This is a genomic window from Perlucidibaca piscinae DSM 21586, assembly GCF_000420045.1.
Taxonomy (GTDB): Bacteria; Pseudomonadota; Gammaproteobacteria; order Pseudomonadales; family Moraxellaceae; genus Perlucidibaca; species Perlucidibaca piscinae.
On sequence record NZ_ATUE01000005.1, the window covers coordinates 564,279 to 676,194 of the forward strand.

106 protein-coding genes, 2 tRNA genes, 1 pseudogene and 2 riboswitches (2 of these 111 only partly in view) are annotated in these 111,916 nt (G+C 64.9%); of the genes and pseudogenes, 60 read left to right on the forward strand and 49 right to left on the reverse strand.

Features of this window, described 5'->3' with window-relative positions; translation table 11 throughout:
• From F595_RS0102790 to F595_RS14965, 7 genes are all read left to right on the forward strand, one after another.
• On the forward strand, positions 1–1,204 hold the 3' portion of the coding sequence (locus F595_RS0102790; protein WP_022955351.1) for an alpha/beta hydrolase family protein. 386 nt of this gene lie to the left of the window's left edge; only the last 1,204 of its 1,590 coding nucleotides appear in the window; its start codon lies beyond the left edge, outside the window; it ends in the stop codon at positions 1,202–1,204.
• 75 nt (positions 1,205–1,279) lie between these two features.
• Positions 1,280–2,230 carry an oxygenase MpaB family protein gene (locus tag F595_RS12430; protein ID WP_022955352.1) on the forward strand — a complete coding sequence of 317 codons (951 nt, stop codon included), beginning with the start codon at positions 1,280–1,282 and terminating at the stop codon, positions 2,228–2,230.
• Between the two features lie 87 nt (positions 2,231–2,317).
• Positions 2,318–2,393: transfer RNA gene (locus tag F595_RS0102800), tRNA-Ala, on the forward strand.
• Positions 2,394–2,461: 68 nt separating this feature from the next.
• Entirely contained in the window at positions 2,462–3,787 is a 1,326-nt protein-coding gene (locus F595_RS0102805) for a tyrosine-type recombinase/integrase (RefSeq protein ID WP_211213127.1), read from the forward strand.
• 5 nt (positions 3,788–3,792) lie between these two features.
• Positions 3,793–4,353: a hypothetical protein gene (locus tag F595_RS14595; RefSeq protein WP_156873773.1), complete on the forward strand. Its 561-nt coding sequence runs from the start codon at positions 3,793–3,795 to the stop codon at positions 4,351–4,353.
• 36 nt (positions 4,354–4,389) lie between these two features.
• On the forward strand, positions 4,390–4,599 hold the full coding sequence (locus F595_RS14960) for a helix-turn-helix transcriptional regulator (RefSeq protein ID WP_026913163.1): 210 nt from the start codon (positions 4,390–4,392) through the stop codon (positions 4,597–4,599).
• A gap of 1,305 nt (positions 4,600–5,904) precedes the next feature.
• Positions 5,905–6,096, forward strand: coding sequence for an antitoxin Xre/MbcA/ParS toxin-binding domain-containing protein (locus F595_RS14965; RefSeq protein WP_407635946.1), 192 nt, complete (start codon positions 5,905–5,907; stop codon positions 6,094–6,096).
• 53 nt (positions 6,097–6,149) lie between these two features.
• Here F595_RS14965 and F595_RS0102830 read toward each other — a convergent pair whose 3' ends face one another.
• The 10 genes from F595_RS0102830 to F595_RS0102875 form a co-directional block, all read right to left on the reverse strand.
• On the reverse strand, positions 6,150–6,374 hold the full coding sequence (locus F595_RS0102830) for a hypothetical protein (RefSeq protein ID WP_156873774.1): 225 nt from the start codon (positions 6,372–6,374) through the stop codon (positions 6,150–6,152).
• Positions 6,375–6,396: 22 nt separating this feature from the next.
• A complete protein-coding gene (locus F595_RS0102835; RefSeq protein WP_022955358.1) occupies positions 6,397–9,558 on the reverse strand; it encodes an efflux RND transporter permease subunit in 3,162 nt (1,053 codons plus the stop codon).
• Positions 9,555–10,853 (reverse strand): efflux RND transporter periplasmic adaptor subunit, encoded by a 1,299-nt coding sequence (locus F595_RS12435; RefSeq protein ID WP_022955359.1) that lies wholly within the window; start codon positions 10,851–10,853, stop codon positions 9,555–9,557. The genes F595_RS0102835 and F595_RS12435 overlap by 4 nt, the downstream gene beginning before the upstream one ends.
• Positions 10,850–12,121 (reverse strand): TolC family protein, encoded by a 1,272-nt coding sequence (locus tag F595_RS0102845; RefSeq protein ID WP_026913164.1) that lies wholly within the window; start codon positions 12,119–12,121, stop codon positions 10,850–10,852. The genes F595_RS12435 and F595_RS0102845 overlap by 4 nt, the downstream gene beginning before the upstream one ends.
• Before the next feature lie 101 nt (positions 12,122–12,222).
• On the reverse strand, positions 12,223–12,606 hold the full coding sequence (locus F595_RS0102850; protein ID WP_156873775.1) for a hypothetical protein: 384 nt from the start codon (positions 12,604–12,606) through the stop codon (positions 12,223–12,225).
• A gap of 46 nt (positions 12,607–12,652) precedes the next feature.
• On the reverse strand, positions 12,653–13,144 hold the full coding sequence (locus F595_RS0102855) for a DUF411 domain-containing protein (protein WP_022955362.1): 492 nt from the start codon (positions 13,142–13,144) through the stop codon (positions 12,653–12,655).
• On the reverse strand, positions 13,141–13,728 hold the full coding sequence (locus tag F595_RS0102860) for a c-type cytochrome (protein WP_022955363.1): 588 nt from the start codon (positions 13,726–13,728) through the stop codon (positions 13,141–13,143). The genes F595_RS0102855 and F595_RS0102860 overlap by 4 nt, the downstream gene beginning before the upstream one ends.
• Before the next feature lie 15 nt (positions 13,729–13,743).
• Complete coding sequence (locus F595_RS0102865) at positions 13,744–15,210, reverse strand: multicopper oxidase family protein (RefSeq protein WP_211213128.1); 1,467 nt, start codon at positions 15,208–15,210, stop codon at positions 13,744–13,746.
• Positions 15,210–15,536: a hypothetical protein gene (locus tag F595_RS0102870; RefSeq protein WP_022955365.1), complete on the reverse strand. Its 327-nt coding sequence runs from the start codon at positions 15,534–15,536 to the stop codon at positions 15,210–15,212. The genes F595_RS0102865 and F595_RS0102870 overlap by 1 nt, the downstream gene beginning before the upstream one ends.
• A gap of 40 nt (positions 15,537–15,576) precedes the next feature.
• On the reverse strand, positions 15,577–17,226 hold the full coding sequence (locus tag F595_RS0102875; RefSeq protein WP_022955366.1) for a TolC family protein: 1,650 nt from the start codon (positions 17,224–17,226) through the stop codon (positions 15,577–15,579).
• A gap of 215 nt (positions 17,227–17,441) precedes the next feature.
• On the opposite strand from F595_RS0102875, the gene F595_RS0102880 reads away from it, so the two are divergent.
• Positions 17,442–18,134 (forward strand): heavy metal response regulator transcription factor, encoded by a 693-nt coding sequence (locus tag F595_RS0102880; RefSeq protein WP_022955367.1) that lies wholly within the window; start codon positions 17,442–17,444, stop codon positions 18,132–18,134.
• Positions 18,115–19,491 carry a heavy metal sensor histidine kinase gene (locus tag F595_RS0102885; RefSeq protein WP_022955368.1) on the forward strand — a complete coding sequence of 459 codons (1,377 nt, stop codon included), beginning with the start codon at positions 18,115–18,117 and terminating at the stop codon, positions 19,489–19,491. The genes F595_RS0102880 and F595_RS0102885 overlap by 20 nt, the downstream gene beginning before the upstream one ends.
• Positions 19,492–19,621: 130 nt before the next feature.
• Here F595_RS0102885 and F595_RS0102890 read toward each other — a convergent pair whose 3' ends face one another.
• The 8 genes and pseudogenes from F595_RS0102890 to F595_RS14600 all read right to left on the reverse strand — a co-directional run bounded on the left by F595_RS0102890 (position 19,622) and on the right by F595_RS14600 (position 28,417).
• Entirely contained in the window at positions 19,622–19,873 is a 252-nt protein-coding gene (locus tag F595_RS0102890; RefSeq protein WP_022955369.1) for a hypothetical protein, read from the reverse strand.
• Positions 19,870–20,214, reverse strand: a complete 345-nt coding sequence (locus tag F595_RS0102895) for a YnfA family protein (protein ID WP_022955370.1) — start codon at positions 20,212–20,214, stop codon at positions 19,870–19,872. Before F595_RS0102895 ends, F595_RS0102890 begins: the two co-directional genes overlap by 4 nt.
• Complete coding sequence (locus F595_RS0102900) at positions 20,211–20,840, reverse strand: cation transporter (protein ID WP_022955371.1); 630 nt, start codon at positions 20,838–20,840, stop codon at positions 20,211–20,213. Before F595_RS0102900 ends, F595_RS0102895 begins: the two co-directional genes overlap by 4 nt.
• Positions 20,833–24,039 carry an efflux RND transporter permease subunit gene (locus F595_RS0102905; RefSeq protein WP_022955372.1) on the reverse strand — a complete coding sequence of 1,069 codons (3,207 nt, stop codon included), beginning with the start codon at positions 24,037–24,039 and terminating at the stop codon, positions 20,833–20,835. Before F595_RS0102905 ends, F595_RS0102900 begins: the two co-directional genes overlap by 8 nt.
• Positions 24,040–24,068: 29 nt before the next feature.
• Complete coding sequence (locus tag F595_RS12440) at positions 24,069–25,277, reverse strand: efflux RND transporter periplasmic adaptor subunit (protein ID WP_022955373.1); 1,209 nt, start codon at positions 25,275–25,277, stop codon at positions 24,069–24,071.
• On the reverse strand, positions 25,274–26,509 hold the full coding sequence (locus F595_RS0102915) for a TolC family protein (protein WP_169446923.1): 1,236 nt from the start codon (positions 26,507–26,509) through the stop codon (positions 25,274–25,276). Before F595_RS0102915 ends, F595_RS12440 begins: the two co-directional genes overlap by 4 nt.
• A 64-nt stretch (positions 26,510–26,573) precedes the next feature.
• Positions 26,574–26,927 carry a hypothetical protein gene (locus tag F595_RS0102920; RefSeq protein WP_022955375.1) on the reverse strand — a complete coding sequence of 118 codons (354 nt, stop codon included), beginning with the start codon at positions 26,925–26,927 and terminating at the stop codon, positions 26,574–26,576.
• A gap of 384 nt (positions 26,928–27,311) precedes the next feature.
• Positions 27,312–28,417 (reverse strand): annotated as a pseudogene (locus F595_RS14600) (IS3 family transposase).
• A gap of 242 nt (positions 28,418–28,659) precedes the next feature.
• Between F595_RS14600 and F595_RS0102935 the strand changes: the two are divergent.
• A complete protein-coding gene (locus F595_RS0102935; RefSeq protein WP_022955377.1) occupies positions 28,660–28,935 on the forward strand; it encodes a type II toxin-antitoxin system Phd/YefM family antitoxin in 276 nt (91 codons plus the stop codon).
• A gap of 73 nt (positions 28,936–29,008) precedes the next feature.
• On the opposite strand, the gene F595_RS14605 is transcribed toward F595_RS0102935, so the two are convergent.
• Entirely contained in the window at positions 29,009–29,434 is a 426-nt protein-coding gene (locus F595_RS14605) for a hypothetical protein (RefSeq protein WP_156873776.1), read from the reverse strand.
• A 175-nt stretch (positions 29,435–29,609) separates the two neighbouring features.
• A riboswitch (yybP-ykoY riboswitch) is annotated at positions 29,610–29,780 on the forward strand.
• Between the two features lie 11 nt (positions 29,781–29,791).
• Between F595_RS14605 and F595_RS0102945 the strand changes: the two genes are divergently transcribed.
• Together F595_RS0102945 and F595_RS0102950 are read left to right on the forward strand one after the other, a co-directional pair.
• Positions 29,792–30,370, forward strand: coding sequence for a TMEM165/GDT1 family protein (locus F595_RS0102945; RefSeq protein ID WP_022955379.1), 579 nt, complete (start codon positions 29,792–29,794; stop codon positions 30,368–30,370).
• A gap of 110 nt (positions 30,371–30,480) precedes the next feature.
• Positions 30,481–31,452, forward strand: coding sequence for a calcium/sodium antiporter (locus tag F595_RS0102950; RefSeq protein ID WP_022955380.1), 972 nt, complete (start codon positions 30,481–30,483; stop codon positions 31,450–31,452).
• Here the strand turns inward: F595_RS0102950 and mnmD are convergent.
• Complete coding sequence (gene mnmD / locus F595_RS12455) at positions 31,393–32,205, reverse strand: tRNA (5-methylaminomethyl-2-thiouridine)(34)-methyltransferase MnmD (RefSeq protein WP_022955381.1); 813 nt, start codon at positions 32,203–32,205, stop codon at positions 31,393–31,395. The two genes, F595_RS0102950 and mnmD, sit on opposite strands and share 60 nt — an antisense overlap.
• 125 nt (positions 32,206–32,330) lie before the next feature.
• On the opposite strand from mnmD, the gene F595_RS0102960 reads away from it, so the two are divergent.
• The gene (locus tag F595_RS0102960) at positions 32,331–33,245 is read left to right on the forward strand and encodes a patatin-like phospholipase family protein (protein ID WP_022955382.1); all 915 of its coding nucleotides are present in this window, start codon (positions 32,331–32,333) and stop codon (positions 33,243–33,245) included.
• On the opposite strand, the gene F595_RS12460 is transcribed toward F595_RS0102960, so the two are convergent.
• From F595_RS12460 to F595_RS12465, 3 genes are all read right to left on the reverse strand, one after another.
• Positions 33,196–34,002 carry an endonuclease/exonuclease/phosphatase family protein gene (locus F595_RS12460; RefSeq protein WP_040568055.1) on the reverse strand — a complete coding sequence of 269 codons (807 nt, stop codon included), beginning with the start codon at positions 34,000–34,002 and terminating at the stop codon, positions 33,196–33,198. The genes F595_RS0102960 and F595_RS12460 overlap by 50 nt on opposite strands.
• Before the next feature lie 84 nt (positions 34,003–34,086).
• Entirely contained in the window at positions 34,087–35,724 is a 1,638-nt protein-coding gene (locus tag F595_RS0102970; RefSeq protein ID WP_022955384.1) for a phosphoethanolamine transferase, read from the reverse strand.
• On the reverse strand, positions 35,721–36,425 hold the full coding sequence (locus F595_RS12465) for a phosphatase PAP2 family protein (protein ID WP_022955385.1): 705 nt from the start codon (positions 36,423–36,425) through the stop codon (positions 35,721–35,723). Before F595_RS12465 ends, F595_RS0102970 begins: the two co-directional genes overlap by 4 nt.
• A gap of 150 nt (positions 36,426–36,575) precedes the next feature.
• On the opposite strand from F595_RS12465, the gene F595_RS0102980 reads away from it, so the two are divergent.
• The 9 genes from F595_RS0102980 to F595_RS0103020 all read left to right on the forward strand — a co-directional run bounded on the left by F595_RS0102980 (position 36,576) and on the right by F595_RS0103020 (position 48,557).
• Positions 36,576–37,169 carry a cytochrome b/b6 domain-containing protein gene (locus tag F595_RS0102980; protein ID WP_022955386.1) on the forward strand — a complete coding sequence of 198 codons (594 nt, stop codon included), beginning with the start codon at positions 36,576–36,578 and terminating at the stop codon, positions 37,167–37,169.
• Positions 37,169–37,846: a response regulator transcription factor gene (locus F595_RS0102985; protein ID WP_022955387.1), complete on the forward strand. Its 678-nt coding sequence runs from the start codon at positions 37,169–37,171 to the stop codon at positions 37,844–37,846. Before F595_RS0102980 ends, F595_RS0102985 begins: the two co-directional genes overlap by 1 nt.
• Before the next feature lies 1 nt (position 37,847).
• On the forward strand, positions 37,848–39,206 hold the full coding sequence (locus F595_RS0102990; protein ID WP_022955388.1) for an ATP-binding protein: 1,359 nt from the start codon (positions 37,848–37,850) through the stop codon (positions 39,204–39,206).
• A 70-nt stretch (positions 39,207–39,276) separates the two neighbouring features.
• Positions 39,277–40,014 carry a TetR/AcrR family transcriptional regulator gene (locus F595_RS0102995; protein WP_022955389.1) on the forward strand — a complete coding sequence of 246 codons (738 nt, stop codon included), beginning with the start codon at positions 39,277–39,279 and terminating at the stop codon, positions 40,012–40,014.
• Positions 39,983–41,359 carry a TolC family outer membrane protein gene (locus F595_RS0103000; RefSeq protein WP_169446925.1) on the forward strand — a complete coding sequence of 459 codons (1,377 nt, stop codon included), beginning with the start codon at positions 39,983–39,985 and terminating at the stop codon, positions 41,357–41,359. Before F595_RS0102995 ends, F595_RS0103000 begins: the two co-directional genes overlap by 32 nt.
• Before the next feature lie 33 nt (positions 41,360–41,392).
• Positions 41,393–42,526 carry an efflux RND transporter periplasmic adaptor subunit gene (locus F595_RS0103005; RefSeq protein ID WP_022955391.1) on the forward strand — a complete coding sequence of 378 codons (1,134 nt, stop codon included), beginning with the start codon at positions 41,393–41,395 and terminating at the stop codon, positions 42,524–42,526.
• Positions 42,527–42,539: 13 nt separating this feature from the next.
• Entirely contained in the window at positions 42,540–45,668 is a 3,129-nt protein-coding gene (locus F595_RS12470) for an efflux RND transporter permease subunit (RefSeq protein WP_022955392.1), read from the forward strand.
• Positions 45,669–45,773: 105 nt separating this feature from the next.
• Entirely contained in the window at positions 45,774–46,349 is a 576-nt protein-coding gene (locus F595_RS0103015; RefSeq protein WP_022955393.1) for a hypothetical protein, read from the forward strand.
• A gap of 108 nt (positions 46,350–46,457) precedes the next feature.
• Complete coding sequence (locus tag F595_RS0103020; RefSeq protein WP_022955394.1) at positions 46,458–48,557, forward strand: TonB-dependent receptor; 2,100 nt, start codon at positions 46,458–46,460, stop codon at positions 48,555–48,557.
• Between the two features lie 60 nt (positions 48,558–48,617).
• On the opposite strand, the gene radC is transcribed toward F595_RS0103020, so the two are convergent.
• The gene (radC, locus tag F595_RS0103025; protein WP_022955395.1) at positions 48,618–49,292 is read right to left on the reverse strand and encodes a RadC family protein; all 675 of its coding nucleotides are present in this window, start codon (positions 49,290–49,292) and stop codon (positions 48,618–48,620) included.
• A 113-nt stretch (positions 49,293–49,405) separates the two neighbouring features.
• On the opposite strand from radC, the gene coaBC reads away from it, so the two are divergent.
• The 5 genes from coaBC to F595_RS0103050 are packed head-to-tail and all read left to right on the forward strand — an operon-like array spanning position 49,406 to position 53,783.
• Positions 49,406–50,722, forward strand: a complete 1,317-nt coding sequence (gene coaBC / locus F595_RS12475; protein WP_084682818.1) for a bifunctional phosphopantothenoylcysteine decarboxylase/phosphopantothenate--cysteine ligase CoaBC — start codon at positions 49,406–49,408, stop codon at positions 50,720–50,722.
• A gap of 24 nt (positions 50,723–50,746) precedes the next feature.
• A complete protein-coding gene (dut, locus tag F595_RS0103035) occupies positions 50,747–51,205 on the forward strand; it encodes a dUTP diphosphatase (protein WP_022955397.1) in 459 nt (152 codons plus the stop codon).
• A 30-nt stretch (positions 51,206–51,235) separates the two neighbouring features.
• A complete protein-coding gene (argB, locus tag F595_RS0103040) occupies positions 51,236–52,144 on the forward strand; it encodes an acetylglutamate kinase (RefSeq protein WP_022955398.1) in 909 nt (302 codons plus the stop codon).
• Positions 52,145–52,180: 36 nt separating this feature from the next.
• Positions 52,181–52,969: a sulfite exporter TauE/SafE family protein gene (locus tag F595_RS0103045; RefSeq protein WP_022955399.1), complete on the forward strand. Its 789-nt coding sequence runs from the start codon at positions 52,181–52,183 to the stop codon at positions 52,967–52,969.
• A gap of 28 nt (positions 52,970–52,997) precedes the next feature.
• Positions 52,998–53,783 carry an Hpt domain-containing protein gene (locus tag F595_RS0103050; RefSeq protein WP_022955400.1) on the forward strand — a complete coding sequence of 262 codons (786 nt, stop codon included), beginning with the start codon at positions 52,998–53,000 and terminating at the stop codon, positions 53,781–53,783.
• On the opposite strand, the gene F595_RS0103055 is transcribed toward F595_RS0103050, so the two are convergent.
• From F595_RS0103055 to F595_RS0103065, 3 genes are all read right to left on the reverse strand, one after another.
• A complete protein-coding gene (locus tag F595_RS0103055) occupies positions 53,694–54,518 on the reverse strand; it encodes a class II glutamine amidotransferase (protein ID WP_022955401.1) in 825 nt (274 codons plus the stop codon). The genes F595_RS0103050 and F595_RS0103055 overlap by 90 nt on opposite strands.
• 77 nt (positions 54,519–54,595) lie before the next feature.
• On the reverse strand, positions 54,596–55,243 hold the full coding sequence (locus F595_RS12480; protein WP_022955402.1) for an RBBP9/YdeN family alpha/beta hydrolase: 648 nt from the start codon (positions 55,241–55,243) through the stop codon (positions 54,596–54,598).
• 60 nt (positions 55,244–55,303) lie between these two features.
• Complete coding sequence (locus F595_RS0103065; protein WP_022955403.1) at positions 55,304–56,758, reverse strand: porin; 1,455 nt, start codon at positions 56,756–56,758, stop codon at positions 55,304–55,306.
• 239 nt (positions 56,759–56,997) lie between these two features.
• Between F595_RS0103065 and F595_RS0103070 the strand changes: the two genes are divergently transcribed.
• The 5 genes from F595_RS0103070 to F595_RS0103090 all read left to right on the forward strand — a co-directional run bounded on the left by F595_RS0103070 (position 56,998) and on the right by F595_RS0103090 (position 62,482).
• Positions 56,998–58,008, forward strand: a complete 1,011-nt coding sequence (locus tag F595_RS0103070; RefSeq protein ID WP_156873777.1) for a sulfate ABC transporter substrate-binding protein — start codon at positions 56,998–57,000, stop codon at positions 58,006–58,008.
• Positions 58,009–58,035: 27 nt separating this feature from the next.
• Entirely contained in the window at positions 58,036–58,887 is an 852-nt protein-coding gene (gene cysT, locus F595_RS0103075; RefSeq protein ID WP_022955405.1) for a sulfate ABC transporter permease subunit CysT, read from the forward strand.
• Between the two features lies 1 nt (position 58,888).
• Positions 58,889–59,809, forward strand: coding sequence for a sulfate ABC transporter permease subunit CysW (cysW, locus tag F595_RS0103080; RefSeq protein ID WP_022955406.1), 921 nt, complete (start codon positions 58,889–58,891; stop codon positions 59,807–59,809).
• On the forward strand, positions 59,806–60,855 hold the full coding sequence (locus F595_RS0103085) for a sulfate/molybdate ABC transporter ATP-binding protein (protein WP_022955407.1): 1,050 nt from the start codon (positions 59,806–59,808) through the stop codon (positions 60,853–60,855). Before cysW ends, F595_RS0103085 begins: the two co-directional genes overlap by 4 nt.
• Before the next feature lie 103 nt (positions 60,856–60,958).
• Positions 60,959–62,482 (forward strand): OmpP1/FadL family transporter, encoded by a 1,524-nt coding sequence (locus F595_RS0103090; RefSeq protein WP_022955408.1) that lies wholly within the window; start codon positions 60,959–60,961, stop codon positions 62,480–62,482.
• A gap of 2 nt (positions 62,483–62,484) precedes the next feature.
• Here the strand turns inward: F595_RS0103090 and F595_RS0103095 are convergent, their stop codons facing one another.
• On the reverse strand, positions 62,485–63,234 hold the full coding sequence (locus F595_RS0103095; protein ID WP_022955409.1) for a 16S rRNA (uracil(1498)-N(3))-methyltransferase: 750 nt from the start codon (positions 63,232–63,234) through the stop codon (positions 62,485–62,487).
• 20 nt (positions 63,235–63,254) lie between these two features.
• Positions 63,255–64,637 (reverse strand): adenosylmethionine--8-amino-7-oxononanoate transaminase, encoded by a 1,383-nt coding sequence (locus tag F595_RS12485; RefSeq protein WP_084682801.1) that lies wholly within the window; start codon positions 64,635–64,637, stop codon positions 63,255–63,257.
• Between the two features lie 145 nt (positions 64,638–64,782).
• Between F595_RS12485 and F595_RS12490 the strand changes: the two genes are divergently transcribed.
• Positions 64,783–65,097, forward strand: coding sequence for a c-type cytochrome (locus tag F595_RS12490; protein ID WP_022955411.1), 315 nt, complete (start codon positions 64,783–64,785; stop codon positions 65,095–65,097).
• A 4-nt stretch (positions 65,098–65,101) separates the two neighbouring features.
• On the opposite strand, the gene F595_RS0103110 is transcribed toward F595_RS12490, so the two are convergent.
• From F595_RS0103110 to ahcY, 5 genes are all read right to left on the reverse strand, one after another.
• Entirely contained in the window at positions 65,102–66,322 is a 1,221-nt protein-coding gene (locus tag F595_RS0103110; RefSeq protein ID WP_022955412.1) for a dicarboxylate/amino acid:cation symporter, read from the reverse strand.
• Positions 66,323–66,340: 18 nt separating this feature from the next.
• On the reverse strand, positions 66,341–68,188 hold the full coding sequence (locus tag F595_RS0103115; RefSeq protein ID WP_022955413.1) for a gamma-glutamyltransferase family protein: 1,848 nt from the start codon (positions 68,186–68,188) through the stop codon (positions 66,341–66,343).
• Entirely contained in the window at positions 68,185–68,847 is a 663-nt protein-coding gene (locus F595_RS0103120; protein ID WP_022955414.1) for a hypothetical protein, read from the reverse strand. Before F595_RS0103120 ends, F595_RS0103115 begins: the two co-directional genes overlap by 4 nt.
• Positions 68,848–68,935: 88 nt before the next feature.
• A complete protein-coding gene (metF, locus tag F595_RS0103125; RefSeq protein WP_022955415.1) occupies positions 68,936–69,772 on the reverse strand; it encodes a methylenetetrahydrofolate reductase [NAD(P)H] in 837 nt (278 codons plus the stop codon).
• A gap of 2 nt (positions 69,773–69,774) precedes the next feature.
• Positions 69,775–71,184 carry an adenosylhomocysteinase gene (ahcY, locus tag F595_RS0103130; RefSeq protein ID WP_022955416.1) on the reverse strand — a complete coding sequence of 470 codons (1,410 nt, stop codon included), beginning with the start codon at positions 71,182–71,184 and terminating at the stop codon, positions 69,775–69,777.
• A 15-nt stretch (positions 71,185–71,199) separates the two neighbouring features.
• A riboswitch (S-adenosyl-L-homocysteine riboswitch) is annotated at positions 71,200–71,289 on the reverse strand.
• 164 nt (positions 71,290–71,453) lie between these two features.
• Here ahcY and F595_RS0103135 point away from each other — a divergent pair.
• On the forward strand, positions 71,454–72,128 hold the full coding sequence (locus tag F595_RS0103135; RefSeq protein ID WP_022955417.1) for a hypothetical protein: 675 nt from the start codon (positions 71,454–71,456) through the stop codon (positions 72,126–72,128).
• Between the two features lie 87 nt (positions 72,129–72,215).
• Here F595_RS0103135 and F595_RS0103140 read toward each other — a convergent pair whose 3' ends face one another.
• Together F595_RS0103140 and F595_RS0103145 are read right to left on the reverse strand one after the other, a co-directional pair.
• The gene (locus tag F595_RS0103140) at positions 72,216–72,557 is read right to left on the reverse strand and encodes a DMT family protein (protein WP_022955418.1); all 342 of its coding nucleotides are present in this window, start codon (positions 72,555–72,557) and stop codon (positions 72,216–72,218) included.
• Positions 72,554–73,285, reverse strand: coding sequence for a sterol desaturase family protein (locus F595_RS0103145; RefSeq protein WP_022955419.1), 732 nt, complete (start codon positions 73,283–73,285; stop codon positions 72,554–72,556). Before F595_RS0103145 ends, F595_RS0103140 begins: the two co-directional genes overlap by 4 nt.
• Between F595_RS0103145 and F595_RS0103150 the strand changes: the two genes are divergently transcribed.
• The 3 genes from F595_RS0103150 to F595_RS12500 all read left to right on the forward strand — a co-directional run bounded on the left by F595_RS0103150 (position 73,284) and on the right by F595_RS12500 (position 76,310).
• Positions 73,284–73,538: a DUF4404 family protein gene (locus tag F595_RS0103150; protein ID WP_169446927.1), complete on the forward strand. Its 255-nt coding sequence runs from the start codon at positions 73,284–73,286 to the stop codon at positions 73,536–73,538. The two genes, F595_RS0103145 and F595_RS0103150, sit on opposite strands and share 2 nt — an antisense overlap.
• Before the next feature lie 113 nt (positions 73,539–73,651).
• Positions 73,652–75,577 carry a putative nucleotidyltransferase substrate binding domain-containing protein gene (locus tag F595_RS12495; RefSeq protein WP_169446936.1) on the forward strand — a complete coding sequence of 642 codons (1,926 nt, stop codon included), beginning with the start codon at positions 73,652–73,654 and terminating at the stop codon, positions 75,575–75,577.
• Between the two features lie 43 nt (positions 75,578–75,620).
• The gene (locus F595_RS12500) at positions 75,621–76,310 is read left to right on the forward strand and encodes a 3'-5' exonuclease (protein WP_022955422.1); all 690 of its coding nucleotides are present in this window, start codon (positions 75,621–75,623) and stop codon (positions 76,308–76,310) included.
• Between the two features lie 6 nt (positions 76,311–76,316).
• Here F595_RS12500 and metK read toward each other — a convergent pair whose 3' ends face one another.
• Both metK and F595_RS12505 read right to left on the reverse strand, forming a co-directional pair.
• Entirely contained in the window at positions 76,317–77,525 is a 1,209-nt protein-coding gene (gene metK, locus F595_RS0103165; RefSeq protein ID WP_022955423.1) for a methionine adenosyltransferase, read from the reverse strand.
• Entirely contained in the window at positions 77,522–78,538 is a 1,017-nt protein-coding gene (locus tag F595_RS12505) for an ArsR/SmtB family transcription factor (RefSeq protein WP_022955424.1), read from the reverse strand. The genes metK and F595_RS12505 overlap by 4 nt, the downstream gene beginning before the upstream one ends.
• Before the next feature lie 178 nt (positions 78,539–78,716).
• Here F595_RS12505 and tkt point away from each other — a divergent pair, with 178 nt between their 5' ends.
• The 6 genes from tkt (at position 78,717) to F595_RS0103200 (ending at position 86,003) form a co-directional block, all read left to right on the forward strand.
• Complete coding sequence (gene tkt, locus F595_RS0103175) at positions 78,717–80,717, forward strand: transketolase (protein ID WP_022955425.1); 2,001 nt, start codon at positions 78,717–78,719, stop codon at positions 80,715–80,717.
• 40 nt (positions 80,718–80,757) lie between these two features.
• Positions 80,758–81,786, forward strand: coding sequence for a type I glyceraldehyde-3-phosphate dehydrogenase (locus tag F595_RS0103180; protein ID WP_040568066.1), 1,029 nt, complete (start codon positions 80,758–80,760; stop codon positions 81,784–81,786).
• 393 nt (positions 81,787–82,179) lie between these two features.
• The gene (locus F595_RS0103185) at positions 82,180–83,370 is read left to right on the forward strand and encodes a phosphoglycerate kinase (RefSeq protein WP_022955427.1); all 1,191 of its coding nucleotides are present in this window, start codon (positions 82,180–82,182) and stop codon (positions 83,368–83,370) included.
• 80 nt (positions 83,371–83,450) lie between these two features.
• Positions 83,451–84,515: a class II fructose-bisphosphate aldolase gene (gene fba, locus F595_RS0103190; RefSeq protein WP_022955428.1), complete on the forward strand. Its 1,065-nt coding sequence runs from the start codon at positions 83,451–83,453 to the stop codon at positions 84,513–84,515.
• 3 nt (positions 84,516–84,518) lie between these two features.
• Positions 84,519–85,487: an alpha/beta hydrolase gene (locus F595_RS0103195; RefSeq protein WP_022955429.1), complete on the forward strand. Its 969-nt coding sequence runs from the start codon at positions 84,519–84,521 to the stop codon at positions 85,485–85,487.
• A gap of 81 nt (positions 85,488–85,568) precedes the next feature.
• Positions 85,569–86,003, forward strand: coding sequence for an SRPBCC family protein (locus F595_RS0103200; RefSeq protein ID WP_026913177.1), 435 nt, complete (start codon positions 85,569–85,571; stop codon positions 86,001–86,003).
• Here F595_RS0103200 and F595_RS0103205 read toward each other — a convergent pair whose 3' ends face one another.
• From F595_RS0103205 to F595_RS0103220, 4 genes are all read right to left on the reverse strand, one after another.
• Positions 86,004–86,978 carry a hypothetical protein gene (locus F595_RS0103205; protein ID WP_156873778.1) on the reverse strand — a complete coding sequence of 325 codons (975 nt, stop codon included), beginning with the start codon at positions 86,976–86,978 and terminating at the stop codon, positions 86,004–86,006.
• 68 nt (positions 86,979–87,046) lie between these two features.
• Positions 87,047–87,874, reverse strand: coding sequence for a hypothetical protein (locus F595_RS12510; RefSeq protein WP_022955432.1), 828 nt, complete (start codon positions 87,872–87,874; stop codon positions 87,047–87,049).
• A gap of 119 nt (positions 87,875–87,993) precedes the next feature.
• Entirely contained in the window at positions 87,994–88,689 is a 696-nt protein-coding gene (locus tag F595_RS0103215) for a nitroreductase (protein WP_022955433.1), read from the reverse strand.
• Positions 88,690–88,775: 86 nt separating this feature from the next.
• Complete coding sequence (locus F595_RS0103220) at positions 88,776–89,456, reverse strand: DUF4336 domain-containing protein (RefSeq protein WP_022955434.1); 681 nt, start codon at positions 89,454–89,456, stop codon at positions 88,776–88,778.
• A 108-nt stretch (positions 89,457–89,564) separates the two neighbouring features.
• Here F595_RS0103220 and F595_RS0103225 point away from each other — a divergent pair, with 108 nt between their 5' ends.
• Positions 89,565–90,329 (forward strand): SDR family oxidoreductase, encoded by a 765-nt coding sequence (locus F595_RS0103225; RefSeq protein ID WP_026913180.1) that lies wholly within the window; start codon positions 89,565–89,567, stop codon positions 90,327–90,329.
• Positions 90,330–90,402: 73 nt separating this feature from the next.
• On the opposite strand, the gene F595_RS0103230 is transcribed toward F595_RS0103225, so the two are convergent.
• A tRNA-Leu gene (locus F595_RS0103230) sits at positions 90,403–90,487 on the reverse strand.
• A gap of 84 nt (positions 90,488–90,571) precedes the next feature.
• Between F595_RS0103230 and rnr the strand changes: the two genes are divergently transcribed.
• The 9 genes from rnr (at position 90,572) to radA (ending at position 100,113) form a co-directional block, all read left to right on the forward strand.
• On the forward strand, positions 90,572–93,028 hold the full coding sequence (gene rnr, locus F595_RS12515) for a ribonuclease R (RefSeq protein WP_022955436.1): 2,457 nt from the start codon (positions 90,572–90,574) through the stop codon (positions 93,026–93,028).
• A gap of 12 nt (positions 93,029–93,040) precedes the next feature.
• Entirely contained in the window at positions 93,041–93,790 is a 750-nt protein-coding gene (gene rlmB, locus F595_RS0103240) for a 23S rRNA (guanosine(2251)-2'-O)-methyltransferase RlmB (RefSeq protein ID WP_022955437.1), read from the forward strand.
• A gap of 909 nt (positions 93,791–94,699) precedes the next feature.
• Complete coding sequence (gene rpsF / locus F595_RS0103255) at positions 94,700–95,086, forward strand: 30S ribosomal protein S6 (protein ID WP_022955440.1); 387 nt, start codon at positions 94,700–94,702, stop codon at positions 95,084–95,086.
• An 18-nt stretch (positions 95,087–95,104) separates the two neighbouring features.
• Positions 95,105–95,407: a primosomal replication protein N gene (priB, locus tag F595_RS14405; RefSeq protein ID WP_169446938.1), complete on the forward strand. Its 303-nt coding sequence runs from the start codon at positions 95,105–95,107 to the stop codon at positions 95,405–95,407.
• 12 nt (positions 95,408–95,419) lie between these two features.
• Positions 95,420–95,647: a 30S ribosomal protein S18 gene (gene rpsR, locus F595_RS0103265; protein WP_022955442.1), complete on the forward strand. Its 228-nt coding sequence runs from the start codon at positions 95,420–95,422 to the stop codon at positions 95,645–95,647.
• A 13-nt stretch (positions 95,648–95,660) separates the two neighbouring features.
• On the forward strand, positions 95,661–96,107 hold the full coding sequence (rplI, locus tag F595_RS0103270; RefSeq protein WP_022955443.1) for a 50S ribosomal protein L9: 447 nt from the start codon (positions 95,661–95,663) through the stop codon (positions 96,105–96,107).
• Positions 96,108–96,258: 151 nt separating this feature from the next.
• Complete coding sequence (gene dnaB, locus F595_RS0103275; protein WP_022955444.1) at positions 96,259–97,653, forward strand: replicative DNA helicase; 1,395 nt, start codon at positions 96,259–96,261, stop codon at positions 97,651–97,653.
• A 2-nt stretch (positions 97,654–97,655) separates the two neighbouring features.
• A complete protein-coding gene (gene alr, locus F595_RS0103280) occupies positions 97,656–98,765 on the forward strand; it encodes an alanine racemase (protein WP_022955445.1) in 1,110 nt (369 codons plus the stop codon).
• A complete protein-coding gene (gene radA / locus F595_RS0103285; protein ID WP_026913181.1) occupies positions 98,758–100,113 on the forward strand; it encodes a DNA repair protein RadA in 1,356 nt (451 codons plus the stop codon). The genes alr and radA overlap by 8 nt, the downstream gene beginning before the upstream one ends.
• Before the next feature lie 21 nt (positions 100,114–100,134).
• On the opposite strand, the gene F595_RS0103290 is transcribed toward radA, so the two are convergent.
• Positions 100,135–100,914, reverse strand: a complete 780-nt coding sequence (locus tag F595_RS0103290) for a hydroxypyruvate isomerase family protein (RefSeq protein ID WP_022955447.1) — start codon at positions 100,912–100,914, stop codon at positions 100,135–100,137.
• A 14-nt stretch (positions 100,915–100,928) separates the two neighbouring features.
• A complete protein-coding gene (locus F595_RS0103295; RefSeq protein WP_022955448.1) occupies positions 100,929–101,801 on the reverse strand; it encodes an NAD(P)-dependent oxidoreductase in 873 nt (290 codons plus the stop codon).
• Positions 101,802–101,981: 180 nt separating this feature from the next.
• Here F595_RS0103295 and F595_RS0103300 point away from each other — a divergent pair, with 180 nt between their 5' ends.
• The 4 genes from F595_RS0103300 (at position 101,982) to minE (ending at position 104,232) form a co-directional block, all read left to right on the forward strand.
• Positions 101,982–102,236 (forward strand): acyl-CoA-binding protein, encoded by a 255-nt coding sequence (locus tag F595_RS0103300; protein ID WP_040567944.1) that lies wholly within the window; start codon positions 101,982–101,984, stop codon positions 102,234–102,236.
• 72 nt (positions 102,237–102,308) lie between these two features.
• Entirely contained in the window at positions 102,309–103,058 is a 750-nt protein-coding gene (gene minC, locus F595_RS0103305) for a septum site-determining protein MinC (RefSeq protein ID WP_022955450.1), read from the forward strand.
• Between the two features lie 107 nt (positions 103,059–103,165).
• Positions 103,166–103,975 carry a septum site-determining protein MinD gene (minD, locus tag F595_RS0103310; protein WP_022955451.1) on the forward strand — a complete coding sequence of 270 codons (810 nt, stop codon included), beginning with the start codon at positions 103,166–103,168 and terminating at the stop codon, positions 103,973–103,975.
• 2 nt (positions 103,976–103,977) lie between these two features.
• Positions 103,978–104,232 carry a cell division topological specificity factor MinE gene (gene minE, locus F595_RS0103315; RefSeq protein WP_022955452.1) on the forward strand — a complete coding sequence of 85 codons (255 nt, stop codon included), beginning with the start codon at positions 103,978–103,980 and terminating at the stop codon, positions 104,230–104,232.
• Positions 104,233–104,325: 93 nt separating this feature from the next.
• Here minE and F595_RS14100 read toward each other — a convergent pair whose 3' ends face one another.
• Positions 104,326–104,940: a glycine zipper 2TM domain-containing protein gene (locus F595_RS14100; RefSeq protein ID WP_051144608.1), complete on the reverse strand. Its 615-nt coding sequence runs from the start codon at positions 104,938–104,940 to the stop codon at positions 104,326–104,328.
• Between the two features lie 95 nt (positions 104,941–105,035).
• On the reverse strand, positions 105,036–106,694 hold the full coding sequence (gene ettA / locus F595_RS0103325) for an energy-dependent translational throttle protein EttA (RefSeq protein WP_022955454.1): 1,659 nt from the start codon (positions 106,692–106,694) through the stop codon (positions 105,036–105,038).
• 75 nt (positions 106,695–106,769) lie between these two features.
• On the opposite strand from ettA, the gene nhaA reads away from it, so the two are divergent.
• Positions 106,770–107,963 (forward strand): Na+/H+ antiporter NhaA, encoded by a 1,194-nt coding sequence (gene nhaA / locus F595_RS0103330; protein WP_022955455.1) that lies wholly within the window; start codon positions 106,770–106,772, stop codon positions 107,961–107,963.
• Between the two features lie 90 nt (positions 107,964–108,053).
• On the opposite strand, the gene F595_RS12530 is transcribed toward nhaA, so the two are convergent.
• Entirely contained in the window at positions 108,054–109,052 is a 999-nt protein-coding gene (locus tag F595_RS12530) for a metal-dependent hydrolase (RefSeq protein ID WP_022955456.1), read from the reverse strand.
• Positions 109,053–109,062: 10 nt separating this feature from the next.
• The gene (locus F595_RS12535; protein ID WP_022955457.1) at positions 109,063–109,992 is read right to left on the reverse strand and encodes an alpha/beta fold hydrolase; all 930 of its coding nucleotides are present in this window, start codon (positions 109,990–109,992) and stop codon (positions 109,063–109,065) included.
• 225 nt (positions 109,993–110,217) lie between these two features.
• Between F595_RS12535 and glyA the strand changes: the two genes are divergently transcribed.
• The gene (gene glyA / locus F595_RS0103345) at positions 110,218–111,489 is read left to right on the forward strand and encodes a serine hydroxymethyltransferase (RefSeq protein ID WP_022955458.1); all 1,272 of its coding nucleotides are present in this window, start codon (positions 110,218–110,220) and stop codon (positions 111,487–111,489) included.
• 197 nt (positions 111,490–111,686) lie between these two features.
• Positions 111,687–111,916, forward strand: partial view of a transcriptional regulator NrdR gene (nrdR, locus tag F595_RS0103350; protein ID WP_022955459.1) — the 5' end (the start) only. It continues 244 nt past the right edge of the window; 230 of the gene's 474 nt are visible here — the first part of the coding sequence; the start codon lies at positions 111,687–111,689; the stop codon falls past the right edge of the window.

The following is a 111,916-nucleotide window of genomic DNA, read 5'->3' on the forward strand; positions in this document are numbered from 1 at the left end:
TGGCGTGTCCGCCAACACCCCGCTGACGCCGCTTTGCACCTCGTGGGCACTGCCCTGCGTCGGTGATCCCTTCCGCTATCCCGAAGTTGACCCGTTCTACCGCGACGAGGCCGAGGTCACGCCGGTGGTCTTCTACGACCGCGAGTGCGCACGTCTGTCCGGCCGCGTCTGGCGGCCGCTGAATGCGCGCGGGACGCTGCCTGCGGTGGTCATCCAGAACGGCTCGGTGCAGGCCCCCGAGCCGCTGTACTGGTGGATGGCACAGGCCGCGGTGCGTGCCGGCTATGTCGTGCTGACGTTCGATCCGCGCGGGCAGGGCCGCTCCGACCAGCAGACGCCGGCTGGCGGACAAGGCAGCAACGCCAACCCGGCCGTGTTCTGGGAGGGACTGGTCGACGCCATCGACTTCTTCCGCTCCACGCCGGTGCAGCCCTACCCGCACAACCTGAGCTGCGCCGGCACCTACCCGACACCGGTCACCGCCTTCAACCCGCAGCATGCCGTGCAGGACCGTGACCGCCTCGGACTGGTCGGACACTCGCTGGGCGCCACCGGGGTCAGCATCGTGCAGGGCTACGGCGCGCCCGGGGCGGACCCGTGGCCCGGCCTGATCGACAGCGCCAACCCGGTCGACGTGGTGGTGGCCTGGGACGGTCCGCTGGCACCGGATGGCCGTGCCGCCGGTGGTGCCAACGGCAACCTGCCGTCACTGGCCGCTGACGCACGCCAGACCACCGCGTACCCCGCCTTCGGCATTCGCGTGCCATTGATGGGGCAGAACGGCGAGTACGGACTGGTTCCGCTGCCGTTTACCGAGGTGCCGGATCGTGCCGCCCGGCTCGGTCCCTTCCTGGCCTGGCAGGAGGCCGGCATGCCGGTCATCGACCTCACGCTGCGCGGCAGCAGTCATTACGAGTGGTCGCTGATTCCCGGCTTTCCGGCCAGCTCGTGGTGTCCGGAAGTGCGTGACGGACGCTGCCGGGGCGGCTGGGGCAGGCCGCTGGCCGAGCACTACACCCTGGCCTGGCTCGATCGCTGGCTGAAGCGACCCGGCGAGCGCGGTCATGATGATGCCGACGCGCGCCTGCTCGACGATGCGCGCTTCCGTGAGCGCCTGAGCTTCCATTTTGACTCGCGTCGGGACTTTCCCCAGCGTGATGGCCAGCGCAGGCGATGCAACACGATTCGCACGTCCTGCCAATGAGCGCGAGCAGTACTTGTCTGTGACCGATCAGTCGCGCATGATCGACTGAAAATACAGACAACGGTTGGATTCATCATGCTGCCTGTCCATGCCAAGACCTGGGGCTTCCGCCCCAACCCCGCCGTCGCCGCCGAGATCGCCGCGCTGGACGCCGAGCGTGACTGCCAGCGCATCGTGCACCTGCTCACCGCCTACGAGTTTCCCTTCGACATCACCCGGGCGCTGGAAGTCGCGCTGTTCTACACCTACGGCAGCGACACCGTGTCGGCGCTGCTCGACAGGACCGGCGAGTTCCGCAACCACGGCCAGAAACGCTACGACGACACCCGGTTGCTGATCGCCCACTTCATGGACACCGGCTGGGATGGCGATGTCGGCCGCCGCGCCATCGCGCGCATGAACGCCAGCCACGCCCACTTCCGCATTCCCAACGACGACTTCCTGTTCGTGCTCTGGACCTTCATCGACTTCCCGATCTGGTGGATGGACAATTTCGGACGCCGTCCCTTCACCCGTCACGAGCAGCTCGCCTGGTTCACCTTCTGGCACACCATCGGCGGCAAGATGGGGCTGCGCGACATCCCCGCCAGCAAGGCCGCCTTCGACCAGTTCGTCGACCAGTACAAGCGCGTGCATTTCGTGCCCTGCGAGGCCTCGCGCCGCGTCGCCGAGGCCACCGTCACCATCCTCGAGAACTGGTTCCCGGCGCCGCTGCGTCCGCTGGTGTCTCCGGTGGTCTACGCCCTGCAGGAAGACCCGCAGTTCCTGCGTGCGGTCGGCGCCACGCCGTCGCCGCGCTGGCTGGGGGCGCTGGTGCGCGGCAGCCTTAGGCTGCTCGGCCGCCTGCAGCGGCACGTGGTCATCACGGCCTACCCGCAGACCCAGGACAGCGTCATCAACCGCACCTATCCGGACAACCGCTACGCGATCGAGGAGCTGGCGCCCGACCGGCTGCGCCAGGCCGAGGCGGTGAAGGCGGGCAGGACGGAGGCGGGTGCCAGCGCGGTTGAGCGGCAGAAGGCCTGAGGGGGGGGCAGATGCGATTTTGGGGGCAACTCCGGGGGCATTGCCGGCAGAAAAAGCCTTTGGCAAACTTGGCGCTCTGCTGAATCAGGGCCGATAGCTCAGCTGGGAGAGCGCCGCGTTCGCAATGCGGAGGTCGAGGGTTCGATCCCCTTTCGGTCCACCAACTCAGTGTCCGGGTAAGTCCGGTATTATCTTAAAGCCCGCTTAGGTAGAGTCTTTGCGGTTTTTTTGTTGTCTTTTGGCGTCCAAGTTGGTGCATGGACGTCCCAGATTATTGATGGTACTTATGTTGGTATCTGCTCCTGCAGCTTCGACTGGTACCAACAAATGCCGCTCACAGACTCCGCAGTACGTAATGCTAGGCCCTCCTTGGAGGGCAAGGACATCAAATTGTCTGATGGCGGGGGGCTGCACCTACTCATCAAGCCAGCTGGTCAGAAGTACTGGCGACTCAACTATCGCTACCTTGGCAAGCAAAAGACGCTTGCCCTGGGTGTCTACCCACTGGTCACCTTAAAAGATGCCCGTGAGGCGCGCGATAGTGCCAAGAAGATCTTGTTTGAAGGCGTAGATCCGAGCGTACACCGCCAGAATAGCCGTGCTGTAAGTAAAGAGGCTGCAGCCAACTCTTTCGAGGGGGTCGCCCTAGAGTGGATGAATGTGCAGCAGGTGAAGTGGTCACCAAGCTATGCGGTCAAGATTCAAAGTTGCTTTGACCGAGACATTTTTCCCTATATTGGCCGTCGTCCAGTCTCAGAGGTTACTGCGCCTGAGCTATTGATTGTTTTGAGGCGCATCGTGGCGCGCGGCGCTGCTGAGACAGCGAAGCGCGCCAGGCAGTGCTTGGGCCAGGTTTTTCGGTATGCCATCGCCACAGGCCGTGCAGAGCGCGATCCCGCAGCAGACCTCAAAGGCGCTCTGCCCCCAGTCAGGCACCAATCATTTGCGAACATCTCTGAGCCACGACGGATCGGTGAGGTGCTGCGGATGTTTGATTCCTATCAAGGATCACCAGTCGTTTGTGCTGCACTGAAGCTTGCTCCAATGCTCTTTGTGAGACCAGGCAACCTCCGTCAGGCTGAATGGAGCGAGGTGGATCTTGATGCCGCAACTTGGCGCATCCCCGCCGAAAAAATGAAGATGCGGCAGCCGCATATCGTCCCGTTACCAACGCAGGCAGTCGAGCTTTTGCGTGAGCTCAAGCAGCTGACGGGTCGACGCCTTGACTTGCAGCCATACGTTTTCCCCTCGGCCCGTGCAGGTGGACGACCGATGAGCGACAACGCCCTTTTGGTTGCGATGCGTACGATGGGCATTCCGAAAGAAGAGCTGACGGCACATGGCTTTCGCCACATGGCGTCCACGCTGCTGCATGAGCAGGGGTGGGATACTGACTGGATTGAAGTGCAGCTCGCACACGGTGATCACTCGACGCGGGGCAAGTACAACTTTGCCAAGTACCTCAAGGAACGCACCCGGATGATGCAGTCGTGGGCGGACTACCTTGATGCTCTGCGGCGGGGTGCTGAGATCATTCCCATAAATCAGCGAGCCTGACCAGCATGACAGATCTAGCCCAGAGACGATTCCCTAAGGTACTTGTCGACGAAGTTCTAGCGGCATTGCGTGAGGTTGACGGGCTTGACCATGAAACATGCTTTGAGCTCCTAGGGCGCTACCAAAGGAATCGTGCAAGTGTCATCGTGACTTATGGTATCGACATACAAACTGACGTGCAGGAAAGGCTGAAAGCGCCCCAAGAAACGATACCGACAGCGTGGTATGACCAGATCCGCCAACTTGATGATGCCTTCAGAAAGCTCCATGCCTATTACGCTGGCGGATATGCCGACTATGTTGCAAGGGATGTCTACAAGTTCGCTCAAGGGTTGAATGGCAGTCGTCCCAAGCCTCGACTTAGCAAAATCGAAATTAATAAGAGTAATTTTGAGGAAAAGCTCAAGAAGCTTGGCTTTTTCAAGCAGCCACTGCACAGAGAAGAACGTGGCGCAATCATCAAAGCACTGGCAAGACACTTCGCTGTGTCGACATCGACCATCAATAGACATATTAAAAAGAATTTCTCGACGCACGAATCCGATGGTGCGCGCTCACATCCCTAGCCTTGTCTTTGTACCAACAAAGTCTACGAGGACATCATGGGATTCACGAAATCACTGCCTGACACGGGCTTCCTTCGCTTGCCAGAGGTCTTGGCTCTCTTTCCCGTAAGCCGCTCAGCATTCTGGGCAGGTATCAAGGATGGCCGCTACCCACAGCCGGTCAAGCTCTCTGCGCGCTGCTCTGCTTGGCGCGTAGAAGATGTGCGTGCCTTGATCGAGCGCTATGCCAACTCGCTGCAGAGGTGAGCATGGCACGTCGATGCGCGCGCGCGAAAGCGACTGGTAAGGGCTCTAGCGAGTCTTTTGCGGCTATCCCACGCCAAGTAATGCGAAGCGCTGACTTCCGCGCTCTAGGGCCAAATGCAGTGCGTGTACTTCTGTGGATGGCCTATGCCTACAGGGGTAGAAACAATGGTGACCTTTCAGCAACGATGACGATGGCGCGCGATTGGGGAATCAAAGGCAAAGACACGCTAACCAACGCGATTGATGAGCTAATCCGTGGTGGACTCATTGTGCGCACACGAGAGGGGCGGTTCACAAACCCTGGTGGTAGGTGTGCGCTTTATGCGCTGACCTGGAAGCCCATAGACGACTGTGCCGGAAAAGAGCTCGAGGTTAGTCCGACCCGGGGGGCGCCAAGGATTTCTTGGCCAACAGATAAAAGGCTCGGTTCAGATTTATGAGGAGTCGCCCCCGATTTTGGGGCCATGAGGATATGTAGCGATGGCTTAAAGACTAGTTTGGTACCTATTTCTGGTGCCATTGCTCCCCTCAGCTTGGACCAACTTCTGGGCTCCTTATTAGTTTACCAAGGGCTAGGGCGTGAGCTTGTTTGCAAGCAACTCCGAGGTCTGAATTTCCCTAATGATTAAGGTGCGAAAGTTGTGACGCTTGATGACATTCTGAGGCTGGATGTACGGAGGCTCGTAAGGCAGGGCGTGCTTAAGCATGGGCGCTCATCATCCGTAAACTGGGGAAGCTTCGCGAGGATTTGCATTATGGCAGCTGAGACACACATGCGCCTGCAGTACGCCCATAACGGGCGCGCCCTGGACTACGTCATCCAGCTGAGTAGGACACCGTGCAACTATGGGGGCAGCCGCGTATGGGCTATCTGCCCTGCTCGTGATTGCAGGCGCCGGGTAGCGGTGCTGTATCTGCGTGGCGGAGTCTTTGTGTGCCGGCACTGCACTGGTCTGCTGTATGACAGCCAACGAGAGTCTGCGACTTGGCGGGCGAATAGCCAATCATGGAAGCTGCGTCGTCGGATGGGCTGTGATTGGGGGTCTTACGACATGCCCGCTGCCTACATACCGAGGCCAAAGGGGATGCACCGGAAGACGCATGCGCGCATGGTGGCTCGATTGCAGCGTGTCGATCGGATCTCCGCGGCTGCTTTCATGGCGGGGCTGGAGCGACTTGATGCTCGGCTAGAAAAGCTTAAAAGCGGATGTGCGTGAAATCGGGGTAGAACCCAACCGTGGATAACCCAACGACGGATCGAGCAGCGCTTGCAGGCTACATTGCCTGCATCAGAGGCCGATCATGATGGTCGTAGCGCCGGAAATTCTGCAAAGAGCAACCGAAGTATTCGGCAGTCTTGAGCATGCTCAAGCCTGGTTGGAGGCTCGTCTGCCAGTGCTCGACAACAGACGCCCTGTGGATGTCCTGACGGAGCCGGGTGGGCCGGCGGAGCTTCTGGATATCCTGGGGCGTATTGAGCACGGCGTTTTCTCATAGCAACGCTATGCAACGACCTGCCACGGATAGGTGACAGGTCGTAGTTGCTTCGCTTACTTCATCCCACCACACTTGCCTTCCATGGCCTTGCTGGATGCTTCTCCGGACTTACTGGTCTCTGTGTTAGTAGGGTCCATTTTCATGTTGCCACCACATTTACCCTCCATCGGCATGACTGGCTTGGCGGGCTGCTCAGCCGCTTTGGCAGGTGCCTTGGTTGTTTCAGCACAGGCTACCGTCGCGACAGACAGCACCAAGACACTGGCAATCGGGGTCATCGTCCTCAGTCTCGACATGTTTTCATCCTCTCGGGTTGGTGTTTGCATCAAAGAACTGGTCACGCGTCTCCTTGCGCCGCATGAAGTAGAAAGCACAGGGCACGATCAGCATCGACAGCACGGGGGCCGTCAGCATGCCGCCGACCATGGGCGCGGCGATACGCTGCATGACCTCCGAGCCAGTGCCGCTGCCCCACATGATGGGCAGCAGGCCGGCGACGATGACGGCCACGGTCATGGCCTTCGGACGCACGCGCAGCACAGCGCCCTCGCGGATAGCATCGAGCAGATCGGCGTTGCTGGTCTGACCCAGATCGACGCGCCGCTGCCAGGCCTGCTTCAGGTACAACAGCATGATCACGCCGAACTCGGCGGCGACCCCGGACAGGGCGATGAAGCCCACCCCGCTGGCCACCGATAGGTTGTGCCCGAGCAGCCACAATAGCCAGATCCCACCGGCCAAGGCAAAGGGCAAGGTCGCCATAATGAGCATTGCCTCATCGACACGACGGAAGGTTAGGTAGAGCAAGACGAAGATGATCATCAGCGTGCCGGGCACCACGACCTTGAGGCGAGCTGTCGCGCGTTCGAGAAACTCGAACTGACCAGACCAGGAAACCGCATAGGCCGGCGGCAGCTTCACCTGCTCGGTCACCGTCCGCTGCATGTCCTGCACGGCAGAGCGGAGGTCACGCCCGCGAATATCGACATAGACCCAGCCGGAGAGCCGGGCATTCTCGCTGCGCAGCATGGGCGGACCATTGGCGATGGACAACGTGGCGACATCGCCGAGGCGGATCTGCGCACCGCGTTCCGTGACCACCGGCAGATTGCGCAGACCATCCAGCGAGTCGCGGATCTCACGCGGGTAGCGGACATTAATCGGGAAGCGCTGCAAACCCTCGACGGTCTCGCCGATGTTGTCGCCACCGATGGCTGCCGACACCACGCCCTGCACATCAGCGATATTGAGGCCGTAGCGGGCAGCGGCGTCGCGGTTGATATCGACATCAATGTAGCGACCACCGCGCAACCGCTCGGCCAGCGCTGAACTGACGCCCGGTACCTGCTTCACCACACGCTCGATCTCCCCAGTGAGGCGGTCGATCTCGGCCAGACTGGCACCCGAGACCTTGATGCCGACCGGGCTTTTGATGCCCGTGGCGAGCATGTCGATGCGATTACGGATCGGCGGCACCCAGATATTCGACAGCCCCGGCACGCGCACCACGCGATCCAGCTCCGCCACCAGCTTGTCCGGTGTCATGCCGGCACGCCATTGCTCGCGCGGCTTTAAGCGGATGGTAGTCTCGAACATTTCCAGCGGGGCCGGGTCGGTCGCGGTATCCGCCCGCCCGGCCTTGCCGAAGACGCTTTCCACCTCAGGCACAGTCTTGATCAGGCGGTCGGTCTGCTGCAGCAGCTGTGCCGCCTTGCCGGCCGACAGGCCGGGCAACGCCGAGGGCATGTAGAGTAGGTCGCCTTCATCCAGCGGCGGCATGAACTCTCCACCCAGCCGGGACAACGGCCACAGGCTGGCGACCACCACCAGCGCCGTGATCGCCATGGCCCGCCCAGGTCGGCGCAAGACCATGGCCAGTAACGGCTCGTACCAGCGAATCAAGGTTCGGTTGATCGGGTTGTCGCGCTCGGCCGGGATGCGACCGCGAACCAGATAGCCCATCAGTACCGGAATCAGCGTCACCGCCAAACCAGCGGCTGCCGCCATAGCATAGGTTTTGGTGAAGGCCAGAGGCGCAAACAACCGCCCCTCCTGCGCCTCCAGCGTGAACACCGGAATGAATGACAAAGTGATGATGAGCAGCGAGAAGAACAGTGCCGGCCCGACCTCGACCGCTGACTCGCCAATCACCCGCCAGTGCTCATCAGGCTCGGGCTCGCGACCGGGATGAACATGACGCCAGGCTTCAAGATGCTTGTGGGCATTTTCGATCATGACCACAGCAGCATCGACCATGGCTCCGATAGCGATGGCGATGCCGCCCAGCGACATGATGTTGGCATTCACGCCTTGGTAGCGCATGACGATGAAGGCCGCGAGTATGCCCAGCGGTAGTGAAATGATCGCTACCAGCGCCGAGCGCAGATGAAACAGGAAGGCCGCGCAGACCAGCGCCACCACGATGAACTCCTCCAGCAGCTTGTGGCCAAGGTTGCTGACGGCACGCTCGATCAGCTGCGAGCGGTCATAGACAGGCACGATCTCAACCCCTTTGGGCAGACTGGATTTAAGCGACTGGAGCTTGGTCTTGACGGCCTCGATGGTCGCCAAGGCATTGCGTCCGGAACGCATGATGATCACGCCGCCCACGGTTTCACCTTCACCATCCAGCTCAGCGATACCACGGCGCATCTCGGGGCCGATCTGCACCTGTGCGACATCGCCAAGACGCACGGAAACACCTGCCGGCGTGGTGATCAGCGGAATGCTGCGAAAATCATCCAGCGTCTTCAGATAACCGGTGGCCCGCACCATGTACTCGGCCTCGGCCAGTTCCAGCACCGAGCCGCCGGCCTCCTGATTGGCCTTCTGCACGGCGTCGATGACCTGCGTGTGGGCGATATTGAAGGCGCGCAGCCGGTCAGGATCGAGCACGATCTGGTATTGCCTGACCATGCCGCCAATGCTGGCCACTTCGGCCACATCCGGCACCGTCTTCAATTCGTACTTGAGAAACCAGTCCTGCAAGGCGCGCAGCTGCGACAAATCGAGATGCCCTGTTCGGTCTACCAGTGCATATTCGTAGATCCAGCCCACGCCTGTGGCATCCGGCCCCAGCGCGCTTCGCGCTTGCGAGGGCAAGCGTGACTGCACTTGGCTGAGGTACTCCAGCACACGCGAGCGCGCCCAGTACGGATCAGTGCCGTCCTCAAACAGGACATAGACATAGGAGTCCCCGAAGAACGAATAGCCGCGCACAGTCTTCGCACCCGGCACCGACAGCATGGTGGTAGTCAGTGGGTAGGTGATCTGGTTTTCAATCAGCTGTGGTGCCTGCCCCGGCCATGTCGTGCGTACGATCACCTGCACATCCGACAGGTCGGGCAAGGCATCCAGCGGGGTTCGATTAACCGACCAAAGCCCCGCAGCCGTGAGCATCAAGGTTGCCAGCAGCACCAAAAAGCGATTTCCGATGGACCAGCGTATGCATTGCGCGATCATTGCCCCATCCCCCGCATGTCCATCTTGCCGTCCATGCCAGCTGGCATGTCTTCAGCCTGCATACGGCTGCTAACACCCTTTAGACTGGCCTCGGAGTCCACCAAGAACTGGCCTGATACAACGACCTTCTGCCCCTTCTCTAGGCCGGTGAGTATCTCGACCTCTCCCTCACGCTCCAGACCGGTGGTGACATCTATTGGATGGAAGCTCCCAGCCTTATCAACCGTGAACACGACACTACGCTGCCCGGTGCGGATAACTGCCTCGACAGGCACCAGCAAGGCATTAGCACGCACTGCGCCTGCCAGTTGCAGGTTAGTGAACATGCCCGGCACCAGCTCGGCGTTCGGATTCGCTAGTTCGATGCGCGCCTTAAGGGTGCGTGTGGTCGCATCCACCTCCGGCAGCAGCGCGCTGACGCGGCCCGTGAAGACCTTGCCGGGCCAGGTCGATGAACTGGCCTCTACCCGACTACCAGGACGCACCTGCGCAGCCATCGACTCAGGCACCTCGGCGTTGACCCAGACACTATCGAGGCCATTGATGCGGAACAGGGTCATGCCCGGTGTCACTGTCATACCCTCGCGTATGCCCAGTTCCACCACCACACCGCTGACCGGGGCGACAATGGCCAGTCGCGCCTGTGTTCTGCCACTGCGCTCGACCAAGGCAATCTGTGCCTCGCTCATGCCCACCAATCGCATACGCTGGCGCGCACCTTGACGTAGATCAGCACTGCCTTCACCGGTCATGCCGCGCACCGCCAGAAACTCCTCCTGCGCCGCCACCCAGTCCGGAACATACAGCTCGGCCAGCACTTGGCCGCGCTGCACTTTGTCCATGGGTGCACGCACGCTCAGGCGCTCAACAAACCCCGAGGCCCGCGCTTGCATGATCGCAACGGCGCGCTCGTTCCAAGTCACGCTGCCAACCGCTGTCATACCAGACGACAACTGTCCCGATCTGACCTCCGCCGTGCGGATACCGAGATTCTGTTGAACCTGCGAAGCAATCCTGACACCGCCTTCTTCGGCATTCTCTCCAGTAGATTCATCGGCATAGACAGGCACGAGATCCATGTCCATGAAGGGCGACCTGCCGGGTTTGTCGAAGCGCTGATCCGGCACCATGGGGTCATGCCAGTACAGCACCTTGGGCTCGGCTTTGCCGGTCTCGGTGCTGATAGGCGCTGACATGGCCATGCCTTGGTGCATGCCCAGACTGTAGAGGCTCCAGCCACCCAGCCCGAGCGAGGTGAGAGCAGCCACGGAAATCATCAGTGTTTTGCGTTTCATGGTGCGCTCCGGCTTTCATCAGGCAGCAGAAATTCGAGATCAGCCCAGGTCAGGGCTGTCTGCATCTCCAGTTGCAAGGCTTGTAGCTGGGTATCCAGCAGAGTACGGCGTGCCGCAAGGACCTCACTGAGCGTGCCTCGACCGCCGCGCCAGGAAGCCAGAGCAGCCTGGGTGCGTGACTGGCTCAGTGGCAGGATCTGTTTACGGTAGCGTTGCAGCCGGTTCAGGCCGGACTGCCAGTCATCCACAAGGGCGCGTACTTCCGCGACATGGGCACGCAGCATGTCGTCACGCTCGGCTCGGGCTTGCTCGACCTGCGCCTGACGTGCGGCCAGCTCACGATTTTGGCGTCGTGCCTGATCCCATTGCAGGGGCAGCGACACCCCCACCGACACCATGTCGGAAAAGGCTGAACCACGCTGGGCGTAGCTGAGTTCAGCAGTCCAGTCGGCCTGCTTGTTGGCATCGGCCAGACGCGCATCGGTATCCGCCAGGGCGATGCGGCGCTCTTGCATGATCAGGTCCGGATGACGCGCCAGATGGCTCTCCAGATCCCCGACATCCAGGTGTGTGCGATCAAAGTCGGGCTTGCCGATCAGGGGCTGCCGGCTCTGGTCATCGCCAACCCATCGCGCCAGTGCGGATCGCGCCTGGCTGAGCTGACGATCCATATCCTGCAACTGATCCTCAAGTAGCAGGATCTCGCCACGGGTATTGATCGTGTCGGCTTGGCTGGCACGACCACCACGGTAGGACGCCTCGCTGGCGACCAACTGTTGTCGGGCCTGCTGCAGCTGTTCCTGCAACAGCGCACGCCGCTCCTGCAGGTAGTAACTGGTCAGCCAGGCCTTGCCGGAACTGCGCAGAATCTCGCTCCGCACCAGGCCTTTGCCGGCATCGGCGACCTCAGCTTCGCGTTGCTGGCGCTCACGGCGCAGATCCAGCTTGTCGCTGCGGGTGAACTCCTGCGCCAGACCGATCTTGCGCATGGTCATGAAGTCGCGGGTCATGCTGAAGCGGTCGCTGCCATTCACCGGCAGGTTCTCGATGCCGATGCTCAGCATGGGATCAGGGCGTTCGCCTGCGGCCACCGCCATCTCGCGCGCCGAGGCGATGGCGGCATCCTGGGCGACCAGCTGGCGGGATTGGCCAAGCGCGGCTTGCTGGGCTTCAAGGAAGCTCAGCGATGCTGCCGGCAAGGCAGCAGGCGCCAGCGCCACCAGCGCAAGCACCACCCGACCCAATGGCCGGGAAATACGGAAATTCATGAGGTGTTGCCTCGTCAATCAGGTTCAAAGCAATGAACAGCGCGTGCCATCACGACACACGGACAGATACGGCCAGGCGGAATGCCAGCCGGAACGAGGGCTTAATTCAGGAAGCGCTGGAAGCGGATAGACGGAGGGGGGTCTATGACTGAGGGATCAGGTGGACGGTAACTGGATGAGGAAATGTACTCAGCATCCGACAGCTCGAACGGCTGAAGAAAGGCCAACAACAGAGGTGAGGCATCGACCGAGGTGGCTTGCTTGGCAAAGTCCGGGTGGCCGCTCAGGTGCTGGCAGACGGTCGTGCAGTCTGTTTCCGTAGTGCTTGTCTTGTCCCCGGCCTCATGACAGTCCGGCATGGCCGACATGCTGGTCTCAGCCGGGGTTGGTCCGACAGCGGCCATGACCTGCGCCTGGCAGATCGTGAAGATCGCCAGAACCAGGCTCATGAAGAGCGATAGGCGCTGTCGGTGGATGCGTTTCATGTCAAAAGTATCTGCCAGGTTCAGCCAAACGCCAAGGGCTCAGTGCTCACTCACCATGCCGAGCATAGATCGTAGCTTCCTCGCCATTGAAGAGCAGGGTCTCGTAGGGCATGCGTTGATCTCCCACCTCCATGCCAGGTGATCCCACCGGCATGCCTGGCACGGCCAGGCCCTGAGCCTTGGGCTTTTCCTGTAAAAGTCGCTTGATGTCCGCTGCCGCGACGTGTCCCTCGATCAGGTAGCCACCGACCGTGGCGGTATGGCAGGACACCAGGCGCGCTGGGATGCCTAGGCGCGACTTGACGGCATTCATGTCCTCTTCGTCATGGACCTCGACAGCAAAGCCCTCGGCCTTGAGGTGGTCCACCCACTTGCCACAGCATCCGCAGGTCGGGCTTTTATGAACCACGATGGTGTCAGCCACCGCCTGGGCGATTGGCTGGGGAGCCTTGTCAGAAAACAGACTGAGAGCGCCCAAACCGCCAATGATCAAGACCAGCAGACCGATGGCCCAGAATGTGTTGCGTGATCGACTCATGGTGTCATGCCTTGCTCGGTGTGCCCTGCGTGACCGGTCATGGGTTCCGCGCGGGCCGTCAGTATTTGATATTGCGTCGGGTCAAGCGCCGGCAACTTCTGCAGGAAGGCGACCATGGCCCAGATCCTGGCATCATCATGGGTTTTGCCCCAGGCCGGCATGCCGGAGGCCTTGATGCCGTGCTTGATGATCCAGAACTGGCGGGCAGCACTGGCGGCTGCATCGCCATGATCGTCACCATCATGGCCATGTTCAGCGGCACCCTTGGCCAGATTAGGCGGTTGTGGGTACAAACCCATGGCCATGTCAGAGCTTTTCACGCCGGGCTTGAGATGGCAGCCCGCGCACATGTCATTGTAATCCGCGCCGCCACTGAGCAGCATCTGAGGATCATCGAGAGGCGGTACGGCAATGTCTTTGCTACGCACAGCAATCGAACGCTCACGCAAGGTCTCCAGCGCCCAGTAGACCGGCTTGGTGTGTTCGTCATCGGCCCCCATGGAGTAGATACCGGAGTAGAGAAAGCCCAGCCCTGCAAGCGCACCCAGCGCGCCCAGTCCCAGCAAGATCTTCAGCGTTTTCATGAGTCGACTCCGGGTTTAGCCGCCATGGCCTGAGTGATCCATACCCGGCATATCGGGCATGCTTTCCGGTGCGCTAGTAGGTTTCTGGGCGGGTGAGCCATAGGGATTACGTCGCACAGGCTCACCGAAATCGGGGCTCTTGCTGACACGCCGGGCAATCTTGTCCTTGGGGTAGCGATACCAGCCAGGGTCAGTGAAGTCATTGGTCCGCTGGTCATCGCGCACCTTGACCACGGTGAACATGCCACCCATTTCGATGGGGCCGAACTGACCTTCGCCCGCCATCATCGGCAGCGTGTTCTCCGGCCCCTTGAGGCCCATGGCGACATGGCCGCCATGCTCCGACATGCCATTGCGCCCCATCGCGCCATAGCCCGGCAACATCTTGCGAATCTCGGCCTCGACGCCGGACTGATCGACCCCGGCCGGGTTAGGTATGCCATGCCCCATCGGACCCATGGTGTGGTGAGCCATGTGGCAGTGCAGTGCCCAGTCACCCGGCTCGGTGGCCACAAATTCGATATCGCGCATCTGGCCCACGCCGACGATCTCGGTCACTTCCCTGCGCCACTGGGCTTTCGGCCAGCGCCCCGCATCACTGCCGGTGACCCAGAAGGGGTTGCTGTGCAAATGGATGGGGTGATTCCACATTGACAGGTTGCCAATGCGAATACGCATGCGCTCGCCGGTCCGCATGACCAAGGGATCAATCGCCGGGAAGACCTTGCTGTTGAAAGACCAGAGGTCGAAGTCCTGCATCACGGAGGGGTCTGGTCGATAGGTGCCGGGATGCAACGCCCAGTTGTGCAACAGGAAGGCGTAATCCCGGTCCACCGGTACCTCTTCACCCGCCTTGGGATGGATGATGAACAGACCCATCATGCCGAAGGCCATCTGGGTCATCTCGTCCGCATGCGGGTGGTACATGTGGGTGCCGTGCTGCTTCAGCGTGAACTCGTAGACAAAGGTCTCGTTCGGTCCGATGGCCGGCTGATTGAGGCCTGCCACTCCGTCATAGCCGGCCGGCAGGTCTATGCCATGCCAATGCACACTGGTCGGCTCGCCGAGTCGATTGGTGACGAAGATACGAACGCGATCACCCTCGACGGCCTCCAGCGTCGGCCCTGGCGTAGTGCCGTTATAGCCCCAGCACTTGGCGCGCGAGCCCGGTGCGAACTCGTGCTCAATCTCTTCGGCAACGAGGTGAAACTCTTTGACCCCGCCGTTCATTTTGTACGGCAGTGTCCAGCCATTGAGCGTGCGCACCGGCAAGTAACCTTGTGGGTGCCGCTTGGCCTTGGTTGCTGCAAGGCTTGGGGAGGCCGAAGCACGGGGCATGCTCGTGCCGGCCATTCCTTCCATACCAGCCATACTAGACATGTCATGGCTCATGGGCTGGGCTGAGGCGTTACGAGCAGCCCCAGCCATCAGGCCGACGCCGCCTACACCAACCCATTGCAGCAAATCGCGTCGAGAGATCATTAGTGGCCTCCGTGCTCCGGCATCGCCATGTCATTGCTCATGCCAGGCATCTTGCTATGGTCCATGCCCTGCATTTTGCTGTGATCCATGGGGGCGGCCTTGTTGTCAGCCGGCTTCTTGGTGGGCATGCACTTCATGTGCATGGCTTTCATCACCGGGTCATTCATATCCATCTTGGACATGTCCATCTTGGTCATAGCAGCACAATCCGGACCGGCCTTGGCAGCCGCCGCTTCAGCAGCATGCAGGGCGGGGTCATGAGCAAAGGCGCTCTGGGTAGCCAGCAGCAACCCGGCAATCAGGGCGGTGTGGTTTGCGATTTTCATGATGTAGCTCCTCAGGGGTTCAGTGGTCGTGAAGTGGTTTTCAATGGCCTTGGTGAGGCGATGTAGTGGGTGCTGTTTCAGGTACAGGAGCTGCGGTTGAGTCGGCAGGCTCCATGCCAGTCATTCCGCTGTGGTCCATACCACTCATCTCGCCCATGCTGCTCATGTCATGACCCGTCATGGCAGGCTGATTCAGCGGCACAGAAGTGCCGTGCTGGCTGTGATCCATGCCTTCCATTGTCATGCCCCCCATCGCCGGCATGCTGTGACCCGCATGTCCCGTGTTGGTGGGAGCCGCCTCCGACAGCACGACTGGGCTTATGCTGAGTTCGCCGATACGGGTGTCGCTGGGCAACGCACCGCCCACAGCTCGGGCCAGATCCACGCGCGACGTCCAGTAATCGCGCAAGGTCGCCAGGTAGCCCTCATAGGCGCTGTATTCTTCCTTCTTGGCGAGCAGCAGCTCGAACTGCCCCACGATCATGTAGTTCTGCAATTCCTGTGTGCGAGCCACGATGGCCTCGCGCTGCGGGATGAGCCCGCGCTGGTGGCGCAGGACACGTGTCCGGGCGGAAACCATGCGCGCATAGGCCTTGGAAATGCCGTTGGCGACCTCACCCTCCAGCAGGGCGACATTGGCCTTGGACTGCTCCTGCAAGGCCTCTGCGCGCAGAACACCACTGCCCGACTTGCCGAACAGCGGTAGCTCGAAGGCCACCGTCGGCCCGAGGGAGCGTGAGCGATCAAAGTCACGCTCGCCCGCTATGCCAACCTCCAGGAAGGGTACCCAGCGCAAGGTTCTGGCCAGCCCCAGGACATCGTTCGAGCGCTCGACCCGCATCCGCTCAGCGACCAGATCGAGACGCTGCCTCAAGCCAAGATCGATCAGTTCCTGCGCCGATGACTCATCCGCGACCGGCATAGGCAGGCGCGCATCCAGATGCCACGGCTTGTTGCTGGGCAAACCCATCAAGGTATTGAGCGACACCCGTGCCGACTCCGCTTCAGCCTGCGCGGCCTCCTGATCGAGCTCGGCCTGCTCCGCCGCTGCCTGTTCGCGCGCCAGCTCCAGCGCATTGATGTTGCCCGCATCATGGAACCGTTTGGCGAGATCCGCAGAGGCGCGAGCGGCCTTGGCAATGACCATACGCATCTGAGCGATCTGGGCGCTGCCAACCGCTTCGAAATAGGCCTCGTTCACGTCCGCAGCCAGCCCCTGCAAAGACAAGGCAGTCTCAGCCTGTAGACGAGTCAGCTCGGCTTTGGCCAGACGACTGCGACTGCGGATAAACAGGAGGTCGGTGAAGTTCTGTGCCAGGCCGTAGCCCAGCTGGGTCGCGTCACCGCTGACGTTGGAGTTCATGGCCGCAAACGACAGGACCGGGTTGGATAACCGGCTGACCTCCACCCAGTCCGCCTGATTCAGACCCAGCCGGGCATACTCCAGACGTACCCTGGGGTTGCGCAGCAAGGCCACACCCACTGCCCGCTCCACCGTCAACGGCTGCGCCAACAAGGTATCCACCTGCTGGGTCAGATCCTCGTCTTTCGCTCGCATACTGGTGGGCCTGGCTGCCAGGCCAGGATCTCGTGCCTTGACCAGCTCGTTGACGTTCGCCAGTCCGCGGTCAGCAGGCAGGGAAGCGCAGCCTGCCAGCACCAGCACAATCCCTACCGGCAGCAGACGCATGCCGTGGCGACCCCGCACTGAAGCGCCGGATGGCCTGGTCTGAGAAGACATGAACGACGGCATGCAGAACCCCATCACGAACATTTGATGGGGTCATCATGCGACGGGCATCAGGACAGGAACCTGACCTCAAGATTACATTTTTGTCAGCCTGACTTAATCTTGCGCAAACCCGCTAGTGTTCCATCAGAGCAAGCTGCAGAGAGGGGGCGGATGTGAAAATCCTGCTGGTTGAAGATGAAGCCAAGACCGGTGAGTACCTCAAAAAAGGGCTCACCGAAGCGGGCTACAGCACCGATTGGGTGACCGACGGCCTGAGCGGGCATCATCAGGCGCTGACGGGTGACTACGATCTGGTCATCCTTGATGTCATGCTGCCTGAAATCACGGGTTGGCAGGTGCTGGCAGGTATCCGCAAGGCGGGACTGTCGATGCCGGTGCTTTTTCTCACCGCACGCGACCAAGTGGAGGATCGCGTCAAGGGCCTTGAGCTGGGTGCTGACGACTATCTCGTCAAACCTTTTGCGTTTGCCGAGTTGCTGGCCCGCGTGCGCACCCTGCTGCGCCGGGGTCGCTCGCGCGACACCGACACGCTCAAAGTCGCCGATCTGGAGCTGGACCTGCTGCGCCGCCGCGCCATCCGGGCTGGTCGCCGCATCGACCTCACCGCCAAGGAGTTCGCGCTGCTGGAGCTGCTGATGCGCCGCCAGGGCGAAGTGCTGCCACGCTCTCTGATCGCCTCCCAGGTCTGGGACATGAACTTCGACAGCGACACCAATGTCGTCGAAGTCGCCATCAAGCGCCTGCGCACCAAGGTCGATACCGGCTTTGACACCAAGCTGATCAATACCCTGCGTGGCATGGGCTATGTCATGGAGGCCACGTCAGATGATGCGTCTGCTACCTGACTCCATCACCGCGCGCACCAGCGTTCTCTTTACCCTGCTCGCAGCCCTTGTCTTTGTGGTAATGGGGCTGGTGATTCAGGTATCGGTCAATCGGCATTTTGCCGAGCAAGACCGGGCGGCCGTGTCCGGCAAGCTGGAGTTGATCAGCAACATCCTGCTCAGCCCGACAACCGAGAATAATGAGACGCGCATACGCCGGCAACTCGCCAGTGCACTGGTCGGTCACCATGACTTGGTGGTGCGGGTGCAGGATGCCCGTGGCCAGGAGGTATTCGCATCGGGTCACGATGGGCTGCCGCCGCCGGCGCTACAGACTGTGACACCTGGTGCGACGTTGAAAGTCTGGTCGGATGGTGAGCATGACTACCGACTGGCCGTGGTCGATGTGGCGGGGCCGGAGCACCGCTGGCGTGTAGGCATCGCCATCAACACCTTGCATCATGAAGTCTTTCTCCGCGCTTTCGAGCGCGAGCTGCTCCTGATTGGTGTCGGTGGGCTGGTGCTCATGGCTGCGCTGGGTTGGTTGGCCGTCCGGCGCGGCCTGATGCCGCTGCAGCGCATGGCCGTGGTCGCCGAAGGTATCTCCGCCAAGCATCTGCAGGATCGGCTGTCCACAGCGACTGTGCCGGTCGAGCTGGAGACACTGGCCAGCGCCTTCAACGCCATGCTGGATCGCCTTAGCGACTCACTGGAGCGATTGTCAGCGTTTTCGTCTGATTTGGCGCACGAGCTGCGGACCCCGGTCAACAACCTCATGACACAGACACAGGTGCTGCTATCCAAGCCGCGTTCGGATGAGGACTATCGCGAGGTGCTGTACTCCAATCTGGAGGAGTTCGAGCGCTTGGCGCGCATGATCGGTGACATGCTGTTCCTGGCCAAGGCGGACAACGGCCTGATCATCCCGCATCGGGAAGCTGTGCAGCTGGCCGACGAGGTCACGGCCGTGCTGGAGTTCTACGAGGCCCTGGCCGCCGACAAGTCACTCGTCCTGCACGCCAGAGGGCAGGCGGTGGTCATGGGTGATGCCCTGATGTTGCGCCGCGTGATCAGCAACCTGGTGTCCAATGCTGTGCGCCACGCCTACCCGGATACAGTCATCAGTGTGGCTATCTCCACGCATGGACACGACGCCTGCCTCACCGTCCAGAATACGGGCGATACCATTTCCGAACAGCATCTGCCGCATCTCTTTGAGCGCTTCTATCGAGCGGATGGCGCGCGCCAGCGTACCGAGGAAGGTGTCGGGCTCGGACTGGCCATCACGCGATCCATCGTGATTGCCCATCAAGGAAAGATTGAAGTCAGCTCTCGACCAGGGGTGACGCAACTCACCATCAAGCTGCCGATGGCCTGATGGGCCAGCAAGCCGGCTTAAGTCTGCCGCATGGATAGCGAGCTGCGCCTGCACCACGAGGCGACTGCGCACTTTCGAAGTAGTCGCATGGGAGTCGAAGCCATTTCAAAACGCGCCCCTGAGACTCCGCTCAGGTTTCACTACCAGAACATGCCCACTCCAGCGTCTCTTGCAAGTCCTGATGCAACGCATCGAAGGTACAGCGGGCACGCAGACAAGCCTGCTCGACCAATGGCCGCTGCTCCCTATCGACGGTGCTCAACAGCGCTTCCAGCCTCAAGCAACAGGCATGTGCAGCATCCCGCTTGGCACGAAGGTCACTGACCGTCAGCTGCTCATTCAACTGACGCAAAGTTTCCGAGATTTCATGCTCGACACTCATGTTGCAGATCTCCAACCCATAACAATGACGGCCATGCCCACCAGTGCAATGCCCGCACCCACCCAGTCGCTGGCATGCAGCGTTACGCCATCCACCCAGCGCAGCCAAAGCAGCGCCACAACGACATACACACCACCATAGGCTGCATACACACGACCGCTGGCCTCCGGGTGCAAAGTCAGTAGCCAGGCGAACAGCATCAGACTGGCTGCGGCCGGTAGCAGCAGCCAGGGCGAGCCCTGCTTTTTCAGCCAGAGATACGGTAGAAAGCAGCCAATGACCTCGGCCAGGGCTGTCACCACGAACAGCCCCAGCGTTTTCAGGAGAATCAGACTGCTCATGCGATACCTTTCTCCTCACGAAGTTCGTGCAATGCCGCGCGCACGATTTGGACCGATCCAGAGATGGCCAGCATCGCCATGCCCAGCGCCACCACCACATCCGGCCACGCACTGGCTGTCAGCCAGACACCACCGGCCGCACACATCACCGCAATGTTGCCGATGGCATCGTTGCGGCTGCAAATCCAGACCGACTGCATGTTGCTGTCACCCGTGCGGTAGTGAAACAGCATCCAGGCCACACCCACATTCGACAACAGCGCGAGAAAGCCCACCACACCCATGGTGCTGGCCTCCGGCACTTGCCCTGCTAGCAGGCGCTCCACCGTCGCATACAGTACCCAGAGGCCGAATACACCCATCGTTGCCCCTTTCAGCAACGACGCGCGGGCACGCCAGACTAGGGCATGACCCAGCACATACAGACTGATGCCATAGTTGGCGGCATCGCCGAGAAAATCCAGGGCATCGGCAAGCAAGGCGCTGGATCCGGCCGCCGAGCCGGCTATTAGCTCGACGATAAACATCGCCAGATTGACCAGCAGCGCAATCACCAATATACGGCGATACTGGGGGTCAACGACGGGCACCTTGCTCGCACAGGAATCACCGCAATTATCAGACATTGCTTCTCTCCACTCGCCATTGCTCAATCATCCGGTACAGCGCAGGCAGCACCACCAGCGTCAACAATGTACTGGTGATCAGACCGCCGATGACCACGATGGCCAGCGGCTTCTGCACCTCGGCCCCCGTGCCGGTGGCCAGCGCCATGGGCACAAAGCCCAGTGATGCCACCAGGGCTGTCATCAGCACCGGACGCAGTCGCGAGATCGAACCCTCCTGCACAGCCTCGACCAGGTCTCTGCCATTCTCGCGCAGTTGATTGATGCGACTGACCATGACCAGACCATTGAGCACTGCCACGCCAGACAGCGCGATGAAGCCGATGGCGGCCGTGATCGAGAACGGAATGCCGCAGACCCAGAGCGCCAGAATGCCACCAGTCAAGGCCAGTGGCACCGCGCTGAATACCAGCAGAGCCTGACGCACCGTGCCCAGTGCCATGAACAGCAGCATCAGGATCAAGGCAAAACAGGCCGGCACGACAATCATGAGGCGGGACTTGGCCGCCTGCAGATTCTCGAACTGCCCACCCCAGACCAGCCAGCTACCAGCCGGCAACTTGACCTGCGTATTGATGCGCTGCTCGGCTTCCTGAACAAACGAGGCCAGGTCTCGATCACGGACATTGGCCTGCACCACGATCCGACGCTTGCCATTCTCGCGGCTGACCTGATTGAGGCCATCGCGCAGCGTCAGCATCGCGACACTGCCCAGGGTGATGAAGCCCTGATCCGATTGAGCATCACGCACAGGGATGGGCAGATTGCGCAGGAGGTCAAGGTCGGCGCGGACTTCCTCCGGCAAACGCACCATCACATCGAAACGGCGGTCACCCTCGAAGATTTCACCCGCCTGGCGCCCACCAATGGCAGCCGCCACGGTGTCCTGCACGTCGGCCATACGCAGCCCGAAACGTGCCAGGGCATCACGATCAAAACTGATATCGAGCAGGGTCTGCCCTTCAACCTGTTCGACCTTGATCTCGCTGGCCCCATCCACACCACGCAAGGTCTGCGCAATCTGATTGGCCGTTGGCAGCATGGTATTGAAGTCATCACCAAAGACTTTGACTGCAACATCTGCACGCACGCCCGACAGCAGCTCGTTAAAGCGCATCTGGATGGGCTGGGTGAATTCGTAGTTGTTGCCGGGCAGCTGACTGACCGCTTGCTCGATGCGCTCGATCACCTCGGCCTTGGTCTGACTCGAATCGGGCCACTCCTCGCGTGGCTTGAGAATGATGAAGGTGTCCGACGCACTCGGCGGCATCGGGTCCGCCGCCATCTCGGCGGTACCGGTCTTGGAGAAGACATAGGCCACCTCCTTGAATTTTGCGACCGTACGCTCGACCTGCAGCTGCATGTGCGTGGACTGTTTGATGCCCGTGCTGGGTATCTTCAACGCGTGCATGGCGACATCCTTCTCATCCAAGGTTGGGACGAACTCCTGTCCCAACTGGGTGAAGATCACAACGGCCACCGCAAAGGCACCTAGCGCCACACCCATCGCCTTCTTGTGCTCACGCATAGCCCAACTCAAGGCGGGCACATATAGCGCGTGAGCCTTGGTCAGGAAACGATTTTCTTTTTCCTCGATGGAGCCCTTGAAGAAGATGCCGACCAGGGCCGGGATCAGCGTCAGCGACAGGATGAATGCCGCGACCAGCGCCATGATCACTGTGGCCGCCATGGGGTGGAACATCTTGCCTTCGACGCCCTCCAGGGCAAGGATGGGCAGATAGACCGTGATGATGATGGCCTGTCCGAAGACGGAAGGCTGCACCATCTCGCGCGTGGCATGCAGCACCTCGGACAGACGCTCCTCCAGACTCAGGTGCCGTCCCAGGTGATGCTGACGGGCCGCCAGACGACTCAAACAGTTCTCGACGATGATGACCGCGCCGTCGACGATGAGGCCGAAATCCAGCGCGCCCAGACTCATCAGATTGCCGCTGATGCCGGCCTTGACCATGCCGGTGCTCATCAGCAGCACGGTGAGCGGGATGACCGCCGCCGTGATCACCGCTGCACGGATGTTGCCGAGCATCAGGAAGAGCACCACGATCACCAGCAGCGCACCCTCGCTGAGGTTCTTGATCACCGTGGCGACCGTGGCATTGACCAGCTTGCTGCGATTCAGCACGGTCTGTGCTTCAACATCCGGCGGCAGACTGCGCCGGATCTCAGCCATCTTGTCATCGACCGTCACAGCCACCGTGCGCGAGTTCTCACCGATGCGCATCAGGGCGGTGCCGACGACTACCTCATGCCCGTTCTCGCTGGCCGAGCCCGTGCGCAGTTCCTCGCCAATCTCGACGCGCGCCAGGTCGCGTACATAGATCGGTGTATTGCCGCGTGTTGCCACCACCGTGGCGGCGATATCTTCCATGCGCTTGAGGCGACCATCGACACGCACCAGATAGGCCTCGCCACGCTGCTCGACAAAGCCACTGCCACGACTTTGATTGGCCTTTTCCAGCGTCTCGACCAGATCGGTGACGGACAGATTGTAAGCCCTCAGTCGCAGCGGATCAGGCTGGATGTGATACTGCTTCTCGAAACCACCGATGCTGTCGATGCCGGCCACACCCGGCAGACCCTTGAGCTGGGGCCGGATGATCCAGTCCTGCACCGTGCGCAGATAGGCCGCCTGCGCCACTGGCGTGCGCAAATACTCGCCCTCCGGTGTCAGGTAGCTGCCATCGCTCTGCCAGCCCGGCTGCCCATCATTGACCTTCGCTCCTTGACCACCAGGGTGGGCGAATTTCACCGCCCACATGTAGATCTCCCCTAGACCCGTCGAGATGGCCCCCATGCGCGGTGATGCGTCCTGCGGGAGCATGTCCTTGGCTTCGCTCAGGCGCTCCGTGACCTGGTTGCGGGCAAAGTAGATGTCCACATCGTCATGAAATACGGCCGTGACCTGCGAAAAGCCATTGCGTGACAGTGAGCGCGTGGACTCCAGCCCGGAGATCCCGGCCAGTGCGCTTTCAATCGGAAAAGTAACCTGCTTCTCGATATCCTCCGGCGACAAGCCCGGCAGCTCGGTATTGATCTGCACCTGATTGTTGGTGATGTCCGGCACGGCATCGATGGGCAGTTTCTGCAATGAGAAAACCCCGAAGGCGGCCAGCAGCAGCACCATCACCAGCACGAGGTAGCGATGCGACAGGGAAAAGCCAATAGCGCGATCAAACATGGCTTCTCTCCTGGGAAAGGCGCAAACAATCAATCTTCATGTTCGGCCTCCCCCTTCTTGAGATCAGCCTTGAGCACGAAGACATTGCCGACGGCAAAGCGCTCGCCTGCCTGCAACCCGCTGATCACCTCCTGACGCTCACCACTGCGCCGACCGAGCACTACTGTGCGCGGCTCCAGACCATCCGTGTCAGCAACAAAGATGGTCGGTTGGTTCTTCAGCATCTGGATGGCGGATAGCGGAACGCTGAGTGCCTGCGACACCTCACCCATCTGGATCTGTGCTTGCACGAACTGCCCTGAGCGCCACAGCCCCTGACGGTTGTCGATTTGCACGCGCACCGAGCCGCTACGGCTGGCCTCATCAAGCTCGGGCTGCACGAAGATCACACGGCCTTCGGTGCTCATGCCCGCCTTGTCCATCACCATGACGGTCTGACCCGCGCGAACCTTGCCCAGGTCGCTGACTGACACGGCCAGGTCGATCCAGAGGGTCGAGAGATCAGCCAGCCGGAACAGCGGCTTGTCGGATGTCACGGTCTCCCCGATGGTCAGATCCTTGGACAGAACCGTGCCTGAGATAGGCGCGCGCAAGGCGTAGCTGGCCAACCGGCCGCCCGGCTTCAGCGCCCTGGCATCCTGCTCACTCATGCCCAGTGCCAGCAGGCTCTGCAGAGCACTTTGGGTTTCGATACGGGCATCGTTGAGCTCACGACGGGCAGCCAGATAATCCTGCTCGGCGCTGATCTTCTTCTGCCAGAGGCTTTCTTCCCGGACAAACAATGACTGCGCCAGGGCCTGACGCTCTCTCGCGGCCAGGTAGCGAGCGGCCACATCGGAGAGCTGAGTGCTTTCGATCACAGCGAGGACTGTGCCAGCCTTGACCTGTGCTCCAATCTGCACCGAGGTGGAGCGCACCATGCCGGTGATCGGAGACAGCACGCGTGCTTCGCGATCCGTGTTCAACACCAGCTGACCCGGCAGCGACAAGCCGCTGGCAAAGTTGCCAAGTGCTGCTGTCTCGATACGCAGGCCATTGGCGGCAAGTTGTTCGGCAGTGAGTTTGATGGCGCCGGCATGACCTTCCTCAGCATGGTCATCAGCTACTGGTGCAGGAGACTCCGCATGGCTTTCATAGCCATGGCTGGCTGGGCCGTACTCCATCAGGCCCCAGGTCGCACCCGCGCCCGCAGATGCAGCGATCAGCAACGGCAGGGTCTTCTTGAGAGCGATCTTCATGGTGTGTCCCCGGAAACAGTTGTACGACCCAGCAGCTCATCAAGCGCGGCATCGTTTTTGTGATAAGAGATACGAGCGGCGAGATACACGCCCTGAGACTCGATAAGGCTGCGCTGGGCATCGATCAGGTCAATCAGCGAGAACTTGCCGGCGCGATAGCCTTCGCGGGTCGCCTCCAGCGCCTCGCTGGCTATGCGCAGCACCTCGTCTCGCAGTTGCAGTGCTTCCTGATAGCCGGCCTCACGCTGCACCAGCAGCTGGTCACGCTGGCGCTGCAGTTGCTGACGCGCCGCCACCAGACCTGCCTCGGCCGCTGTCAGCTCGGCTCGCGCGCTGCGCACAGTGCCCTGATTGCGATCAAACAAGGGGATGGGGATGGAAACACCAAGCAGCACGCTCTGCTCGCGAGTCACCGCCTCGCGCTTCATGCCAGCTGACAGCGTGAAATCCGGCAGACGCTGCGCTTCGGCCAGGTTGACCGCTGCCTGTTCACGCTGGATGCGTACCTGTAGCTGCTTCATGTATGGGCTGGTACCCAGCGTGTCCGGTTGAGCCGACAACGCATCCGGCAGCGTCAAGGTATCCAGCAAAGACGCTTCAAGCTGGCTCTCACCCCACAGGCTGGCCAGTTGTCGGCGAGCGAGCTGACTCTCCTGGGCCGCCTGTCGTGCCGCGCGGCGCGCGCCTGCCAGGGCGACATTCGCGCGCGACAGCTCAATGGGAGACACCTTGCCAGCCGTGACCCTGACAGCCACGGCATCTCGAAGCTGCTGCGCCAACACCAGATTTTGCGCAGTGGCAGACTGTTTTTCTGTAGCCGCCTGCGCATCGACATAGCTCTCTCGCGTGATGCGAATCAGGCGCAGCCTTTCGATCTCTGCTTCCAGCGCGGTCAGCGTACGCTCCTCTCCAGCAACAGATTGCCTGGCGCTGCGTTTGCCGGGCAACGAAAAACGCTGGCTCAGGCTGTAGGTCGTCGTGGCGCTGCCTGCCGAACGGCTGGTGTCACCGGCAAAGTCTTCCAGCAGGTAGTTCACTTCGGGGTTGGGCAGCACGCCTGCCTGGGTGACACGCCCTTCGGCGGCCTCCTGCAAGGCTTTGCTGAGCGTGATTTGCGGGTTCTTCTCCAGCACCCGGCGAGTGGCGTCCGACAGACTCAGGCTGTCGGCATGGAGCGGGCCAGCGCATAGCGCGGCTAGGAGGGATACAAATACAACAAAAATACGAGACATGATGACTCCCATGCAGACGGAAGAATGCAGGCCAAGGCCTGCCTCCAGCGATCAGCAAGAAGCATCAAATGAGCAGATAGGCGGTTTCGCGAATGACGACAGAAAACGAGGGGATCGGTGGCCCGGTGGCATCTGGTTTGGCAGGACGATAGGTGGATGGTGCGGGCAGCAGCCAAGTCAGCGCAGGAACAATGCAGGCGACTTGCAGGTCAGCGAGTTGCAGCTTCGAAGGAAGGGGGGAGTGATCGTCATGCCCATCCTGGGCGGGGAGATCAATGCAGGACTTGCCTGTGGCCTGCTCCAGTGCCTTGGTGGCGCAAGGCTCGCCAGCCTTCTCAAACGCCACATGCCCTGTCGGCTCCAGGCAGATGGTGTCTGCCAGAGCGGCACATGCGCCAAACGACCAATGCAGGAACATGACCACCATCAATGATAGTGACCAACGACGCTTGGCTTGTGGTCTGACAGTGGGCATTGGTTATATGGCTTCTTAACTGGCTAAAAGGCTAGCAGGCAACAGAGGATGTGTCACGCCATAAGCTGTTTGTTAATCCTTGGTGACGCCGTGGCAGAGTGCTCTGACCATGTGATTCGTATCACATACAGATTGGTCAGCTTCTGTGGCGGAGCTGGTCAGCGTCTATGATTAGCGGTGGTCACTTGAGTTGGCAGGTAGTGGTCAACTAACTGGCGATACGTACTCAATCGCTTAGCCCGGCGTAGTACATCGCATCGCCGTTACCAAATCATTGTCAGTCTTTACAGAAAGCCGACGTTCCCCCGGTTTCAGTAGCACCGGGCTTTAGAGTCCGGGGGTAACTGTAACGGCTTTTCCGGCCAGTTGCCTGGCATAGGCTGCGGGCGTCAGCCCGCCCAGTGATTTCTTCGGTCGCTCCTCGTTGTATTCCCGCCGCCAAGCCTCGATCACCACCTTGGCGTGGCCCAGGCTGGTGAACCAGTGTTCGTTCAGGCATTCGTCCCGGAAGCGCCCGTTGAACGACTCGATGTACGCATTCTGGTTCGGCTTGCCCGGCTCGATCAGGAACAGCTTCACCCCGCGCTCATGCGCCCAGGTCAACATCGCCCTGCCGCAGAACTCCTTGCCATTGTCGGTTCGGATCGCTTTTGGCAGGCCCCGCTGCTGACCAATTCGATCCAGGATTCGGGTCAGCATATGCCCGCCGATCGCACGCTCCGGCACGATGGCGAGGGCTTCGTGGGTGGCGTCATCGACCACGGTCAGGCTCTTGATCGCTCAGCCTTCGGCCGTGCGATCAAACACGAAGTCCATCGACCAGACCTGATTGGCCGATAGCGGCCGTATCAAGGGCTGACGGTCCGATACCAGCACCTTCTTCCGCTTGCGACGACGTACCTGCAGCTTCTCTTCGGCATAAAGCCGTTCGACGCGCTTGTGATTCACGCGCAGACCGGCCTGTCGCAGCTTCAGGTGGATCATCGAGGAGGCGTAGCGCCGATGACGCTGCGCCAGCGCGATGATCCGTGCTCGCAAGGCCTCGTTCTGATCTGGCGCAGGCTGGTAGCGGAAGGCGCTGGCGCTCATGCCGATCACCCGCAGGGCATGGCGTTCGCTCAGACCGGCACTGATCATGCCGCGCACCAGAACACGACGATCCGGTGCGCTCACCACTTTTTTCGGAGCGCCTCGCGGGTGACCTCGTTTTCCAGAATCGACTCGGCAAGCAACTTTTTCAGGCGGGCGTTCTCGGCCTCCAGCTCCTTCAGTCGCTTGGCGTCGGAGACGCTCATGCCACCGAACTTGCTGCGCCAGAGGTAGTAGCTGGCCTCGGAGAAGCCGTGCTGGCGACACAGGTCCTTGATCGGCAGTCCGGCCTCGGCTTCTCGCAGGAAGCCAATGATCTGCTCTTCGGTGAAACGCTTCTTCATGTCCAATCTCCTCAGGGTAGGATTGGACTCCAAAGCTTCGTGCTACTCAAATGCGGGGAAACGTCGAGTTCTGACGAGTGGCAAGCGAAATTGTTGGTACTTTTGTTGGTACATCATGCTGGTAAATTTAATTAATTAAGGATTTATGAGGTCTATCGGCGGTAATTAGATCCCCTTTCGGCCACCAAATACACGTGCCCGGGTACGCTCCAGACTTTTTTCTTGTCTGAAATCCTCGCATCATGCGCTACTCATCACATGTGAAGCCGATCAGCTATCTCAAAGCCAATGCAGCAGAGGTTCTGACGCGCCTCGCGGAGCAGCGTGAACCAATGGTCATCACCCAAAACGGCGAAGCCAAGGCCGTCCTGCAGGACGTCGCTTCGTTCGAGGAGACACAAGAGACGCTGGCCTTGCTGAAGATTCTCGCGCTGGGCAATCAGGATGCGGTCGCTGGCAAGGTCACGCCTGTCGCTGACGTCGTTGCCCGCTTGCGAGCCAAGCGAGCCTCACTCTGATGGCAGATACATCTGCCAGGTTTGAGGTCGTGCTCACCCAGGGTGCGGAGCAGGACTTGGAGGCCATTCATGATTACATCTCCGAATTCGACGTCATCGCCAACGCCTCGATGGCTTTTTCGTGCGCGTAGACATGCTCGAAAAACGCGGAATGCTCCGGGCTGGCGTGGCGCTTCAGACGCAGGAACGTTTTCTGGAATGGCTGTGTGCCATCACGCAAGAGCGTCATCGCCACGCGCCAGGGCAATACCCCCAGCGCCGCGCCCTCGACCTGACCTTTCTGGCGCCAGAACCTGGGTTCCCTGACGGGTTGCCGCGTTTCACGCATGAACGCCAGGTAGCGCTCCAGTGTCTGCTGCTCCAGCGCTTTCAGGGCCAGCCATTTGCGCGTGCGTTCGGCGTCGCGCGTCAGGCGCGCCGCGGTGTCGAACAGGGCGACGCCATACACTTCGGACGCGTGGATGCGCTGCAAGTCGTCGGCATATTCCGGGTAACGCATGAAGCACTCCTCTCGGGAAAAGGACTTGGCATCAGAAAGTAGCAGCAAATCCGCCGCTGGAGCGCTGCGCGTCATCTGCCGCCTACGGCGAAATGTAGTGATCAACGCATTCCTGCCCGGTATAATCCTTCCATCGTCCGATGTCGCCGCCGGCCTGGCCCGGCAGCCTCGTCACCGACGTGTCATTGGGGAGTAGCCTCTCTTCGCCCTGAAGAGGTTTGCGTCAACACACTTGGCCCTCAGGCCATGGCGCAGACAGCCCGTGCGGCCTGGCAAGACCTTTGACCATCGTGTCTCCGACCGCGGGCCGGGGAGGCGCGTGGTCATTCGTCTGCATCCGGCCCGGGAAATCTCCACATGGAAGCTCTGCTCGTTTCAACCGGTGTCGTCGCCCTTGCTGAAATCGGTGACAAGACCCAGCTGCTGGCCTTTCTGCTGGCGGCGCGCTTCAAGAAACCCGTTCCCATCATTCTCGGCATCCTCGTCGCGACCGTGCTCAATCATGGTCTGGCCGGCGCGCTGGGTGCCTGGATTGCCGCCACGGTCAATCCGGACTGGCTGCGCTGGCTGCTCGGCCTGTCCTTCGTCGGCATGGCGATATGGACGCTGATTCCCGACAAGATCGAAGACGATGAGACGACAATCGCCAGCAAGCTTGGCGTTTTCGGTGCCACGCTGATCACCTTCTTCCTCGCCGAGATGGGTGACAAGACCCAGATCGCCACCGTGGCCATGACCGTGCATTACGCGCTGCCGCTGCTGGTGGTGATCGGCACCACGCTGGGCATGCTGATCGCCGACGTGCCGGCGGTGTTCGTCGGTGACCGGCTGGCGTCGCGCATTCCCATGCGTCTGGTGCACGGCATTGCGGCGGCGATCTTTGCCGGTCTCGGTGTGGCCACCTTGCTGGGGGCGGGCGAAGGGCTGGGCTTCTGAGCCCGATGCGCAGGCTTTGACCTGCCTGCCGGGGTCGATTAGCGTTGCCCTGTCCGAACAACACGATCGCCTGCGCCATGAGCGCGCTGGCGACACCAAGGAGAGCAAGGATGACACTGGCGTTTCTGGCGATTGCCCTGGGGCTGGTCGTGCTGGTCTGGAGTGCCGACCGCTTTGTCGAGGGGGCGGCGGCGACGGCGCGCTACATGGGCATGTCGCCGTTGCTGATCGGCATGGTGATTGTCGGCTTCGGCACCTCGGCCCCGGAAATGGTGGTGTCGGCGCTGGCGTCGTCGCAGGGCAATCCCGGCATTGCGCTGGGCAATGCCTATGGTTCGAACATCACCAACATCGCGTTGATTCTCGGTCTGACCGCGCTGATCGCGCCGATCGCCGTGCATTCCCAGGTGCTGCGCAAGGAGCTGCCCATCCTGACCGGTGTTACCGTGCTGGCGGCCTGGCAGCTGCGTGACGGCAGCATCACCTTCGTCGAGGCGGTGGTGCTGCTGGTGGTGTTCGCCGCGCTCATGGTCTGGACCGTGTGGAGCAGCCGCCATGCCGGCGCCGACGCCTTTGGCGAGGAAATGGCGGACGAGCTGGTGGCGCATGCCATGCCGATCCGGCGCGCGGTGTTCTGGCTGGTGGTGGGGCTGGTCATGCTGATCGCCAGTTCACGCCTGCTGGTCTGGGGCGCCGTCGAGCTGGCATCGGCGTTTGGGGTCAGCGACCTGATCATCGGTCTGACCATCGTGGCGATCGGGACCTCGCTGCCGGAGCTGGCGTCGTCGATCATCGCCGCGCGCAAGGGCGAGGATGACATCGCGCTGGGCAACATCATCGGCTCCAACCTGTTCAACACGCTGGCGGTGGTCGGCATTGCCGGAGTGATCAGTCCGATGCAGGTGGGGCCGGAGGTGCTGCAGCGCGACATTCTGGTGATGGCACTGCTGACCGTGGCGCTGTTCGTGATCGGCTACAGCCGGCGTGGCCAGGGCCGCATCACGCGCGTGAAGGGTGGTTTGCTACTGGCCAGCTTTGTCGGCTACACCGGCTTCCTGATCGGCACCACCGTCATGGCCTGAGCCTGGCCAGCGCGCCTCCAGGCGATGCCACTTGCTGGCGAAGCCGGGGCGCCGCCGTGCCTCGATGCCCAGCTCCCGCAGCTGCCGGCGCAACCAGCCGGCGGCGCTGTAGCTGGCCAGGCGTGCGCCCGGCCGCAGTCGGCGGCACAGTCGTGCCAGGGTGCCGGTGTCGAACATGTCGGGATTGACGGCCGGATTGAAGCCATCCAGGTAGACAGCATCCGCGGCACCGGTCCAGCCATCCAGCGCGGCCTGCACGGTGTCGAAGATCAGTGTCAGGCGTACCCGCTCCGGCACCAGCCAGAGCGTCCGCGAGCCGCGTCGCGCGTCAGGCCAGTGCATGGCAAGCTGCGCCTGCAGGACGCCGACGCGATCAGCGCCGGGCAGGGCCTCGCGAATCAGCGGCCAGTCCTGCCGGCGCACCGGAAACCCCTCGATGCCGACGTAGTCGAGCACGCCGGTGGCAGCCGGGTCATCCAGCCAGGCCGCCACCGTCTCGCAGCAGTTGATGCCCAGTCCGAAACCCAGCTCCAGCACCGTGAAATGCGCGCGGCCGGCCCAGGCCGACGGCAGGTCGCAGCCAGTCAGGTAGACGGCACGTGCCTGCGCGCGGGCGCCATCACGGCTGGCATAGCTGTCGTTGAAGCGTCGGCTGCAGAGGTGACCGTCGTCGTCCAGGAACAGCAGCGGATCCGGCAGCTCGTCAGTACGGGCGGGCAGGGTGGCGTGATCGGTGGAGGCAGGGTCAGACATGCGGCGAACGGTAGCACGCGGCGACGCGTCCGGGCAGACAGGGGGCGTGGTGAATGTGCACCGGGAGTGGCGTTGCGGCGTGAGACCGCGATAATGCCCGCATCGTTGCCGAGAGTCCTGCCGTCATGACTGCCTTGCTGTCACGTGTTTCATTGCCCCTGCTGGTGTTGTCCGCCGTGCTGCTGAGCAGCTGCCGGCAGGCGCCGGTGACGCCACCGCCGGCGCCACGCGAGCCGGTCATCGCGGTCGCGCTCGGTGGCGGTGGTGCCAAGGGCTTTGCCCATATCGGCGTGCTCAAGGTGCTGGAGTCGCATGGCATCAAGGCACGCATCGTCACCGGCACCAGCGCCGGCAGCTTTGTCGGCGCGCTCTACGCCAGCGGCAAGACGCCATTCCAGCTGCAGGACATCGCCTTGAAGCTGGAGGAGTCCGACATTCGTGATCTGACCCTGAGCAGCCAGGGTTTCCTGGCCGGCCAGAAACTGCAGGACTTCGTCAACCGCCAGGTCGACAACCAGCCCATCCAGGCCTTTCCGCGCCGCTTCGCGGCGGTGGCCACGGCCATGGACAGCGGCCGCAAGGTCGCCTTCAACAAGGGCAATGCCGGTCAGGCCGTGCGCGCTTCCTGCAGCATTCCCAATGTCTTCGTGCCGGCGCTGATCAATGGCGTGCGTTATGTCGATGGCGGCCTGGTCAGTCCGGTGCCGGTGAACACCGCACGCGAGATGGGTGCCGACATCATCATCGCCGTCGACATCTCGGCGCGTCCCAGCGCCGGTCGCAGCGGCCTGCTCGGCACCCTGGACCAGACCCTCAACATCATGAGCCTGCAGGCGTTGACGCGCGAGCTGGCCGAAGCCGAGGTGGTGATCCGGCCGGATGTCGCTGATCAGGGCATTGCCGATCTCGAGGCCAGGCACCGCAGCATCCTTGCCGGTGAGCGCGCGGCACAGGCGCAGCTGCCGGCGATCCGCGCCGCGCTGGCGCGCTTCAAGACCTCGCCGGTGGCACTGACGCCGCCGCAGCCTGCGCTGCGCTGAGGCGCAGGCAGAGTTCTGTGGCCACCGGCAGGTGATCTGACAGGCGCTCGTCTAGCACGCGGGTGCTGAGCACGGTCACCCCCGGTGTCGCCAGCATGTGATCCAGCGACTTGGTGGGTGCCCAGCTGGGAAAGGTGTGAGCTTCGTGCAGCGCTTGCAGGCCGGCGCGTGTCAGAGACGGTCGCGCATCGAGCTCGCCGTGTTCGCAGTTCAGGTCGCCCATCAGCACGGTATCGACGCCGGGGCGCACCAGCCCCGCGAGAAAGTCGAGCTGCTGGGCGCGCACCCCGCGTGACAGGGCCAGATGGGCGATGAGCAGGCGCAGGGGCTCGTGGCCGGCCGGCTGCAGGGCGATTTCGAGCACGCCGCGCCCCGGCAGACGACCGGGCAGGGGGTGGAAATGCGTGCTTTGCAGCGGCTGGCGTGACAGGCAGCCCAGGCAGTGCTGGGCGAATGGCGCCAGATCGCGCGTCACGGCGGCATGCCAGTAGGGAAAGCCGGCCAGTTCGGCGAGATGGGCGACCTGGTTGACCTGGCGGGTGCGCAGGCTGCCGGCATCGGCCTCCTGCAGCGCCACCAGATCATAGTCGGCGGCCAGCGCCGCCACCCGTTTCAGGTTCTCGCGCGCATGCCGGCTGGGCAGCACATGGCGCCAGGCCCGCGTCACGTAATGCCGGTAGTTCTGCGTCAGCAGGCCGACCTGGATGTTCAGTGACAGCACTCGCAGGCGCAGGCCTTCGCTGGCGGTCTCTGCCATGGGTGACGCAGTGCCCGGCATCGTCATTTCCCGGTGTCTTACCGAATGGCCAGTCTACGCGGCGAGTCCGGTCCCGTCAGCGGGTCAGCCGACCGATGGCTGCCGGCACTGCGCGCCGATGTCCAGTGACGGCATGTAGGCGCGCGTCTTCACGCCCGCGAGGCCCAGCACCGTGTGGAACACGTTGTCGTGCGACCAGGTCTGGTCCTTGACCGCTGACAGGCACCAGCTGGCAACAGGCGCGGCCGCCCGGAAGCCCGGCGACAGCCACATCACCATGGGCACATGCGTCTGCTGTGACGGAGCAAGAACATAGGGTGCGCCATGCAGGTAGAGACCATGCTCGCCGGTCGACTCGCCATGATCCGAGACATAGAGAAAGCTGCTGTCATAGCCGGCACCCGCCGGGCCGGCCAGCAGGTCGGTGAGCCGTGCCAGGACATGGTCCGTGTAGGCGATGGTGTTCTCGTAGCTGTTGCGCACCGCTTCCGGGCTGCACTGCGACAGCTCGCTGGTGTCACAGGTCGGCGTGAAGCGCCGGAACGCCGGCGGATAGCGATGGCCATAGGCGGGCCCGTGGCTGCCCTGCTGGTGCAGCACGATGACGCGGTCACGGGCTGGCTTGCGGCGCAGCTGATCTGCCAGCATGTCGACCAGCAGCTCGTCCAGGCAGCCGTCGTCCGTGCACCAGCGCGTGCGGATGGCAGCCGGGATGTCGACGCGTTCGACGCGGTCGCAGACGCCCTTGCAGCCGGAGCTGTTTTCCACCCAGCTGACGGCGAGACCGGCGCGTTGAAGAATGTCGAGCAGGCCCTCGCGACGGGCTGCCAGGTCAGGATCGTAGTCGTCGCGGGTCATGCCCGAGAACAGGCAGGGCACTGACACGGCGGTTGCCGTGCCGCAGGAGCTGATCTGCGGGAAGTTGATGATGGCCCGTTTCGCCAGCTCAGGCGTCACCGGACGCGGATTGCCGTTCAGCGAGAAGCTCTCGGCGCGGGCCGTCTCGCCCAGCACCATGACCAGCAGGCGAGGGCGACGGGCCCCGGTCGTGAACACCCGGTGCGCGTCTTCGCCGTAGGGCTGGACAATCACCGGGCCGATGGCCTGGTGGCTGAGTGCCTTGCGCAGTCCGCCCAGGGCGTTCTGCGGCACCATGACGTGGCGCAGCTCGCGGTGATTGCGGAACAGCGAGGCGTAGTCGGCGTAGCTGCTTGCCGCCACGGCGAGGATCACCAGCACGCTGGCCAAGCTGGCAAGCACGCGCTGCCGTTGCCGTCGCCACCACGCCATGGTGCCCAGGGGGCGCCACCACAGCCAGAGCAGGGGTGGCCCGGCGATCAGCAGCAGGCTGCCGAGCAGGGACAGTGACAGCAGATCCAGGGTTTCCCGGACATCGGTCTCGAGCACGTTGCGCATCATGTCGGCATCGATGCGTACGCCGAAGTGATCCACGAAATGCGCGGTGAGCGCACTCACGATCAGCAGCAGCGACAGCAGGGGCCGGGTCAGGGGACCCCAGCTCAGCCATTGCAACACCAGGTTGAGCACGGCCCAGAGCAGCAGGCCGGTGGACAGCAGGAACAGCGGCTGAACGCTTCCGCTGCCGTCATGGGCCTGCAGGGCTTCCGTGAAGAAGGTGCGGTTGGCAAACACGGTGAGCCATGCGGCCACCAGCGCGATGCTCCAGGCGGGCTGGCGCAGAATGGTAATCATGCGATTCATGATGAACTCCGCTGGCGCAGGGCCAGCACCAGGGCATAGGCGCCGCCGGCCACGCCACCGCAGATCGCGAGGGCCAGCAGCACGTGGCTGAGAAAGTGGGCACCGCGCACGATCTGGGTGCCGGCGCAGAGCAGCCCGAACACGCCGACCGGCAGCGTCACCCGCCAGATCCAGGCCGGCCGCCAGAGTGCAGCCGCGTACACGGCGGCAATCCACATGAAGCCGTTGCCGGCATGACCGCTGGGCGCGCAGCCGCCGGGCCCGGGATGCGCAGGCAACGGTGCCAGCAGGCGGAAGTAGTCCGCGTTGCCGCCAAATTGCGACAAGGACCACGGGCAGCTGTGCAGCGACTCGTGCTTGAACCAGCCGTTGATGCCGGCCGCCACGCTGGCCACGATGAAAATGAACAGAGCGGCATTCCTGCGTACCGGCTGGCGGCGCATCAGGCTGGCCAGAAACGTGACCAGCAGCAGCACGCCCGCAAGTGACGACACGTGCTTGAGATCATCGTGCAGCAGATTTCTGGTCAGCCAGGCATCCCGCAGCGGAAAGCCCGCGTCGGCCGGCGAGAACCAGAGCCGGCTCAGCCAGAGATCCACATTGCTGTAGCGCGAGATCAGCACGGCGATGACGGCGATCAGCAGCCATGGCAGCGTGTGTTGCAGAATCAGCTGGAGCTGACGTGTCAGGGGGAGTGTCATGACAGTGCGTTACCGGTTGGACTGCAGGCAGTATCGGTGTCTGCCACTTGCTCCTGCCTTAACGAAAGGTGAAAGTCTGTTCATGATCAGGTCATGACGTGGACAGGCTGCCTCGGCAATACTGCGGGCATTACCCAGGAGAACCTTGTCATGTCACATCCCGAGCCCTCCATTCCTGCGAATGTTGCAGAAGTCCGTCCTGCATGGCGCAAGCTGCTGCATGTGATGGTCATTCTGGGTCTGGTGCACCAGGTCGTGGTCGCCGACTGGATGTCTGAGCCGTGGGAGGCTGCCGAGTCGGCCGAGGAGCTGCTGTTCTACACCCTGCATGCGGTCGTGGGCATGACGGTCGGTGGTCTGGTGCTGCTGCTGGCACTGAGCCTGGTGCGCACGCCGGGCATGGCATCCCGCCTGTGGCCATGGCCGGCCGCTGCCCGGGCTGCACTCTGGCAGTCCGGCCGTCGCCTGCTTGGTCGACGTGCCGATGCGGTTGACGAGGAACGTGCCGCCAAGGCCTGGCAAGGGTTCGGTCTGTTGATCATGCTGACGCTTTCCGGTACCGGCACCGCGATCTATCTGCTCGATCCCCGGCATGACCTGATGAAGGCCATTGCCGAGGTCCACGAAGGCGCGGTCAGCCTGCTCTGGGTCTACCTCGCGGGTCACGTCGGCATGACGGTCTGGCATGCCCTGCAGGGTCGCCATCTGTGGCGCGACATGTTTGGTCTGCGGAGTCGCGGCTGATGCGTCTGCTGGTGGTCGAGGACGATGCGATCATTGCCGATTTCCTGTGCCGCGCTCTGCGTGAGCAGGGGCATGTCGTGGACCTCGCCGACAATGGCCGGGACGGACTGTTCCTGGCTACCGGCGAGCCTTATGACGCCATCGTGCTTGATCGCATGCTGCCACAGATGGACGGTCTGACCGTGCTGTCCGCCCTGCGGGCAACCGGGTCACGCGTACCGGTGCTGATCCTGAGCGCACTGGATCACGTCGACGAACGCATCAAGGGCCTGCGCGCCGGTGGCGACGATTACCTGGTCAAGCCGTTTGCCATCGAAGAGGTGGTGGCCCGCCTCGAGGTCATCACCCGGCGCGTGCCTGGCATCGAGACCGGCAACGAGCTGCGTGTCGGCAATCTGGTTCTGGACCGCCTCGCGCGGATTGTGCGCAGGGGTGAGCAGGTGATCAGCCTCAAGCCGCAGGAGTTCCGCGTGCTCGAATACCTGATGCGGCATGCGGGCCAGGTGGTGACACGCACCATGTTGCTGGAGAACGTCTGGGACTACCAGTTCGATCCGCAGACCAACGTCATCGACGTGCATATCTCGCGTCTGCGCAGCAAGGTCGATCCCGAGGGCATGCCGGCACTGATCCATACCATCCGCGGCGCTGGCTACACCGTGCGGGAGCCGCTCTGACATGCGTCTGACCACATCACAGCGGCTGACGCTTTCGAACGCTGCCGTCATCATGGCCTGTTATGTGCTGTTGACGGTGTTCGTGATGTGGCTGAGCCAGCATTTCATGCTGCGTCACATCGAGGAGAGCGTCAGCTCCGAGCTGTCGCTGCTGGCCGGTGAGCATCACGTCGAGAACGACTGGGGACTGACCCTGCTGGTACGCCAGCGCCTGGCCAGCCCGTCAGCCGGTCATGAGCGTTACTACCGGGTCGAGAATGCCCGCGGCGAGGTGCTCGCCAGCAATCTCGGGCAGTGGCTGCCCGGCGTGGTGCCGAATGGCGAGTTGGCGAGGCTGGACAGCCTGTCACGACCCGGCCGCTCGCATCTGGTGGCAGCGGCACAGCAGTTTGACAACGGCACGCGCCTGCTGGTCGCGCTGGACGAGAGCGAGCTGCGCAAGACTCAGCACGAGTTGCGCGAGGGCGCACTGTGGGGGCTGCTGGTGGTGCTGCTGCTGTCGCTGCCGGCCGGCTACCTCATCACCCGGCGTGCGCTGCAGCCTATCCAGACCCTGCGTGAAGCCGCCGAGACCATCATGGCCGGCAACTGGTCGCACCGCCTGCCGGATGCCGGGGATCACGACGAGTTCGCCCAGCTTGCCGGTACCCTGAATGCCATGCTGGATCGCATCGACAACCTGATTGCAGGTATCCAGGGTGCCACCGACAACATCGCCCATGACCTGCGCTCGCCATTGACCCGTCTGCGCGCCAGACTGGCAGGCGCGCAGGGCACGCCGCCTGCCGCGGCGGAGTGGTCGACGTGGGTGGGCGAGCATCTGGGTGATCTGGACCAGGTGCTGGCCACTTTCCAGTCCCTGCTGCGCATTGCCCGCGTCGACTCGGGCGTGCTGCGTCAGGAGTTCGTCAGCGTGGATGCGTCCGAGCTGTGTCGCGATGCGGTCGAGTTCATGGAGCCGCTGGCGGAGGAGGCCGGTCAGCTGCTGACCGTGAGCCTGCCGGACAGCATCCTGGTGACCGGCCATCGTGACCTGCTGTTTCAGCTGCTCATCAACCTGCTCGACAATGCCATCAAGTACAGCCCGCCGCATACGCCGATCCATGTCGACCTGTTCGAGACGGCGGAGTACTGGCAGATCTCGGTCAGTGACCAGGGGCCCGGCATACCCGAGCCGGAGCGCGAGCGCGTGCTGGAGCGCCTGTATCGTCTCGACGCCACCCGCAATACCCCCGGACTGGGGCTGGGACTGAGTCTGGTGGCGGCAGTGACCCGGCTGCACCGTGGCGAGCTGACGCTGTCGGCGGGCACTTCCGGCCGGGGGCTCAAGGTGGGGGTTCGCTGTCCGCGATCGGCATGACTCCGTGGCGTTGACGAAATTGTGAATCTCGTTCACTATTTTCGTCCGATTTCAGGCGCCCGGATTCCTCATGGCCGTTTCCAGCAAACGCGAACAGCACTGGCAGGCGCGCGAGCAGCTGCTGCTTGACTGCGCGCGCCAGCTGATTGTCAGCGACGGCCTGCTGGCCCTGCAGATGGCCAAGCTGGCGCGTCTCAGCCAGACCCCCATCGGCACCATCTACAAGCACTTCAGCAGCAAGGAAGACCTGCTGCTGGCGCTGTCCACCGCCGGACTGGCCGAGCAGGCGCGCCTGTTCGAGCGTGCCGCCGCCTGGCAGGCTGGTACCCGTGATCGCCTGTTCGCGATCAGCGTCGCCGACATGATCTTCGTCAAGCGCAATCCCGAGCATTTCCGCATCGCCCAGTTCGTGCAGACCGAGGTGGTGTGGACGGCAGCCAGCCAGTGCCGTCGCGAGGCCCATTACGCGGCCAGCCAGCCGATTGCCGATGCCGTGCTCGGCATCGTCCACGAAGCCATTGCCAGCGGCGAGCTCGACCCCGCCGGACTGCCGCCCGAGGCGGTGGCCACCGGTACCTGGTCGATGGCGCTGGGCGTGCACCAGCTCGTGCACGCGGATGGCCTGCTCGATCACTTCAACATCCGTCAGCCCTACCGGCTGCTGTGCCGGCATGTGCAGTTCCTGCTCAACGGCATGCGCTGGCAACCGCTGCTGAATGTGTCCGATGACCGCGTCATCGACGACCTCATCACCCGTATCCGCTCGGAGGTTTTTCATGAGCTGTGTTCTGCCGATGACCAGGCCTGAGCCTGCCGTGGCATCGCGCCCGCGTCAGCTCGCGGCCGCGCTGGGCCTGACCGGCCTGCTGGCCCTGCTGCCCCTGTCCGCGTCGGCGCTGACCCTGTCCGAGGCCTGGCAGCTCGCGGCCAGCAACGACCCGGTGGCCCGTGCCACGCTGGCCACCCGTGACGCCGAGCGCGAGCTCGGCGTGCAGGAACGCGCCACCCGCCTGCCCGGCGTGAATGCGCAGGGCAGCTACAGCGACACCGATTCGGAGGTGGTGAGCACACCGTTCGGGCCCGGCTTCAACGAGCGTTACACCGGCTGGCAGGCCGGCGTCGAACTGCGCCAGCCGCTGTTCCGCTACGACTGGCTGGCGCGCGGACGTCGTGCCGATGCCCGCGACCAGCAGGCCGAAGCCGGTTTCGCCCAGCGGCAGCAGGCACTGATCGCGCGCGTGGCCGAACGCTACCTGGCCGTGCTGCGGGCGCAGAACGAGCTGGGCCTGGCGCAGGCCGAGGCCGCTGCCGTGCGCAAGTCGCTGGAGGACACCCGCAAGCGCTACGAGGTCGAGCTGATTCCCGGCACCGACGTCAAGGAAGCGCAGGCACGTGACGATCTGTCGCAGGCCCAGCTGCTGGCCGCGCAGCAGGCGCTGGCAGCGGCCCGTGATGCGCTCGCCGAGAGCACCGGTGACGAGACCTCGCCGCTGTCGACGCTGACCGGCACCACCGACGTCGGTGATGATGGCATCGCGATGGCCGACTGGCTGGCCCGGGCCCGGGAATACAGCCCGGCGCTGGTCCAGGTACGCGCGGCTCACGCGGTCGCGCGTGCCGACCTGGAAAGCCGGCGCTCCTCGGCGTTGCCGGTGGTCGACCTGGTCGCCAGCCACAGCCGCCAGGACACTTCCGAATCACGCATCGGCTCCGAGGCCAACAGCACCGTGGTTGGCGTCGAGGTCAACATTCCCCTGTTCGCCGGTGGCGGCAACCTGAGCCGCGTGCGCGAGGCGCAGGCGCGTCTGCGTGTCGCCGAGGCCGAGCGTGAGCGCGTCGAGCGCGAGCTGACCCGCGAGACCCGTCGCCTGGTGCGCGACGTGCAGACGGCGCAGGCGCAGGCCATGGCCTTCCGGCGGGCACTGGAGTCGGCGGAGAGCGCCGAACGCGGGACCCGCTACGGCTACGAGGCCGGCAAGCGCACCATCGTCGACGTGCTCAATGCCCAGTCCGCCACGGTGCAGGCGCGCCGCAACCATGACAACGCCCGTTTCGACGTGCTGCTCAAGCGCCTGCAGCTGAGGCAGCAGGCCGGCGTGCTGGTGCCTGACGATCTGGCCGCCATTGATCGCCTGCTGACGCCGGCATCCTGATATCCCCACGAATTCGAGAGTGACGAGACAATCATGAACAAGCGCATGGTCTGGATGCTGGTGATCACCGGTCTGGTGTTCGGCGGGGTGTTCGGTTTCAAGTGGTTCGGCAACAAGATGATGAACCAGTACTTCGACAACATGCCGATGCCGCCGGCAGCGGTGACCTCGGCCACGGCGACGCAGCAGAGCTGGCGCCCCAGCCTGTCCGGCGTCGGTACCGTGGTGGCCAGCCAGGGCGCTGACGTGACCACCGAGGTCGGCGGCATCGTGCAGGCGCTGCACTTCGAGTCCGGCAAGCGGGTCAGGAAGGGCGATCTGCTGGTGACCCTGTCGGCAGGCAGCGAGCAGGGTGACCTGGCACGTCTGCAGGCCCAGGCCCAGCTGGCGAAGAAGGAGCATGCCCGCTTCGAGCGCCTGTTCGGCCTCGAGGCGGTGTCGCGCTCGGAGCTGGATCAGGCCGCTGCCACGCTGCGCGCCGCCACGGCGGCCGTCGAGGCGCAGCAGGCCACGCTCAACCAGAAGATCATCCGTGCGCCGTTCAGCGGCACCTTGGGCATCCGCCAGGTCAACCTCGGCCAGTACCTGAGTCCGGGCACGCCCATCGTCACCCTGCAGGCGCTGGATCCGGTCTATGTCGACTTCACCCTGCCCGAGCAGGACCTGGGCAAGGTCGTGGTCGGCCAGACCGTGCAGGCGGCTGTTGAGCAGGGGCCGTCGGCCAGCGGCGTGGTCGAGGCCATCGAGTCGCTGGTCGACAGTGCCACCCGCAACTTCAAGGTCCGTGCCCGCTTCGACAACCCGCAGGCGCAGCTGCGTCCCGGCCAGTTCGCGCGCGCCCGCATCGAGCTCGCCGATGCCGCGCCAGTGATCGCGGTACCGCTCACGGCAGTCAGCTACAACCCCTACGGCAACTCGGTTTACGTGATCCAGAAGGTCAAGGGCAAGACCGCCGACGGCAAGGACGAGGAACAGCTCACCGTGACCCGCCGCTTCGTCAAGACCGGCGTCACCCGGGGTGATCTGGTCGCCATCAGCAGCGGTCTCAAGGCCGGCGAGCAGGTTGCCACCAGCGGCCTGCTCAAGCTGCAGAACGGCACCCGCGTGATCATCAACAACTCGGTCACGCCATCGGCCTCGGCCGCCCCGACACCGGACGAAAGCTGAGCGGAGTCATGCCATGAAATTCACGGACATCTTCATCAAGCGGCCGGTGCTGGCGCTGGTGGTCAGCCTGATGATCCTGCTGCTGGGCATGAAGTCGGTGTTCGACCTCAACGTGCGCCAGTATCCCGAGCTGCAGAACGCGGTGGTCAACATCACCACGGTCTACGTCGGTGCCGATGCCGACCTCATCCAGGGCTTCATCACCACGCCGCTTGAGCGCGAGATCGCCTCTGCCCAGGGCATCGACTACATCAAGTCGACCAGCCTGTCCGGGGTCAGCTCGATCCAGGTCTACCTGCGTCTGGACTACGACCCCAACGAGGCACTCACCCAGATCGCGGCCAAGGTCAACAAGCTGCGCAACCAGCTGCCCGAGGCCTCGGAAGACCCGACCGTGGAGCTGTCGGTGGGCGACACCACGGCGGCCATGTACCTGTCGTTCTATTCCGACATCCTCGACAACAACCAGATCACCGACTACCTGGTGCGCGTGGTCGAGCCGCGCCTGTCGACGGTGCCTGGCGTGCAGCGCGCGCGCATCCTCGGCGACCGCACCTTCGCCATGCGCATCTGGATGCAGCCCGACCGCATGGCGGCGCTGGGCGTGACCGCCAGCGACGTCTACAACGCGCTGCGCAGCAACAACGTGCTGGCCGCGCTGGGCTCGACCAAGGGCTCGATGGTGCAGGTCGATCTCACCGCAGCCACCGACCTGAACACGCCGGAGCAGTTCCGCGACCTCGTGGTGCGTTCCACCGACGACGCCATCGTGCGCCTTGGCGACATCGCCAGCGTGGTGCTGGGCTCGGAGAGCTACAGCACCTCGGTGTCGTTCAACGGCAAGAGCGCGACCTTCATGGGCATCGAGGTGGCGCCGGATGCCAACTCGCTGGACGTCATCAAGCGCGTGCGTGACGAGGCCTGGCCGCAGATCCTGGCGCAGCTGCCCGAGGGTCTGGAGGCCAACATCCCCTATGACTCGACGCGCTACATCCAGGACGCCATCAACGAGGTCATCCAGACCCTGGTCGAGGCCATCCTCATCGTCATCGTGGTGATCTACCTGTTCCTCGGGTCGATGCGCAGCGTGCTGATTCCGGCGGTGACGGTACCGCTGTCGATGATCGGCGCCTGCTTCCTGATGCTGCTGATGGGCTTCTCGATCAACCTGCTGACCCTGCTCGCCATGGTGCTGGCCATCGGCATGGTGGTCGATGACGCCATCATCGTGCTGGAGAACATCCACCGTCACATCGAGGAGGGCATGAAGCCCTTTGCGGCGGCCATCAAGGGTGCGCGCGAGCTGCTCGGTCCGGTCATCGCGATGACCATCACCCTGGTCGCGGTGTACCTGCCGATCGGCTTCATCGGCGGCCTCACCGGCACCCTGTTCGTCGAGTTCGCCTTCACGCTGGCGGGCGCGGTGCTGCTGTCCGGGGTGATCGCGCTGACCCTGTCACCGATGATGTCGGCCATGCTGCTGCGCTCGCCGGACGAGGAGAAGGGCAACCGGTTCGCGCACTGGCTGGACGCGAAGTTCGAAGCCCTGCGCCTGTCCTACCGCAGCACGCTGCACGGTGCACTGGAGGACAAGCACGTCATCGCCACCTTCGGCGGCATCATCCTGGTGTCGTGCTTCTTCCTGTTCAAGACCTCGCCCACCGAGCTCGCGCCCGAGGAGGACCAGGGCTTCTTCCTGATGTTCTCGCAGAGCGACTCGTTCTCGTCGCTGGACTACCTGACCCGGTTCACCAACGAGCTGACCCGGATCGCCAACGCCATCCCGGAGAAGGAGAACTACTTCCAGCTCAATGGCGTTGGTGGCGGCGGCTCGGCCGTGGGCAGCAACACCACCATCTCGGGCATCGTGATGAAGCCGTGGACCGAGCGTGAGCGCAGCACCAAGGAGGTGCTCACCGAGGTCACCGGCAAGGCGGGCGAGGTGGCCGGCCTGCGCAACGCGGTGTTCGCGCCACCCTCGCTGCCCAGCGGCGGCGGCGGCTTCCCGGTCGAGTTCATCATCACCAGCACGGCATCGCCGCAGGCCATGCTGGAGGCGTCCAATGCCGTGCTCGGCAAGGCCATGGCGAGCAAGAAGTTCATCTTCATGCAGAGCGACCTGAAGATCGACAAGCCCCAGGTCAAGGTTGATGTCGACCGCGAGAAGGCGGCGCTGCTCGGCATCAGCATGAGCACGCTGGCGGCTGACATGTCGGCCATGCTGTCCGGCGGTTTCGCCAACCGCTTCAGCATGGAGTCGCGCTCCTACAAGGTGATTCCGCAGGTCGAGCGCGCCGAGCGCCTGAATCCGGACCAGCTGGCGCAGTACTACACGCGCACGGCGGCAGGTGAGCTGATTCCGCTGTCGACCGTGGTGACCCTGCGCGAGACCGTGCAGCCGCAGTCGTTGAACCGCTTCCAGCAGCTCAATGCGGTGACCCTGTCGGGCGTGCCGCGACCGGGCGTGACCCTGGGCGAGGCGCTGGCGGTGCTGGAGCAGGCAGCGGCGGAGTCGCTGCCCAAGGACTACAGTGTCGACTATGCCGGCCAGTCGCGCCAGTACAAGACCGAGGGCTCGGCGCTGGTGCTGACCCTGTTCTTCGCGCTGATCGTGATCTACCTGGTGCTGGCGGCGCAGTTCGAGTCGTTCCGTGACCCGCTGATCATGCTGGTCACGGTTCCGATGTCGATCTGCGGCGCCTTGCTCTTCCTCAACATCGCGGCCTTCTTCCAGGTCGCCGGGGCGACCATCAACATCTATACCCAGGTCGGTCTGGTGACGCTGATCGGCGTGATCTCCAAGCACGGCATCCTCATCGTCGAGTTCGCCAACCAGCTGCAGAAGCAGGGGCTGTCACGGCGTCTGGCCATCGAGGAGGCGTCGTCGATCCGTCTGCGCCCGGTGCTGATGACCACGGCAGCGCTGGTGCTGGCGATGATTCCGCTGCTCATCGCCTCCGGTCCGGGCGCCGCCGCGCGCTTCTCCATGGGGCTGGTGATCGCCTCGGGCATGACCATCGGCACCCTGTTCACGCTGTTCGTGGTGCCGGCCATGTACCTCTACCTCGGGCGTGACATCGCCCCGGATCCGGTGGAGGACGATCTGCCGACGGACACTGCCGGGGCATCGGCAAGTTCGTGATCACGGGATAGACTTCGAGGCACGGACCGGCCGAGTGGCCGGTCCGCTGTCTTCCCGGATCGCTGCCGGCAGCGGTCCGCATCACCTCATTGAAAGGATGTCTGCATGTTTGCCTTGCTGCTGACTTTGCTGGCGCTGTGCGTCTGGCTCTACCTGGATGCCGATCGGCGCCAGATGAACTCCCCCATGGCCTGGGTGGTTGCGGTCTGCCTCGTCGGCCCGCTGGCTTTCGCCATGTACTGGTCGCGACGCCCCCTGTTCACGGGCGAGTACCGCAGCGGTGGCCGTGTCTGGGTCATGGTGCGAACCTTCGTGATCGCGCTGACTGCCTGGATGATCCTGTTTGCTGCCGTGTTCGCGGTCTGGCTCAGCGCGCTGATGCCGGGCGTCGTGCTGGTCGGCATCATGGGTGCCCTGCTGCTCTTCTTCGGCGGCTTCTGGTTTCTCGTCGCGCTCGGACTGCTGCTCGCTGCCTTCCTGTTCCGCGACCGCTACGGCGCGGAAGTCGGCCCGACCCACGCCGCCTTGCGCGGCATCGCGCCGCCTCGCATGGGGGACGGCCTGCTGCGCGTCATCTTCCTCGGCGGCCTGCTGGCCGTGTTCATCTTCACCGAGCCCGTGACCCCGGACTGGATGGAGGAAGTGCAGTGGGAAACGGTGCCGCAGCACATCCAGATCTGAGGCGGGCCGGCGTGGCGAGATCCGATTTGCAAATCTAGTGTAGAACTATTCTCATTTAGATTTAGTTGACATAGAATCGCCCTGTTTTCAGTCAACAGGTGCGATTTCATGTCGATGTCCCACGCCACACGTTCCCTGCCGGCACGCCGTCCGCTGGCACTTGCTGTTTCCCTGGCTGTTCTCGCGTCGCCGGCGCTGGCTGCCGACAAGGTGCTCGACGAGGTCCAGGTGACCGCAGCCGGCGAGGCGCCCGCCACCGAGGGCTACCAGGCCTTCAGCAGCCGCTCCTCGACCAAGACCGACACCCTGCTGCGTGATACGCCGCAGTCGGTCAGCGTGGTGACGTCGCAGCAGATCAAGGACCAGGCCGTGCAGAGCATGGCCGAAGCCGTGCGTTACACCCCGGGCGTGACGTTCGCGCAGGGTGAGGGCAACCGCGATGCCGCCGTGATTCGTGGCAGCATCAGTACCGGTGACTTCTATCTGGACGGCGTGCGGGACGACGTGCAGTACTACCGTGACGTCTACAACATCGATCGCATCGAAGTGCTCAAGGGCGCCAACGGCCTGGCCTTTGGCCGTGGCGGTTCGGGTGGCGTGATCAATCGTGTCAGCAAGGAAGCCAACTGGTCTCCGATACGCCAGATCAGCGCTTCGGTGGGCTCTTTCCATCACAAGCGTCTGGCTGCCGATGTCGGCGGAGCTCTGAATGAGACGGTGGCTGGACGAATCAATCTGGTGACCGAGGATTCGGAAAGCTTCCGTGATGGCGTCTCGCTGCGGCGAAACGGCATCAGCCCGACGCTCACGATCAAGCCATCTGACAAAACGAAGATCGTGCTGTCGGCCGAGCATTTCAACGATCTGCGCGTTACCGATCGTGGCGTGCCTTCGCGCAACGGCAAGCCGTTCAAGTCCGACGAGACTCGTTTCTACGGCAACGCCGAGCAAAGTCCGACCGAAACCACGGTGCAAGCCTTGGGAGCGACGATCGAGCATCGCTTCGACAATGGCCTGAAGCTGACCAACAAGACGCGTTTTGCAGATTACGACAAGTATTACCAGAACGTGTATGCCAACGGCCCTGTGACGAATGCCGGCACAGTGGCGCTGGCGGGCTATCTCGATGATACCCAGCGTCAGAACCTCTTCAACCAGACGGACTTGCTGGTGCCGTTCAAGACCGGACGCGTCAGCCATGAGCTGGTGTTGGGCACGGAGTTCGGTCGTCAGCAGTCGGAAAACTTCCGGATCAATGCCTCCGGCCTGGCAGCACAGCCGGTCAAGAAGCCATTCGACATTGCCACCTTCGGCACGACGAAGAGCCGCAACTCGGAAACGACCGTCGATGTCAGCGCCGTGTATCTGCAGAACCAGATCACGTTCACACCGAACTGGCAGGCCGTGATCGGTGTGCGCGAGGATCGTTTCAAGACGGACTTCACGGACAAGCTCAATGCAGCCAACTCCGGGAAAGTGGTGGATGCAAAGCTGTCACCACGTGCAGCGCTCATCTACAAGCCGGTCAAGGATGTGTCCATCTACGCCAGCTACAGTCAGACCTTCGTTCCGCGCGCCGGAGACCAGCTGAGCTCGTTGAGCGCAGCCAATCAGGGCTTCGATCCCGAGGAGTTCATCAACAAGGAAGTGGGCGTGAAGTGGGATGCAAGACCAGACCTCAGCCTCAGTGCCGCGCTTTACCGACTGGATCGCAACAACGTCCTGGTCACGGATCCGCTGGTGGTGACACAGGCAACCTTGGTGGATGGCCAGGAAGTGAAGGGTGCGGAATTCGAAGTCAGCGGCAAGCTGACTGATCGGTGGTCCGTGCTTGGGGGCTACGCGTTTGCCGATAGCGAAATCACGCGCTCGCAAACCACAGCCATCCGGGCTGGCAACGAAACTGCTCAGACGCCTCGTCACACGTTCTCGCTGTGGAACCGTTATGATCTGAACGATCGTTTCGGTCTGGGCCTGGGTGTGATCAGTCGCAGCGAGATGTACGCGCTTGACAGCAATGTGGTCACGCTGCCTGGCTATGCTCGCGTGGATGCGGCTGCCTACTACAAGGCCAGCAAGAGTCTCGATCTGCAGCTCAATATCGAGAATCTGACGGATCGCGATTATTTCGTGAACGCCCACAACGACAATAACATCACCCCTGGTTCGCCCATCGCGGCACGCCTGTCGGCCACCTACACGTTCTGAGCTGAGCCTGTAGCCATCAAAAGCCCCGCCAGAAGCGGGGCTTTTGCGTTTCCGGTCCCGCTACAGCCATCCCCGCTCCGCAAACGACACCGGATGCTCGTCGCCGATCACCAGATGGTCCAGCGTTCTCACGTCCACCAGTGCCAGCGCTTCCTTGAGGCGGCGCGTGATCTGGCGGTCCGCCGGAGACGGCTCTGCCACGCCGGACGGATGGTTGTGCGCGAAGATGACGGCGCCGGCGCGGTGGTGCAGGGCGCGCTTGACCACTTCGCGCGGGTGCACCGAGCAGCTGTCGACGGTGCCCCGGAACAGTTCCTCGAAGTGGATGACGCGGTGCTGGTTGTCCAGGAACAGCACGGCAAACACCTCATGGTCGTAATGACGCAGGCAGGCGCGCAGGAAGGCACGGGTGTCTTCCGGACCGCTGAGCTTGGCTTGTCGCGCCAGCGGTTCCTCGAGCTGGCGACGACCGAGCTCGACGGCGGCGAGCAGGCGCGCGGTGCGTGCCGGCCCCCAGCCGGGCAGGGCGGCGAGGTCGTTGACCGGGGCGTCGAGCAGGCCGCGCAGGCTGCCGAAATGCGTCAGCGCATCACGTCCGAGATCGACGGCCGTTCGGCCTTGCTGGCCATGCCCGATGCACAGCGCCAGCAGCTCGGCCGTGCTGAGCTGGCGGGCGCCGTGGGTCAGCAGTTTCTCGCGTGGCCGCTCGGCGGCAGGCCAGTCCCGGATGCGCATGGTCGACTCCACAATTTGTCTGGGCTGGCTGCGGCTGACAGCTCCCCGGACAGGCCGGCGTGGTATCTTTCGCAGCTATTCAAGGTATAGACCCGATCCGGAGTCTTCGCATGCTGGCACGGCTCACCCACAAGCACATTCTGCTCGGTGTCACCGGAGGCATTGCGGCCTACAAGAGTGCCGAGCTGATCCGTCGCCTGCGCGACGCCGGTGCCGAGGTGCAGGTCGTCATGACCGAGGCTGCGCAGTCCTTCATCACGCCGCTGACCCTGCAGGCTCTGTCCGGCAATCCGGTGCACGTCGATCTGCTTGATCCGACGGCAGAGGCCGCGATGGGGCATATCGAGCTGGCACGCTGGGCGGACCTGTTCCTGGTCGCACCGGCGTCTGCCGATGCCATCGCGCGTCTGGCCCAAGGCATTGCCAATGACCTGCTCACCACCTGCTGGCTGGCTGCCGCCGGCAAGAAGGCCGTGGCACCGGCGATGAACCAGCAGATGTGGGCCGATCCGGCCACGCAGGCCAATCTCGACACCTTGCGCCAGCGTGGCGTGGCGGTGTTCGGTCCCGGTGCGGGCGTGCAGGCCTGTGGCGATGTCGGGGCAGGGCGCCTGCTCGAGGCGGTCGAGCTGGCGGGGCTGTGCGCCGACCAGTTCCAGTCCGGGCAGCTCACCGGCGTCGAGGTCGTGCTGACCGCCGGCCCCACCCGCGAGGCGCTGGATCCGGTGCGTTATCTGAGCAATCACAGCTCCGGCAAGATGGGCTTCGCCCTTGCCGAGGCCTGCCGCGAAGCCGGCGCCCGAGTCACCCTGATCGCCGGCCCGGTGCATCTGCCGACGCCGGAGCGGGTGCAGCGTGTTGACATCACCAGTGCCTGCGACCTGCTCGCCGCCAGCGAAACGGCGGTCACGCAGGCGGTGGCCCGTGTCGGCAGCGCCCGTACCGTGTTCATCGCCACGGCGGCAGTGGCCGACTACCGTCCGGCCCGGGTCGCCGGACAGAAGATCAAGAAAGGTGACAAGGACGATACCCTGGAGCTGACGCTGATCCGCAATCCCGACATCGTCGCCAGCATCGCCGCGCGCGCCGATCGTCCGCTGGTCATGGGTTTCGCGGCCGAGACCCATGCCGTCGAGGACTATGCCCGCGACAAGCTGGCGCGCAAGCGCCTGGACCTGATCGCCTGCAATGACGTGTCCCGCAGCGACATCGGCTTCCAGAGCGACGACAATGCCATGGTGGTGTTCTGGCCGGATGCCGCACTGCCCGCCGGTGTCGGTCGTGCCGAGCTGGCCAAGGCCTCGAAGACGCAGATCGCGCGCCAGCTGGTGAGCCTGCTGGCAGCACGGCTGCCGGCCTCCGAGAGTGCCGGTCATGCCCCGGCACCGGGTGATCCCAGCCAGACCCGTCACGCCGACGAACAACTCTGATTCCTGCCAGGCCATTCCCTGATCATGAAGAAATCCCTGCAAGTGAAAATCCTCGATGACCGCCTGGGTCGCGAGTTCCCGCTGCCCAGCTATGCCACCGACGGTTCCGCCGGCCTGGATCTGCGTGCGCTGCTGGATGCACCGCTGACGCTGAACCCCGGTGACACCGTGCTGATCCGCACCGGCCTGGCGATCTGCATTGCCGACCCGAACTACGCCGGTCTCATCCTTCCGCGCTCGGGTCTCGGTCACAAGCACGGCATCGTGCTCGGCAACCTGGTCGGCCTCATCGATTCCGACTACCAGGGCGAGCTCATGGTGTCGTGCTGGAATCGCGGCAGCCAGGCCTTCGTCATGCAGCCCGGCGAGCGGCTGGCGCAGTACGTGCTGGTCCCGGTGGTGCAGGCCGAGTTCGAGATCGTCGACGAGTTCCATGCCTCGGAGCGGGGAGCCGGCGGCTTCGGCAGCTCCGGCCGCCACTAACCCTTTCCATTTTCAAACGCGAGACCCGTCATGGCCCTGACCCACGATGCCGCCCTCAATATCGCCAAGGTGCTGACCGAGGCGCTGCCCTACATCCAGCGTTTCGCCGGTGCCACCGTGGTGGTCAAGTACGGCGGCAACGCCATGACCGAGCCGGAGCTGGAACACTCCTTCGCGCGTGACATCGTGCTGATGAAGACCGTGGGCCTGAATCCCATCGTCGTGCATGGTGGCGGCCCGCAGATCGGCGATCTGCTCAAGCGCATCGGCAAGGAGTCGCAGTTCATCGACGGCATGCGCGTTACCGATGCCGAGACCATGGACGTGGTCGAGATGGTGCTCGGCGGCTCGGTCAACAAGTCCATCGTCAATCTGATCAACCTCAATGGCGGCCGCGCCATCGGCCTCACCGGCAAGGACGCCAACCTGATCCGTGCCCGTCGCATGCTGCTGGATCGCAAGAACGAGCAGGGCGTGATGGAGCAGGTCGACATCGGCCAGGTCGGCGAGGTTGCCGGCATCAAGACCGACGTGCTTGAACTCATGTTCAAGAGCGACTTCATTCCGGTGATCGCGCCGGTCGGCGTGGGTGACGACGGTGCCTCCTACAACATCAACGCCGACCTGGTGGCGGGCAAGGTCGCCGAGGCCCTGAAGGCCGAGAAGCTGATTCTGCTCACCAATATCCCGGGCGTGATGGACAAGCAGAAGAACGTGCTCACCGGTCTCACCACCAAGGACGTCGATGCGCTGATCGAGGATGGCACCATCTACGGCGGCATGCTGCCCAAGATCGCCTGCGCGCTGGACGCGGTGAAGGGCGGCGTGCAGTCGGCGCACATCATCGACGGCCGCGTGCCGCACGCCTGCCTGCTCGAAGTCTTCACCGACGAGGGCATGGGCACGCTGATCAGCAACCGCGCGCGCAAGAAGGCCTGACATGCGATCAGCCCGGCGCCAGGGCAGGACGTCGCGATGACCGGCTGGAGCGAGCAGGGCCTGCTGTTTCTGCTCTCGCTGGTTGCCAACACCCTGTCGTCGCTGGCCGGCGGCGGTGCCGGACTGCTGCAGCTGCCGGTGCTTCTGTTCCTCGGTCTGGCCTTCCCGGTGGCGCTGGCCACCCACAAGATCGCGAGTGTCGCGCTGGGCGTCGGTGCCACCCTGCGGCACCTGCGTGCCGAACCCATCCAGTGGCGCTTCGCTGCCTTCATCCTGGCCGCCGGCCTGCCTGGCGTCTGGCTCGGTACCCAGCTCATCCTGCTGGTACCGGATGCCTGGGCGCGGCTGGCGCTGGGGCTGCTGACCCTGAGTCTGGGTGCCTACTCGTGGCGTCGTCCGCAGCTTGGTCGCGAGCGCGACATCCGCCATACCGACCGGCTCGGCCTGCTGATCGGCGGCGTCGTGCTGTTCGTCATCGGCGTGCTCAACGGCTCGCTGACGTCCGGCACCGGCCTGTTCGTGACCCTCTGGCTGGTGCGCTGGTTCGGCCTCGACTACACCCGGGCGGTCACCTACACGCTGATTCTCGTCGGCATGTTCTGGAACGGCACCGGCGCCTGGTTTCTGGCGCTGCAGGCGCCGGTGCGCTGGGACTGGCTGCCGGCGTTGCTGCTGGGCTCCTTTCTCGGCGGCTACCTTGGCGCGCATCTGGCGCACCGGCACGGCAGCGGTCTGGTCAAGCGCAGTTTCGAGGTGCTCACCCTGCTGGTCGGCAGCAAGCTGATCTGGGATGCCTGGCCGCATCTCGGCACAGCCACGCTCTGACCGGCCACGACAGGCAGCGACGCGGATCATGGACAGCACCCTGCGACTTCTCTTCCGCCAGCAGACACGCCGGCTGGCGGCACGTATCGAGAGCCTCTGGCCGCGCTGGCTGGCTGGTGATGCGCAGGCGCGTCCACCGCTCAAACTGGCCTTGCATACGCTCAAGGGCGCTGCGCTGACCCTGCAGGCCGAGGAGCTGGCGCGCACGCTGCATCGCCTTGAGGAGGACGTGCTGCGCGATGACCGTGAGCACTCGCTGCAGGACTTCGCTGCCTGGCACGAGACGGTCTCGCCCTGGCTGGCGACCACGCCGGAGCAGCAGCAGCGTCTGGACCAGCTCTCCCTCAATGACCTGCGTCAGGCCCTGCGCGAGGGTTTCGCAGCGCTGACGCGGGAGTCGGGTCAGGCAGCCAGCCTGAGCCTGCGCATCGAGGCCGGCTGGCTGGTGCATACCGACTTTCTCATCGACGTGCTGCCGCATCTGCTCAGCAATGCCCTGGTGCATGGCGGCGAGTTGCCGGCACTGCGGCTGGCTGCCGGCAAGCCCGAGCGCCTGCAGGTGGTGGTGGATGCCCGCCAGCGTGGTGACGGACTGCAGCTGCGGGTGGCCGATGACGGCCGTGGTCAGCGCCGGCCCGAGCCCCTGGCCGGCAGCCTGCTCAGCGGCCGTGGCTGGGGCGTGCGAGCGGTCTCCGACGCGGTAGCGCGTCTGCCCGATGGCCGTCTACGTTTCCGCGCGCAGGCTGGGCGTGGCAGTCTGGTCAGCATCCGCTGTCGTGCTGAGCTGACGGACCAGTTCGCCTTGCCGGAATAGCAGCAGCGTGCCTGGCGCCACCGGCGTCCAGGCCTCGTTGTCGGTCAGGGCCGCGGTCGCGATCACCACCACCCGGTCATCCGTTCCCGTGTGTTCGCGGAAGTCGACGCTGAGGTCGTCGTCGGCCAGGTGCGCGACCGAGAAGGGCGCACGGCGCTGGATCCAGGTCAGCAGGGTCGAGCAGTGCGCGATCAGCCAGTCGCCGTTCGAGAGCAGAAAGTTGAAGGTGCCGTGCCGGGCGATGCGTCCGGCTTCGTGTGCCAGCAACCGCATCAGCGTGTCCTCGTCGGGACGCCCGTCCGGACACTCGGCGAGCAGCGCGTTGAGCAGATGGCTGAAGGCCGCCTCGCTGTCGGTGTCACCGACCGGCGTCACCGGGCCCGGTCGCGGCACGAAGTCGGCAAGATCCCCGTTGTGCGCGAACAGCCAGTAGCGGCCGCCGATCTCGCGCTGGAACGGGTGGGTGTTCTGCAGGCGCGTGACGCCCCGGGTGGCCTTGCGGATGTGTGCGATGACCTGCGTGGAGCGTATCGGGTAGGCGCTCACCAGTGCCGCGATCGGCGAGTGGCTGCTGGCTTCGGTGTCGATGAAGAGCCGGCAGCCGGCATCCTCGAAGAAGCCGATGCCCCAGCCATCAGCGTGGTGGTCGGTGCTGCCGCCACGCTGGCGGAAGCCGGTGAAGGAAAAGCAGATGTCGGTGGGCACATTGGCGCTCATGCCCAGCAGCTGGCACATGGAAAGTCTCGTCGCGGCGTCAGGGTCGGGGATGGCCATGATCATGCCTCAACCCCGCGTCGCGGTCATGCGTCGCGTCATGCCGGTTGCAGGCGCTGGCGCCAGACCAGGTCGTGCAGCAGCAGCTGGCCCAGTGGCCAGTCATCAAGCCGGCTGGCCGCGTTCAGGTGACCGCCCTGCGGGATCACCACCAGATCGCTGCCCCAGCGTGCGGCAAATTCGGTGGCGCGGGACACGCTGCAGCAGGGGTCATCGTCTGATGCCACCACCCGGCTCGCGAACGGCAGGTAGTCCAGCGGCACCGGCGCGAACCCTAGCAGCGCCGGGTTGCCCCCCGGTCGCGAGACATCGGCCGGTGCCACCAGCAGTGCCGCCGCAACGCCACGGCCGCCGGTCTCCCGCACCCAGTGCGCAAGCGCGATGCAGCCCAGGCTGTGCGCGATCACCACCACCGGCTGGGGTGACGCCGAGATGGCAGCGTCCAGATTGGCGATCCAGCTGCCGGGGTCCGGACGCACCCAGTCCTCCTGCTCCACGCGAACCAGATCGGGCGCCAGGTCCTGCCAGCGGCTCTGCCAGTGCGTGGGCCCGGAATTGTTCCAGCCCGGCACCACCAGGCGCCGGAAGCGGCACCAGCGCGGATCACGCAAATGATCACTGCTGCGCGGCGCCGATGTGCGTTGCGGAGGCAGCGGGTGGCTGTCGTAGTCGATTGCGGCAGACATCGGTGTTCTCGCAAAAAAAGGCCGCCTGTCGGGCGGCCTGGTAACGAACCGGTGAACGGATCAGTAGGTCAGCTGGACGCGGGTGAACAGGGCCTGCTCCTTGTCGCGATCCGCGCCGGCAGCGGCACCGCCATCGAAACGGGTTTCGTTGTAATCCGTGGAGATTTTCACGTTGCGGTTCAGGTACCAGTTCAGGCCGACGCCGTAATGCCGGGCTTCGCTGGCGCTGGCATCGGGGTTGGCAAGGCGGGTCGCGTTGGTGCCGGTGAAGGCATCATCATCCACATCGAGATTGCCGATGCGTGCTGCCAGCTCGAAAGCACCCCAGCCATCGCCCCCGAGCACGAACGGGCTGCCCGGCTTGACGCCACTGAAGGATGCGTCCTCGCCCGTGAGCACGTAGGTGCCGGTCAGCGTGTAGGCATCGTTGCGGATCTCCTTGACAGGGCCGGCCGCGCCGCGACGCACTTCCTGTTCCGAGATCACGTATTCGCCGACCAGACCGAGGGCATCCTTGTAGAAGCTGAGTTGCGGGGCGAGACGGGTGTGCTTGCCATCGGCAATGACGCCGGTTTCATACCCGAAGAACTGGTTCTGGCCGTACGAGCGGTAACGCGGCAGCGTGTTGTTGGCGCTGGCGGTGTTGCCATCGGAGGCCTTCTTGTTGCCATACGTCGCGGCCACGCCAAAGCCCAGACCGGAGAGCGGGCTGTAGGCATTCTTGAACGGCGAGAAGAAGAGGCGGCCTTCCAGTTCCTTGCGGGCATCATCGGCGCTGTTCACTTCGCGGCCATCCGCAGTGCCGTTGAACACGCCCAGCGAGTAGTTGACGGTCTGGTTGGCGAGTTCGCCGAACACCGATACCCCGAGGTTGCGGTTGGGGACCAGCTCGGTGGTAAGGCCTCGCTCGATGAAGGGCAGGGCGCCACCGGACTGAATTCGTTCGATGCCAACCTGTGATTTCTGCTTGCCGACGCGCACGGAGGCCTTGGGCGAGAACTTCAGATCGACATAGGCGTCGACAATGCTGTTGCTGCCGCTGACGTCACCCAGACCGGAGCCGGCAAGTTCCGGTGTGAAGCGGAATGCCACCAGCTTGCCGAGATTGCCGGAGATGGTCGGACGTACGCGTCTCAGCAGAAAGCCGTCCTGAAGCTTGCCTGAGGTACCTGCGGTGACCGGGTCATCGCCAAGGAAGGTACGCAGGTCGGCCTGTGCCAAGGCACTGAACTTGATTTCATAGTCGCCTTTCTTGATGCCAAAGCCGCTTTCGCCGGCGGATACCACCGGTGCTTCCTTGGTCTTGGCGGCGACTTCCTCGTTCTGGATTTCCAGCTTGCGCTCGAGGATGAGCAGGCGCTGCTCCAGCTCCTGCACGCGCTGTTCTGCCGCGCTCAGATCGGTCTCGCTGGCCTGGGCGGCGGCGGGCACGGCGGCGAGCGCCACGGCGAGTGCCAGAAGGCGCGGGGTATGGCGTTTCAGGTGCGGCTGAGGGAAGAGATGGATGACTGACATGTGGATGCTCCGTGATCAGATGACTGGTGACGGAGTGGATGCTGACGCAGCGTTTACAGGATTAAAAATACTATTAATTCATTATGATATTTCCATATGGAATATAAGAGGTGCGTGCAATCTCTGATCTTTATATTCCTTTAAGAAATTACAATATGAATTAATATTCTTTATTGATTTTCTCCGGGCTCGCTAGCATGGCGCCATTACCTCAGACATTCATGCCACTGGAGTTCATCATGTCGTTCACCCGTACCGGCCTTGCCGCCGCGCTTCTGTCCACCGTGCTGGCCGTGCCGGCCTTTGCCAAGGACATCACGCTGCTCAACGTGTCCTATGACCCGACCCGCGAGCTCTACCAGGAATACAATGCGGCCTTTGCCAGGCAGTGGGCGCAGAAGACCGGTGACACGGTCACCATTCGCCAGTCGCATGGCGGTTCCGGCAAGCAGGCGCGCTCGGTGATCGACGGCCTCAATGCCGACGTGGTCACGCTGGCGCTGGCCTACGACATCGACGTCATCTCGGAACGGGCGAAGCTGCTGGACCCCAAGTGGCAGTCGAAGTTCAAGCACAACAGCTCGCCCTACACCTCGACCATCGTGTTCCTGGTGCGCAAGGGCAACCCCAGGAAGATCCGTGACTGGAATGACCTGGTGAAGCCGGGCGTGAAGGTGGTCACGCCGAATCCCAAGACCTCCGGCGGCGCCCGCTGGAACTACCTCGCCGCCTGGGGCTACGCCCAGCAGCAGCCGGGTGGCAGCGAGGCCAAGGCGCGCGAGTTCGTGACCCGCCTGTTCCAGAACGTGCCGGTGCTGGATACCGGTGCCCGTGGTGCGCTGACCACCTTCACCGAGCGTGGCATCGGTGACGTCTTCCTGTCCTGGGAAAACGAGGCCTTCCTTGCGACCAAGGAGCTGGGGCCTGACAAGTTCGATATCGTGGTGCCGTCGGTGAGCATTCTCGCCGAGCCGCCGGTGGCCGTGGTGGACCGCGTCGCGGCGAAGAAGGGCAACACGGCGGTGGCCAAGGCCTATCTCGAGTACCTGTACAGCCCGGAGGGCCAGGAGATCGCGGCAAAGAACTACTACCGTCCGCGTGATCCGGCGGTGGCCGCGAAGTACGCCCGCCAGTTCACCCAGGTCAAGCTCTTCGACATCGGTCTCTTCGGCGGCTGGCAGCAGGCGCAGAAGAAGCACTTCGCCGATGGCGGCGTGTTCGACGAGATCTTCAAGGCGGGCGGCCGTTAAGGCCCCCGCACAGTCGAGGATCGTCCCATGTCCGTGACATCCCCGGCCCGGCGCACGCCCCGACGCGTGCTGCCGGGCTTCGGCCTGACCCTGGGTTACAGCGTCGCCTACCTGAGCCTGCTGGTGCTGATTCCGCTCGCCGGTCTGTTCCTCAAGACCGCGGGCATGACCTGGCAGGCCTTTGTCGACATCATCTTTTCGGAGCGCGTGCTGTCTGCCTATCGGGTCAGCTTTGGTGCCGCCTTCATCGCGGCGCTGCTGAATGCCTTTTTCGGCTTTCTGGTGGCCTGGGTGCTGGTGCGCTACCCGTTTCCGGGGCGCCGTCTCGTCGATGCCCTGGTCGATCTGCCATTTGCCTTGCCGACGGCGGTGGCGGGCATCGCCCTGACCGCGCTGTATGCCCCCAACGGCTGGTTCGGCAGCCTGCTGGCGCCGCATGACATCCAGGTCGCCTTCACGCCCACCGGCATTGTCGTGGCGCTGACCTTCATCAGCCTGCCGTTCGTGGTTCGCACCGTGCAGCCCGTGCTGGCCGATCTCGAGAGCGAGCTGGAGGAAGCGGCGGCCAGCCTCGGTGCCGGGCGCTGGCAGACCTTCAGGGCAGTGATCTGGCCTGCGGTGCTGCCTGCCCTGATCACCGGCTTCGCGCTGGCCTTCGCGCGTGCCATCGGCGAGTACGGGTCGGTGATCTTCATCGCCGGCAACATGCCGCTGGTGTCGGAGATCGCGCCGCTGCTGATCGTCACCCAGCTCGAGCAGTACAACTACGAAGGGGCCACGGCCATCGCCGCCGTGATGCTGGTGATTTCGTTCGTGCTGCTGCTGCTGATCAATTCGCTGCAAGCCTGGGTTCGCCAGCGCGGCGGACGAGGAGTCTGAGATGTCCCTGGTTGCTGTTCCCGGCAAGCGCAGTGCCGCCCTGCAGGATCCGCTGTGGGTGCGCGTGCTGCTGCTGCTGACCGTATTCGTGTTTCTTGCGCTGTTCCTGTTCGCGCCGCTGGTGGCGGTCTTCACCGAGGCGCTGCGCCAGGGCTGGGGTGCCTACCTGGCGGCCTTTGATGATCCTGACGCGTGGTCGGCGATCCGCCTGACCCTGCTCGCGGCTGCCATCGCGGTGCCGGTCAACGTGGTGTTCGGCATTGCCGCCGCCTGGGCCATCGCGCGTTTCGAGTTCCGCGGCAAGTCACTGCTGATCACGTTGATCGACCTCCCGTTCGCGGTGTCGCCGGTGATCGCCGGTCTGGTCTTCGTGCTGCTGTTCGGCGTGCACAGCGCCTTTGGTGCCTGGCTCATGGACAACGACATCAAGATCCTGTTCGCCGTGCCGGGCATCGTCCTGGCCACCCTGTTCGTGACCTTCCCCTTCGTCGCGCGCGAGCTGATTCCGCTCATGCAGGCGCAGGGTTCGGACGAGGAGGAGGCGGCCATCACGCTCGGCGCCGGCGGCCTCAAGACCTTCCTGCGCGTGACCCTGCCCAACATCAAGTGGGGTCTGCTCTATGGCGTGATCCTTTGCAACGCACGCGCCATGGGCGAGTTTGGTGCGGTATCGGTGGTGTCCGGTCACATTCGCGGCCTCACCAACACCATGCCGCTGCATATCGAGATTCTCTACAACGAGTACCAGTTCGTGGCGGCCTTCGCGGTCTCGACGCTGCTGGCCCTGCTGGCACTGGTGACCCTGGCCGTGAAGTCCTGGGTGGAGTGGCGCATGCAGGCCGAGCTGGCGGCCCAGGCCAGCGGTTACCAGGAGAGCGGCCCCCTGGCCCTCACCCCGACGATTCAGGAGAAACAGGCATGAGCATTGCCATCGAGTCCATCACCAAGCAGTTCGGTGCCTTCCAGGCCCTGGATGCCGTCAATCTCGACATCGCCAGCGGCGAGCTGGTCGCGTTGCTGGGCCCGTCGGGCTGCGGCAAGACCACGTTGCTGCGCATCATCGCCGGCCTCGAAACGCCGGACAGCGGTCGTCTCGCCTTCCATGGCGAGGACACCACCGATACCCCGGTGCGCGAACGCCAGGTCGGCTTCGTGTTTCAGCATTACGCGCTGTTCCGTCACCTGACCGTGTTCGAGAACGTCGCCTTCGGTCTGCGCGTGCGCCCGCGCAAGCAGCGCCCCAGCGACGCCGTGATCCGTGCCAAGGTCCATGAGCTGCTGCAGCTGGTGCAGCTCGACTGGCTCGCCGACCGATACCCCAGCCAGCTCTCCGGTGGCCAGCGCCAGCGCATCGCGCTGGCCCGTGCGCTGGCTGTGGAGCCGCGCGTGCTGCTGCTCGACGAGCCCTTCGGCGCGCTCGACGCCCAGGTGCGCAAGGAGCTGCGGCGCTGGCTGCGTCGCCTGCATGACGAACTGCATGTGACCTCGGTGTTCGTCACCCATGACCAGGAGGAGGCGCTGGAAGTGGCCGACCGCGTGGTGGTCCTGAACAAGGGCCGCATCGAGCAGGTCGGCACGCCGGCCGAGGTCTACCACCAGCCGGCGACGCCGTTCGTGGTCGAGTTCCTCGGTCAGGCCAACAAGCTGCCCGCGCAGATCGCCGGTGGCCGTGCCGACCTGCTGGGCTGGCAGCTGCCGGCAGGGCATCTGCAGGATGGCGGTGGCGTGGCCTATGTGCGTCCCAGTGACTGGAGCCTGTCGCATCAGGACATCGCCGGCAGTCAGCCGGCGACCTTGCGCGACATCCGTGCCGTGGGTCCGCGCTGGCAGCTGGACCTGGTGCGTGGCGACCGTCTGCTGGAGGTGGAGCTGTCGTCGCGTGACGAGCTCGGTGATGCCGATCTGGTGCCCGGGCACACGCTCTGGCTGCACCCGCGCAAGGCGCATGTCTTCGCCAGTGCAGGCTGACCGGCCTTATAGCCGAATGGCATAGGGCCATAACCGAATCGTATTTAGCCATTGGCGCCAGCTTGGATAGGCTTGCGCGCCAGAACCCTTTGCGAGAACCGACGTGACACGATCCATTGCCACGCCCGCCATTCGCCGCCGCGTCCTGCGCGCCGGTCTGTTGCCCATGCTGCTGCTGCCGCTGGCGGCGCATGCCACCAACGGCTATTTCGCGCATGGCTACAGCGCCAGCCAGCGCGCCCTCGGGGGTGCCGGCACGGCCATGGCCGAGGATGCTCTCGCCATCACGGTCAATCCGGCGGCTTCGGCGCGTCTGGGCAGCCGCTGGGATGCCAATCTCAGCCTGTTCGTGCCCCTGCGCGAGGTCGAGGCCGGTCCGTCACGGACCGGCGCGCTGGATCTCGGCATCGTCGAGATCGGCGAGGGCAAGGTCGAGAGCCAGCACAACCTGTTTGCCATTCCCGGCTTCGCCTGGGTGGCGCCGGTCAGCGATCGCGTGCACGCCGGTCTTGCCATCTATGGCAATGGCGGTCTCAACACGGTCTACAAGGAGAAGGATGCCTCCGCGCGTTTCGCCGGTGCCGACTCGTCCGTCGGGCTGGTGGATCAGCTCTTCGGCTCCGCGCCCACCGAGGGGCGCTGCCAGGGCCTGTACGGTGGTGGCGCACCGCAGCAGGGCAACGCGGATCTCCTGGGCTTCTGCGGCAACAGCAACGGCACCGCCTCGGTGGATCTCATCCAGCTCTTTGTCGCGCCCAACCTGTCCTACAAGGTGACGCCGGAATGGTCGCTGGGCGTGTCGCCCCTGCTTGCCGTGCAACGCTTCGAGGCCAAGGGCCTGGCGGCTTTCGCGCGCTTCTCGAATTCGCCGGACCGGGTCTCGGACAAGGGCTTTGACTTCTCCTACGGTGCCGGTGTCCGCTTCGGCGTGTTCGGCAGTCCGCTGTCCTGGCTGGATGTCGGCGCCTCCTGGCAGTCGCGTGTCTACATGTCGCGCTTCCGCGAGTACGAGGGCCTGTTCGCCGAGCGTGGCGACTTTGACGTGCCGTCCAACTGGAATGCCGGCATCGCGCTCAAGCCCACGGCCAACCAGAAGATCCTGTTCGACTACCAGCGCATCGATTTCAACGACATCGCCTCGGTGGGCGGTCGCCTGAACCCGGAGCGTTTCGTCAGTGACTGCGCGCTGCCGCGCCTGCTGGGTGACAACAGCGAGAACGCGGCCTGTCTGGGCGCGAAGAACGGCCCCGGCTTCGGCTGGCAGGACATCGATGTCTACAAGGTCGGCTACCAGCTGCGCCAGGGCAACTGGGCCTGGCGTGCCGGCTACAGCCAGACCCGCCAGCCGATTCCGTCCAGCGAGACGCTGTTCAACCTGCTGGCACCGGGCGTGGTCGAGAAGCACTACACCCTGGGATCGTCCTGGCAGGCCAGCAAGCGCCTGGGCTTCGATCTCAGCCTGATGTATGCCCCCAGCAACCCGGTCAAGGGCCGCAACCCGCTCAGCCGGGTCAGCCTGGCCTCCAATGACGAGCTGGTGGATGCCGGGGTCGACGAGCGCGACCAGATGCTGACGCTGGACATGAAGCAGTACGAGCTCACGCTGGGCATGAGCTACACCTACTGAACTCAGCCGGGGGCCATGTCCGCCGGTCGGCCGTCGCCATGCAGCCATTGCAGCACGGCCAGCGCCGCCACGGGCGCGGTCTCGGTGCGCAGCACGCGCGGACCGAGCTGCCAGGGCCGGAAGCCGGCAGCCTCCGCGCTGGCGATCTCGGCCGCGGTGAGTCCGCCTTCGGGACCGATCAGCAGCGCCACCGAGCCTGGCGAGGGCCCGCCCGCTGACGGTCCGCCGCTCACGGCAGGTGCCAGCACCCATTTCTGTCCGGCCTGCACCTGGCGCTGCCAGTCGGCGATGTCCATCGGGCCGTGCAGCAGCGGCAGGGTGTTGCGCCCGCACTGCTCGCAGGCACTGATCAGCACGCGCTGCCAGTGCGACAGCTTCTTGTCGGCGCGCTCCTCGCCGCGCAGGCGCAGCTCGCAGCGCTCGCTGGTCAGCAGCGTGATCTCGCTGACGCCCAGCTCCACCGCCTTCTGCAAGGCGTAATCGAGACGGTCACCCTTGGACATGACCTGGCCCAGGTGCGTGTGCAGCGGTGACTCGATGGCCGGTCGCCGCACCGCACCGATCAGCACGCGGGCACCACGCTTGCTGACCTCGTCGAGCGTGGCATCGGCTTCGCTGCCGCTGCCGTCGAAGAGCACGGCGGTGTCGCCGATGCGGGCACGCAGCACGCGTGTCCAGTGATGCGCGGCATCCTCCGGCAGGTCAAGGTGATCACCGGTGACGAGAGGGAGGGGCACGTAGAGGCGGGTCATGGAAAGTCTCCGGATGTGTCTCAGGCCATCGCCGGCCCGGTCTCGCTGAACGGCGTGGCCGGTGCCGCCAGCCCGTCATCGATGGCCGCGATGGCCGTTGTCACCATCCAGCGGATCTGCTCGGGCGTGATGATGTAGGGCGGCATGAAGTACACCACGCTGCCGATCGGTCGCAGCAGCAGACCGCGCCTCAGGGCCGCCTCGAAGATCGCCAGCCCGCGCCGTTCGCGCCAGTCGAACGGGGTGCCGCTGGCCTTGTCACGCACCAGCTCCACGGCCGCGATCATGCCGGTCTGCCGCACCTCCAGCACGTGCGGGTGATCTCGCAGCGGCGCCAGCGCCTCGGCCATCACGCGTGACAGCTCCCGGTTGCGCACGATCACGTCATCGCGTGCGAACAGGTCCAGCGAGGCCAGCGCCACGCGTGCCGCGAGGGCGTTGCCGGTGTAGCTGTGCGAGTGCAGAAAGCCCTTGAGCGTGTCGTAGCGGTCGTAGAACACGTCGTAGACGGCATCCGTCGTCATCACCACCGACATCGGCAGATAGCCCGCCGTCAGCCCTTTGGACAGCACCAGGAAATCCGGTGTGATGCCGGCCTGCTCGCAGGCGAACAGGGTGCCGGTGCGGCCGAAGCCGACCGCGATCTCGTCGGCGATCAGGTGCACGCCATGGCGGTCGCAGAGCGCGCGCAGTCCGGTCACGTAGGACGCATGATGCATCCGCATGCCGGCCGCGCCCTGCACCAGCGGCTCGATGATGACGGCAGCGACCTCGTGGGCATGACGTGCCAGCAGGTCATCCATGGCGTTCAGGCAGCGCGTGGCGGCGTCGACGCAGGACTCGCCAGCGCGACGCATCCCGGGCGAGGGCGCACGCAGCGGCGGCTGCAGCATGGGCCGGTAGGTGTCCGAGAACAGCGGAATGTCGGTGACGCCGAGCGCACCCACGGTCTCGCCGTGATAGCTCTGCTCCAGCGACACGAATCGGGTCTTGGTCGTCCGGCCCTGGTTGCGCCAGGCATGCAGGCTCATCTTGAGTGCGACCTCGATGCCGGAGCTGCCGTTGTCCGCGTAGAAGCACTTGTTGAGTCCTGGCGGTGCCAGCGCGACCAGGCGCTCGCTGAGTTCGACGATGGCCTCGTGCGTGAAGCCGGCCAGAATGACGTGCTCTAGGGTCTCGGCCTGAGCGCGCAGTGCCGCGTTCAGGTCGGGATGGGCATGACCGAACAGGTTCACCCACCAGGAGCTGATGGCGTCGAGGTAGCGGCGGCCGTCGAAGTCTTCCAGCCACACGCCCTCGCCACGGCGGATGGGCACCAGCGGCAGGCGCTCGTGGTCGTGCATCTGGGTGCAGGGGTGCCAGACATGACGCAGGTCACGGGCGGCAATCAGGTGGTTGCTCATGGTCGGCAGGACATCAGGCCACGGAAGCTGGAATAGTAAGCGCTGCGTGCCGGCCCTGCAGGCAATTTTGTTGCCGCCGCCGGCGGTCAGCAGGCACCATGCCGGATCAGCGGCACAGGCCGCGTTGCCCAAGGAGCAGAATGCGATGAAGACATGGATGACCCTGTGCGCCGGCCTCGTGCTGGCGGCCCCGGCACTGGCGGCTGCGGATGGCCCGGCACTCTACGAGCAGCATTGCGCGCGTTGCCACGGTGCCACCGGCAATGCCGACACCTGGCGCGGCTACCTGTACTTCGCCCCGGCCTTCAGCGATGCCGACTGGCAGCGTCGTCACGGCGACGAGCGCATCCTGCGTGCCATCAACCGCGGTCCGGGAGCGATGCCGGCATTCGAGAAGACACTGACGGCTGACGAGCGTCAGGCTCTGGTCGGCGTGATTCGCGGCTTCGCGCCGAAGTGACCCGTCAGCGTCGGTCGGCGTAACGCGCCACCACGCGCGCGGCCACCGAGTCGCTCCAGACATTGACCGTGGTGCGCAGCATGTCCAGTGGTCGGTCGGTGACCAGCAGCAGCGCCAGCGCTTCGGCCGGCAGGCCGAGCTGGTCGAGGATGAGCGCGATGGCGACCAGGCTGGCGGCGGGGATGCCGGCCATGCCGGTCGAGGTCGCCAGTGCCATCAGCACGATCACCAGCTGCTCACCCAGGCCCAGGTCGGCACCCAGCAGCTGGGCGATGAACAGCACCGCCACGCACTCGTAGAGCGCGGTGCCATCCATGTTCAGGCTGGCACCCAGCGGCACGGTCAGACCGGTGACCTGCGGCGACACGCGGGCGCGCTCGTTCAGGCAGCTCAGGGTCAGCGGCAGGGTCGCCGCCGACGAGGCGGTCGAGAACGCCATCCACAGGGCCGGGCTCATCGCCCGCGCATGTTCCACCGGGGATACCCGGGCCAGACGCCAGAGCACCAGACCGAGATTGACCGCCGCGTGCAGCAGCAGCGCCAGCAGCACGGTGGCCATGAACCACAGCAGCGGCGTCAGCACCGACCAGCCGAGCTGGCTGGCGCTGCTGGTGACCAGGGCGAACACGCCAAGCGGCGCCACACGCAGCACCCACAGCGTGATCGTCATCAGCATCTGCTGCAGGCCTTCCCAGAAGCGGTGCTGGAGGCTGCGCAGATCGTCCGGCAGCAGGCGCAGGGCCAGACCCAGCATCACGGCGGCCAGCACCAGCGCAACCAGATTGCCCTGCGCCGCCGCCTGCGTCAGGTTGCCGGGCACCAGCAGGAGCAGCGCGCTTTCCCAGCCATGTGCGGTGGCTTCGGGCAGCCCGCTGGCCGGGCTGGCCAGCAGCGCGGCGACATCCACGCTGCTGCGCAGGCCCGGAGTAAGCAGGTTGGCCATCAGCAGGCCGGCGGCGATGGCCAGCGTCGTGTTGGCCAGATAGCAGGCCAGCGCGATGCCGCCGAGGCGTCCCGGCGGTTGCCTGAGCCCGCCCAGCGAGGCGATCAGGGTGGTCACGATCAGCGGCAGTGCCACCATCTTCAGCGCGTTCAGGAACAAGGTACCGATCAGGCTGGTGACCGGCAGCACCTGGTCTGACCAGGGCTGCAGCGGACCGGCCAGCGCGGCGGCGAGGGCCAGGCCGGCGACAAGGCCGGAAAGTATGGGGCGTGCTGACGACATCGTGAGGTCCTGACCAGGTCAATCGAGGCCGGCAGCGCGGCCTTCGCGGCGCGGGTCGGCGGCTCCCTGCAGCCTACCGGAGGGCAGGCGCAGAATCACGCTGCTGCCACTGGTCATCTCGCCGACCTGCAGGCGGTGCCCGCGCGCTCCCAGAGCCTCGCGCAGACTGGCGGAGAGTCCCGGCTCGACCTCGCTGCGGTCGTTGCGGCTCAGGGCGTGCGGCAGCTGCACGAGCGCCCCGGCATCCTGCAGGCCGGCCAGCCAGGCGCTGAGCAGGCGCGTGTTGAAGCCGAGAATGCGGCTGCCGCCAGGCGAGCCCAGGCTGAGCAGCGGCCGGCCGTCGCCATCCAGCACCAGCACCGGTGACATCGCGCTGCGCGGACGCTTGCCGGGCTGCACCCGGTTTGCCACCGGCAGCCCGTCCTGCACGGGGGCGAAACTGAAGTCGGTGAGCTGGTTGTTCATCAGCAGGCCGTTGATCATCAGCCGGCTGCCGAAGGCGTCCTCGATGGAGCTGGTCAACGCCACCCAGTCACCCGTGGCATCGGCGACCGCCAGATGCGTGGTGCCGAACTCGATGAGCTGCCGGTCGGTGGCGGCGAGCACGGCACCCGCCGGCCTACCTGCCTCGACCCGGGGCAGGCGCAGCGGACCGATCAGGCGGGCACGGTCAGCCAGATACTCGTCGGCGATCAGACTCTGCACGGGCACCGGTACCGAGGCCGGATCGGCGCTGTAGCGCTGGCGGTCGGCGAAGGCCAGCCGTTCGGCTTCCAGCAGGCGGTGCAGGCTGGCAGCGGGCAGGTCGCCATGGCGCAGATGCGGTGTCAGCCGGGTTGCGCCCTGTGCCTGCGCCTCGGCGGCCAGCCAGTGCGCAGTACCCTGCAGCACGGTGAGTCCGCCCGACGGTGGCGGCGTCGAGCAGCCGCGCCAGCTGCCCAGCGCCAGGCACAGTGCCGGTTGCGCCCGCACGCGATAGCCGGACCAGTCGTCCAGGGTCAGGTCGCTGCCAGCGGCCTGCAGGCCCTGCACCAGCGATGCCGCCAGCGGACCCCGGTAGAAGGCCCCGGCGCCGTCGCGTGCCAGCGTGCGCAGCAGCCCCGCCTGTGCCGGCCAGCGCAGCGCATGGCCGACCGGCCAGGGTTTGCCGGCGCCGTCGAAGAAGTGCCGGCGCGTGCCTGGCTGGGCGGCCAGCAGCCGGTCAGCGGCACTCAGCCTGTGCAGCCGATCAGAGACCGGGGCGCCGCGTTCGGCGAGTGCAATCGCCGGTGCCAGCAGCTCGGCCCAGGGCAGACGCCCCCAGCGCGCATGCGCTTCGCCGAGCAGGGCGGGCAGGCCGGGCACGCCAACGGCACGCGCATTCGCCAGTGCGGCATCGAAGGCCAGAGGCTGGCCATCCGCGCCCAGGAAGCGCTCGGGGGTGGCCGTGGCAGGGGCGCGTTCGCGACCATCGAGGCTGGTCACCGTGCCGGCGCGGGCATGCAGCAGGAAGCCGCCACCACCCAGCCCCGACGACTGCGGCTCGACCAGCCCCAGTACCAGTTGCGCGGCGATCAGCGCATCCACCGCCGAGCCACCCCGGCGCAGCATGGCCACGGCCGTCTCGGTGGCCAGCGGGTGTGCGCTGACCACGAGCTTGGCGCCGGCCTCGGCGACACTCAGCGGGTAGCGACCGGTGCCGGCCTCCGGTGTGGCCTGGCGCTCGGCAACCTGCTGCAGCGTCAGTGATGGAGCCGGCGAGGCAGGTGCCGTGGCCGCGATATCGGCGCTGGTGATGCCGGCCGGCAGCAGCAGGGCCAGCGCGAACGCTGCCTTGCCGCAGACCGCCCGTTCCAGTCGGATGCGGCCCTGGGCATGACGGTTCATGGGCGCATCCTCGTTGCCAGCTCCAGCATCACCTGCCGGGTGGCTGCCGTGATGGCCTCGGCGGCATAGGCCCGGTCGTGCTCCAGGCGCAGGCAGTCGTGGTTGATGCGGTCATCCGGGCGGTTGTTGAGCAGACCGCTGTGCCACAGGCGACGGTTGCTGGCATCGACCACGCTGGCGCGCAGCATCACCAGAGGCTCGCAGCGCGTGTTGCGGACATCCTTGGCAAACACGATCACGTCCTGGATGTCGAGATAGACCCGGTGCGTGCCCCGGGCCTGCCAGCGGCCGGGCAGTACCCAGGCGGTGCTGGCTTCCTCGCGGAACAGGCGCGCGGCCACGGTGTCCAGCGGCAGCCGTTCGGCCAGCACGAACTCCCCGAACGGGGCGGTGGCGCGGCGTTTTTCCGCCTGCAGCATCAGGCCGTAGAAGGGCGCGCGGCTGGCCACCGAGGCGTACCGTGTGCGTGACGGCACCCTGACCACCGGTGTGCTGCTCAGGCTGTCACCGCTGGCAAGTTGCAGAGGACCGGTCAGGAAGGGCGGCGGCGGCGGGTCATCCGGCAGGCTCACGCAGCCGCCGAGGCCGAGCAGGAACAGGGCCAGCAGTCCGGTGGCCAGCGCAGGGCGTCTCTGACGCCAGAGGAACAGGAAAGACACCAGTGCAGACTCCCGGGAACCGGGTATCTGAATAGCAGAGCGCGGCAGGCCGGACAAGCACCGGTGAAGGCCGGTGCTGGCCAGTCGTTCAGCCTGCCGACAGTCCCAGACGCTGCCACAGCGCCTGCGTCGGTTCGGTCTGGTTCATGCTGTAGAAGTGCAGGCCCGGTGCACCACCGTCGAGCAGCTGCTGGCAGAGCCGGGTGATCACGTCCTCGCCGAACTGCAGGATGCTGGTGCTGTCGTCGCCGTAGGCGGCAACCTGCTTGCGAATCCAGCGCGGGATCTCGGCGCCGCAGGCATCCGAGAAGCGCACCAGGTTGGCGAAGTTGGTGATCGGCATGATGCCGGGAATCACCGGGATGTCGCAGCCGGCCGCGCGTACGCGATCGACGAAATGGAAGTAGCAGTCGGCGTTGAAGAAGTACTGGGTGATGGCGCTGTCGGCACCCTCGCGGGCCTTGGCCACGAAGTGCTTCACGTCCGTCGCCAGATCGGCCGATTGCGGATGCGCTTCCGGATAGGCTGCCACCTCGATGTGGAAATGGTCGCCATGACGCTCGCGGATGGCGCGCACCAGATCGGCGGCGAACGGCAGCTCGCCGAGACCGCGCCCCATGCCCGAGGGCAGGTCGCCGCGCAGTGCCACGATGCGGCGTATGCCCAGTGAGCGGTACAGGTCGAGCAGTTCGCCGATCTCGGCCTTGCTGTCGCCGATGCAGGACAGGTGCGGGGCCACGTCGTAGCCCAGCGCCAGCACATCCTTGACCGTGCCCAGCGTGCGGTCACGCGTCGAGCCGCCGGCGCCATAGGTCACCGAGAAGAACTCGGGACCCAGGGCGCCAAGGCGACGCGCCACCTCGCGCAGCTTCTCGGCGCCGACGTCGGTCTTGGCCGGGAAGAATTCGATGCTGAAGTGGCTCATGGTCAGTACTTGTAGCTCTCGGGCTTGAACGGACCGTCGACCGACACGCCGATGTAGGCGGCCTGGGCGTCGGTGAGTCGGGTCAGCACGCCGCCGAAGCCGACGACCATGGCAGCAGCGACTTCCTCGTCGAGCTTCTTGGGCAGCACTTCGACACGGATCTTCGCCGCCTTCTGGTCAGCCGGCAGATCGGCGAAACGCTCGGCATAGAGATGGATCTGCGCCAGCACCTGGTTGGCGAAGGAGCCGTCCATGATGCGTGACGGGTGGCCGGTGGCGTTGCCCAGGTTCACCAGACGACCTTCCGACAGCAGGATCAGGTAGTTCGGGCTGACCGGATCGATGGCCTCGCCCTTGCCGATGCGGTAGACCTTGTGCACCTGCGGCTTGACCTCTTCCCAGGCCCAGTGGCTGCGCATCCAGGCGGTGTCGATCTCGGTGTCGAAGTGGCCGATGTTGCAGACCACGGCACCGTTCTTCAGCGCGCGCAGCATGGCCGGATCGCAGACGTGCATGTTGCCGGTGGTGGTCACCAGCAGGTCGGTTTCGCCGAGCAGGCGGTGGTTGATGTCCTCGTCACGACCGGTGACCACGCCGTCGGTATAGGCCGAGACGACCTCGTAGCCGTCCATGCATGCCTGCATGGCGCAGATCGGATCGATCTCGGTGACGCGCACGATCATGCCTTCCTGACGCAGCGAGGCGGCCGAGCCCTTGCCCACGTCGCCATAGCCGACGACCAGGGCGCGGCGGCCCATGAGCAGCATGTCGGTGCCGCGCTTGATGGCGTCGTTGAGCGAGTGGCGGCAGCCGAACTTGTTGTCGTTCTTGGACTTGGTCACCGAGTCGTTGACGTTGATGGCCGGCACCTTGAGGCGGCCGGCGGCGGCCATCTCGATCAGGCGCATGACACCGGTGGTGGTCTCTTCGGTGATGCCGTGGATGCGGTCGAGCATCTGCGGGTACTTGTCGTGGATGATGGCGGTGGCGTCGCCGCCGTCATCGAGGATCATGTTGCAGTCCCAGGGCTGGCCGTCCTTGAGCACGGTCTGCTCGATGCACCACCAGAACTCCTCTTCGGTCTGGCCCTTCCAGGCGAACACCGGGATGCCGGCGGCAGCGATGGCGGCGGCGGCATGGTCCTGGGTCGAGAAGATGTTGCACGACGACCAGCGCACCTCGGCACCCAGCGCGACCAGCGTCTCGATGAGCACGGCGGTCTGGATGGTCATGTGGATGCAGCCGATGATCTTCGCGCCCTTGAGCGGCTGGCTGGCCGCGTACTTGCGGCGCAGACCCATCAGGGCCGGCATTTCGGCTTCGGCGAGGATGATTTCCTTGCGGCCGAAGTCGGCGAGGGCGATGTCACGGACCTTGAAGTCGGTGAAGGCGGTTTTCACAGATGCGTTCATCAGGAGTGTCTCCGGAGCGAACGGGCGCCGTTGGAAGAGGAGGCGATCGAGCCTGACGCGAGGTCGGCATCGAAGCCGGCACGCGCTGCAGCGCCCCTCGATCGCGGGGCAAGACCGGCAGTATAGCGGGCCTTGCCGACAATATCCAAATTTATTGATATTTGGTCGGGCGTGGCATGAGCGGCCTGTTTCAGCGGGTCGGCTGTCATCGGATCGCCTTGGCGGGCGTGCTAGGCTAGCGTCTTTGCCGTTCTGTCTGGAGATGCATCATGTGGCGTTCCCGCAACATCCTGTCCGGTCTGGCGCTGGCCGCCGCGCTGTCGTCCGCTCCTGCCGTCGCCGATACCTTCGCGCTGGTGCCGCAGGCGGGTCTGGCCGGCTACGGCGCCACCGTGCAATGGGGCTTCAACCAGTACCTGGCCGTGTCGGCGGGCTACACCTTCATGGATCAGAGCGTGCGCAACGTCGAGACCGACGACGGCACCTACGATGGCGACATCCGCCTCAGCAATCCGCAGGTGATGCTGAACTGGGCGCCCTTCGGCGGCCACTTCCGGGTTTCGGCCGGGGTGATCTACCAGGACACGGATTTCGCACTGCGTGCCAGCAACCTCTCCGGCAATGCCGGCAACGTCGTCACCTCGATGACGGTGTCAGGCGACTTCGTTAAGTCGATCGCGCCAGCGCTGACCGTGGGCTGGGAAACGCCCATCGACAAGCCGGGGCTGGGCTATCACTTCAGTGCGGGTGCCATGTATTCGGGCGCTGCCGATGTCCAGGTTTCCGCGCGCTGCCGTACCGCCAATTCCAGCGGCGTGCCGACACTGCCTGAACAGGCGGCCTGCGACACCTTCACCGCCTCCGAGCGCAAGAAGATCGAGGATGACCTCGAGCGTTACGAGATCCTGCCCATCCTGCAGGCGGGCCTCATCTTCCGCATGTGACCTGTCCGTGGTGGGTGGCTCGGGGGGAGAGGGGAAAGGGTCCCGGGGATCCCTTCCCCCTCTCCCCCCGAGCCACCAACAACCGTCCTAGCTTCGGAACATGAAGTAGACGGCCCCCATCAGGCACAGGCCTGCCCACAGGAAGTCCAGCTTCAGCGGCTCCTTCATGAACAGCACCAGGAAGGGGATGAACACCGTCAGGGTGATCGCTTCCTGCAGGATCTTCAGCTGTGCCACCGACAGCACGGTGTGACCGATGCGGTTGGCCGGCACCATCAGCGCGTACTCGAACAGGGCGATGCCCCAGCTTGCCAGGATGGCGATCCACAGCGGCTTGTCCGTGAGCGTGCGCAGGTGCGAGTACCAGGCGAACGTCATGAAGATGTTGGACAGCACCAGCAGGCTGACCGTGGTGACGACCGGGCTCATCGCGACGTCGGCTCCTTGAGGGTCCCCGCCAGCCAGTCGGTGAGCGGAAAGGTCAGGTTGAAGTTCGTCCGCGTCATCTCCTCCGGCCGGTGATGCAGCTGGTGCAGCGCACGCAGGCGGCGCAGGCCGGGCAGCCGGCGATGCACGACATGGTCCTCGGGCAGGTGGTAGCTGAAATGCAGAGTCTCGTAGAGCAGATAGGTCGCGGTTACGCCCAGCACCCACAGCCAGCCGGCGTTGTCACCGGCCAGCCAGGCCAGCAGCCAGCCGCCCGGTGCCGCCACCAGGGCCAGCACGACGACGATCAGCCAGCCCGGGAACAGCACCACGCGCCAGTCACGCGGGCTGTCCCAGCACATGGCGTCGGCGGTGAAGAAGTGATGGTGGTCACCGGTGTGACGCTGGTGGAAAAGCCGCGCCGGCTTCCAGAGACGATGGCCGAGGCGGCGATGGATCAGGTATTCGCCGACATTGCCGGTGAGCAGGGCGAGCAGCAGCACCAGCCACTCCAGTGCCTGCACCTCGTGCAGCCGGGACGCCGCGAACAGCATGGCGGACACACCGACTGCGGCGACCCAGAGCGCGTGCAGCGGGCCGGAATAGCGCGGCGAGATGCCGGCGCGGTAGCGTTCACGAAAGCGGGCAACACGGTCTGTCGGCAGCATGGTGATGGCATCGGCAACAGGAGTATGCTGGCAGTGTAGCCACTGACCCGGGGAGATGACCATGTCGCTGAACGATGCCGCCGAAAAGCTTGCGCTGCTGCGAGCCAACCTGCGCGACCAGGACCTGGACAGTGCGCATCGCGCACAGCTCGAGCGGGCCGTTGACGCCCTCGAAGCCGAGCTGGCGGCACATGCCGACGGATCCTCCTTCGAAGACCAGGTGCTGGCCTGGGAGGCCCGTTTCGCGGTCGAGCACCCGGTGCTTGCCAACGTGCTCTCCGATGCCGTGCGCAAGCTTTCCGCCATGGGCATCTGAGCGGAATCCGGCAGTCGCTTTGCACCCGGCACCCCTGACCTTGGTCTATGGCGCGTCACGGGGCGCGTCAGCCTGCTAGGCTGAAGCCTTCCGCAACGGCTCGGAGGCCTGTGATGCCGCCCCCGGATACCCCTCCTCACCCTGAAGCTGCCGCCATGCACGAGCATGGTGACAGCCTGCGTCGTTTCCTGCGCGAGCACCCGCCCTTCGACCGCCTGCCGGATGCCGAACTGAACTTCCTGCTGCGCCAGGGGCGTCTGGTCTATTACCCGGCTGGCAGCACCCTGCTCAGCCCCGAGGGCGGACCGGTACAGCAGTTCTTCGTGGTCCAGCAGGGGCGGGTGCAGGGCCTTCGTCGCGATCAGGGCCTGACCCAGACCCGCTTCGAGATCGGTGTCGGCGAGTGCTTCCCGCTCGCCGCCCTGGTTGGCGAGCGCGCCACCCGCACCGAGCACGTGGCCGCCGAGGACTGCTTCTGCCTGGTCTGGACGCGGGATGACTTCGCCCGTCTGGTGCAGGAGTCCGAGCCGTTCCGCGAGTTCGCCCTGGGTGGTGTCAGCGGCCTCCTGGCCGAGGTCAACCGGCAGATGCAGCAGCGTGTGGCTGGCCAGCTGGGCAGCGATTTTTCCATGGCGCAGCCGGTCGGCAGCCTGCTCTCGCGCCAGCCCGTGCATGTCGTCCCGGAGACCGTCATGGCCGAGGTCATGCAGCGTCTCGACCATGAGCAGGTCAGCAGCATCGTCATCGTCGATGCCGGGCAGCGACCGCTGGGCATCTTCACGCTGCGTGATCTGCGCCGGCGACTGGCGCGCGAGGGCTGGCAGCCGCAGCGGCCGGTAGCGGAATGGATGACGCCGGCGCCGGTCAGCGTCGCCCATGACATGCCGGTGTTCCAGGCTGCGCTGGTGATGGCCGAGCACGGCATCACCCATGTCGTGGTCTGCCAGCATGGCCGGCTTGCCGGCGTACTGTCCGAGCGCGACCTGTTCCAGCTGCAGCGTCTCAACCTGGTGACGCTGGCACGCGGCATTCGCCAGGCCGGTTCCGTGGCGGCCCTGCAGTCCTCGCGTGCCGCACTCGCGCAGCTGGTCGATCAGCTGCTGGCGCGTGGTGCCTCCGCCACCCAGATCACCCAGCTGGTGGCGCGCCTGAGTGACCAGCTGGTGCAGCGCGTCATGACCCTGGTCAGCCAGGCGCATGGCGAACCCCCGGTCCCGGTGACCTGGCTGTGCTTCGGCAGCGAGGCGCGCGAAGAGCAGACCCTGCACACCGACCAGGACAACGGTCTCTGGTTCGTGGCGGCGCCGGGCCAGGCAGAGGCTCTGCGCGAGCGTCTTCTGCCCTGGGCGACAGCGGTCAACGAGGCCCTGGACACGCTGGGGCTGAGCTGGTGCGCTGGCGGCATCATGGCCGGGCAGCCGGCATGCTGCCTGAGTGCCGCCGAGTGGCGGCAGCGTTTCTTCGACCTGATCCGCAACCCGACGCCGACGGCACTGCTCGACGCCGTGATCTTCTTCGATCTGCGTGCCGTGCAGGGCGACGGCGATGCCATCGAGCGCCTGCGCGAGGACCTGCTTGACTGGGCCGGTGGCAGCGACCTGTTCCTGCGCCTGCTCAGCGAGCAGGCCTTGCGCCGCCGGCCCCCGCTGGGGCGTCTGCGCGACTTCCGCCTGAGCAAGGGTGGCGAGCATCCGCACACCCTGGACATCAAGCTTGACGGCCTCGCGCCTCTGGTCGATGCCGCCCGCGTGCTGGCCCTGCGTTACGGCATCCGCGCCGTATCGACACAGGCCCGTCTGCAGCAGCTGGCTGACGCCGGGGCCCTGCGCGATGTCGACGCCGAGGCCTGGATCGAGTCCTTTCAGCACCTGCAGCTGCTGCGGCTGCAGCATCATCAGGAGCAGCGTCGTGCCGGTGAACCGCTCAGCAACCGTATCGATCCGGACCGGCTCAATCCGCTGGACCGGCGCATCCTGCGCGAGTGCCTGCGTCAGGTCGAACGCCTGCAGCAGGACGTCGCCCTGAGGGCCGGCCTGTGACCTGGCGCGACCCGGCGCGGTGGTGCGCTGCACGGGCAGGGGCATGAGCCTGTTCGACTGGCTGCGCCCCCTGTACCGGCCGTTGCCGGCGTGGTGGCCAGTGCGCGCTGCACTCGATGATCGTGCGCTGCTGAGCGATCGCTGGGTGATCCTCGATACCGAAACCTCGGGCCTGCAGCCTGCCCGTGACCGCCTGCTGTCACTCGCTGCGGTGACGCTGTCCCAGGCCTCTCTGCCGCTGGCGCAGCAGTGGTATGCCACGCTCGATCATCAGGATGCGGCACTGCCTGCCGGGAATGTGCTGATTCACCGGCTCACGCCGGGCCTGCTGGCTGGCGGCATGCCGGTGACGGAGGGGCTGGAGACACTGGCGCGCTTTGTCGGCGATGCGCCGGTGCTTGCCTTCCATCATGGTCATGACCGCAGCTTTCTGCGCTCGGCGCTGCTGCGTGCAGGCTATCCCGAGCTGCCGTGGCGCTGGTGGGAGGTTGGCGATGTGCTGACGCTGGCCTGGCCCGATCTGGCGCCACGTTCGAAAACGCTCGATGACTGGCTGACGGCCTTGCAGGTGCGTGTCGACGAACGTCATCACGCGCTGGAGGATGCCCGCGCGACTGCACTTCTGCTGCTGAAGGCCCTGCCCAGGCTGGCTGAGCAGGGCATCAACACGCGCCAGCAGCTGGCGCAGGCGATCGGTCACCTGCGCCGGCTGCGACGCTGGCGCGCGAGCTGAGCCGGCTCAGAGGCCGGCGGCGGCACGCAGGTCGGCAGCCTTGTCGGTACGCTCCCAGGTGAAGCTGGTGAAGGTGTCGACCTCGCCGGTGAGCGGGTTCTTCACCGACAGCGTTTCCGGGGTGCGGCCGAAATGGCCGTAGGCCGCGGTCTTGCGGTACATCGGGTGGAGCAGATCGAGCATCTTCGTGATCGCGTACGGGCGCAGGTCGAAGACCTCGCGCACGAGCTGGATGATGCGCTCGTCGCTGATCTTGCCGGTGCCGAAGGTGTTGATCGACACCGAGGTCGGCTGCGCCACGCCGATGGCGTAGGAGACCTGGATCTCGCAGCGGTCGGCGAGGCCGGCGGCGACGATGTTCTTGGCCACGTAGCGGCCGGCGTAGGCCGCCGAGCGGTCAACCTTGGACGGGTCTTTGCCGGAGAAGGCGCCGCCGCCGTGACGGGCCATGCCGCCGTAGCTGTCGACGATGATCTTGCGGCCGGTCAGGCCGCAGTCGCCGACCGGACCGCCGATGACGAAGTTGCCGGTCGGGTTGATGTGGAACTGGGTGCCGCTGTGCAGCCATTCAGCCGGCAGCACCTGCTTGATGATCAGTTCCATGACGCCTTCGCGCAGGTCGGCCAGGCTGACTTCCGGGTTGTGCTGGGTTGACAGCACCACGGCATCCACGGCTACCGGCTTGCCGTTCTCGTAGCGGAAGGTGACCTGCGACTTGGCATCCGGACGCAGCCAGGGCAGCAGGCCCGACTTGCGGGCCTCGGCCTGGCGCTCGACGAGGCGGTGCGAGTAGGTGATCGGGGCCGGCATCAGCACGTCGGTCTCGTTGCTGGCGTAGCCGAACATCAGGCCCTGGTCGCCGGCACCCTGGTCTTCCGGCTTGCTGCGGTCAACGCCCTGGGCGATGTCCGGCGACTGCTTGCCGATGATGTTGATGATGCCGCAGGTGGCGCCGTCGAAGCCGACGCTGGAGCTGGTGTAGCCGATGTCGTTGATGACGCCGCGCACCAGGTCCTCGAGATCGACCCAGGCGCTGGTGGTGACTTCGCCGGCGACGATGGCGACGCCGGTCTTCACCAGCGTCTCGCAGGCCACGCGGGCATGCTTGTCCTGGGTGATGATGGCGTCGAGAACGGCATCGGAGATCTGGTCGGCAATCTTGTCCGGGTGGCCTTCCGACACGGATTCGGAAGTGAAGATGCTGTATTCGCTCATGGGTCGGTCCTGTCAGTCAGCAATAAGAAGTCGGGTGTGGTCGGAGTGGCGCCAGCCGGGCGCTGGAATTCACGCAGCTGCAGCCGGAAGCCGTTGCGCTGCGCCAGATACTCTTCGCGGACGGAAACCAGGCCGGCACGCGCAGCCCAGTCGGTCAGCTGGTCGGGGGCGAAGCCCGGCCAGACGTCACCACAGATCTCGCGTGCCTTCTCGCCCTGGCTGTGTTCGCAGAGCTCGGTGAGCAGAAAGCTGCCGCCGGGTGCGAGCAGGGCTGCGACATCGGCGATCACGGCCTCCGGGCGCGGGGTATGGTGCAGCACCATGTTCATCACCACGGCATCGGCAGCGGGCAGGCCCAGGCTGCGCGCGTCAGCGGTGTCGCCGGTGACGAAGCGGACACTGCCGACACCGCCGGCCTCGCTGCGCTGGCGCGCCTTGGCCAGCATCTCGGCACTGATGTCGAGTGCGATCACGGTGGGTGCCAGACGGGCGAAGTCGACCAGCAATTCGCCGTCACCCGGCCCGATCTCGAGAATCACCTGCGCGGGTGCCAGCTGGCTCAGGCGTTCGAGCACGCGCGGGCCGTAGTCGGCGAGGCGGGCGATCAGATCCTGGTGCTGGCGGTAGCTCTGGCTGTGTTCGGCAAAGAAGCGGCGACTGGCCTCGGCGCGAGCGGCCTGCACGATCTCCAGCCGCTCACGCAGCTGCGGGTCAGTGGCGGTGTCGTCGATGGCGGCGAACAGCTCGGCCAGCAGCGGGCTGTCCGCGACCGCGCGGCGGTAATAAAGGTTGGTGCCCTCGCGCCGGTGCGCCACCAGTCCTGCTTCGGACAGGATTTTCAGATGGTGGCTCATTGACGGTTGCTTGATGTCGAACAGCTGGCACAGCTCGAGCACGCCGAAGGAGTCGCGCGCCAGTGCACGCAGCACGCCCAGGCGCAGGCTGTCACCTGCTGCCCAGGTCAGGGCGGCAAGGTGTTCGAGGGTGCGACTGGCGGGCTGCTGACTGTTCATCCACGCACTGTAGCAAATATCAAAAGTTATGAATATAGAAAAGTGTTGATGGAGTTTTCGGGCGCCGCCGTGTTGCCGGAACGGGTTTTGTTTGCCCCCGATCGCCGGAATCGGTGAAAATTACGCCTTTGCCGGCGCTCACGCCGCCGGTTGGCCGTTTTCCCACTGGAGCCCCTGCATGCCTGCGCAGCCCCTGAACCAACGCCACTACGCCAATGCCATCCGCGCGCTTGCCATGGATGCCGTGCAGAAGGCCAACTCGGGGCACCCCGGCGCACCCATGGGCATGGCCGACATTGCCGAGGTGCTGTGGCGCCAGTTCCTGCGCTTCAATCCGCGCAACCCGGCCTGGGCCAACCGCGACCGCTTCGTGCTCTCCAACGGACACGGCTCCATGCTGCAATACGCCTTGCTGCACCTGAGCGGCTACGAGCTCTCGCTGGATGATCTCAAGGCCTTCCGCCAGCTCCACAGCAAGACCCCCGGTCACCCGGAATACGGTTACGCGCCGGGCGTCGAGACCACCACCGGCCCGCTCGGCCAGGGCATTGCCAATGCCATCGGCATGGCGCTCGCCGAAAAGACCCTCGCTGCCCAGTTCAACCGTGACGGCTTCCCGGTGGTCGATCACTTCACCTACTGCTTCCTTGGTGACGGCTGCCTGATGGAAGGCATCTCGCACGAGGTCTGCTCGCTGGCCGGCACGCTGGGCCTGGGCAAGCTCATCGCCTACTACGACGACAACGGCATCTCCATCGACGGCGAAGTCGAAGGCTGGTTCACCGACGACACCGTGCAGCGCTTCCAGTCCTACGGCTGGCAGGTCATCGGCCCCATCGACGGTCACGACAGCGATGCCATCCGCACCGCCACGCTGGAGGCCCAGGCCGACGGCGCGCGCCCGACCCTGATCATCTGCAAGACCGTGATCGGCGCCGGCTCGCCCAACAAGCAGGGCAAGGAAGACTGCCACGGCGCCCCGCTGGGCGACGCCGAGATCGCGCTCACTCGCGAGGCCCTGGGCTGGCCGCACGGCCCGTTCGAGATCCCGCAGGAGATCTACGACGCCTGGGACGGCCGCGCCAAGGGCGAAGCCCTGGAGCTGAACTGGGACGGCCTCTGGCAAGCCTATGCCAAGGCCCATCCGGAGCTGGCAGCCGAGCTGCAGCGTCGTCTCGCCGGTGACCTGCCCGCCGACTTCAGCGCCAACGCGGATGCGTGGATCGCTGCCTGCGACGCCAAGGCCGAAACCATCGCCTCGCGCAAGGCCTCGCAGAACACCCTGAACGCCTTCGGCCCGCTGCTGCCCGAACTGCTCGGCGGTTCCGCCGACCTCGCCGGCTCCAACCTGACCCTGTGGAAGGGCTGCCACGGCGTCCAGGACCATGCTGACGGCAACTACGTGTTCTACGGCGTGCGCGAGTTCGGCATGAGCGCGATCATGAACGGTGTCGCCCTGCATGGCGGTTTCGTGCCCTATGGCGCGACCTTCCTGATGTTCATGGAATATGCCCGCAATGCCGTGCGCATGGCCGCGCTCATGAAGCAGCGCGTCATCCACGTCTACACCCACGACTCCATCGGCCTCGGCGAAGACGGCCCGACCCACCAGCCGGTCGAGCAGCTCGCCAGCCTGCGCCAGACCCCCAACCTGGCGTCCTGGCGCCCGGCCGACACGGTTGAGTCCGCCGTCGCCTGGCGTGAAGCCCTGCTGCGCAAGGACGGTCCGACTGCGCTGGTGTTCTCGCGCCAGAACCTGCCGCACCAGACCCGCACGGCACAGCAGATCGCCGACATCGCGCGTGGCGGCTACGTGCTGCGTGATGCCGCCAAGGTCGATGTCATCCTCATTTCCGCCGGCTCCGAGATCAGCGTGGCCCAGGCTGCCGCCGACCAGCTCGCCGCCAGCGGCTTGGGCGTGCGCGTGGTGTCGATGCCGTCGCCCGACACCTTCCTCAAGCAGGATGCCGCCTACCGCGAGCAGGTGCTGCCGTCGGCCGTGCGCAAGCGCGTCGCCGTCGAGGCCTCCATCACTGATTACTGGTACCGCTTTACCGGTCTCGATGGTGCCGTGATCGGCATGACCACCTACGGTGAGTCTGCCCCAGCGGGCGCGCTCTACACGCACTTCGGCATCACCGCCGAGGCGGTGGTCGCGGCCGTGCAGGGGCTGGCCTGAGCCGGTCCCGGAGCGGCGTCAGGGGGCCTCGGAGATGACCATGCGGCCACCTCTGCGGGTAGCGATAAACGGCTTCGGCCGCATCGGTCGCCATGTCCTGCGTGCCTTCATCGAGGCGGGTGAGCGCTATCCGCTGCAGATCGTCGCCATCAATGACCTCGGCGAACCCGAGGCGCTGGTGCATCTGCTGCGCTACGACACCACGCACGGCCGCTTTCCCGGTGACATCCGGCTGGATGCGGACAGTGACGGCACGGTGTTGCGTGTCGGCGAGCAGCGCATTTCGCTCTGCCGCGAACCGCAGCCGGAGCGTCTGCCCTGGCGTCACCTGGCGATTGACGTGGTGCTCGAATGCACCGGCCACTTTCGTGCCCACGCCCAGGCCTCGCGCCATCTGGAGGCCGGTGCCGGTCGCGTGATCATCGGCGCCGCTCCGTTTGACCATGCCGATGCCATTCTCGTGCATGGCGTCAATGACAGGGATCTCGACCCTCGGCATCGCATCATCTCGGCCGCCAGCTGCACCTCGCATGCCCTGTGCCCGCTGCTGCAGGCCTTCGATCAGCTCACCGGCATCGCGTCCGCGCTGATGACCGAGATCCACGCCTACACCTCGGACCAGGTCCTGCTCGATCACGTCCATCGCGACCCGCGCCGGGGCCGTGCCGGTGCCCAGAACATGATTCCCACCACGTCCAGCGCGCTGGGCGTGGCACGCCGCATCTTCCCGCATCTGGCCGAGCGCATCGGCGGCTATTCCCTGCGCGTGCCGACGCTGAATGTCGCTGCCATCGACCTCACGGTGCAGATGGCCCGACCGCTGGCACTGGCCGAGCTGGAAGCCGGCCTGCGAGACTATGCGGCAACGACCGGTCGCGGCTGGATGAGCATCAATGACGAGCCGCTGGTGTCGGCAGACTTCAACCACCGGCCCGAGTCGCTGATTCTCGATCTGACCCAGACCGAGGTGGTTGGTGACCAGGTCAAGGTGTTTGCCTGGTATGACAACGAGTGGGGGTATGCGAATCGCCTGCTCGATCTGTGCGGGCGATTGGCGGAAGCGGCTTGAACGTATCTGTGGCAGGTGTGCATGAGGCGGAGGGAGTGCTTCGGTAAAACACGCCGTGAACCCGTCCATGGGGGCTCGCATGCGCCATCCATGGCGCATGACGGTTTTACCGAAGCACTCCCTCCGCCTCACGCACGCCCGGCCGGTGCGTAACGCAAGGCAGCGTGTCGCCAAGCGGTGACAGCGCCTGACAGGACGGAAGACGGCGGGGCATGCGCTCCGCCGGTGAACAACGAACGCTGCCTCCCTGCGGGTGGGGTGGGGCCTGGCAAAACCGTCGCACGCCATGGATGGCGTGCGCGAGCCTACAGGGATTTATCCACGGCGAGTTTTGCCAGGTCCCACCCCACCCGCAGGGAGGTGAAACCGAACAGTGCTTAGACGGAGACCGACATGAACGTCCTCAAGATGACCGACCTCGACCTGCGCGGAAAGCGCGTGCTGATCCGCGAAGACCTCAACGTGCCGGTGAAGAACGGCGTGATCCGTTCCGATGCCCGCCTCGTGGCCTCGCTGCCCACCATCCAGCTGGCGCTGGAGAAGGGCGCCGCCGTGCTGGTCTGCTCGCACCTGGGTCGTCCGGTCGAGGGTGAGTACAGCGAAGAGAACTCCCTGAAGCCGGTGGCTGAATGGCTGTCCGCCAAACTTGGCCAGACCGTGCCGCTGATCTCCGACTATCTCGGCGGCGTTGACGTCCAGCCCGGTCAGGTCGTGCTGCTGGAGAACGTGCGCTTCAACAAGGGCGAGAAGAAGAATCTCGACGAGCTGACGCAGAAGTACGCCGCGCTCTGTGACGTGTTCGTGATGGACGCCTTCGGTACCGCTCACCGCGCCGAGGGCTCGACCCATGGCGTCGCGCAGTTCGCCAAGGTCGCCTGTGCCGGTCCGCTGCTGGCCGCCGAGCTCGAGGCCCTGGGCAAGGCCATGGGCAACCCGGCGCGTCCGATGGCCGCCATCGTCGCCGGCTCCAAGGTCTCGACCAAGCTCGACGTGCTGACCTCGCTGTCGTCGATCTGCGACCAGCTCATCGTCGGCGGCGGCATCGCCAACACCTTCCTCGCCGCTGCCGGTTACCCGGTCGGCAAGTCGCTGTGCGAGCACGATCTCATCGACACTGCCAAGGCCATCGCCGCCAAGGTCAGCGTGCCGCTGCCGACCGACGTCGTGGTTGCCGAGGTCACCGGCCCGATCGAGGACTTCCTCGCCTTCGTGCAGGCCGCCACGCCGGTGGTCAAGGCCGTGGCCGACGTCGGTCCGAACGACATGATTCTCGATGTCGGCCCGCAGACCGCCGCGCAGTTCGCCGAGCTGCTCAAGGCGGCGAAGACCATCCTCTGGAACGGCCCGGTCGGCGTCTTCGAGGTCGATGCCTTCGGCGAGGGCACCAAGGCCCTGAGCCTGGCCATCGCCGAGTCGGATGCCTTCTCCATTGCCGGTGGCGGTGATACCTTGGCGGCCATCGACAAGTACGGTGTCGCCGACCGCGTGTCCTACATCTCCACCGGTGGTGGTGCCTTCCTCGAGTTCGTCGAGGGCAAGGTGCTGCCGGCCGTGGCCGCGCTCGAAGCCGCCGCGAAGAAGTAAGCAACCCGATTTGTGACGGGCCGCCACCGGCGGCTCCATTGGTTCATCGGGCCGCAGGCAGCGGCCCTCAGGAGAATGAAATGGCTCTCATCAGCCTGCGTCAGCTGCTCGATCACGCCGCCGAAAACGGCTACGGCGTGCCGGCCTTCAACGTCAACAACCTCGAGCAGATGCGCGCCATCATGGAAGCCGCAGCCAAGACCGATTCCCCGGTCATCGTGCAGGCCTCGGCCGGTGCCCGCAAGTACGCCGGTGCCCCCTTCCTGCGCCATCTCATCCTCGCCGCCATCGAGGAGTTCCCGCACATCCCGGTGGTCATGCACCAGGACCACGGCACCAGCCCGGCGATCTGCCAGCGCTCGATCCAGCTCGGCTTCAGCTCGGTCATGATGGACGGCTCGCTGGGCGAGGACGGCAAGACCCCGACCAGCTACGAATACAACGTCAGCGTGACCCGTCGCGTGGTCGAGATGGCGCATGCCTGCGGCGTCTCGGTGGAAGGCGAGATCGGCTGCCTGGGTTCGCTGGAGACCGGCATGGCCGGTGAAGAGGATGGTGTCGGCGCAGAAGGCGTGCTCGACCACTCGCAGCTGCTGACCGACCCGGAAGAGGCCGCACGCTTCGTGCAGGATACCGGCGTTGACGCGCTCGCCATCGCCATCGGCACCTCGCACGGCGCCTACAAGTTCACCCGTCCGCCCACCGGCGACATCCTGGCCATCGACCGCATCAAGGAAATTCACCAGCGCATCCCGAACACGCACCTGGTCATGCACGGGTCGTCGAGCGTGCCGCAGGACTGGCTGGCGATCATCAACCAGTACGGTGGCGACATCAAGGAAACCTACGGCGTGCCGGTCGAGCAGATCGTGGAAGCGATCAAGCACGGCGTGCGCAAGGTCAACATCGACACCGACCTGCGTCTGGCCTCCACCGGCGCGATCCGTCGTCACATGGCGCAGAACCCGTCGGAGTTCGACCCGCGCAAGTTCTTCAAGGACACCATCGTTGCCATGCGCGATGTCTGCGTCGACCGCTACGAGGCCTTCAACTGTGCCGGCCAGGCCAGCAAGATCCGCGCCCTGTCGCTGGATGCCATGACCGAGCGCTACATTCGTGGCGAGCTGCGCCAGCACGTGCAGTAAGCCATGACGGCTGCCGGCTTCTCCGTTGAGCGCGCCCGGCGCGCGCTGCCGCCGTTCGATCTCGACGTGCGCGCGCCATTGCGCGGAGAGCTGGCCAGCTACGCCGCCCTGTACGGTCTGGACCGGCTGGCGGGGGAGGTGACAGGCGGTGCCGATCATTTCCTCGGCAGCGTGGAGGCCTTCGGCTACCAGATCGCCACCCAGGTCTGGCTGCCGCGCCGGCCGCCGCGCGGCACCCTGCTGGTGCTGCATGGCTACTTCGACCATGTCGGCCTGTTCACCCATGCCATACGACGCGGTCTGCAGCGCGGCTATGCCGTGGTCGCCTATGACCTTCCCGGCCATGGCCTGTCGTCCGGCAATTCGGGCGACATCGCCGACTTCATTCATTACCAGGAAGTGCTCAAGGACCTGCTCGCGGTGCTGAAGCCGCGCCTGCCCGGACCCTGGGTGGCGGTGGGGCAGAGCACCGGTGGCGCCATTCTGCTTGATCACATCACCACGGCACTCGCGGTTGGCCGCAAGCCGGCCTTCCAGCGCGTGCAGCTGTGGGCTCCCCTGGTGCGGGTGGCACGCTGGCGCCAGGTCACTCTCAGCCACACCCTGCTCGGTCGCGTGCTGAAGCAGGTGCCTCGTCATTTCCGCAGCAGCAGCAGCGATCCGGCATTCATCGACTTTCTCTGGAATCGCGATCCCTTCCAGATCAAGCATGTGCCCATGCACTGGGTCGACAGCATGTTGCGCTGGACGCAGACCATGCTGGCGCGCCCGGCCTGCCGCTTTCCGGTTACCGTGGTGCAGGGCGATCTCGACGAGACCGTGGACTGGCGCTTCAACGTCGACTATGTGCAGCGCCACACCTTTGTCGAGAAACTGGTCATGGTGGCGGGAGCCTCGCATCACCTGGCCAACGAACGCGACGACCTTCGCGAACAGGTGATGGCAGCGCTGGATCGCTACGTGCTGACCTGAGCGCTTGCCGTGTGACCTCGGTCGCGGCTACCATCGAGCGGACGCATCATCTGACCACAACTATTTTCAGAAGAGATGACCATGGCCAAGCAGCGCATCGAGATCACCCAGACCTTCCCTTTTTCCGTCGACAGGCTTTTTGCCTATCTGAGCGACCACGAGAATCTCTCCGTCATCTTTCCGGCCAAGATCAAGCGCGTGCGTGATGGCGTCAACGGCGTCAATGGCGTCGGCTCGGTGCGTCGCCTGACCCTGCCGGGCGGCCTGGTGTCGCTGGAAGAGACGGTGACCAAGCTCGAAGCCAACAAGACCATCGAGTACACCATCACCAAGGGTGGCTGGCCGCTCAACGATCACCTGGGCGTGATGCGCTTCTCCGCCGATGGCAGCGGCTCGCGTCTCGATTACACCATCGATCTGGGCTCGGCCGTGCCGGGCGCCGCCGCGCTGATGAAGCATGCGCTGGGCACGCCGATCCGCCAGGGTCTGCAGAAGCTGGCCAAGCGCGGCCTGTGATCAGCCGGGATTGATGCCGACCAGCACCTCGAGGCGACCTGGGCGCACGCGCAGGTCGCGGATCTCGAACTGGTTGACCAGCTGCAGCAGCAGGTCCTGACTGTCACGCAGCGTGGTCAGGCCGGGCAGCACGCTGAGGTCTGACAGGCCGGTGAGCTTGTCCACCATCCATGAGCGGTTGTTGAGAAAGTCGACCAGTGCCGTGCGACGCAGGTCGACACGCCACAGGCGCGGCCCTTCGCGGCGCACCCCCGGTGTGCTTTCCAGCAGCTGGCTCACCGGCGAGCGGGTGGGCAGGCGATTGGCCACGTAGAACAGGCCGCGCCCGAGATGCCGCGTCGCCCAGTTGGCGATCAGGTTGGTCTGGCGGAACTGGGCGTCGAGATCCTCGCCGACCTGACGCACGCGCAGATACTGCTCGTCACGCGAGATGCGGCATTCGAGCACGTCGAAATCCAGGTCCACGGTATAGATCAGGCGGTTGTGATGACCGTCGATGGCGATGTTGAGGCGGTCGTCACCGCAGGTCACGGTGATATGGTCGATGCGCGGGTCGTTCTTCAGGTGCGAGCGCAGCGACTTGTTGAGCTGAGACTCCGGCATGATCAGGGTGAGAGTGGACTTGCGCAGATAGGCCTGCGCCATCTGCAGCGCCACTTCACGTGCCATCTGGCCGGCGGCCTTGGCAGTCTCTCCGGCGATCTGGGCGGCCACCTTGGCGCCATCCTCGGCCAGCTGTGCCACCACCTGGGCCCCCTCGGAGGCCATCTGCAGCGCCGAGCGCGCGGTTTCGCTGGCAATCTCGGCGACTTCCCGCGCGGTTTCGCTGGCCAGACCGGCGACCTCGCGGGCGGTGTCGCTGGCCACGAACACCACGTCACGCGCGGTTGACGAGGCCTTTTCGGCAGCATCCCGCGCGCGTTCCAGGGTATGGCCAACCAGCTTCCGGCGCGATTTCTTGCGGTCTGAGGTCATGTCCTTGTCCATGCTCGTTCTGAGGGGCATTTATACACAGGAGCCGGGCATGGATAAAGCGTCCGGCATCAACTGCGACGCAGCCCCAGGGTGACATCCAGGCGTCCGGTCTGGACCCTGACATGACGCACGCAGAGCTGGTCGACCAGGCGCTGCAGCAGGTCGGTGCTGTCGCGCAGGATGGACAGGCCGGGCAGGCGGATGTTCTCGTCAGGCGTCAGCAGCTTGTCCAGCAGCCAGACCCGGTCCTCGAGAATGGACATGAAGCCGGCAGCCTCGAGATCAATGCGCCAGCGCCGGTGACCATCGGGCTGAATGCCCGGAATGTCGTGCATCAGGTGTTTTGACAGGGTCGGCAGCGGCAGCTGATGCGCGAGCTGGAAGGCACGCTGGCTGGCCTGGCGCGCGACCCAGTTGACCGCGAAATTGGCCTGCCGTAGCTGGACGTCGAAATGCTGGTTCACCTGCTGCAGATGCAGCTCCTTGCGCTCATCGCTGATCTCGCAACCGGTGACGGCGAAATCGAGGCTGAGCGTGTAGACAAGGCGTCGATAGTGCCCGTCGATCTGCAGGCTGAGCAGGTCATCGCTGCAGCTGACCACCATGTGGTCTATGCCGCTGCGTGGCGGAATGCGCTGGGTGATCTGCTCGCTCAGCAGCGGCGAGGGCAGCGGCAGGGTGATGGTGCTCTTGCGCAGGTGGGTGCGTGCCAGCTGCAGGGCGGCGGCTCCGGAGACCTCGACCACGGTGCTGGCCTGGTCTGCCAGCTCTTGCACTTTCTTCTGCACCTTGTCCTGCAGCTCGCGCGCCATCACGCCGGCCACGCCAGCGGCTTCGAGTGCCGTGCTCAGCGGCGTGCCGCGTCGCGTGTTCTTCTTGTTGTCCGGGTCCGTCATGCCTCTGCATCCTCTGCCTGGCGCGTGACACAGGTTGCCGCGCGCCATGCGTGTTATACCAGCAGCGAGCCGGCGTCAGGGATGCATCCGGTTGAACGGCAGTTTCAGCGGCATGAGTCTCAGCGGCGGAAAACCACGGACTCGTCCAGGCTGGCGCGCACCGTGCGGGCCCGGTTGGCCGCCACGCTGTCATCCTCGTAGCCGAACGAGATGCCGAACAGGATGGCGATGTCGTCGCTGATGCCAAAGGCCTCGCGCACATCCTCCGGGTAGTAGCCCATCGAGCCCTGCGCGCAGGAGCCAATGCCGTGCGCGGTCATGGCCAGCATCAGGGTCTGGGCATACATGCCGACATCGAGCGCCATGGGCAGCCCGAAGCGGCGGTCCATGCCGATGAAGCACACGTGCGGGGCATCGAAAAGCGCGAAATTGCGCAGGGTGGCGCCCATGCGACCGGCCTTGTCGCCACGTTCGATGCCCATGGCACCGTAGAGCGCCTGCGCACAGACCACCTGGCGGTCACGGTGGCTGCCGTCCAGGGCCGGCATGAAGCCCATGTCGGGTGTCATGGCACGCCCCTGGGCGACATTGTCCAGGAAGCGCTGACGCAACTGGTCACGGGTGGCGCCGGAGGCGACAAAGACCTGCCACGGCTGCACGTTGCAGTTGGAGGGTGCCCATTGTGCCAGCTCGAACACGGCCTGCAGGGTGGCCTCGGGGACTGGCGTGGCGAGGTAGCCTCGCACCGAACGGCGCTGGCGAATCGCCTCGCTCAGGGTCATGTCGGTGTCGCGCGTGGCGAGGGTGGCGGTCATGGCGGCTCCGGGCAGCAGTAAGTCAGCTGCCGACGGTAGCAAATCGCGACTGCCTGGTCACGCCTTGTGGCCGACCCTGCGCGGGTTCAGCGCAGCCAGGCCAGCCCCTGGCGCAGGGCGTCCCTGGCGTTGCCTTCGATGATCTCGCCATGCGCCAGAATCACCCGTTCGACTGGCCAGGCCAGGATGCGCTCGATGCTCGTGCGTGCCAGGTCGCGTCGCCAGTACAGGGCGCGCATGGCACGTGGCCAGGTCGGCTGTCCGAGCGCGCCGTTGATCTTCAGATACCAGCGCGTCGGCGCATGATCGCAGGACGGAAAGTTCTCGATCAGGTCAGCGGCGATCAGGCTGCCGCTGTCGCGATGGAAGAGCACGGTTTCATTGAGCAGGCTGCCGGCGATGCTGACGGCCTCGAAGTCGCTGGCCAGTGCTGCTGGCAGGGGCTCGCCTAGGGTTGCCTGGAAGGTCAGGTCGCGGCGCTTGCGCTGCAGGGCGCGCGGACCGTAGAGCGTGGCCTGCGGCCAGATGGTGACGGCATCGGCAGCGAAGAGGTGGTGAAAGCTGTTCGGGCAGATGATGTGGCGAACCTCGCCGAGGGCGTCGATGTCGGCCACCAGCGGGGTATCGACCGCCACCGGGGAGTGCAGGGCCAGGCTGCCGTCACGCAGGCGGATCACGGTCATTCGGCTGCCGATGTGCAGGCCGAAAAAGGAGAAGGGCGCAGCAACCACCCAGATGGAATCGCTGACAGGCACTAGCGCCGACATGAGGCATCCTCGACAGGCAAAACCGCACTATAAGCGGGTTTTCTGCTAGCGTGGAATGCCTTGACCGGCTCATGGCGACGAAGCCGGTCCTGCACAGGACACATGTTCATGAAGACGATTTTCATCACCGGCGCCGGCGCCGGCATCGGGCTGGCGACAGCGCGCCGGTTTGCCCGCGAGGGCTGGCGGGTCGGCGCCGCCGACCGAGATCCGCAGGCGCTGGCGGCGCTGGCGCGCGAGCTGGGTTCGTCGTGCTGGCCCCTGCGCATGGATGTCACCGATGTCGATTCGGTGCGGCGTGCGCTGGCCGAATTCGGCATGCGCAGCAACGGTCGTCTCGACGTGCTGATGAACAATGCCGGCGTCCTCAAGGTGGGTGCCTTCGAGCAGATCAGCATGGCCGAGCATGCGCGCATCATGCAGATCAACGTCATCGGCCTGATGCAGGTCCTGCATGCCGCCTTCCCGCTGCTGCGCGACACTGACGGCGCCCAGGTCATCAACATGAGTTCGGCCTCGGCGATCTACGGCATTCCCGACTTCGCCTCCTACTCGGCCAGCAAGCATGCGGTGCGCGCCCTCACCGAGGCCCTGGATCTGGAGTGGGAAACGCATGGCATCCGAGTCACCGACCTGATGCCGCCGTTTGTCAACACCGGCATGGTTCAGGCCAATCTGGGGGCGTCGCGACTGTTCGACACGCTGGGGGTGGATCTGGCCGCGGCGGACATTGCCGAAGCGGCCTGGCAGCTGGTGCGCAAGCCCCGGGTGCACCGACCGGTGAGCTGGCGCATGCGGCTGCTCTGGCCGGTCAGCCAGGTTGCTCCCGCCGCGCTGACGCGGGGGCTCATGCGCGTGCTGCGGCGGGCCTGAAACGAAAAAGCCCCGCATGAGCGGGGCTTTCGCAGGCGTGTCAGGCAGTCTTGACTGCTGACAGCATCTTGTATGGTGCCCAGGAGAGGACTTGAACCTCCACGTCTTGCGACACTAGTACCTGAAACTAGCGCGTCTACCAATTTCGCCACCTGGGCAGGTGCGGCGCGAAATATAAGGAGCCGACGACGGGCTGTCAACACACTTCCGTGTAGAATGCAGAAAATTTGTCGAGATGGCGCATGAGTCAAAAGCAGCACACCCCTTCCCCCTCCGCGGATCCGCACGCCCAGCGCGAAGCCGAGCGTTACGAGAACCCCATTCCCAGTCGCGAAATGATTCTTGCCACCCTGGATGAGCTCGCCAAGCCGCTCACGCATCCCCAGCTGGCGCATCATTTCGGACTGTATGACCCGGAGCGCGAGGAGGCCCTGCGCCGTCGCCTGATCGCCATGAGTCGTGACGGCCAGCTGCGCTCGGACCGTCGCGGCGCCTATCAGCCGCTGCATGACGAGGAACTGATCCGTGGCCGCGTGCAGGGTCACAAGGACGGCTTCGGCTTCCTGATTCCCGACGAGGGCGGCCAGGACCTGATCCTGGCCTCGCGCCAGATGCGCCTGCTCTTCGACGGTGACATCGCCTGCGTGCGCATCGGCGGCTATGACCACAAGGGGCGTCGCGAAGCCATCGTGGTGCGCGTCGAGCAGCGCCGCTACACCCACCTGGTCGGCCGCTACCGCGAAGAGGACGGCATTGCCTACGTGATGCCGGACAACCCGCGCATCACCCAGGAAATCGTGGTGGCGCCGGGCGGCGTGCCGGCGCAGACCGACCAGTTCGTCAGCATCGAGATCGTCGACTACCCCAGCCACCATGGTCTCGCCACCGGACGCATCGTCGAGGTGCTGGGCGACTTCATGGCGCCCGGCATGGAAATCGACATCGCCCTGCGCAACTACGAGATCCCGCACACCTGGCCATCGGCCGTGGAGGCCGAGATTGCCGGTCTCTCGCCGCTGGTGGACGAGGCTGCCAAGACCGAGCCGGGCCGCGTCGACATCCGTGACCTGCCCTTGATGACCATCGATGGCGAAGGTGCCAAGGACTTCGACGACGCGGTCTACGCCGAGAAGCGCAAGGGCGGCGGCTACCGTCTGGTGGTGGCAATCGCCGACGTGTCGCACTACGTGCGTCCCGGCACTGCACTCGACACCGAGGCCAAGGCGCGCGGCAACTCCGTGTACTTCCCCGGCTTCGTGGTGCCCATGCTGCCGGAGATCCTGTCCAACGGCCTGTGCTCGCTGAATCCGCAGGTCGATCGCCTGTGCATGGTCTGCGACATGACCTTCTCGGCCGCCGGCCGCATGACCGGCAGCACCTTCTATCCGGCCGTGATGCATTCGCAGGCACGCACCACCTACACCCAGGTCAGCCAGTACCTCGAGCATCCGGAGAGCCGCGAGGCCCGCGAGCTCGGCACACGCTGGCCGGAAGCGGTACAGAAGTCGCTGCACGTGCTCTATGACCTGTTCAAGGTGCTGCGCAGCGTGCGTGAAGTGCGTGGCGCACTGGACTTCGACAGCGGCGAGACGCGCATCCTGTTCGGTGCCGATCGCAAGATCGAGCGCATCGTGCCGGTGACCCGCAACCAGGCGCACATGCTCATCGAGGAGATGATGCTGGCGGCCAACGTGGCGTCCGCCGCCTTCGTGCTGAAGGCGAAGATGCCGGCGCTGTTCCGCAACCACGAAGGTCCCAAGAACGAGAAGCTGATCAAGCTGCGCGCCACGCTGCAGGCCATGGGCCTGCGCTTCACCGTGAGCGCCCAGCCCAAGCCGGCCGACTTCCTCGCGGTGATCCAGCAGATCGCCGAGCGCCCTGACCGGCACATCATCCAGACCATGCTGCTGCGCTCGCTGTCGCAGGCGGTGTATTCGCCCGACAACCTGGGCCACTTCGGTCTGGCCTACGAGGCCTACTCGCACTTCACCTCGCCGATCCGCCGCTACCCCGACCTGCTGCTGCACCGCGCCATCCGCAACATCCTGGCGGGTGATCACGAAGTCACCGCGCTGCAGCGCATCGGCCGCAGCATCAAGGGCGCGCTCGGCGGGAAGGTCGAGCCGCTGCCGGGCCAGGTGCAGATGATGGCGCTGGGCGAGCACTGCTCGATGACCGAGCGCCGTGCCGACGAAGCCACCCGCGACGTCATGGCCTGGCTCAAGTGCGAGTACATGCAAGACAAGATCGGCGAAGCCTTCGATGGCGTCATCTCCGCGGTGACCCCGTTCGGCTTCTTCGTCGAGCTCTCCGAGATCTACGTCGAGGGTCTGGTGCACATCAGCCAGCTCAAGGATGACTACTACGACTACGACGCCACCTTCCATCGCCTGGTCGGTGAGCGTACCGGTCGTCGCTACGCCATCGGCGAGCCGGTGCGCATCCAGGTCGCCGCCGTCAACCTCGACGAGCGCAAGATGGACTTCGAGCTACTCTCCGGCGGTGCCACCGGCAAGCGTTCGCTGCGCGATCGTCTCAAGGAAGGTGACATTCCCGGCAAGTCCGCCGCCAAGTCAGGTGGTCGCGGTCGTCGTGCCCCGGCTGACGCACCCGCTGCTGGCGAGCGGCCGGCGGCCCAGGATGCCCCGGCTGACCAGGGCAAGCCGCGCAGCCGCAAGCCGCGCACGCGTCGTCGCTGATCGGAGACCGACATGTCCGGCAAGATGTCATGGGTCTACGGCCTGCACGCGGTGCAGGCGCTGCTCGAGCATGAGCCCGAGCGTGTGCTCGAGCTGCAGGCGCTCAACACGCGCGAGGATGCGCGTCTCAATCCCATCGTGCAGATGGCGCGTCAGCATGGTCTGACCGTGGCCTTCCGCGACCGCGATCAGCTCGACCAGCTCGCCGAGGGCGGTCGTCACCAGGGCGTCTGCGCCCGCGTCAAAGAGCGTCAGCCTGGCGACGACAACGACCTCGCGGCGCTGCTCGATGACCTGCGCGAGCCGCCGTTCCTGCTCGTGCTGGATGCCGTCACCGACCCGCACAACCTCGGTGCCTGCCTGCGCACGGCCGAGGCTGCCGGCGTGCATGCGGTCATCGCGCCACGCGACAAGGCCGCCGGCCTGACGCCGGTGGCACGCAAGGTCGCCTGCGGCGCTGCCGAGCTCATCCCCTTCATCCAGGTCACCAACCTTGCGCGCACGCTCAAGCAGCTCAAGGATGCCGGCGTCTGGGTGGTCGGCACCAGCCTCGGCGAGGGAGCCAAGCCGTTCTACGACATCGACCTCAAGGGGCCGCTGGCGGTGGTCATGGGCGCCGAAGGCAGCGGCCTGCGTCGCCTCACCGCCGAACACTGCGACCATCTGGCCTACATTCCGATGGCGGGGCGCATCGAGAGCCTGAACGTCAGCGTGGCCACGGGCGTGGCGCTGTTCGAGGCAGTTCGGCAGCGGAAGGGCTGATCGCTTCAAGGCACTGGTGGCAGGTGCCGGGTTCGGGGGCTCGCTGAAACACGCCGTGAACCCGTCCCTGGGGGCTCGGCTCGGCATCCATGCCTCGCACGGTTTCAGCAAACCCCCGAACCCGGCACAGGCAAGCTCAGTGAAGGTCAGATCGCCATGCGAACCGTAAGCTGGAACTGCTCGACGCACTCAAGCCGGATGTGTGTATCGTGCAGGAGTGTGAAAACCCTGCCACAACGCGACATGCTCGCTACAAGGCTTGGGCTGGGAATGCCCTTTGGGTAGGTGACAACCCGCATCGCGGGCTGGGTGTCTTTGCCGGGTCGGGCTTCATGTCGAATCTGTTGCGCTGGATGCCGATGGGCTTCAGCTTTTTCTGCCTTCTCTCATTAATCAACAGATTGCTTTGTTGGCGGCATGGACCAAGCAGGTCAACTCCCCGAGGTTCAAGTGCATCGGGCAGCTCTGGAAGTATCTTCAAAAGCACGAGTCCTTCCTGAGTTCTGACTCGGCAATGCTCATCGGTGCGCCTGATGACTGGCTGCCGTACAGCGATCATCTGCCCTTGATCATCGATCTTCCCGATCAATGAAGCCGGCGGTTCAGTCAGCGAGGAGTCCAGGGACAGGCGGCAAAACCGTCGCACGCCATGGATGGCGTGCGCGAGCCTACAGGGACGTATTCACGGCGTGTTTTGCAGCCTCTCCCTGGACTGCTCGCGTGCACGGTACCGGTTTCGCTTGAAAAATCACCGTCATCCCTGTATTGTCGCGCGTCCTTCGCCCGGAACCCGTTTCCGGCCGAGGTCGCGAGCGAACAGTGCCGGTCGGCAACGACCCGCTGAAGGCTCGTACTCCTTGCTCCACCGGCACTCGGTGGGGCTGTTCAATCCGTAAGGAGCACAATCCGATGCGTCATTATGAAGTCGTGTTCCTGGTGCACCCCGATCAGAGCGAGCAAGTGCCCGCCATGGTCGAGCGTTACACCGGGATGATCAAGGAATCCGGCGGTGCCATTCACCGTCTGGAAGACTGGGGCCGCCGTCAGCTGGCCTACCCGATCAACAAGGTCCACAAGGCCCACTACGTCCTGCTCAACGTCGAGTGCGCAGACAGCGTGCGCGCCGAGCTGGAAGAAGCATTCCGCTACAACGACGCCGTGATCCGCAGTCTGATCATCCGTCGCGATGAAGCGATCGTCGAAGAGTCCATCCTTGCCAAGGGTGCGGAAGAAAAGCGTGCCCGCAAGGCCGCCCGCGCTGAAGAAGGTCAGGACGCTCCGGCTTCCGCTGAATAATTCACGGACATCGTCCGCGTGGAGCAGAACACGCTCCGGTTGAGCGGAATACTGGAGAAGCAGTTTCCGTCGCGACGCAGCCCCGCCGGGGTTGCCCATCAGGATGTGCTGGTGGCGCACCGTTCCAGGCAGCTGGAAGCAGGCGCTTCGCGAGAAGTTCGAGTGACGCTGACCGTGCATCTGGCCGGCGCGTTGGTCGAACAGGCCAGGCACCTGGTGCCCGGCGACCGGATCGTGATCAGCGGTTTCCTGGCTCCGGCCAGCTACCGCGACAGTGACAAGCTGGTTCTGCACGCGCAGACGCTAGACAGACAAGATTAAGGAGAGGAAACCATGGCGCGTTTCTACCGTCGTCGCAAGTTCTGCCGTTTCACGGCCGACAAGGTCACCTACATCGATTACAAGGATGTGGAGACCCTGAAGCAGTTCATCACCGAGAACGGCAAGATCGTTCCGAGCCGCATCACCGGTACCAAGGCTCGCTACCAGCGTCAGCTGACCCTGGCAATCAAGCAGGCTCGTTACCTGGCTCTGATGCCGTACACCGATAACCACGTCTGAGCTGGGGTGCGTGATGCAAGTTATTCTTCTGGAAAAGATCAAAGGCCTGGGCGCTCTCGGTGCCAAGGTTGACGTGAAGCCCGGCTTTGGCCGCAACTTCCTGATTCCGCAAGGCAAGGCGCTGCCGGCAACGGCTCGCAACCTGGCTGACTTCGAAGTTCGTCGCGCCGAGCTGGAGCGTCAGGAAGCCGCCGTTCTGGCTGCCGCCGAAGCCCGTGCCGCCCAGCTCGCCGAGCTGGTCGTGACCGTGACCTCGAAGGCTGGTGACGAAGGCAAGCTGTTCGGTTCCGTGGGCAACCGCGATATCGCCGACGCCGCTACCGCCGCTGGCGTGGCCGTCGACAAGAGCGAAGTTCGCCTGCCGACCGGTCCGCTGCGTCACACTGGCGAGTACGACATCGCCATCCAGGTGCACAGCGACATCCTGGCCACCGTCAAGGTGGTTGTCGCCGCCGAATAAGCGGACGACATCGCGGTATCGACAGGGCGCCGGGGGCAACTCCGGCGCCCTGTTCGTTTTTCAGGGCGGGTGAGCCCGGACGGGGCACTTGCCGGTGGGAGACGCTGCCGTTTCCGCTTATGCTAGGCCCACTTTGTCCTGTCGTGATGCCATGAATACCACCGCCACTGCCTCTGCCGCCGACAACGCCCTGGCGGCCCTGAAACTGCCCCCGCATTCCCTCGAGGCCGAGCAGGCCGTGCTTGGCGGCCTGATGCTGGACGAGCAGTCCTGGGACCGCGTGTCCGACCGCATCAGCGAAGACGATTTCTATCGCCGTGACCATCGCCAGATCTTCCGCGCCATCCGCCTGCTGGTCGACGAGGGCAAGCCGCGCGATGCCCTGACCGTGTCGGAAACCCTGATGCGTCTGGGCGAGCTGGAGGATGCCGGCGGCCTGGCCTACCTGGGCGAGCTGGTGCGCAACACGCCCTCGGCGGTGAACATCGCTGCCTACGGCGACATCGTGCGCGAGCGCTCGGTGCTGCGTCAGCTCATCCGCATCACCAACGAGGTCTCCGACACCGCGTTCCAGCCCCAGGGCGCGACCGCGCAGATGATTCTCGACGAGGCCGAGCGCAAGATCTTCGCCATCGCCGAGCAGCAGCAGAAGGGCGGCGGACCGCAGCTGCTCAAGCCGCTGCTGGGCAAGGCGCTTGACCGCATCGACAAGCTGTTCCAGTCCGACGAGGCCATCACCGGTCTCAGCACCGGCTTCACGGATCTCGACGAGCGCACGTCGGGCATGCAGAAGGGCGACCTGATCATCGTCGCGGCGCGTCCCTCCATGGGCAAGACCACCTTCGCCATGAATCTGGTGGAAAACGCCCTCATGCGCTCGGGCATGCCGACGCTGGTGTTCTCCATGGAAATGCCGGCCGAGTCCATCGTCATGCGTATGCTGTCGTCACTGGGTCGCATCGACCAGACCCGCATCCGCTCCGGCAAGCTCGAGGAAGAGGACTGGCCGCGCCTGACCTCGACCATGACCCTGCTCGCCGACCAGAAGCTGCTCATTGACGACACGCCATCGCTGAGCCCCAACGACGTGCGCACGCGTGCCCGCCGTGTCGCGCGCGAGCAGGGGCCGCTCGGCCTGATCATGGTCGACTACCTCCAGCTGATGCGCGTGCCCGGTCTTGAAAGCAACCGTGTCAACGAAATCTCGGAAATCTCGCGCTCGCTGAAGGCGTTGGCCAAGGAGATGGAGTGTCCGGTGATCGCGCTGTCGCAGCTCAACCGCTCGCTCGAGCAGCGCCCGAACAAGCGTCCGGTGATGTCCGACCTGCGTGAATCCGGGGCCATCGAGCAGGACGCCGACGTCATCATGTTCATCTACCGTGACGAGGTCTACAACCCGGAGTCGCCGGACAAGGGCACCTCGGAAATCATCATCGGCAAGCAGCGCAACGGCCCCATCGGCAGCATCCGTCTGGCCTTCCTCGGCAAGTACACGCGCTTCGAGGATCTCGCGCCCGAACACTATCGCGACATGGAGCAGTACTGACCATGCGCGAGACCTGGCTGACGCTGGATACGGCCGCGCTGCGTCACAACGTGGCGGTGATTCGCCGCCAGATGCCGCAGGCAAGGCTGCTGGCCATGGTCAAGGCGGATGCCTACGGTCATGGTGCCGCCATGCTGGCGCCACTGCTGGCGGAGCAGGCCGACGCCCTTGGCACGGCCTTCATCGACGAGGCGCTGGCCTTGCGCGAGCAGGGCGTGCGTTCGCCCATCGCCGTGCTTGAGGGCGTGTTCACGACGCAGGAGCTGGCCCTGGCGCGTCAGCATGACCTGCAGCTGGCGGTGCACTCGCCCGAGCAGCTGGCCCTGTTCGCGCAGGCGCCGGCCGGCGCGCAGATAGCGGTCTGGCTCAAGGTCAACAGCGGCATGAACCGTCTTGGTCTGCGCCCGGTCGAGGCGCTCAAGGCCTGGCGCGTGCTGGCGCAGTCGCCAGCCGTGAAGACACGGGGACTGCTGACCCATTTCGCCACCGCCGACGAGCTCGACAGCCGCCAGACCGTGCAGCAGCTCGGTCGTTTCCGTGCCTTGCAGCAGGCCCTGGCAGAGGCAGACGGCGTGCCGGTGAGCGACAGCCTGGCCAATTCCGCCGCCATTTTCGCGCATGCCGCCGCCGCGGGCGCCTGGATGCGCCCCGGCATTGCACTGTACGGCAGCTCGCCGTTTGCCCACCGCAGTGCGGAGTCGCTGGGTCTGCGTCCGGTGATGACGCTGCGCTCGCGGGTGATTGCCGTGCACACGGTGCCGGCCGGCGAGGCCGTGGGCTATGGCGCGAGCTGGGTGGCTGCACGCGACACCCGCATTGCCGTGGTGGCCATCGGCTACGGTGACGGCTACCCGCGCCATGCACCTTCCGGCACGCCGGTGCTGATCAATGGCCAGCGCTGCCAGCTTGCCGGACGCGTCTCTATGGACATGATCACCGTCGATCTCGGCCAGGTCACGGCGCGTCCCGGTGATCCGGTGGTGCTCTGGGGTGACGGCCTGCCTGCCGACGAGGTCGCCAGCGCAGCCGGCACCATCAGCTACGAGCTGTTCTGCCGTCTCACGCCGCGCGTGCAGCGCCACCTGCTGGCTGACGAGATTCTCAATGGCTAAGGCGCGTGTCGTGCATGTCTGCTCGGCCTGTGGTGCCGAGGCCAGTAAGTGGTCGGGGCAGTGCGGCGACTGTGGCGCCTGGAACACCCTGACCGAGGTCGTGCGCGAGCCGCTGCCGAAGGGGCCGCGTGCCGGCGGCTATGCCGGCCAGGCCGCCACGGTCACGGCGCTCAAGGACGTCCGCATCGATGTGCAGGAGCGGCGCATCGCCACCGGCCTGTCAGAGCTGGACCGGGTGCTCGGCGGCGGCCTGGTCGATGGCTCGGTGGTGCTCATCGGCGGCGACCCCGGCATCGGCAAGTCGACCATCCTGCTGCAGACCCTGACCCATCTCGCGGCCAGCCAGCGCGCGCTCTATGTCACGGGCGAGGAGTCGCTGACCCAGGTCGCGTTGCGCGCGCGCCGGCTGGAGCTGCCGGTGGATGGCCTCAGCCTGATGGCCGAGACCTGCGTCGAGCGCATTCTTGCCACGGCACAGGCCGAGCTGCCGCGCATCATGGTCATCGACTCCATCCAGACCCTGTATACCGAGGCCCTGACCTCGGCCCCGGGTGGCGTGTCGCAGATCCGCGAGTCGGCGGCCTTGCTCACGCGCTATGCCAAGCAGAGCGGCTGCGCCCTGTTCCTGGTCGGTCATGTCACCAAGGAAGGCGCGCTGGCGGGGCCGCGCGTGCTCGAGCACATGGTCGACTGCGTGCTCTATTTCGAGGGCGAGGCCGATTCCCGTTTCCGCCTGATTCGCGCCGTGAAGAACCGCTTTGGCGCGGTCAACGAGCTCGGCGTGTTCGCCATGACCGATCGCGGCCTGCGCGAGGTCTCCAATCCCTCGGCGATCTTCCTGTCGCGCTATGACCAGCCCATTCCCGGCTCCGTCGTCATGGTCACCCGCGAGGGCACTCGCCCGCTGCTGGTCGAGGTCCAGGCCCTGGTCGACGACGCCTTCAGCAACCCGCGCCGGGTCGCCGTCGGTCTCGACCAGAACCGTCTTGCCATGCTGCTGGCCGTGCTGCACCGCCACGGCGGCATTTCCAGCCTGGGTCAGGACGTCTTCGTCAACGTGGTCGGCGGCGTCAAGGTGCTGGAAACCGGTTCCGATCTCGCGGTACTGCTGGCGGTCACCTCCAGCCTGCGTGGCCAGGCCCTCGATGCCGATCTGGTGGTGTTCGGGGAGGTCGGCCTGTCCGGGGAGATCCGCCCGGTGCCGAATGGCCAGGAGCGTCTGCGCGAGGCCGCCAAGCACGGCTTCAAGCGCGCCATCGTGCCACGCAGCAATGCCCCCAAGCAGGCCATCGAGGGCATGCAGGTGATCGCGGTCGGGCGCCTCGCCGAGGCCCTCGACGCGCTCTAGGCAACGGCGCCCCGGGCCGCTTCAGCGGCGTGCCCGGAACCAGTCCAGACTGGCCTCGGTGCCGGCGTCGCCGGGCCGGTACTCGGCGCCACACCAGCCGCTGTAGGGCAGTTCGTCGATGAGGCGGAACAGCGCCGGATAGTCCAGCGTGCCGGTGCCTGGCGCGCCGCGTCCCGGCAGGTCGGCGAACTGGATGTGGCCGATGTCGAGAATGGTGTCCTGCAGTGCCTGCTCCAGATCCTCGCCCATCATCGCCAGGTGGTAGCAGTCGAACTGCATCTTCAGGGTGGGATGGTCGGCCGCCTCCAGGATCTCCTGCATCTGCGCCACGTTGTGCACCAGGAAGCGGGGCATGTCGACGGTGTTGATGGCCTCCAGCGTGGTGGTCACGCCGACGGACTGGAAGGTCTCGGCGGCATAGCGGGCATTGGCGGTCAGCGTGTGCAGGCAGTGCAGCAGGTCGCCATCGGCGGGCTGGCGGCCGGCCAGCACGTTGACGCAGCGCACGCCCAGCGCCTCGGCATAGGGCAGCGCCTGCATCACGGCATGGCGAAAGCTCTGCTCCCGACCGGGGATGCCGGCGAGCCCGTCACCACCCTGCATGAGGTCGCCGGCCGGGACGTTGATCAGCACCAGCTCCAACGCATGTTCCTGCAGTTCGCGGGCGATCTCGCTGATCGCCAGCTCGTAGGGAAACTGGATCTCGACGGCGTCGAAGCCGGCCGCACGTGCCGCCGCAAAGCGTTCGCGCAGGGGCCGTTCGGTGAACAGCAGGGACAGGTTGGCGGTGAAGCGGGGCATGGCGTGTTCTCGGTTCAGTCGTTTTGCGGGCGATGCAGCAGGATCACGCTGCTGAGATCGGCGCGTGCATGCCCGCATTCGGCATGCTGTCGCATGAGCGCTGCGGCGTGCGCTGCCAGCGGCACGGGTTGTCCGTCGGCCTGCGCCAGGGCAAGCGCGTTGTCGAGATCCTTGAGCAGGGTCTGCACTCGCCATTGCACCGGCTCGAAGCGGCGCTCGGCCATGCGTGGCGCCAGGATCTGGAACGGCAGCGAGTCGGCGAAGCCGCCGGCCAGTGCCGGGGCCAGCAGCCGGGCATCGACACCGGCCTGCTCGGCCAGTGCCACGGTCTCGGCAATCAGCAGACTGTTGGCGGCGACCACCAGCTGGTTGCAGATCTTGGTGACCTGGCCGGCGCCCGTGTCGCCCATGTGCGTGATGCGCAGGGCATAGGCCTGCAGCACCGGACTGATGCGGTCGATGTCAGCGGCGCTGCCTCCGGCCATGATCACCAGCCGGCCTTGCTCGGCGCCAGCGACACCGCCTGATACCGGGGCATCCACCCAGTGCCCGCCCCGCTGTGCCAGTGCGGCTGCCAGCTCGCGCGTGGTGGCCGGGTCTATCGAGGAGTGATCGACCACCACGAGACCGTCATGGCAGCCGGCAAGCACGCCGTGCGGGCCGTCACAGACCGCGCGCACGGCGCTGGCATCGGAGACGCAGAGCATCAGGATGTCGCTGCCGGTAGCCAGGGTGGCCGGCGACTCGGCCTGGCGGGCGCCTTCGGCCAGCAGCGGGGCGCAGGCGGCAGGGCTGCGGTTCCAGATGGTCAGCCTGTGTCCGGCCGCCAGCAGGCGACGGCACAGGGGCAGGCCCATCAGGCCTATGCCGGCAAAACCAATACGCATGCCATCTTCCTTTCGTGTCCGGGGCAGGCAGTTTGCCTGCTTCGCGGGCGCGGCAAAAGTCGTTGCCGTGCCTGTGCGGCACTACGGTTTTGCAGTCAGGACTGCTACTGTAGGCACCTTGGCCTGCCGGTGCAGCTGCCGGCGGCTTGAGGCCGACCACTTCAATTGCGGAGAACAACAATGAGCGCGTTTGAACAAGCCCAGCTGGATGTGAAGACCCTGACCAAGCGGCCGTCCAACGACGACATGCTGGCCCTGTATGCCCACTTCAAGCAGGCCAGTGCCGGCGATGTCTCCGGCAGCCGTCCGGGCATGTTCGACATGATCAATCGCGCCAAGTACGACGCCTGGGCAGGGCTCAAGGGCATGACCCGCGAGCAGGCTGAACAGGCCTATGTCAGCAAGGTCGCCGAGCTCCTCAAGACCCACAAGTAAGTTTCTGCGGTTCCGGCCGGACCGGTTCCGGCCGTCATGCCTTTCCGTATTTCCTGACGTTGCCACAGACACATGACCTCATCCGATGCCCTGCAGGACGGCAGTCCTGCCTTTCACATCAAGGGTGGCTCGTTCACGGCCACCGTGCTCGAGCTTGCCAGCGTGAGCCACGAGCTGATCAAGGCGCAGCTCGCGGCACGCACCCTGGATGCCGCCGCCTGGCTGCAGCAATCCCCTGTCATTCTCAATCTCGACAAGGTCGCTGACCAGGAGGCCGATTGGGCGGGCCTGGTGGCGCTGTGCCGCGAGCATGGCGTGGCAGTGGTGGGCATGCGCGCGCCCAAGGCCTTGCAGCCGGCCTTGCAGGGTGTCGGCGTGCCACTGCTGGGCAGCCTGCGTCGCAAGGGCGGCGACAGTGACGCAGCCCAGCCGGCCGAGACCGCTGCCGTTGCGGCCGCGGCACCAGCTGCTGCACCTGCGGCCGCAGCGGGACGCCCGGAGACTCGCATCATCACCGCGCCGGTGCGCGGTGGTCAGCAGATCTATGCCGAGGGAGACCTGATCGTGCTGGCCCCGGTCAGCGCCGGCGCCGAAGTGCTGGCGGACGGTCATATCCACATCTATGCACCACTGCGCGGACGTGCCTTGGCAGGCGTCAAGGGCGATGCCTCGGCACGCATTTTCTGCCAGTCGCTGGAGGCCGAACTGATCTCCATCGCCGGTCGCTACCGGGTCGCGGAAGAGCTGCGCAAGGCGCCGGAATGGGGGCGCCCGATCCAGGTCATTCTGCAGGAAGATGTGTTGAACCTGCTGGCTCTTTGAACAATACTGGCCGGATGATTTCCGGAATCGGCAGCCTCTGCCGGGTTCCGACCCCTGTCTGTTTCAAGCCGGGCATGCAGCCCGGTGGCTCTGCGTGAGGATGTTTCGTGGCAAAAATCATTGTGGTGACTTCCGGCAAGGGTGGCGTGGGCAAGACCACCACCAGTGCAGCCATCGGTACCGGCCTGGCCATGCGCGGACACCGTACCGTGCTGGTCGATTTCGACGTCGGCCTGCGCAACCTCGACCTGATCATGGGCTGCGAACGCCGCGTGGTCTATGACTTCATCAACGTGATCCAGGGCGATGCCAGCCTCAACCAGGCCCTGATCAAGGACAAGCGCCTGGACAACCTGTACGTGCTGGCGGCCAGCCAGACCCGTGACAAGGATGCCCTCAGCCAGGAGGGGGTCGAGCGTGTCATCAACGAGCTGTCCGAGCAGTTCGACTTCGTGATCTGCGACTCGCCGGCCGGCATCGAGAAGGGCGCCCACATGGCCATGTACTTCGCTGACGAGGCGATTGTCGTGACCAACCCGGAAGTGTCGTCGGTGCGTGACTCCGACCGCATGCTCGGCCTGCTGTCCAGCAAGTCGCGTCGTGCCGAGAAGGGTCTGGACCCGATCAAGGAATACCTGCTGCTGACCCGCTACAACCCGGTGCGCGTCGAGAGCGGCGAGATGCTGTCGGTGGCCGACGTCGAGGAAATCCTGTCGATCAAGCTGCTCGGCGTGATTCCCGAATCGCAGGCCGTGCTCAAGGCCTCCAACCAGGGCGTGCCGGTGATCTTCGATGCCGAGAGCGATGCCGGCCAGGCCTACAGCGATGCCGTTGAACGTCTGCTCGGCTCGAACGTGCCGCAGCGTTTCCTGGAAGTGCAGAAGAAAGGCCTGCTGGCCAGACTGTTCGGAGGCTGATCATGAGTTTCATGGATTTTTTCCGCAGCCAAAAGAAGCCGACCACGGCCAATCTTGCCAAGGAACGCTTGCAGATCATCGTCGCCCACGAGCGCGGTCAGCGCAGCAAGCCGGACTATCTGCCGCAGCTGCAGCGTGACATCCTCGAAGTGATTCGCAAGTACGTCTCGATCAGTGACGACCAGGTGCAGGTTGATCTCGACAGCCATGGCAACTGCTCGGTGCTGGAGCTGAACATCACGCTGCCGGAGCGCTGAGCGCCTTGGTTTCGCGGGGATGGCAGGAGGCCGGGCAATGCCCGGCCTCGCTGTTTCAGGGCCTTGCTGGTCCGGGTCTCCCCGGCACGGTCATCAGGGGCGTGGCACGGCCCCGGGCGCCGGCGGCGTGAGGGCATCGGCGCGGCGCAGCGAGTTGCCTTCGATGACCAGGCGATCGCCCACCGCCCATTGCGGCTGCTGGCTGTAGCCGAACGTGCTTTCACGGCCGTCGTCGAAACGCACGCGTACTTGCCAGGCTTGCTGCTGGCGCTGACGTCCCTCGATCACATTCCCTGCATAGGCGCCACCGACGGCACCGGCAATTGCCGCTACCGTTCGCCCGCTGCCGCCCCCGAAGCGGCTGCCAAGCACGCCGCCAAGTACGGCCCCGACGCCGATGCCGACTCCGGTCTGGGTCGGCGTGACGTCCACGGGCTGTACATCGATGACCTGGCCGCATTGCAGGCAGATCGCCGGCACCACGGTGACCACCTTGTCCTGGCGCAGGCTGCGACTGGTCGCCGGCAGGGCATCGACCGGGTCTGCGGGATACAGGCTCTGCGTGCTGTGCAGGGTGCTGCCGGCCGACGGCGCGCTTGTCGTGCCGATCTGGGTGGAGGCGGAAACGGCTGCCCACGCCGGGGTGGCACAGGCAAAGGCCAGACCGGCCGCAAGGACCGCCTGACGTGGACGCGTGGATGTGCGCATGATGAGCTCCTGAGCAGATACTCCGCTCAACGAGCAAAAAGGCCACCGGTTTACGGTGGCCTTTCCTGCCGGGCGGGACTGTCCGAACGGACGCGTCAGCTCATCTTCTTGTACTTGACCCGGTGCGGGCCGGCAGCATTGCCGAGCTTCTTGCGGCGATACTCCTCGTACTCGGTGTAGTTGCCGTCGTACCACTCCACCTCGTCACCTTCGAAGGCGAGGATGTGGGTGGCGATGCGGTCGAGGAACCAGCGATCGTGCGAGACCACCATGGACACGCCGGGGAAGGTCAGCAGCGCTTCCTCGACGGCACGCAGGGTTTCCACGTCAAGGTCGTTGGAGGGTTCGTCGAGCAGCAGCACGTTGGCGCCGACCTGCAGGATCTTGGCCAGCTGGAGACGGTTGCGCTCACCACCGGAGAGTTCGCCGACGCGCTTCTGCTGGTCCTGGCCCTTGAAGTTGAAGCGGCCGATGTAGGCGCGTGACGGGATCTCGTAGTCGCCGACCTTCATGATGTCGAGGCCGCCGGAGACTTCCTCCCAGACGGTCTTGCTGTCATCCAGCGAGTCGCGGATCTGGCCGATGTAGGCGACCTTGACGCTCTGACCGACGATGACTTCGCCGGCATCCGGCTTCTGTTCACCGGTGATCATGCGGAACAGCGTGGTCTTGCCGGCGCCGTTGGGGCCGACGATGCCGACGATGGCGGCCTTGGGCACGGTGAAGCTCAGGTTCTCGTAGAGCAGGCGATCGCCGAAGGACTTGGCGATGCCCTTGACCTCGATGACCTGGTCGCCCATGCGTTCTCCGGGCGGAATGTAGATTTCCTGGGTTTCGGCGCGCTTCTGGAATTCCTTGCTCGACAGCTCCTCGAAGGCCTGCATGCGGGACTTGGACTTGGCCTGACGTGCCTTGGGGTTGCTGCGCACCCACTCCAGCTCGCGCTTGAGGGCCTTGGTGTGGGCCTCTTCCTGGCGCTCTTCCATTTCCAGGCGGGCGGTCTTCTGTTCCAGCCAGCCCGTGTAGTTGCCCTGGTAGGGAATGCCGCGACCGCGGTCGAGCTCGAGGATCCACTCGGCCACGTTCTCGAGGAAGTAGCGGTCGTGGGTGATGGCGACGATGGTGCCCGGGAAGTTCTTCAGGAACTGTTCCAGCCAGCCCACCGACTCGGCGTCGAGGTGGTTGGTCGGTTCGTCGAGCAGCAGCATGTCCGGCTTCGACAGCAGCAGGCGGCACAGCGCGACACGGCGGCGCTCGCCACCCGACAGCGTGGTCACGTCGGCATCCCATGGTGGCAGACGCAGGGCGTCGGCGGCCTGCTCGAGCTGGTTGTTGAGGTTGTGACCATCCCAGGCCTGGATGATGGACTCGAGCTTTTCCTGCTCGGCGGCGAGCTTGTCGAAGTCGGCATCTTCCATGGCGTATTCGGCAAAGACCTCGTCCAGGCGGGCCATGGCGTCCAGGCACTCACGCACGCCGTCCTCGACGTTGCCGCGCACGTCCTTGGCCGGATCCAGCTGCGGCTCCTGCTCCAGGTAGCCGATCTTGGTGCCGGTGGCGGCACGGGCTTCACCGCTGAAGTCCTTGTCCACACCCGCCATGATCTTGAGCAGGGTAGACTTGCCGGAGCCGTTCAGGCCGAGCACGCCGATCTTGGCGCCCGGAAAGAACGACAGGGAGATATCCTTGAGAATCTCGCGCTTGGGCGGAACCAATTTCGATACACGATTCATCGTGTAGATGTACTGAGCCATGAAGCAATCCTGCTGAGCCTGGATGGAAAGTGCGCGATTATAGCGGACGCAGCAGTTACAACGGGAGGAAAGTGGATGTCGACAGGAAATGTCACCGGTGCCGCCTTCTGGCGCACCTGGTCGGCGGATGTGCAGGCGGGCGTGCTGCTGCTGCTGGCCACGGCGCTGGCCCTGATCCTTGCCAACTCGGCGGCGGTCGAGTTCTACCAGTGGCTGCTGTCGATTCCGGTGCAGTTCCGCATCGGTGCACTGGACATCGACAAGCCCCTGCTGCTGTGGATCAACGACGGCCTGATGGCGATCTTCTTCCTGGTGGTCGGCCTGGAGATCAAGCGTGAAGTGGTGCATGGTCACCTCAGCACCCTGCGCCAGCTGGCGCTGCCCGGCTTTGCCGCGCTCGGCGGGATGCTGGTGCCGGCCCTGATCTATGTCGCGCTCAATCACCACGATCCGGTGCGTCTGCAGGGCTGGGCCATCCCCTCGGCCACCGACATCGCCTTCGCCCTGGGTGTGCTGGCCCTGCTGGGCTCACGGGTGCCGCCCGGACTGAAGGCGTTCGTGATGGCGCTGGCGGTGATGGACGACCTCGGGGCCGTCATCATCATCGCGCTGTTCTACACCAGCCAGCTTTCCCTGGCGTCGCTGCTGGCGGCTGGCGGGCTCACCCTGGTGCTGTTTCTGCTCAACCGGTCCGGGGTGCGCAGCATCGGCCCCTACGCGCTGGTCGGCACCCTGCTCTGGATCAGCGTGCTGAAGTCCGGGGTTCATGCCACGCTGGCCGGGGTGGTCATTGCCATGGCCATTCCGGTGCGTCGTGACGAGAACGGCGCCTCGCCTGCCGAGGCCATGGAGAAGGATCTGCATCCGCTGGTGGCATTTGCCATCGTGCCGATCTTCGCCTTCGCCAATGCCGGCGTGTCGCTGCAGGGGCTGGGTCGGGAGGTGCTTTCCGACAGCGTGTTCCAGGGCATCGTGCTGGGGCTGTTCGTGGGCAAGCAGCTGGGCATCTTCGTGTTTTCCTGGCTCTGCGTCCGCCTGGGCTGGGCGGCGCTGCCGAATGCGACCAACTGGCGTCAGCTCTACGGCGCGGCGGTGCTCTGCGGCATCGGCTTCACCATGAGTCTGTTCATCAGTTCGCTGGCCTTCCAGCACTCGGGCCAGAGCGTGCAGCTGGTTGACCGGCTGGCGGTGCTGCTGGCCTCGTTGCTGTCGGCGGTGTTCGGCTACTGGCTGCTGTCGCGTCAGCGGGAGAGCGCTGCACAGGGCTGATGCCCGGGCAGATCCGCAAACAGCAAGGCCCGCCTGCGGGATGCTGATTCCTGCAGGCGGGCCTTTCGTTTCGTGCGTTGTCTCGGCGGGTCAGTGCAGCGTCTGGCCCTGCTCTGCGGCGGCTGCAGCTGCCGCACGGGCGGCCGGCGAGCGTGCGATGTAGTCCAGGGCCTGCTGGGTGTTGCCTTCCGGCTCCGGGTGGAAGCGCGGCGACAGCCAGCGCAGCGTTCCCTTCACCAGGAAGCTGAAGGTCGGGATGTTGTCGCTGGCCCTGCCGATGCGCTCGACTTCCCACAGCAGGCGCGGCAGGGAACGGCGTGCCATGGCGCGAATCTCGGCGTTGCTGCGGTCCTGGCTGGCCAGTGCCCGCATGCCCTCGGTCAGGAAGTGAATGAACAGCGGGAAGATGATGGCCATCAGGGCCTGACGGCCGGCATAGAAGCCCAGCTCGGTTTCACACAGGTGGTGGAACAGGTCGAAGGCGACGTTGCGGTGCTCGACTTCCTCGGCAAGGTGCCAGCGGAACAGGTCGGCCATGACCGGATCGGCCTTGTCCCAGCTGGTGTTGTCCATGCACCACTGGCCGAGCATGCCGGTGAAGTGCTCGATGGCGGCGATCAGGCCGACGCGGGTGATCAGCCACTGCTTTTCAAGGCGTTTGTGCTGCAGTGCCTTCAGTCCCAGCGGTGCGTCACTGAGGATCTTGCCGAACAGCCAGTTGGCGCGTTCGATGTAGGCGTCGGTGTCGAGCTGATGCGCCTGCAGATAGGCCTGGCCACCCTGGTGCACGCGGGCATGGATGGCTTCCTGGCGGATGAAGCCCTCGACATCGGCGCGCAGCACCGGGTCGGTGACATAGGGCAGAGCCTTGTTGTAGACGCGGCAGAACCAGAATTCCCCGGCCGGCAGCAGCATGTGGATGCCGTTGATCAGGTGCGTCGAGAAGGCATCGTTCGGGATCCAGTGCAGCGGCGTCTGGCTGAGATCGAACTGCACGCGGCGTGCCTGCAGGATGTGGCGTTCCTGCTCGACGGCGGTGCTGGCGCTTCGGCTCGTGTCCAGGATGTGACGGGTCTGGGATGCGGTCATGATGATCTCCTCAATGCGCCTGCACGCGTGCAGCCTGCAGGGCGGCGGGGGTGTTGCCGTGCTCCATGGCATCGGCGAATTCGGCAATCCAGCCGGCGATCAGGTCGGGCTGGCTGAGCGGCGCCCAGTGCGTGGCAGCCAGATCGCGGCGGTAGAGTTCGCTGACCCACTGCGCGAGATCCTCGTGCAGATCCATGTTCACGTAGTTGTCACCGGTCAGCGCAATGAGCTGGACCGGGCAGTGGGCATGGCGGATTTCCGGCTTCAGCATCTTGGGCAGGAAATTGGCACGATAGAGCTGCACGCCACGTACGCCGTCCTCGGTCTGGGTCGGGTTGGGACGGCTTTCGCGAACGCCCTCGCGCTTTTCCAGATAGACCGGCCAGAGCTTGCCGAAGCCGCGCTTCCACAGCGTCGGTGCGAGCAGGGGCAGCTGGAACATGACGATGTACCAGGAGCTGCCGAGCTGCTTGATGCCCTGGGTGAGCAGGGCCGGGTTGGTGCTGAGCAGGCGCTTGCGCATCCAGTGCGCGGCATGGTCCAGGCAGGGGCCGGACAGTGTCGAGTAGCTCAGGATGCGTCCGCGCAGGCGATCCGTGGTCACCGACTCCCAGCTCTGGATGGAGCCCCAGTCATGTGCGGCAAGATGGAAGCAGCGACCCGGAATCAGGGCGTCGACCACCGACTTCAGGTCCTGGCTGAGCTGGTCCAGACGGTAGTCGCGAATGCGCTTGCCCGGTTCCGAGGCACCGGCACCGCGCACGTCATAGGCGATCACGTAGAAGCGGTCAGCGAGGCGCTCCGCGACCGGTGCCCAGACCTGGTGGTTGTCCGGATAGCCATGCACCAGCACCAGGGGCGTGGCCGCCGGGTTGCCCCAGGCATAGGCGGCCAGCTGCAGGCCATCCGTGCTGGTGACAGGGTGTCGTGAAGGGGTCATCGTGGCATTCCTCCGGGCCGCTGCGGCGTCGGTTATCACTGTTAAGTTCCAATCTTTACATTGAAGACTGGCACATTTCAAGTGTTCGAGGCTTTCGGTGCGTCCTGTAAGGGTGCCCGGGTGAAGATCTCGTCGTGTCCAAATGTCATTTCGTCGACTTTGCCGCTACACTATGCGACCGAATTTTGATCGCCCGGCCGCATGCCCGGCCCTACGGAGCCCCCCATGTTCAGCAAAGACCTGACTATCGAGCGCTTTGACCCCGAATTGGCCCAGGCCATGGCCCGGGAAGACGCCCGCCAGGAAGCCCATATCGAGCTCATCGCCTCGGAAAACTACTGCTCGCCGGCAGTGATGGAAGCGCAGGGCTCCAAGCTGACCAACAAGTATGCCGAGGGCTACCCGGGCAAGCGCTACTACGGTGGCTGCGAACATGTCGATGTCATCGAGCAGCTCGCCATTGACCGCGCCAAGGCCCTGTTCGGTGCTGACTACGCCAACGTGCAGCCGCATGCCGGCTCGCAGGCCAACAGCGCCGTGTTCCTGGCGCTGCTCAGTGCCGGTGATACCGTGCTCGGCATGTCGCTGGCGCATGGCGGTCACCTGACCCACGGTGCCTCGGTCAACTTCTCCGGCAAGAACTACAAGGCCGTGCAGTACGGCCTCGACACCGCCACCGGTCTCATCGACTACGACGAAGTCGAGCGTCTGGCGCTCGAGCACAAGCCCAAGATGATCATCGCCGGCTTCTCCGCCTACTCGCAGGTGCTGGACTTCGCGCGCTTCCGCGCCATCGCCGATCAGGTTGGTGCCTACCTGTTCGTGGACATGGCGCATGTCGCTGGTCTGGTCGCTGCCGGTCTCTACCCGAACCCGGTGCCATTCGCCGACGTGGTCACCACCACCACGCACAAGACGCTGCGCGGCCCGCGCTCCGGTCTGATCCTGGCGCGTGCCAATGCCGACATCGAGAAGAAGCTGAACTCGGCCGTGTTCCCGGGCAACCAGGGCGGCCCGCTGATGCACGCCATCGCCGCCAAGGCCGTGTGCTTCAAGGAAGCCATGTCGCCGGAATTCAAGGCCTACCAGCAGCAGGTCGTGACCAATGCCCAGGCCATGTCCGAGGTGGTCATGTCGCGTGGCTACGACGTCGTCTCCGGTGGCACGCAGAACCACCTGTTCCTGCTCTCGCTGATCAAGCAGGACGTCACCGGCAAGGATGCTGACGCCGCCCTCGGCCGCGCCGGCATCACCGTCAACAAGAACGCCGTGCCCAACGATCCGCGCTCGCCGTTCGTGACCTCGGGTATCCGCATCGGCACCCCGGCGGTGACCACCCGCGGTTTCGGCGAAGCCGACTGCCGCGAACTGGCTGCCTGGATCTGCGACATCCTGGACGGTCTCAAGGGCAACCCGGCCGGCGATGCCGCCGTCGAAGCTGCCGTTGCCGCCAAGGTCAAGGCCATCTGCGCGAAGTACCCGGTGTACGCGGGCTGAGACCGGGGAAGCCGCACTCGTCAGGTAGGGGCATGGGGCTGAAAACACGCTTGCGCTATCGTTTTCAGTCCCCATGTCCCTCCCTGCCGATTGCGACAGCCCATGATCACCCGACAGAGAGTCGGTCATCGGGCTTGCGTTGACGGTTGAGCCCGTCTATTCACTGTGATTGATGAAACACAGGATGGTTCTTTACGATGCATTGTCCTTTCTGCCAGGCGGAAGACACCAAGGTGATCGACTCGCGTCTGGTCGCCGAGGGTGACCAGATCCGCCGCCGCCGCGAATGCGTGTCCTGCGGCGAGCGTTTCACCACCTTCGAGACCGCCGAACTGGTCATCCCGCGCGTCATCAAGTCCGATGGCACGCGCCAGCCCTTTGACGAGAACAAGCTGCGTCACGGCATGCTGCATGCGCTGCAGAAGCG

Excerpts from the sequence above, each read along its gene's own strand:
- F595_RS12430 (WP_022955352.1), top strand. The coding sequence starts at position 1,280 with ATGCTGCCTGTCCATGCCAAGACCTGGGGCTTCCGCCCCAACCCCGCC.
- F595_RS14595 (WP_156873773.1), top strand. The coding sequence starts at position 3,793 with ATGACAGATCTAGCCCAGAGACGATTCCCTAAGGTACTTGTCGACGAA.
- F595_RS14960 (WP_026913163.1), top strand. The coding sequence starts at position 4,390 with ATGGGATTCACGAAATCACTGCCTGACACGGGCTTCCTTCGCTTGCCA.
- F595_RS14965 (WP_407635946.1), top strand. The coding sequence starts at position 5,905 with ATGGTCGTAGCGCCGGAAATTCTGCAAAGAGCAACCGAAGTATTCGGC.
- F595_RS0102830 (WP_156873774.1), bottom strand. The coding sequence starts at position 6,374 with ATGACCCCGATTGCCAGTGTCTTGGTGCTGTCTGTCGCGACGGTAGCC.
- F595_RS0102835 (WP_022955358.1), bottom strand. The coding sequence starts at position 9,558 with ATGATCGCGCAATGCATACGCTGGTCCATCGGAAATCGCTTTTTGGTG.
- F595_RS12435 (WP_022955359.1), bottom strand. The coding sequence starts at position 10,853 with ATGAAACGCAAAACACTGATGATTTCCGTGGCTGCTCTCACCTCGCTC.
- F595_RS0102845 (WP_026913164.1), bottom strand. The coding sequence starts at position 12,121 with ATGAATTTCCGTATTTCCCGGCCATTGGGTCGGGTGGTGCTTGCGCTG.
- F595_RS0102850 (WP_156873775.1), bottom strand. The coding sequence starts at position 12,606 with ATGAAACGCATCCACCGACAGCGCCTATCGCTCTTCATGAGCCTGGTT.
- F595_RS0102855 (WP_022955362.1), bottom strand. The coding sequence starts at position 13,144 with ATGAGTCGATCACGCAACACATTCTGGGCCATCGGTCTGCTGGTCTTG.
- F595_RS0102860 (WP_022955363.1), bottom strand. The coding sequence starts at position 13,728 with ATGAAAACGCTGAAGATCTTGCTGGGACTGGGCGCGCTGGGTGCGCTT.
- F595_RS0102865 (WP_211213128.1), bottom strand. The coding sequence starts at position 15,210 with ATGATCTCTCGACGCGATTTGCTGCAATGGGTTGGTGTAGGCGGCGTC.
- F595_RS0102870 (WP_022955365.1), bottom strand. The coding sequence starts at position 15,536 with ATGAAAATCGCAAACCACACCGCCCTGATTGCCGGGTTGCTGCTGGCT.
- F595_RS0102875 (WP_022955366.1), bottom strand. The coding sequence starts at position 17,226 with ATGCGTCTGCTGCCGGTAGGGATTGTGCTGGTGCTGGCAGGCTGCGCT.
- F595_RS0102885 (WP_022955368.1), top strand. The coding sequence starts at position 18,115 with ATGATGCGTCTGCTACCTGACTCCATCACCGCGCGCACCAGCGTTCTC.
- F595_RS0102890 (WP_022955369.1), bottom strand. The coding sequence starts at position 19,873 with ATGAGTGTCGAGCATGAAATCTCGGAAACTTTGCGTCAGTTGAATGAG.
- F595_RS0102895 (WP_022955370.1), bottom strand. The coding sequence starts at position 20,214 with ATGAGCAGTCTGATTCTCCTGAAAACGCTGGGGCTGTTCGTGGTGACA.
- F595_RS0102900 (WP_022955371.1), bottom strand. The coding sequence starts at position 20,840 with ATGTCTGATAATTGCGGTGATTCCTGTGCGAGCAAGGTGCCCGTCGTT.
- F595_RS0102905 (WP_022955372.1), bottom strand. The coding sequence starts at position 24,039 with ATGTTTGATCGCGCTATTGGCTTTTCCCTGTCGCATCGCTACCTCGTG.
- F595_RS12440 (WP_022955373.1), bottom strand. The coding sequence starts at position 25,277 with ATGAAGATCGCTCTCAAGAAGACCCTGCCGTTGCTGATCGCTGCATCT.
- F595_RS0102915 (WP_169446923.1), bottom strand. The coding sequence starts at position 26,509 with ATGTCTCGTATTTTTGTTGTATTTGTATCCCTCCTAGCCGCGCTATGC.
- F595_RS0102920 (WP_022955375.1), bottom strand. The coding sequence starts at position 26,927 with ATGTTCCTGCATTGGTCGTTTGGCGCATGTGCCGCTCTGGCAGACACC.
- F595_RS0102935 (WP_022955377.1), top strand. The coding sequence starts at position 28,660 with ATGCGCTACTCATCACATGTGAAGCCGATCAGCTATCTCAAAGCCAAT.
- F595_RS14605 (WP_156873776.1), bottom strand. The coding sequence starts at position 29,434 with ATGCGTTACCCGGAATATGCCGACGACTTGCAGCGCATCCACGCGTCC.
- F595_RS0102945 (WP_022955379.1), top strand. The coding sequence starts at position 29,792 with ATGGAAGCTCTGCTCGTTTCAACCGGTGTCGTCGCCCTTGCTGAAATC.
- F595_RS0102950 (WP_022955380.1), top strand. The coding sequence starts at position 30,481 with ATGACACTGGCGTTTCTGGCGATTGCCCTGGGGCTGGTCGTGCTGGTC.
- mnmD (WP_022955381.1), bottom strand. The coding sequence starts at position 32,205 with ATGTCTGACCCTGCCTCCACCGATCACGCCACCCTGCCCGCCCGTACT.
- F595_RS0102960 (WP_022955382.1), top strand. The coding sequence starts at position 32,331 with ATGACTGCCTTGCTGTCACGTGTTTCATTGCCCCTGCTGGTGTTGTCC.
- F595_RS12460 (WP_040568055.1), bottom strand. The coding sequence starts at position 34,002 with ATGGCAGAGACCGCCAGCGAAGGCCTGCGCCTGCGAGTGCTGTCACTG.
- F595_RS0102970 (WP_022955384.1), bottom strand. The coding sequence starts at position 35,724 with ATGAATCGCATGATTACCATTCTGCGCCAGCCCGCCTGGAGCATCGCG.
- F595_RS12465 (WP_022955385.1), bottom strand. The coding sequence starts at position 36,425 with ATGACACTCCCCCTGACACGTCAGCTCCAGCTGATTCTGCAACACACG.
- F595_RS0102980 (WP_022955386.1), top strand. The coding sequence starts at position 36,576 with ATGTCACATCCCGAGCCCTCCATTCCTGCGAATGTTGCAGAAGTCCGT.
- F595_RS0102985 (WP_022955387.1), top strand. The coding sequence starts at position 37,169 with ATGCGTCTGCTGGTGGTCGAGGACGATGCGATCATTGCCGATTTCCTG.
- F595_RS0102990 (WP_022955388.1), top strand. The coding sequence starts at position 37,848 with ATGCGTCTGACCACATCACAGCGGCTGACGCTTTCGAACGCTGCCGTC.
- F595_RS0102995 (WP_022955389.1), top strand. The coding sequence starts at position 39,277 with ATGGCCGTTTCCAGCAAACGCGAACAGCACTGGCAGGCGCGCGAGCAG.
- F595_RS0103000 (WP_169446925.1), top strand. The coding sequence starts at position 39,983 with ATGAGCTGTGTTCTGCCGATGACCAGGCCTGAGCCTGCCGTGGCATCG.
- F595_RS0103005 (WP_022955391.1), top strand. The coding sequence starts at position 41,393 with ATGAACAAGCGCATGGTCTGGATGCTGGTGATCACCGGTCTGGTGTTC.
- F595_RS12470 (WP_022955392.1), top strand. The coding sequence starts at position 42,540 with ATGAAATTCACGGACATCTTCATCAAGCGGCCGGTGCTGGCGCTGGTG.
- F595_RS0103015 (WP_022955393.1), top strand. The coding sequence starts at position 45,774 with ATGTTTGCCTTGCTGCTGACTTTGCTGGCGCTGTGCGTCTGGCTCTAC.
- F595_RS0103020 (WP_022955394.1), top strand. The coding sequence starts at position 46,458 with ATGTCGATGTCCCACGCCACACGTTCCCTGCCGGCACGCCGTCCGCTG.
- radC (WP_022955395.1), bottom strand. The coding sequence starts at position 49,292 with ATGCGCATCCGGGACTGGCCTGCCGCCGAGCGGCCACGCGAGAAACTG.
- dut (WP_022955397.1), top strand. The coding sequence starts at position 50,747 with ATGAAGAAATCCCTGCAAGTGAAAATCCTCGATGACCGCCTGGGTCGC.
- argB (WP_022955398.1), top strand. The coding sequence starts at position 51,236 with ATGGCCCTGACCCACGATGCCGCCCTCAATATCGCCAAGGTGCTGACC.
- F595_RS0103045 (WP_022955399.1), top strand. The coding sequence starts at position 52,181 with ATGACCGGCTGGAGCGAGCAGGGCCTGCTGTTTCTGCTCTCGCTGGTT.
- F595_RS0103050 (WP_022955400.1), top strand. The coding sequence starts at position 52,998 with ATGGACAGCACCCTGCGACTTCTCTTCCGCCAGCAGACACGCCGGCTG.
- F595_RS0103055 (WP_022955401.1), bottom strand. The coding sequence starts at position 54,518 with ATGTGCCAGCTGCTGGGCATGAGCGCCAATGTGCCCACCGACATCTGC.
- F595_RS12480 (WP_022955402.1), bottom strand. The coding sequence starts at position 55,243 with ATGTCTGCCGCAATCGACTACGACAGCCACCCGCTGCCTCCGCAACGC.
- F595_RS0103065 (WP_022955403.1), bottom strand. The coding sequence starts at position 56,758 with ATGTCAGTCATCCATCTCTTCCCTCAGCCGCACCTGAAACGCCATACC.
- F595_RS0103070 (WP_156873777.1), top strand. The coding sequence starts at position 56,998 with ATGTCGTTCACCCGTACCGGCCTTGCCGCCGCGCTTCTGTCCACCGTG.
- cysT (WP_022955405.1), top strand. The coding sequence starts at position 58,036 with ATGTCCGTGACATCCCCGGCCCGGCGCACGCCCCGACGCGTGCTGCCG.
- cysW (WP_022955406.1), top strand. The coding sequence starts at position 58,889 with ATGTCCCTGGTTGCTGTTCCCGGCAAGCGCAGTGCCGCCCTGCAGGAT.
- F595_RS0103085 (WP_022955407.1), top strand. The coding sequence starts at position 59,806 with ATGAGCATTGCCATCGAGTCCATCACCAAGCAGTTCGGTGCCTTCCAG.
- F595_RS0103095 (WP_022955409.1), bottom strand. The coding sequence starts at position 63,234 with ATGACCCGCCTCTACGTGCCCCTCCCTCTCGTCACCGGTGATCACCTT.
- F595_RS12485 (WP_084682801.1), bottom strand. The coding sequence starts at position 64,637 with ATGAGCAACCACCTGATTGCCGCCCGTGACCTGCGTCATGTCTGGCAC.
- F595_RS12490 (WP_022955411.1), top strand. The coding sequence starts at position 64,783 with ATGAAGACATGGATGACCCTGTGCGCCGGCCTCGTGCTGGCGGCCCCG.
- F595_RS0103110 (WP_022955412.1), bottom strand. The coding sequence starts at position 66,322 with ATGTCGTCAGCACGCCCCATACTTTCCGGCCTTGTCGCCGGCCTGGCC.
- F595_RS0103115 (WP_022955413.1), bottom strand. The coding sequence starts at position 68,188 with ATGAACCGTCATGCCCAGGGCCGCATCCGACTGGAACGGGCGGTCTGC.
- metF (WP_022955415.1), bottom strand. The coding sequence starts at position 69,772 with ATGAGCCACTTCAGCATCGAATTCTTCCCGGCCAAGACCGACGTCGGC.
- ahcY (WP_022955416.1), bottom strand. The coding sequence starts at position 71,184 with ATGAACGCATCTGTGAAAACCGCCTTCACCGACTTCAAGGTCCGTGAC.
- F595_RS0103135 (WP_022955417.1), top strand. The coding sequence starts at position 71,454 with ATGTGGCGTTCCCGCAACATCCTGTCCGGTCTGGCGCTGGCCGCCGCG.
- F595_RS0103140 (WP_022955418.1), bottom strand. The coding sequence starts at position 72,557 with ATGAGCCCGGTCGTCACCACGGTCAGCCTGCTGGTGCTGTCCAACATC.
- F595_RS0103150 (WP_169446927.1), top strand. The coding sequence starts at position 73,284 with ATGTCGCTGAACGATGCCGCCGAAAAGCTTGCGCTGCTGCGAGCCAAC.
- F595_RS0103145 (WP_022955419.1), bottom strand. The coding sequence starts at position 73,285 with ATGGTCATCTCCCCGGGTCAGTGGCTACACTGCCAGCATACTCCTGTT.
- F595_RS12495 (WP_169446936.1), top strand. The coding sequence starts at position 73,652 with ATGCCGCCCCCGGATACCCCTCCTCACCCTGAAGCTGCCGCCATGCAC.
- F595_RS12500 (WP_022955422.1), top strand. The coding sequence starts at position 75,621 with ATGAGCCTGTTCGACTGGCTGCGCCCCCTGTACCGGCCGTTGCCGGCG.
- metK (WP_022955423.1), bottom strand. The coding sequence starts at position 77,525 with ATGAGCGAATACAGCATCTTCACTTCCGAATCCGTGTCGGAAGGCCAC.
- F595_RS12505 (WP_022955424.1), bottom strand. The coding sequence starts at position 78,538 with ATGAACAGTCAGCAGCCCGCCAGTCGCACCCTCGAACACCTTGCCGCC.
- tkt (WP_022955425.1), top strand. The coding sequence starts at position 78,717 with ATGCCTGCGCAGCCCCTGAACCAACGCCACTACGCCAATGCCATCCGC.
- F595_RS0103180 (WP_040568066.1), top strand. The coding sequence starts at position 80,758 with ATGCGGCCACCTCTGCGGGTAGCGATAAACGGCTTCGGCCGCATCGGT.
- F595_RS0103185 (WP_022955427.1), top strand. The coding sequence starts at position 82,180 with ATGAACGTCCTCAAGATGACCGACCTCGACCTGCGCGGAAAGCGCGTG.
- fba (WP_022955428.1), top strand. The coding sequence starts at position 83,451 with ATGGCTCTCATCAGCCTGCGTCAGCTGCTCGATCACGCCGCCGAAAAC.
- F595_RS0103195 (WP_022955429.1), top strand. The coding sequence starts at position 84,519 with ATGACGGCTGCCGGCTTCTCCGTTGAGCGCGCCCGGCGCGCGCTGCCG.
- F595_RS0103200 (WP_026913177.1), top strand. The coding sequence starts at position 85,569 with ATGGCCAAGCAGCGCATCGAGATCACCCAGACCTTCCCTTTTTCCGTC.
- F595_RS0103205 (WP_156873778.1), bottom strand. The coding sequence starts at position 86,978 with ATGACCTCAGACCGCAAGAAATCGCGCCGGAAGCTGGTTGGCCATACC.
- F595_RS12510 (WP_022955432.1), bottom strand. The coding sequence starts at position 87,874 with ATGACGGACCCGGACAACAAGAAGAACACGCGACGCGGCACGCCGCTG.
- F595_RS0103215 (WP_022955433.1), bottom strand. The coding sequence starts at position 88,689 with ATGACCGCCACCCTCGCCACGCGCGACACCGACATGACCCTGAGCGAG.
- F595_RS0103220 (WP_022955434.1), bottom strand. The coding sequence starts at position 89,456 with ATGTCGGCGCTAGTGCCTGTCAGCGATTCCATCTGGGTGGTTGCTGCG.
- F595_RS0103225 (WP_026913180.1), top strand. The coding sequence starts at position 89,565 with ATGAAGACGATTTTCATCACCGGCGCCGGCGCCGGCATCGGGCTGGCG.
- rnr (WP_022955436.1), top strand. The coding sequence starts at position 90,572 with ATGAGTCAAAAGCAGCACACCCCTTCCCCCTCCGCGGATCCGCACGCC.
- rlmB (WP_022955437.1), top strand. The coding sequence starts at position 93,041 with ATGTCCGGCAAGATGTCATGGGTCTACGGCCTGCACGCGGTGCAGGCG.
- rpsF (WP_022955440.1), top strand. The coding sequence starts at position 94,700 with ATGCGTCATTATGAAGTCGTGTTCCTGGTGCACCCCGATCAGAGCGAG.
- rpsR (WP_022955442.1), top strand. The coding sequence starts at position 95,420 with ATGGCGCGTTTCTACCGTCGTCGCAAGTTCTGCCGTTTCACGGCCGAC.
- rplI (WP_022955443.1), top strand. The coding sequence starts at position 95,661 with ATGCAAGTTATTCTTCTGGAAAAGATCAAAGGCCTGGGCGCTCTCGGT.
- dnaB (WP_022955444.1), top strand. The coding sequence starts at position 96,259 with ATGAATACCACCGCCACTGCCTCTGCCGCCGACAACGCCCTGGCGGCC.
- alr (WP_022955445.1), top strand. The coding sequence starts at position 97,656 with ATGCGCGAGACCTGGCTGACGCTGGATACGGCCGCGCTGCGTCACAAC.
- radA (WP_026913181.1), top strand. The coding sequence starts at position 98,758 with ATGGCTAAGGCGCGTGTCGTGCATGTCTGCTCGGCCTGTGGTGCCGAG.
- F595_RS0103290 (WP_022955447.1), bottom strand. The coding sequence starts at position 100,914 with ATGCCCCGCTTCACCGCCAACCTGTCCCTGCTGTTCACCGAACGGCCC.
- F595_RS0103295 (WP_022955448.1), bottom strand. The coding sequence starts at position 101,801 with ATGCGTATTGGTTTTGCCGGCATAGGCCTGATGGGCCTGCCCCTGTGC.
- F595_RS0103300 (WP_040567944.1), top strand. The coding sequence starts at position 101,982 with ATGAGCGCGTTTGAACAAGCCCAGCTGGATGTGAAGACCCTGACCAAG.
- minC (WP_022955450.1), top strand. The coding sequence starts at position 102,309 with ATGACCTCATCCGATGCCCTGCAGGACGGCAGTCCTGCCTTTCACATC.
- minE (WP_022955452.1), top strand. The coding sequence starts at position 103,978 with ATGAGTTTCATGGATTTTTTCCGCAGCCAAAAGAAGCCGACCACGGCC.
- F595_RS14100 (WP_051144608.1), bottom strand. The coding sequence starts at position 104,940 with ATGCGCACATCCACGCGTCCACGTCAGGCGGTCCTTGCGGCCGGTCTG.
- ettA (WP_022955454.1), bottom strand. The coding sequence starts at position 106,694 with ATGGCTCAGTACATCTACACGATGAATCGTGTATCGAAATTGGTTCCG.
- nhaA (WP_022955455.1), top strand. The coding sequence starts at position 106,770 with ATGTCGACAGGAAATGTCACCGGTGCCGCCTTCTGGCGCACCTGGTCG.
- F595_RS12530 (WP_022955456.1), bottom strand. The coding sequence starts at position 109,052 with ATGACCGCATCCCAGACCCGTCACATCCTGGACACGAGCCGAAGCGCC.
- F595_RS12535 (WP_022955457.1), bottom strand. The coding sequence starts at position 109,992 with ATGACCCCTTCACGACACCCTGTCACCAGCACGGATGGCCTGCAGCTG.
- glyA (WP_022955458.1), top strand. The coding sequence starts at position 110,218 with ATGTTCAGCAAAGACCTGACTATCGAGCGCTTTGACCCCGAATTGGCC.